The 114,394-nt window shown below is 71.3% G+C and carries 103 protein-coding genes (2 of these 103 cut by a window edge); 67 read left to right on the forward strand and 36 right to left on the reverse strand.

Annotated elements, in window-relative coordinates; genetic code table 11:
* The 3 genes in view from IE246_RS18930 to IE246_RS18940 are tightly spaced (at most 37 nt apart) and all read right to left on the reverse strand, a layout consistent with a single transcriptional unit that may run on beyond the window.
* Positions 1–402: the 5' portion of a type II 3-dehydroquinate dehydratase gene (locus IE246_RS18930; protein ID WP_189992556.1), read on the reverse strand. Its footprint begins 54 nt before the window's first position; 402 of the gene's 456 nt are visible here — the first part of the coding sequence; its start codon is at positions 400–402; the stop codon falls past the left edge of the window.
* A 37-nt stretch (positions 403–439) separates the two neighbouring features.
* Positions 440–2,122 (reverse strand): FAD-dependent oxidoreductase, encoded by a 1,683-nt coding sequence (locus IE246_RS18935; protein WP_189992557.1) that lies wholly within the window; start codon positions 2,120–2,122, stop codon positions 440–442.
* Complete coding sequence (locus IE246_RS18940) at positions 2,119–3,174, reverse strand: Gfo/Idh/MocA family protein (protein WP_189992558.1); 1,056 nt, start codon at positions 3,172–3,174, stop codon at positions 2,119–2,121. The genes IE246_RS18935 and IE246_RS18940 overlap by 4 nt, the downstream gene beginning before the upstream one ends.
* A gap of 289 nt (positions 3,175–3,463) precedes the next feature.
* On the opposite strand from IE246_RS18940, the gene IE246_RS18945 reads away from it, so the two are divergent.
* A complete protein-coding gene (locus IE246_RS18945; RefSeq protein ID WP_189992559.1) occupies positions 3,464–4,312 on the forward strand; it encodes a sugar phosphate isomerase/epimerase family protein in 849 nt (282 codons plus the stop codon).
* A 7-nt stretch (positions 4,313–4,319) separates the two neighbouring features.
* On the opposite strand, the gene IE246_RS18950 is transcribed toward IE246_RS18945, so the two are convergent.
* Positions 4,320–5,381 carry an AbrB family transcriptional regulator gene (locus IE246_RS18950; protein ID WP_189992561.1) on the reverse strand — a complete coding sequence of 354 codons (1,062 nt, stop codon included), beginning with the start codon at positions 5,379–5,381 and terminating at the stop codon, positions 4,320–4,322.
* 156 nt (positions 5,382–5,537) lie between these two features.
* On the opposite strand from IE246_RS18950, the gene IE246_RS18955 reads away from it, so the two are divergent.
* Both IE246_RS18955 and IE246_RS18960 read left to right on the forward strand, forming a co-directional pair.
* On the forward strand, positions 5,538–6,587 hold the full coding sequence (locus IE246_RS18955) for a TauD/TfdA family dioxygenase (protein ID WP_189992562.1): 1,050 nt from the start codon (positions 5,538–5,540) through the stop codon (positions 6,585–6,587).
* On the forward strand, positions 6,584–7,162 hold the full coding sequence (locus IE246_RS18960) for a nucleotidyltransferase family protein (RefSeq protein ID WP_189992564.1): 579 nt from the start codon (positions 6,584–6,586) through the stop codon (positions 7,160–7,162). The genes IE246_RS18955 and IE246_RS18960 overlap by 4 nt, the downstream gene beginning before the upstream one ends.
* Positions 7,163–7,273: 111 nt before the next feature.
* Here IE246_RS18960 and IE246_RS18965 read toward each other — a convergent pair whose 3' ends face one another.
* The 3 genes from IE246_RS18965 to IE246_RS18975 form a co-directional block, all read right to left on the reverse strand.
* A complete protein-coding gene (locus IE246_RS18965; RefSeq protein WP_189992566.1) occupies positions 7,274–8,080 on the reverse strand; it encodes an N-acyl homoserine lactonase family protein in 807 nt (268 codons plus the stop codon).
* A 266-nt stretch (positions 8,081–8,346) separates the two neighbouring features.
* Positions 8,347–8,946, reverse strand: coding sequence for a GNAT family N-acetyltransferase (locus IE246_RS18970; RefSeq protein ID WP_189992568.1), 600 nt, complete (start codon positions 8,944–8,946; stop codon positions 8,347–8,349).
* Positions 8,947–9,023: 77 nt separating this feature from the next.
* Entirely contained in the window at positions 9,024–9,848 is an 825-nt protein-coding gene (locus IE246_RS18975; RefSeq protein ID WP_189992570.1) for a sugar phosphate isomerase/epimerase family protein, read from the reverse strand.
* Positions 9,849–9,899: 51 nt separating this feature from the next.
* On the opposite strand from IE246_RS18975, the gene IE246_RS18980 reads away from it, so the two are divergent.
* From IE246_RS18980 to IE246_RS18995, 4 genes are all read left to right on the forward strand, one after another.
* Positions 9,900–10,793, forward strand: coding sequence for a dioxygenase family protein (locus tag IE246_RS18980; protein WP_189992572.1), 894 nt, complete (start codon positions 9,900–9,902; stop codon positions 10,791–10,793).
* Positions 10,794–10,828: 35 nt separating this feature from the next.
* Complete coding sequence (locus IE246_RS18985; protein WP_189992574.1) at positions 10,829–12,379, forward strand: FkbM family methyltransferase; 1,551 nt, start codon at positions 10,829–10,831, stop codon at positions 12,377–12,379.
* Between the two features lie 84 nt (positions 12,380–12,463).
* The gene (locus IE246_RS18990) at positions 12,464–13,705 is read left to right on the forward strand and encodes a cation:proton antiporter (RefSeq protein ID WP_229837381.1); all 1,242 of its coding nucleotides are present in this window, start codon (positions 12,464–12,466) and stop codon (positions 13,703–13,705) included.
* 134 nt (positions 13,706–13,839) lie between these two features.
* A complete protein-coding gene (locus tag IE246_RS18995; RefSeq protein ID WP_189992576.1) occupies positions 13,840–15,372 on the forward strand; it encodes an FkbM family methyltransferase in 1,533 nt (510 codons plus the stop codon).
* Between the two features lie 12 nt (positions 15,373–15,384).
* Here the strand turns inward: IE246_RS18995 and IE246_RS19000 are convergent, their stop codons facing one another.
* Positions 15,385–16,110, reverse strand: coding sequence for a VIT1/CCC1 transporter family protein (locus IE246_RS19000; RefSeq protein ID WP_189992578.1), 726 nt, complete (start codon positions 16,108–16,110; stop codon positions 15,385–15,387).
* A 182-nt stretch (positions 16,111–16,292) separates the two neighbouring features.
* On the opposite strand from IE246_RS19000, the gene IE246_RS19005 reads away from it, so the two are divergent.
* Positions 16,293–17,678, forward strand: a complete 1,386-nt coding sequence (locus IE246_RS19005) for an HD domain-containing phosphohydrolase (RefSeq protein ID WP_189992580.1) — start codon at positions 16,293–16,295, stop codon at positions 17,676–17,678.
* A gap of 8 nt (positions 17,679–17,686) precedes the next feature.
* On the opposite strand, the gene IE246_RS19010 is transcribed toward IE246_RS19005, so the two are convergent.
* A complete protein-coding gene (locus tag IE246_RS19010; RefSeq protein ID WP_189992582.1) occupies positions 17,687–18,067 on the reverse strand; it encodes a hypothetical protein in 381 nt (126 codons plus the stop codon).
* Positions 18,068–18,230: 163 nt separating this feature from the next.
* On the opposite strand from IE246_RS19010, the gene IE246_RS19015 reads away from it, so the two are divergent.
* The gene (locus IE246_RS19015) at positions 18,231–19,478 is read left to right on the forward strand and encodes an MFS transporter (protein ID WP_189992584.1); all 1,248 of its coding nucleotides are present in this window, start codon (positions 18,231–18,233) and stop codon (positions 19,476–19,478) included.
* A 19-nt stretch (positions 19,479–19,497) separates the two neighbouring features.
* Here IE246_RS19015 and IE246_RS19020 read toward each other — a convergent pair whose 3' ends face one another.
* Together IE246_RS19020 and IE246_RS19025 are read right to left on the reverse strand one after the other, a co-directional pair.
* Positions 19,498–20,862 carry a glutamate--cysteine ligase gene (locus tag IE246_RS19020; protein WP_189992585.1) on the reverse strand — a complete coding sequence of 455 codons (1,365 nt, stop codon included), beginning with the start codon at positions 20,860–20,862 and terminating at the stop codon, positions 19,498–19,500.
* A 13-nt stretch (positions 20,863–20,875) separates the two neighbouring features.
* Positions 20,876–21,640 carry a 16S rRNA (uracil(1498)-N(3))-methyltransferase gene (locus IE246_RS19025; protein WP_189992586.1) on the reverse strand — a complete coding sequence of 255 codons (765 nt, stop codon included), beginning with the start codon at positions 21,638–21,640 and terminating at the stop codon, positions 20,876–20,878.
* A gap of 121 nt (positions 21,641–21,761) precedes the next feature.
* On the opposite strand from IE246_RS19025, the gene IE246_RS19030 reads away from it, so the two are divergent.
* The 6 genes from IE246_RS19030 to IE246_RS19055 all read left to right on the forward strand — a co-directional run bounded on the left by IE246_RS19030 (position 21,762) and on the right by IE246_RS19055 (position 25,353).
* Positions 21,762–22,139: a hypothetical protein gene (locus IE246_RS19030; protein WP_189992588.1), complete on the forward strand. Its 378-nt coding sequence runs from the start codon at positions 21,762–21,764 to the stop codon at positions 22,137–22,139.
* Positions 22,129–22,578: a YaiI/YqxD family protein gene (locus tag IE246_RS19035; RefSeq protein WP_189992590.1), complete on the forward strand. Its 450-nt coding sequence runs from the start codon at positions 22,129–22,131 to the stop codon at positions 22,576–22,578. Before IE246_RS19030 ends, IE246_RS19035 begins: the two co-directional genes overlap by 11 nt.
* Positions 22,579–22,675: 97 nt before the next feature.
* The gene (locus tag IE246_RS19040) at positions 22,676–23,827 is read left to right on the forward strand and encodes a PQQ-dependent sugar dehydrogenase (protein WP_189992591.1); all 1,152 of its coding nucleotides are present in this window, start codon (positions 22,676–22,678) and stop codon (positions 23,825–23,827) included.
* 169 nt (positions 23,828–23,996) lie between these two features.
* A complete protein-coding gene (locus IE246_RS19045; protein ID WP_189992593.1) occupies positions 23,997–24,422 on the forward strand; it encodes a hotdog domain-containing protein in 426 nt (141 codons plus the stop codon).
* 44 nt (positions 24,423–24,466) lie between these two features.
* Positions 24,467–24,841, forward strand: a complete 375-nt coding sequence (locus IE246_RS19050) for a cupin domain-containing protein (RefSeq protein WP_189992595.1) — start codon at positions 24,467–24,469, stop codon at positions 24,839–24,841.
* Between the two features lie 29 nt (positions 24,842–24,870).
* Positions 24,871–25,353, forward strand: a complete 483-nt coding sequence (locus tag IE246_RS19055; protein WP_189992597.1) for a GNAT family N-acetyltransferase — start codon at positions 24,871–24,873, stop codon at positions 25,351–25,353.
* Positions 25,354–25,365: 12 nt separating this feature from the next.
* On the opposite strand, the gene IE246_RS19060 is transcribed toward IE246_RS19055, so the two are convergent.
* On the reverse strand, positions 25,366–26,088 hold the full coding sequence (locus IE246_RS19060; protein WP_189992599.1) for a sulfotransferase: 723 nt from the start codon (positions 26,086–26,088) through the stop codon (positions 25,366–25,368).
* A gap of 152 nt (positions 26,089–26,240) precedes the next feature.
* Between IE246_RS19060 and IE246_RS19065 the strand changes: the two genes are divergently transcribed.
* Complete coding sequence (locus IE246_RS19065; protein ID WP_189992601.1) at positions 26,241–27,455, forward strand: hypothetical protein; 1,215 nt, start codon at positions 26,241–26,243, stop codon at positions 27,453–27,455.
* Positions 27,456–27,474: 19 nt separating this feature from the next.
* On the opposite strand, the gene IE246_RS19070 is transcribed toward IE246_RS19065, so the two are convergent.
* The 3 genes from IE246_RS19070 to IE246_RS19080 all read right to left on the reverse strand — a co-directional run bounded on the left by IE246_RS19070 (position 27,475) and on the right by IE246_RS19080 (position 29,563).
* Positions 27,475–28,437: a class I SAM-dependent methyltransferase gene (locus IE246_RS19070; protein WP_189992603.1), complete on the reverse strand. Its 963-nt coding sequence runs from the start codon at positions 28,435–28,437 to the stop codon at positions 27,475–27,477.
* Positions 28,438–28,552: 115 nt separating this feature from the next.
* Positions 28,553–29,026: an ureidoglycolate lyase gene (locus IE246_RS19075; protein ID WP_189992605.1), complete on the reverse strand. Its 474-nt coding sequence runs from the start codon at positions 29,024–29,026 to the stop codon at positions 28,553–28,555.
* Between the two features lie 3 nt (positions 29,027–29,029).
* Positions 29,030–29,563 carry a gamma-glutamylcyclotransferase family protein gene (locus IE246_RS19080; RefSeq protein ID WP_189992607.1) on the reverse strand — a complete coding sequence of 178 codons (534 nt, stop codon included), beginning with the start codon at positions 29,561–29,563 and terminating at the stop codon, positions 29,030–29,032.
* Between the two features lie 151 nt (positions 29,564–29,714).
* Here IE246_RS19080 and IE246_RS19085 point away from each other — a divergent pair, with 151 nt between their 5' ends.
* The 4 genes from IE246_RS19085 to hemH all read left to right on the forward strand — a co-directional run bounded on the left by IE246_RS19085 (position 29,715) and on the right by hemH (position 34,224).
* Positions 29,715–30,887 (forward strand): quaternary amine ABC transporter ATP-binding protein, encoded by a 1,173-nt coding sequence (locus tag IE246_RS19085; protein ID WP_229837382.1) that lies wholly within the window; start codon positions 29,715–29,717, stop codon positions 30,885–30,887.
* A gap of 4 nt (positions 30,888–30,891) precedes the next feature.
* Complete coding sequence (locus IE246_RS19090) at positions 30,892–31,851, forward strand: ABC transporter permease (protein WP_189992609.1); 960 nt, start codon at positions 30,892–30,894, stop codon at positions 31,849–31,851.
* 92 nt (positions 31,852–31,943) lie between these two features.
* Complete coding sequence (gene proX, locus IE246_RS19095; protein WP_189992611.1) at positions 31,944–32,981, forward strand: glycine betaine/L-proline ABC transporter substrate-binding protein ProX; 1,038 nt, start codon at positions 31,944–31,946, stop codon at positions 32,979–32,981.
* Between the two features lie 178 nt (positions 32,982–33,159).
* Positions 33,160–34,224: a ferrochelatase gene (gene hemH, locus IE246_RS19100; protein ID WP_189992613.1), complete on the forward strand. Its 1,065-nt coding sequence runs from the start codon at positions 33,160–33,162 to the stop codon at positions 34,222–34,224.
* 5 nt (positions 34,225–34,229) lie between these two features.
* Here the strand turns inward: hemH and IE246_RS19105 are convergent, their stop codons facing one another.
* Positions 34,230–35,978, reverse strand: coding sequence for a mechanosensitive ion channel family protein (locus IE246_RS19105; RefSeq protein WP_189992615.1), 1,749 nt, complete (start codon positions 35,976–35,978; stop codon positions 34,230–34,232).
* Between IE246_RS19105 and IE246_RS19110 the strand changes: the two genes are divergently transcribed.
* Both IE246_RS19110 and IE246_RS19115 read left to right on the forward strand, forming a co-directional pair.
* A complete protein-coding gene (locus tag IE246_RS19110; RefSeq protein ID WP_189992617.1) occupies positions 35,965–36,459 on the forward strand; it encodes a type II toxin-antitoxin system CcdA family antitoxin in 495 nt (164 codons plus the stop codon). The two genes, IE246_RS19105 and IE246_RS19110, sit on opposite strands and share 14 nt — an antisense overlap.
* 2 nt (positions 36,460–36,461) lie before the next feature.
* The gene (locus tag IE246_RS19115; protein WP_189992619.1) at positions 36,462–36,761 is read left to right on the forward strand and encodes a CcdB family protein; all 300 of its coding nucleotides are present in this window, start codon (positions 36,462–36,464) and stop codon (positions 36,759–36,761) included.
* Between the two features lie 3 nt (positions 36,762–36,764).
* Here the strand turns inward: IE246_RS19115 and IE246_RS28185 are convergent, their stop codons facing one another.
* On the reverse strand, positions 36,765–37,505 hold the full coding sequence (locus IE246_RS28185; protein ID WP_189992620.1) for a calcium-binding protein: 741 nt from the start codon (positions 37,503–37,505) through the stop codon (positions 36,765–36,767).
* A gap of 165 nt (positions 37,506–37,670) precedes the next feature.
* On the opposite strand from IE246_RS28185, the gene IE246_RS19125 reads away from it, so the two are divergent.
* Positions 37,671–38,558: a DMT family transporter gene (locus IE246_RS19125; protein WP_189992622.1), complete on the forward strand. Its 888-nt coding sequence runs from the start codon at positions 37,671–37,673 to the stop codon at positions 38,556–38,558.
* Positions 38,559–38,719: 161 nt separating this feature from the next.
* Here the strand turns inward: IE246_RS19125 and IE246_RS19130 are convergent, their stop codons facing one another.
* Positions 38,720–40,426 carry a hydantoinase B/oxoprolinase family protein gene (locus tag IE246_RS19130; protein ID WP_189992624.1) on the reverse strand — a complete coding sequence of 569 codons (1,707 nt, stop codon included), beginning with the start codon at positions 40,424–40,426 and terminating at the stop codon, positions 38,720–38,722.
* A gap of 11 nt (positions 40,427–40,437) precedes the next feature.
* Positions 40,438–42,531 (reverse strand): hydantoinase/oxoprolinase family protein, encoded by a 2,094-nt coding sequence (locus IE246_RS19135; protein ID WP_189992626.1) that lies wholly within the window; start codon positions 42,529–42,531, stop codon positions 40,438–40,440.
* Positions 42,532–42,765: 234 nt separating this feature from the next.
* Here IE246_RS19135 and IE246_RS19140 point away from each other — a divergent pair, with 234 nt between their 5' ends.
* Both IE246_RS19140 and IE246_RS19145 read left to right on the forward strand, forming a co-directional pair.
* Positions 42,766–43,725: an OmpA family protein gene (locus tag IE246_RS19140; protein ID WP_189992628.1), complete on the forward strand. Its 960-nt coding sequence runs from the start codon at positions 42,766–42,768 to the stop codon at positions 43,723–43,725.
* Between the two features lie 191 nt (positions 43,726–43,916).
* A complete protein-coding gene (locus IE246_RS19145) occupies positions 43,917–44,477 on the forward strand; it encodes a hypothetical protein (protein ID WP_189992630.1) in 561 nt (186 codons plus the stop codon).
* 81 nt (positions 44,478–44,558) lie between these two features.
* On the opposite strand, the gene IE246_RS19150 is transcribed toward IE246_RS19145, so the two are convergent.
* The gene (locus IE246_RS19150) at positions 44,559–44,786 is read right to left on the reverse strand and encodes a YMGG-like glycine zipper-containing protein (RefSeq protein ID WP_189992632.1); all 228 of its coding nucleotides are present in this window, start codon (positions 44,784–44,786) and stop codon (positions 44,559–44,561) included.
* Between the two features lie 168 nt (positions 44,787–44,954).
* Between IE246_RS19150 and IE246_RS19155 the strand changes: the two genes are divergently transcribed.
* The 3 genes from IE246_RS19155 to IE246_RS19165 all read left to right on the forward strand — a co-directional run bounded on the left by IE246_RS19155 (position 44,955) and on the right by IE246_RS19165 (position 50,016).
* Positions 44,955–46,070, forward strand: a complete 1,116-nt coding sequence (locus IE246_RS19155; RefSeq protein ID WP_189992634.1) for an SGNH/GDSL hydrolase family protein — start codon at positions 44,955–44,957, stop codon at positions 46,068–46,070.
* Entirely contained in the window at positions 46,067–49,036 is a 2,970-nt protein-coding gene (locus tag IE246_RS19160; RefSeq protein WP_189992636.1) for a hypothetical protein, read from the forward strand. The genes IE246_RS19155 and IE246_RS19160 overlap by 4 nt, the downstream gene beginning before the upstream one ends.
* A gap of 95 nt (positions 49,037–49,131) precedes the next feature.
* On the forward strand, positions 49,132–50,016 hold the full coding sequence (locus tag IE246_RS19165) for a sulfotransferase family protein (protein WP_268245285.1): 885 nt from the start codon (positions 49,132–49,134) through the stop codon (positions 50,014–50,016).
* A 139-nt stretch (positions 50,017–50,155) separates the two neighbouring features.
* On the opposite strand, the gene IE246_RS19170 is transcribed toward IE246_RS19165, so the two are convergent.
* The 10 genes from IE246_RS19170 to IE246_RS19215 form a co-directional block, all read right to left on the reverse strand.
* Positions 50,156–51,307: a glycosyltransferase family 4 protein gene (locus tag IE246_RS19170; protein ID WP_189992640.1), complete on the reverse strand. Its 1,152-nt coding sequence runs from the start codon at positions 51,305–51,307 to the stop codon at positions 50,156–50,158.
* Positions 51,308–51,355: 48 nt separating this feature from the next.
* Positions 51,356–52,114: a hypothetical protein gene (locus IE246_RS19175; protein WP_189992642.1), complete on the reverse strand. Its 759-nt coding sequence runs from the start codon at positions 52,112–52,114 to the stop codon at positions 51,356–51,358.
* A 74-nt stretch (positions 52,115–52,188) separates the two neighbouring features.
* Positions 52,189–52,848 carry a TIGR02466 family protein gene (locus IE246_RS19180; RefSeq protein ID WP_189992644.1) on the reverse strand — a complete coding sequence of 220 codons (660 nt, stop codon included), beginning with the start codon at positions 52,846–52,848 and terminating at the stop codon, positions 52,189–52,191.
* Positions 52,845–53,573, reverse strand: a complete 729-nt coding sequence (locus tag IE246_RS19185) for an acylneuraminate cytidylyltransferase family protein (protein WP_189992646.1) — start codon at positions 53,571–53,573, stop codon at positions 52,845–52,847. The genes IE246_RS19180 and IE246_RS19185 overlap by 4 nt, the downstream gene beginning before the upstream one ends.
* On the reverse strand, positions 53,570–54,259 hold the full coding sequence (locus IE246_RS19190; protein ID WP_189992647.1) for an NTP transferase domain-containing protein: 690 nt from the start codon (positions 54,257–54,259) through the stop codon (positions 53,570–53,572). The genes IE246_RS19185 and IE246_RS19190 overlap by 4 nt, the downstream gene beginning before the upstream one ends.
* A complete protein-coding gene (locus IE246_RS19195) occupies positions 54,256–54,939 on the reverse strand; it encodes a glycosyltransferase family 2 protein (protein WP_189992649.1) in 684 nt (227 codons plus the stop codon). The genes IE246_RS19190 and IE246_RS19195 overlap by 4 nt, the downstream gene beginning before the upstream one ends.
* Positions 54,936–55,442 carry an SAF domain-containing protein gene (locus IE246_RS19200; protein ID WP_189992651.1) on the reverse strand — a complete coding sequence of 169 codons (507 nt, stop codon included), beginning with the start codon at positions 55,440–55,442 and terminating at the stop codon, positions 54,936–54,938. Before IE246_RS19200 ends, IE246_RS19195 begins: the two co-directional genes overlap by 4 nt.
* A 14-nt stretch (positions 55,443–55,456) precedes the next feature.
* Positions 55,457–56,341 (reverse strand): shikimate dehydrogenase family protein, encoded by an 885-nt coding sequence (locus tag IE246_RS19205; protein ID WP_189992653.1) that lies wholly within the window; start codon positions 56,339–56,341, stop codon positions 55,457–55,459.
* A 2-nt stretch (positions 56,342–56,343) separates the two neighbouring features.
* Positions 56,344–57,267: an N-acetylneuraminate synthase family protein gene (locus IE246_RS19210; protein ID WP_189992655.1), complete on the reverse strand. Its 924-nt coding sequence runs from the start codon at positions 57,265–57,267 to the stop codon at positions 56,344–56,346.
* Positions 57,268–57,313: 46 nt separating this feature from the next.
* Positions 57,314–58,234: an NAD-dependent epimerase/dehydratase family protein gene (locus tag IE246_RS19215; protein ID WP_189992657.1), complete on the reverse strand. Its 921-nt coding sequence runs from the start codon at positions 58,232–58,234 to the stop codon at positions 57,314–57,316.
* Between the two features lie 96 nt (positions 58,235–58,330).
* On the opposite strand from IE246_RS19215, the gene IE246_RS19220 reads away from it, so the two are divergent.
* From IE246_RS19220 to IE246_RS19265, 10 genes are all read left to right on the forward strand, one after another.
* Complete coding sequence (locus IE246_RS19220; RefSeq protein WP_229837383.1) at positions 58,331–59,503, forward strand: class I SAM-dependent methyltransferase; 1,173 nt, start codon at positions 58,331–58,333, stop codon at positions 59,501–59,503.
* A 29-nt stretch (positions 59,504–59,532) separates the two neighbouring features.
* The gene (locus IE246_RS19225; RefSeq protein WP_189992660.1) at positions 59,533–60,516 is read left to right on the forward strand and encodes an FkbM family methyltransferase; all 984 of its coding nucleotides are present in this window, start codon (positions 59,533–59,535) and stop codon (positions 60,514–60,516) included.
* Positions 60,517–60,535: 19 nt separating this feature from the next.
* Positions 60,536–61,561 carry a hypothetical protein gene (locus IE246_RS19230; protein WP_189992662.1) on the forward strand — a complete coding sequence of 342 codons (1,026 nt, stop codon included), beginning with the start codon at positions 60,536–60,538 and terminating at the stop codon, positions 61,559–61,561.
* Positions 61,558–63,261 (forward strand): glycosyltransferase family 4 protein, encoded by a 1,704-nt coding sequence (locus tag IE246_RS19235; protein ID WP_189992663.1) that lies wholly within the window; start codon positions 61,558–61,560, stop codon positions 63,259–63,261. Before IE246_RS19230 ends, IE246_RS19235 begins: the two co-directional genes overlap by 4 nt.
* The gene (locus IE246_RS19240; protein WP_189992666.1) at positions 63,258–65,036 is read left to right on the forward strand and encodes a tetratricopeptide repeat protein; all 1,779 of its coding nucleotides are present in this window, start codon (positions 63,258–63,260) and stop codon (positions 65,034–65,036) included. Before IE246_RS19235 ends, IE246_RS19240 begins: the two co-directional genes overlap by 4 nt.
* Complete coding sequence (locus IE246_RS19245; RefSeq protein ID WP_189992669.1) at positions 65,033–66,229, forward strand: nucleotide disphospho-sugar-binding domain-containing protein; 1,197 nt, start codon at positions 65,033–65,035, stop codon at positions 66,227–66,229. The genes IE246_RS19240 and IE246_RS19245 overlap by 4 nt, the downstream gene beginning before the upstream one ends.
* Positions 66,230–66,493: 264 nt before the next feature.
* A complete protein-coding gene (locus tag IE246_RS19250; RefSeq protein WP_189992671.1) occupies positions 66,494–68,080 on the forward strand; it encodes a calcium-binding protein in 1,587 nt (528 codons plus the stop codon).
* A gap of 109 nt (positions 68,081–68,189) precedes the next feature.
* The gene (locus IE246_RS19255; protein ID WP_189992673.1) at positions 68,190–70,610 is read left to right on the forward strand and encodes a tetratricopeptide repeat protein; all 2,421 of its coding nucleotides are present in this window, start codon (positions 68,190–68,192) and stop codon (positions 70,608–70,610) included.
* A gap of 52 nt (positions 70,611–70,662) precedes the next feature.
* Positions 70,663–71,763, forward strand: a complete 1,101-nt coding sequence (locus IE246_RS19260; protein WP_189992674.1) for a Gfo/Idh/MocA family protein — start codon at positions 70,663–70,665, stop codon at positions 71,761–71,763.
* Complete coding sequence (locus IE246_RS19265; protein WP_189992677.1) at positions 71,760–73,892, forward strand: tetratricopeptide repeat protein; 2,133 nt, start codon at positions 71,760–71,762, stop codon at positions 73,890–73,892. The genes IE246_RS19260 and IE246_RS19265 overlap by 4 nt, the downstream gene beginning before the upstream one ends.
* 36 nt (positions 73,893–73,928) lie before the next feature.
* On the opposite strand, the gene IE246_RS19270 is transcribed toward IE246_RS19265, so the two are convergent.
* Both IE246_RS19270 and IE246_RS19275 read right to left on the reverse strand, forming a co-directional pair.
* A complete protein-coding gene (locus IE246_RS19270) occupies positions 73,929–75,161 on the reverse strand; it encodes an FAD-dependent oxidoreductase (RefSeq protein ID WP_189992679.1) in 1,233 nt (410 codons plus the stop codon).
* A 102-nt stretch (positions 75,162–75,263) separates the two neighbouring features.
* Positions 75,264–75,851 carry a hypothetical protein gene (locus tag IE246_RS19275; RefSeq protein WP_229837384.1) on the reverse strand — a complete coding sequence of 196 codons (588 nt, stop codon included), beginning with the start codon at positions 75,849–75,851 and terminating at the stop codon, positions 75,264–75,266.
* Between the two features lie 315 nt (positions 75,852–76,166).
* Here IE246_RS19275 and IE246_RS19280 point away from each other — a divergent pair, with 315 nt between their 5' ends.
* From IE246_RS19280 to IE246_RS19390, 23 genes are all read left to right on the forward strand, one after another.
* On the forward strand, positions 76,167–77,930 hold the full coding sequence (locus IE246_RS19280) for a type I secretion system permease/ATPase (RefSeq protein WP_189992681.1): 1,764 nt from the start codon (positions 76,167–76,169) through the stop codon (positions 77,928–77,930).
* Positions 77,927–79,300, forward strand: coding sequence for an HlyD family type I secretion periplasmic adaptor subunit (locus tag IE246_RS19285; RefSeq protein ID WP_189992683.1), 1,374 nt, complete (start codon positions 77,927–77,929; stop codon positions 79,298–79,300). The genes IE246_RS19280 and IE246_RS19285 overlap by 4 nt, the downstream gene beginning before the upstream one ends.
* A gap of 67 nt (positions 79,301–79,367) precedes the next feature.
* Positions 79,368–80,672 (forward strand): glycosyltransferase family 9 protein, encoded by a 1,305-nt coding sequence (locus tag IE246_RS19290; RefSeq protein WP_189992685.1) that lies wholly within the window; start codon positions 79,368–79,370, stop codon positions 80,670–80,672.
* Positions 80,673–80,711: 39 nt separating this feature from the next.
* Positions 80,712–81,992 carry a glycosyltransferase family 4 protein gene (locus tag IE246_RS19295; protein ID WP_189992687.1) on the forward strand — a complete coding sequence of 427 codons (1,281 nt, stop codon included), beginning with the start codon at positions 80,712–80,714 and terminating at the stop codon, positions 81,990–81,992.
* Positions 81,989–83,446, forward strand: coding sequence for a tetratricopeptide repeat protein (locus tag IE246_RS19300; protein ID WP_189992689.1), 1,458 nt, complete (start codon positions 81,989–81,991; stop codon positions 83,444–83,446). The genes IE246_RS19295 and IE246_RS19300 overlap by 4 nt, the downstream gene beginning before the upstream one ends.
* A gap of 134 nt (positions 83,447–83,580) precedes the next feature.
* Entirely contained in the window at positions 83,581–84,399 is an 819-nt protein-coding gene (locus IE246_RS19305) for a sporadic carbohydrate cluster 2OG-Fe(II) oxygenase (protein ID WP_189992691.1), read from the forward strand.
* Entirely contained in the window at positions 84,399–84,917 is a 519-nt protein-coding gene (locus IE246_RS19310) for an LIC12192 family sporadic carbohydrate cluster protein (protein WP_189992693.1), read from the forward strand. Before IE246_RS19305 ends, IE246_RS19310 begins: the two co-directional genes overlap by 1 nt.
* Before the next feature lie 138 nt (positions 84,918–85,055).
* The gene (locus IE246_RS19315) at positions 85,056–86,072 is read left to right on the forward strand and encodes an NAD-dependent epimerase/dehydratase family protein (protein ID WP_189992695.1); all 1,017 of its coding nucleotides are present in this window, start codon (positions 85,056–85,058) and stop codon (positions 86,070–86,072) included.
* Positions 86,073–86,099: 27 nt separating this feature from the next.
* Positions 86,100–86,705: an SIS domain-containing protein gene (locus IE246_RS19320; RefSeq protein WP_189992697.1), complete on the forward strand. Its 606-nt coding sequence runs from the start codon at positions 86,100–86,102 to the stop codon at positions 86,703–86,705.
* Positions 86,702–87,250, forward strand: coding sequence for a D-glycero-alpha-D-manno-heptose-1,7-bisphosphate 7-phosphatase (locus tag IE246_RS19325; RefSeq protein ID WP_189992699.1), 549 nt, complete (start codon positions 86,702–86,704; stop codon positions 87,248–87,250). The genes IE246_RS19320 and IE246_RS19325 overlap by 4 nt, the downstream gene beginning before the upstream one ends.
* Before the next feature lie 45 nt (positions 87,251–87,295).
* On the forward strand, positions 87,296–88,024 hold the full coding sequence (locus IE246_RS19330; protein ID WP_189992701.1) for a transaldolase: 729 nt from the start codon (positions 87,296–87,298) through the stop codon (positions 88,022–88,024).
* Positions 88,025–88,044: 20 nt separating this feature from the next.
* Complete coding sequence (locus IE246_RS19335; protein WP_189992703.1) at positions 88,045–89,058, forward strand: NAD-dependent epimerase/dehydratase family protein; 1,014 nt, start codon at positions 88,045–88,047, stop codon at positions 89,056–89,058.
* Complete coding sequence (locus IE246_RS19340; RefSeq protein WP_189992705.1) at positions 89,055–90,596, forward strand: PfkB family carbohydrate kinase; 1,542 nt, start codon at positions 89,055–89,057, stop codon at positions 90,594–90,596. Before IE246_RS19335 ends, IE246_RS19340 begins: the two co-directional genes overlap by 4 nt.
* 24 nt (positions 90,597–90,620) lie before the next feature.
* Complete coding sequence (locus IE246_RS19345; protein ID WP_189992707.1) at positions 90,621–91,565, forward strand: Gfo/Idh/MocA family protein; 945 nt, start codon at positions 90,621–90,623, stop codon at positions 91,563–91,565.
* The gene (locus IE246_RS19350; RefSeq protein ID WP_189992709.1) at positions 91,562–92,845 is read left to right on the forward strand and encodes a UDP binding domain-containing protein; all 1,284 of its coding nucleotides are present in this window, start codon (positions 91,562–91,564) and stop codon (positions 92,843–92,845) included. The genes IE246_RS19345 and IE246_RS19350 overlap by 4 nt, the downstream gene beginning before the upstream one ends.
* Positions 92,846–92,862: 17 nt before the next feature.
* Entirely contained in the window at positions 92,863–93,744 is an 882-nt protein-coding gene (locus IE246_RS19355) for an NAD-dependent epimerase/dehydratase family protein (protein ID WP_189992710.1), read from the forward strand.
* A gap of 19 nt (positions 93,745–93,763) precedes the next feature.
* Positions 93,764–94,423, forward strand: coding sequence for a class I SAM-dependent methyltransferase (locus IE246_RS19360; protein ID WP_189992712.1), 660 nt, complete (start codon positions 93,764–93,766; stop codon positions 94,421–94,423).
* Between the two features lie 13 nt (positions 94,424–94,436).
* The gene (locus IE246_RS19365; RefSeq protein WP_189992714.1) at positions 94,437–95,288 is read left to right on the forward strand and encodes a transketolase; all 852 of its coding nucleotides are present in this window, start codon (positions 94,437–94,439) and stop codon (positions 95,286–95,288) included.
* Positions 95,285–96,205: a transketolase family protein gene (locus IE246_RS19370; protein ID WP_189992716.1), complete on the forward strand. Its 921-nt coding sequence runs from the start codon at positions 95,285–95,287 to the stop codon at positions 96,203–96,205. The genes IE246_RS19365 and IE246_RS19370 overlap by 4 nt, the downstream gene beginning before the upstream one ends.
* Before the next feature lie 8 nt (positions 96,206–96,213).
* Positions 96,214–97,095 (forward strand): NAD-dependent epimerase/dehydratase family protein, encoded by an 882-nt coding sequence (locus tag IE246_RS19375; protein ID WP_189992717.1) that lies wholly within the window; start codon positions 96,214–96,216, stop codon positions 97,093–97,095.
* A complete protein-coding gene (locus IE246_RS19380; RefSeq protein ID WP_189992719.1) occupies positions 97,095–98,384 on the forward strand; it encodes a nucleotide sugar dehydrogenase in 1,290 nt (429 codons plus the stop codon). Before IE246_RS19375 ends, IE246_RS19380 begins: the two co-directional genes overlap by 1 nt.
* A gap of 81 nt (positions 98,385–98,465) precedes the next feature.
* Entirely contained in the window at positions 98,466–99,224 is a 759-nt protein-coding gene (locus tag IE246_RS19385) for a calcium-binding protein (RefSeq protein WP_189992721.1), read from the forward strand.
* A gap of 40 nt (positions 99,225–99,264) precedes the next feature.
* Complete coding sequence (locus IE246_RS19390) at positions 99,265–99,993, forward strand: polyphosphate kinase 2 family protein (RefSeq protein ID WP_189992723.1); 729 nt, start codon at positions 99,265–99,267, stop codon at positions 99,991–99,993.
* 10 nt (positions 99,994–100,003) lie between these two features.
* On the opposite strand, the gene IE246_RS19395 is transcribed toward IE246_RS19390, so the two are convergent.
* Entirely contained in the window at positions 100,004–100,444 is a 441-nt protein-coding gene (locus tag IE246_RS19395; protein WP_189992724.1) for a PAS domain-containing protein, read from the reverse strand.
* Positions 100,445–100,753: 309 nt separating this feature from the next.
* Between IE246_RS19395 and IE246_RS19400 the strand changes: the two genes are divergently transcribed.
* Both IE246_RS19400 and IE246_RS19405 read left to right on the forward strand, forming a co-directional pair.
* Positions 100,754–104,338 carry a PAS-domain containing protein gene (locus IE246_RS19400; RefSeq protein ID WP_189992726.1) on the forward strand — a complete coding sequence of 1,195 codons (3,585 nt, stop codon included), beginning with the start codon at positions 100,754–100,756 and terminating at the stop codon, positions 104,336–104,338.
* Positions 104,335–104,829 (forward strand): response regulator, encoded by a 495-nt coding sequence (locus tag IE246_RS19405; protein ID WP_189992728.1) that lies wholly within the window; start codon positions 104,335–104,337, stop codon positions 104,827–104,829. The genes IE246_RS19400 and IE246_RS19405 overlap by 4 nt, the downstream gene beginning before the upstream one ends.
* Positions 104,830–104,853: 24 nt before the next feature.
* Here IE246_RS19405 and IE246_RS19410 read toward each other — a convergent pair whose 3' ends face one another.
* Positions 104,854–106,890, reverse strand: a complete 2,037-nt coding sequence (locus tag IE246_RS19410; RefSeq protein WP_189992730.1) for an aminopeptidase P family protein — start codon at positions 106,888–106,890, stop codon at positions 104,854–104,856.
* A 141-nt stretch (positions 106,891–107,031) separates the two neighbouring features.
* On the opposite strand from IE246_RS19410, the gene IE246_RS19415 reads away from it, so the two are divergent.
* Both IE246_RS19415 and IE246_RS19420 read left to right on the forward strand, forming a co-directional pair.
* A complete protein-coding gene (locus IE246_RS19415) occupies positions 107,032–108,612 on the forward strand; it encodes a trimethylamine methyltransferase family protein (protein WP_189992732.1) in 1,581 nt (526 codons plus the stop codon).
* A gap of 236 nt (positions 108,613–108,848) precedes the next feature.
* Complete coding sequence (locus IE246_RS19420) at positions 108,849–111,266, forward strand: GcvT family protein (protein WP_189992734.1); 2,418 nt, start codon at positions 108,849–108,851, stop codon at positions 111,264–111,266.
* Positions 111,267–111,395: 129 nt separating this feature from the next.
* Here IE246_RS19420 and IE246_RS19425 read toward each other — a convergent pair whose 3' ends face one another.
* Together IE246_RS19425 and IE246_RS19430 are read right to left on the reverse strand one after the other, a co-directional pair.
* Positions 111,396–111,749, reverse strand: coding sequence for a hypothetical protein (locus tag IE246_RS19425; protein ID WP_189992736.1), 354 nt, complete (start codon positions 111,747–111,749; stop codon positions 111,396–111,398).
* 169 nt (positions 111,750–111,918) lie between these two features.
* Positions 111,919–113,136: a pentapeptide repeat-containing protein gene (locus IE246_RS19430; protein ID WP_189992738.1), complete on the reverse strand. Its 1,218-nt coding sequence runs from the start codon at positions 113,134–113,136 to the stop codon at positions 111,919–111,921.
* Positions 113,137–113,346: 210 nt separating this feature from the next.
* On the opposite strand from IE246_RS19430, the gene IE246_RS19435 reads away from it, so the two are divergent.
* Positions 113,347–114,156, forward strand: coding sequence for a putative universal stress family protein (locus tag IE246_RS19435; protein WP_189992740.1), 810 nt, complete (start codon positions 113,347–113,349; stop codon positions 114,154–114,156).
* A gap of 14 nt (positions 114,157–114,170) precedes the next feature.
* Positions 114,171–114,394, forward strand: partial view of a toxin-activating lysine-acyltransferase gene (locus tag IE246_RS19440; protein WP_189992742.1) — the beginning only. The gene runs 427 nt beyond the window's last position; 224 of the gene's 651 nt are visible here — the first part of the coding sequence; its start codon is at positions 114,171–114,173; the stop codon falls past the right edge of the window.

The raw sequence follows: 114,394 nt of genomic DNA on the forward strand, positions 1-114,394 counted from the left end.
CGGGTAGCCGTGGGCGCCGAGGCCGGCGATCACCGCGGTCGCCGCGTAGGACACGTAGGAGGTGTGGTAGATCGCCTCGCGCTTGTGGATGTTCGAGATGTGCAGCTCGATGATCGGCCAGCGGAACACCTTGAGCGCGTCCAGGATCGGCACCGAGTTGAAGCTGTAGCCGGCCGGGTTGATGACGATGCCGGCGCCGCCCTTGATCGCCTCGTGGATCCAGTCGACCAGGGTGCCTTCGCTGTTGGTCTGGCGGAACTCGATCGGCATCCCCAGCGCCTCGGCCTTGGCCCGGCACATCGCCTCGATGTCGGCGAGCGTGGTGCTGCCGTAGATGTGCGGCTCGCGGATGCCGAGCAGGTTCAGGTTCGGGCCGTTCAGGACGTAGACGGGCTTGGTCATGGCGTTTCCTGTGGGGTGGGAGGCTTGTGGATAGGGCTCAGGCGCCGGCGTTGCTGCGCGCGGCGTGGCGGGCGGCGACCCAGCCGAAGGTCATGGCCGGGCCGATGGTGATGCCGGGGCCGGGGTAGATCCCGGCCATCATCGAATCCATGTCGTTGCCGCAGGCGTACAGGCCGGGCACCGGCCGGCCAGCCGCGTCCAGCACCCGGGCGTCGGCGTCGGTCACCAGTCCGACGCTGGCGCCGATGTCCCCGGGCCGGACCCGGATCGCGTAGTACGGCGGCGCGGCGATCGGGCCGAGGCACGGGTTGGGCCCGTGCGCCGGGTCGCCGAGGTTGCGCTGGTAGGCGTCGCCGCCCTTGCCGAACTCCGGGTCGACGCCGTCGGCGGCGTAGCGGTTGTTGCGGGCGACCGTGTCTTCCAGGGCCGCCGGGTCGATGCCGAGCGCGCGGGCCAGGTCGGCGACGCTGTCGGCCCGCGTCAGGTAGCCGTCGGCCACCGCGCCGGCCAGGTTCAGCCCGCGCGGCCGCACCATGCCGAGCCCGTATTTCAGAACGAACGGGTGGTCGCACACGAAGAAGCAGGGGATGCAGGGCCGCTCGCGGTTGGCGGCGTGCATCGCCTGGCCGAACAGGTGGTAGGTCGTGGCCTCGTTCAGGAACCGACGGCCGGTCCGGTCGACCGCGATCAGCCCCGGCTTGCCGCGGTCGAGCACGAAGTGCGGGAACACCGCGGTGCTGCCGTCGGGGCGCCGCCGGATCGACATCGGCGCCCAGAAGCTGGCCGAGGCATGGCCCTCGCCGAGCCGGCCGCCGGCGCCCAGGCCGAGGTCGACGCCGTCGCCGGTCACGCTCTCGACCAGCGGGGTGTGCTCGGCCACCGGCTCCGGCAGCAGCCGGCGGCGCAGCTCCGGGTGCCGCGAGAACCCGCCGGTCGCCAGCACCACGCCGCGCCGGGCCAGCAGGCGCCGGCCGCCCGGCAGGACGACGCCGTCGATCCGGCCGCCGGTCTCGATCAGCCCGGACACCGCCGTGCCGGTGCACAGCTCGACGCCGCTTTGCAGCACCGAGAACAGCAGTCGTCCGGCCAGCGCGTTGCCCATCACCAGCCGGGTGCCGCGCGGCCAGCGCAGCCGGTCGAGCCCGTAGCGCCCGAGCAGGCCGAGGGCGTGGCGAAACGACCTGAACGACCGGTTGGCGTTCAGCAGGTGGCCGATGTCGATGCGGTCGACCATCATGCCGCCGAACAGGGTGAACTCCGGCAGCGGCCGGCGCAGCAGGGCGAGGTCCCGTCCCAGCCGACGGCCGTCGAACGGTACCGCCTCCAGCACCCGGCCCCTGAGGGTCGCGCCCGCCGCGGTCGCCAGGTAGTCGGGGTGATGGGCGTAGGCCCGGAACCGGACCTCGGACTTGTCCTCCAGGTACGCCACCATCTCCGGGCCGCGCGCCAGGAACGCCTCGCACAGCTCGGGCCGCAGCCGGTCGCCGACGGTCGCCTGCAGGTAGGTGCGGGCCCGCTCGACGCTGTCGTCCGGCTGGCCGTGCCGGCTGTTCGGGACCCACACCGAGCCGGCCGAGATCGCGGTGGTGCCGCCGGCCACGGCCGCCTTCTCCAGCAGCACGACCTCCAGGCCGAGGGTCGCGGCGGTCAGCGCCGCGGTCATGCCGCCGGCGCCGGCCCCCAGGACGACCAGGTCGACTTCGCGATCCCCGGTACTCATGGAGCGGGCGGCGGCGCTACCGGTCTGGCCGGTCGGCCGGTGTGGATCGCGTCCTTGATCGCCAGGGTGGCGGCCAGGGTGGCGAGGCCGTCGCGGCCGTCGATGCGCGGCGCGGCGGTGCCGGCGATCACCTCCAGGAAGTGCGCGAGCTGGCGCGGCAGCGCCTCGTGCCCGGCCCAGTCGAGCCTGGTCGGGAACACCTTCTCGGCCCAGGACGCCGGCTCCGGACCGGCGCCGCGCCACACCGTCAGGTTCGGGAAGTCGAGGGCGGCGTCGGTGCCGAGGAAGCGGTAGCAGTTCTCGTCCGAGGCGGCGATGTTCGGGTTGTCGCCGGAGCCGGCCTCCCAGCCCCAGGGCGAGGGCGCGGCGTCGGTCAGGGTGACGGTGCCGAGCGCGCCGCCGGCGAACCGGATCGCCACCACGGCGGTGTCCTCGACCTCGAAGCCGCGCACCGCGGAGGAGCCGTAGGCCTGGACCTCGGCGATCTCGCCGCAGAAGTGCCTGAGGCAGTCGACGTCGTGGATCATGTTGATCAGGATCGGCCCGCCGCCGGCGGTCCGCCGCCAGGCGACGAAGTAGTCGTCGGGCTTGCGCACCGCCCACACGGCGTTGACCGCGACCAGGCGGCCGAGCTCGCCGCGCTGCAGCAGCGCGCGGGTGGCCTCGACCCGCGGGTTGTAGCGGCGGTGGTGGCCGACCAGCAGCGGCACGCCCTTGGCCTCGGACGCCAGCACCAGATCGGCGCCGGCCTCCAGGGTGTCGCACAGCGGCTTCTCGATCACCGCCGGGATGCCGCGCTCGATGCAGGCGAGGCCGATCTCCAGGTGGAGCTGGTTGGGGGCCGCGACGTAGACGCCGTCCAGCCGCTCGGCGTCGAGCATCTCGCGGTAGTCGGCGTAGTGGCGGGTGCCGAGACGCTCGGCCTCGCGCGGGCCGGCATCCGACGGGTCGGCGATGGCGGCGAGCTCGGCATCCTCCGACGCCGCCACCAGCTCGGCGTGGCGGATGCCGATCAGGCCGATACCGACGACGGCGAGGCGGGGCTTGGCCATGGGACGCGGGTCCGGTCGGTCGTTGTCATGGCAATTGTTTGCATGCGGAGCGGCCCCGTTCAATGATCGCCGGGGACCTGCCTGATCCGATGGAGCGGCGGATGGGTCCCGGCTCCGCCGCGCCAGGGGTGGCGCGTCGGTCCGGGATGACGGCAAGGAGGGGGCGACGGCCCATTTATTCCTTTGCCGTCATCCCGGACCGGGCCGCCAAAGGCGGAACGGATCCGGGACCCACCCGCCGCTCCATCGGATCAGGCAGGGCACACCTCGCCAACCTCGGAGCCCCGCCGTGCCCGCAGACCGTCCGATCTCGATCAACATCGTGACCACCCGCGAGCGCTGGTCGCTGGCGCAGGCGATCGACGGCTATGCCGGCCGCGGCGTCGCCGGCATCGGCACCTGGAGCGAGGCGGTGCGCGAGATCGGCACGACCCAGGCGGCGCGGCGGATCCGCGACGCCGGGCTGACCGTCACCGGCCACCTGGTCGGCGGGCTGCTGACCGACGCCGACCCGGCGGCCCGGCGCGCCCGGATCGACGACAACCTCCGGGTCATCGAGGAGGCGGCCGAGCTCGGCGCGCGCTGCGTGGTGACCATCGCCGGCGGGCTGCCGGCGGGCGAGCGCGACCTCGCCGGTGCCCGGGCCCGGGCGCTCGACGGCCTGGCCGAGATCCTGCCGGCGGCGCGGGCGGCCGGGGTCACCCTCGGCCTGGAGCCGCTGCACCCGATGATCTGCGCCGCCCGCTCGGTACTGCCGACCCTGGAGATGGCCAACGACTGGTACGAGGCGCTGTCGGCCGATGGCGACACGACTGGCCTGGGGGGCGGCCTGGGCGTCGTGGTCGACGTCTACGCGGTGTGGTGGGACCCGAACCTGGCGCGCGAGATCGACCGGGCCAAGGGCCGGATCTGCGCCTTCCACGTCTCCGACTGGCTGGCCGAGACCGTCGACCTCAGGCTCGACCGCGGCATGATGGGCGACGGGGTGATCGACATCCCCGGGATCCGCGCGATGGTCGAGGCGGCCGGCTTCGACGGCCTGCCGGAGGTCGAGATCTTCTCGGCCCGCGACTGGTGGCGGCGCGACCCGGACGAGGTCGTGCGGACCGCGATCGAGCGCTGTCGGACGGCGGTGTGACGTCCTGCTACTCGTTCGTCGCCGGCCGCCGGAACAGCTTGCGGAACACGATCTCCGAAAACCCGATCACCAGGAAGATCCGCACCACGTGGAACGCCGAGACCACCGGCACGCCGAGGTGCAGCACCTTGGCGGTGATGCTCATCTCGGCCATGCCGCCGGGCGAGACCGCGAGCGCCATGGTCGGTACCGGCAGGCCGACCAGGATGCCGATGGCGGCACCGGTCGCCACGTTCAGCCCGACCAGCACGATGGTCGACAGCACCGCCGGTGGCAGGAACCGGCGCAGCGCCAGCAGCCGGTCGCGACGGTAGCGCAGGCCGAGCGTGGCGCCGATCAGCACCTGCGACAGGCTGAGCAGCGGCCCCGGCATCGCCGACAGGTCGCTCTCGGTCGCGGTGACCAGCACCGCCACCGCCATCGGTCCGAGCAGCCAGGCGTTCGGCACCCGCCGCCAGGCCAGCAGGCCGCCACCGGCGACCGCGAGCGTGATCAGCGCCGGGAAGCCCATCGCGTCGAACGCCAGGGTGCTGGGCTCGAACGGGTCGATGCCGGTCAGGCCGAGGGCGGTGATGATCGGCGGGATGGTGGTGACCACGCACAGGATGCGCAGCGACTGGGCGAGCGACACCGGGGCGGTGTGGCCGCCGTGGCGCTCGGCCAGGATCGACATCTCGGCGACCCCGCCCGGCACGCTGGAGAAGAACGCGGTGGCGTCGTCGACCCGGGCGGTGCGGCGCAGCGACCAGGCGGCGACCACGCCGTACAGGATCGACAGCAGGGCCGCGACCACCATCACCGGCGCGTAGCCGGCGACGATCTCGGCGACCGTGGGGGTGAAGGTCAGGCCGATGGCGGTGCCGAGCAGGAGCTGGCCGACCTGCCGCCCGCCCGGCGGCACCGCCAGCCGGTAGCCGCCGATCAGCCCGGCCCCGGCGACCGCGGCCAGCGATCCCAGCAGCCAGGCCAGCGGCACGTGCAGCAGGTCGAGGGCGAAGCCGCCGGCTCCGCCGATCGCCAGGGTGACGCCCCACAGGACGATGTCGGGCAGGCCGATCCGGCTCGGCATCAGGAGGTCCGAGTCGCGGCGGCCGTCGGCTGCCGGCCCGTGCCGGGTCTTCGCCCTGTCCGTTGCCGCATCACGATGTCCTCCCTCTCCTCATCGTCGCGGCCATAATACCCTGTCAGAGCGATGCGGAACGAGACATCCAGAGGAAACGAACCGATGCCCGCCACGAACGCGGCCACCCGCCCCCAGCAACCGCCGGTTTCGGTCGACGATCCCTCGGCCTGGCTGGCCGCCGACCTCGCCGCCGACCGGAGCTGGATCCACAACCTCGACGCCGACGAGATCCGCGAGCTCGACCGCGCCGTCGAGGCGGTCGTCGGGCTGGGATTGAAGCCCGGCGGCTTCGGCCGCGACCAGTTCCCGCTGACCGACCTGGCCGACCGGATCGCCGGCTGGGCGCACGAGATCGACCAGGGGCGCGGCTGCGTGCTGGTGAAGGGGCTGGACCCGGCGCGCTACGACGACGACGCGCTGGCCGCGCTGTACTGGGGGATCGCGGTGCATCTCGGCGAGCCGGTGCCGCAGAACGCCGCCGGCGACCTGATCGGCCACGTCCGCGACACCGGCCGCGACTACCACGCCAAGAACGTCCGCGGCTACACCACACGGGCGGAGATGAAGGCGCATTGCGACGCCGCCGACGTGGTCGGCCTGCTGTGCCGGCACCCGGCCAAGCAGGGCGGCGAGAGCCTGATCGCCAGCGGCATCGCGATCTACAACCACCTGGCGGCCGAGCGGCCGGAGCTGATCCCGCCGCTGCTCGAGGGCTTCCATTTCGACCTGCGCGGCGAGGGCGTCACCGACGACCCGGACGAGACCACGTTCCACCGGGTGCCGGTTTTCTCCTGGTTCGAAGGCCGGCTGTCCTGCCGGTTCAACGCCAAGACCATCATCGACGGCATGGCCAAGCGCGGCATGCCGCTGGACGGACCGGCGCTGGAGGCGGTGCGCGAGGTCGGCCGGCTGGCGCTGGAGCCGCCGTTCCGCTTCGACATGACCTTCGAGAAGGGCGACATCCAGCTGCTGTCCAACCACTCGGTCCTGCACGCCCGCGCCGCCTTCGAGGACTGGCCCGAGCCGGAGCGCAAGCGCGACCTGTGGCGGCTGTGGCTGAACCTGCGCGACGGCCGGCCGCTGGCACCGGAGTTCGCCGACCGCCTGAACACCGGTCCGCGCGGCGGCGTGTTCGTGCGGGGGGCGGCGTGAAGGCTTCCGAGACCGCGACGCCCGACACCCTGATCGCCGACGCGCTCGCCAACCCGGTCAACGGCGCGATCCTGCAGCGGCTGCCGACCCTGGGTCTCGCCCAGCCCTGGCTGGTGGCGGGATGCGTCTACGGCCCGGCGTGGAACCGGCTGGCCGGCCGGCCGCCCGGCGAGAACGTCAAGGACTACGACGTCTTCTACTGGGACGAGGATACCAGCTGGGAGGCCGAGGACGCGGTGATCCGCCGGGCCGCCACGCTGTTCGGCGATCTCGGCGTCGAGGTCGAGCTGAAGAACCAGAAGCGGGTGCCGCTGTGGTACCGCGACAAGTTCGGCGTCGACTACGGCCCGGTCTCGTGCGCCGCCGACGCGATCGCCCGGTTCCAGATCGCCTGCACCTGCGTCGGGCTGGCCTCGCGCGGTGACCGGATCGAACTCTGCGCCCCGCACGGCCTGGACGAGCTGTACGCCGGCGTCCTGCGCCCGAACCCGCTGTGCCCGAGCCCGCCCGAGCGCGTCCGCGCCAAGGCCGAGAGCTACCGCGCGCGCTGGCCGTGGCTGCGGTACGTGGAGTGAGGGCGGCTGGGTCCCGGCTCGCGCTGCGCTTGGCCGGGATGAGGACTGAAGAGGGGCTCTACATTCCCTCATCCCGGACCTGATCCGGGACCCACAGACCGACGGGCGCCGCTACCCCTTCTTCGGCGCCACGTCCAACCGCACCACCGCACCTTCCAGCTCCGGGGACGGCGCCGGGTAGTACCGCATGACCAGCGGGTCGTGGCCGGGGACGATGTGGTCGCCGGAATCCGCCAGCATCTCGAGCGTGTTGAAGCCGTTCATCATCTCCCCGAGGTTGAAGCAGATGATGAACGGGTTGCGTTCGCTGATGTTGCGGTAGAAGTGCGCGCAGTCCGAGGCCAACACCACCCAGCCGCGCCGGGTCCACACCCGCACGCACATCAGCCCGGCCGAGTGCCCGCCGATCCTGTGGATGCTGAGGCCGGGGGCCAGCTCGGCATCGCCGTCGTGGAACGCGACGCGGCCGCCATAGACCTTGCGGACCATGTCGGTGACGTGCTCGACGTCGAACGGCCGGCGGATCGCCTCGAAGCACATGCAGCGGCCGGTGGCGTAGCTCATCTCGCCGTCCTGCAGGTGGAACGTCGCCTTCGGGAAGTGCTCCTGGCCGCCGGCGTGGTCGTAGTGCAGGTGGGTGATGATGACGTCCTCGACCTCGGCGGCGTCGATGCCCAGCAGCTTCAGCCCCTCGGCCGGGCTGCGGATCAGCGGGGTGCCGCGCTCGGCCGATTCGCGCGGCCCGAAGCCGGTGTCGACCACGAAGGTCCGCTTGGCGTTGCGCACCACCCAGACGAAGTAGTCGAGCGGCATCGGCGAGTCGTGCAGGTCGTTGAAGATCAGGTTCTGCGACGCCATGCGCGTCGCGTTGTGGGCGTACTTGACGGCGAAGACCTCGTATTCCTCGCGCTCGGCCATGGTGTCCTCCTCCCGGCGGTTTTGCCGGCAAGGCTAGACCGCCGGCCGGGGCCGGGACAACGCGACATGACGGGAAGGGAGCCGTGCCCGGAGGCGAAGCCTTCGGGCCTGCTTCTTGGGGCCTGCTTCTTGGGGCCTGCTTCGGAGTCCCGCTGGGTCCCGGGTTCCGCTGCGCGGCCCCGGGATGAGGCAGACGGGTAACACACGATGGTCCTCATCCCGGGCAAGCGCAGCGCGACCCGGGACCCAGCTGCACCGGCCGGCCGCTACACTGGCCGCATGTCCGGGTCGTACTCCTCGCGCAGCAGCGCGAACAGCCGGTGGTCCTGCCAGCGGCCGTTGATCTTGAGGTAGCGGCGCGCCAGCCCCTCCTCGCGGAACCCGGCCTTGCGCAGCACGCCCTGGCTGGCGACGTTGTGCGGCAGGGTGGCGGCCTCGACCCGGTGCAGGCGCAGGTGCTCGAACGCGAAGGCGCAGGCCCCGTGCACCGCCTCGGTCATGTAGCCGAGCCGGGCGAACGGCTTGCCGACCCAGTAGCCGAAGGTGCAGGACTGGGCGACCCCGCGCCGCACGTTGGCCAGCGTGATGCCGCCCAGCAGGGCGTCGTCGTCGCGCCGGACCAGGAAGAACGAGTAGCCCTGGTCGCGGCTCCAGTCCTCGGTGTAGCGGGCCAGCCGGCGGCGAAAGGCGGCGCGGGTCAGCGCGTCGTCCGGCCAGCTCGGCTCCCAGGGCACCAGGAAGTCGCGCGACAGGGCGCGCAGCTCCGCCCACTCCTGCCAGTCGCCGCGCTGCGGCGGCCGCAGGTAGATGCGCGGCAGGACGATGCGCGGGTCGGTGCGCGGCGGCGGAAACAGGGTGAGGACCACGGCCCATGCCTCACGGGAAACTCGTGCCGGCACATTGTCACGCGCAGGGGCGGCGGTGGCAAGCGGGGTCGGGCGACCTACCCCTTCGGATGCCGCTCCAGCAGCGCCACCGCCGCGGCGTGTATCCGGCGCAGGCGCTCCTCGGCCGGCAGGGCGGTGCCCATGGGCACCTCGAACGACAGGTTGGCGTCGGCCGGCAGCGCCGCGACCAGTTCGGCCAGCGGCAGCGCGCCCTCGCCGGGCGGCAGCCGGCCGCCGCGGGCCTCGGCGATGATCGCCTCGGTGCCGACCGGGGCCTCGGCCCGGGCGTCGCACAGCTGCACGCTGCGGATCAGGCCGGGCGGGACCCGGGCGACGTCGGCCGGGCTGCCGCCGTTGCGCGCGAGGTGCAGGGCGTCGACCAGCATCCCGGCGTTCGGCCGGCCGGCGCGGGTGACCACGTCGAGCGCGTCGCCCAGGGTGCGCACCGCCCGCCAGCCCATCCATTCCAGGTCCACGCCGATGGCGTAGTGGGCGGCGAGGTCGCACAGTGCGCCGAAGCGGTCGACCAGGCGCGCGCGGTCCGGGTCGTCGGCGCACACGCTGAGCCGGCTGGCGCCGATCTCGCTGCCGGCGTCGAGCACCGGCTCCAGGGCCCGCGGGTCGAAGTGCTCGTCGATGGTGACGATCTCCAGGTCGTGCACCCGGACACCGTTGTCGTGCAGGCGGTGGCGCAGCTCGGCGACCTCCGGGCTGCCGGCGCGAAGGACGTAGACCGGGGTGCCGGGGGCGGCCGCCACCAGCCGCAGGCCGATCGAGGCGAAGCCGGTGCGGGCGGCCAGCCCGACCAGTTCCAGCGGCGGCACCTCCAGCGCCGTGAAATGCGCGAGGCCGAGCGGCGGAATAGAGACGTGCGCAGTCATGCCGGGCAGGATAGACCACGTGTCCACAGCGTCCAGCCCGGGAGGAGCCCGATGATCATCCAGCGTCCGGACGACGTGACGGCGGCGGCACTCGCGGTGATGGAGCGCACCGCCGACCCGCGGCTGCGCGAGATCATGGTGGCGCTGGTCCGCCACCTGCACGGCTTCGTGCGCGAGGTCGGGCTGACCGAGGCCGAGTTCCGCGAGGCGACGGCGATCCTCAACGAGATCGGCCAGCGCTCGACCGACCGGCACAACGAGGCGGTGCTGATGGCCGGCTCGCTCGGCGTGTCGGCGCTGGTCTGCCTGCTGAACAACGGCGACGACGGGCGCAGCGAAACCTCGCAGAACCTGCTCGGCCCGTTCTGGCGGATGCACTCGCCGCGGGTCGAGAACGGCGGCTCGATCGTGCGCTCCGGCACGCCGGGGCCGGCGCTGTTCGTCTCCTGCCGGGTGGTCGACCGCGACGGTGCGCCGGTCGCCGGCGCCGAGGTCGACGTCTGGCACTCCTCGCCGGTCGGGCTCTACGAGAACCAGGATCCGGAGCAGGCCGACATGAACCTGCGCGGCAAGTTGACCACCGATGCCGACGGACGGTTCTGGTTCCGCACGGTCAGGCCGGCCGGCTATCCGATCCCGACCGACGGCGTGGTCGGCCGGCTGCTGCGCGCCCAGGACCGGCACCCGTACCGGCCGGCCCACCTGCACGCGCTGGTGTTCAAGGACGGCTACAAGACCCTGACCAGCCAGATCTACGACTCCGCCGACCCGCACCTGGAGACCGATGTGCAGTTCGGCGTGACCCAGGCGCTGGTCGGCGAGTTCCGACGGCACGACGAGCCGCATCCGACCGATCCCTCGGCCACCGCGCCGTGGTACACCCTCGACCACACCCTGACGGTGGAACCGGGCGAGGCCCGCCTGCCGAAACCGCCGATCGAGTGACCGTCCGGTCGCCACCGACCAAGCAGGAGAACCCGATGCCCGAGCAGGCTCCGGAGCCGTGGTCGAAGGACGATTTCTACCGCCGCGGCCGGGAACTGATCGCCGGCAAGGCGTACGCGCAACTGCTGGCCCTGATCTGGGACGGGCTCCCGCGCCTGCAGTACCCGACGCGTCTGTCGATCGAGCTTCTCGAGACCTATTGGCGGGCCGGCTGGACGGCCGAGATCGAGGCGGCGGCGCGGCGCCTGCTGCCGCACGTGCAGGAGCCGGGCCGGATCGCCTGGGAGGCCGCGGAGCGGATGGACGAGACAGAACCCGGTGCTCTCCGGCTCGCCCGGATCGCCATGGTGCTGTCGCCGCGCGAACCGGTCGCGACGGCGTGCCTGGCGAACTGCCTCGATGCCGCCGGGGCGTTCGAGGCGGCGCTCGCCAACGCCCGCCGCCACGAGGCCCTCACCGGTAAGCCGGGGCAGCTGGCCTCCCGGCAGGCCAGCCACGCCTGGAGCCGGAAGCGCTGGGAATCGGCGGCGCTCTGGTTCGACCGGCTGATCGAGACCACGCCGGACCACCTGCGCCATCGGTCGTTCCGTCAGTCGATCCTGGAGCAGCGGGCCCGGGAGCGGGCGTTTCCCGAGACCCTGCCGATCGCCGGACTCGTCGACCGTCTGCTTCCGGCGGGCGACCGCTCGTCGGTCCTGTTCGTCGGTGCCCGCGGCGAGGACATGGAGACGCGGTTTCGCGGCATGCCGCCAGGGCGCCTGGAGGTGGTCGGGATCGATCCGGAGCTCGGCCAGACCAGCGATCCGGCCGCGACCGGCATCGCGTTGCGCTACCTGCGGGACATCCTGTCCGACCGGGACGAGGAGCGGACGTTCTACGAGACCAGGAGCGGCGGCGGTTCCTCGCTGTTTCCCGCGTCGACCGACGCCGGGCGATACACCAGCGCGTCCGGGAAGGACTGGGGCGAGCAGCTCGAGGTGGTCGCGCGCTCGCAGGTCCGGACCACGTCGGTCGATGCGATCCGGGACCGCGGCGACCTCGGCCGGGTGGACGCCCTGTACGTGAACGTGCAGGGCGGCGAGCTCGCGGTCCTGCAGGGTGGTCGGCGATCCTTTGCGGACACCGTCGCGGTGCAGGTCGAGGTGTCGTTCATCGAGCACTATGCCGGCGCGCCGGGCTGGGACCGGGTCAACGCCGAACTGGCCGAGCAGGGCTTCGTGCTGGTCGACATCCGCAGCGTGCAGGGCGTGCGGCGGACCCGGGTCGGCCTGGAGGCGCGTCCGGACAACCGCATCGGCTTCAACCGCTGGCCGTCGTGGCAGCTGGCCGAGGCGCACCTGCTGTATCTCCGGGACCCGGTCGACCCGGCGCGGCGCGGCGACCGGCTGTTCCGGTCGACGCGGGACTGGCTGGTGTTCGCGCTGTGGGCCGAGTACTACGGCCAGATCGACATCGCGCTGGAAGCCCTGATGACCCTGGCCGAGCAGCCCGCCCTGGTCGACGACCCGGCGGCGGCGGTTCTGGCGACCGAGGTCGAGCCGGTGCTCGAGCGCTATCGCGCGTATTTCCGGCGGCACTACGCCTGACGGGGCGCGTGCCGCCGGTACTCAGACGCACCGGTTCCGCCTCGGGGCGCAGGCGAGGTCCGATCAGCCGAGGGTGACGACACCATGCTGACCCCGTTTCACGTCGCCGCCATCCTGGTGGTCCTGACCGCGGCCTTCGCGGCCCTGAACCATCACCTGCTGCGGCTGCCTGCCAGCATCGGCCTGCTGGTGGTGGCGCTGGCCGCGTCGCTCGCGACCATGGGCATCGACGCGCTGGTGCCGGGGCTCGGCATCGCCGGGATGATCCGCTCCCAGGTCGAGGCGATCGACTTCGACGCGACCCTGATGGACGGCATGCTCGGCTTCCTGCTGTTCGCCGGGGCCCTGCACGTCGACCTCGGCGACCTCAAGGCGCAGCGCTGGGTGGTGGCGGTCATGGCCAGCGTCGGCGTGGTGCTGTCGACCGCCCTGGTGGGCCTCGGCTACGCCTGGTTGGCCGGCGTGCCGATCGCCGTCGCGCTGGTGTTCGGGGCGCTGATCAGCCCGACCGACCCGGTGGCGGTGCTCGGCATCCTCAAGGTCGTGACGGTTCCGAAGAGCCTGGAGGTCAAGATCGCCGGCGAGTCGCTGTTCAACGACGGCGTCGCGGTGGTGGTGTTCCTGGTGCTGGTGGCGATCGCGTTCCCGGCCGGCGGCGGGCACGGCGAGGCGATGACCGCCGGCGGCGTGGCGCTGCTGTTCCTGCAGGAGGCGGTCGGCGGTGTGCTGTTCGGCGGCGTGCTGGGCTGGCTGACCTACCAGGTCCTGAAGCGGACCGACGAGTACGTGCTGGAGATCCTGCTGACGCTGGCCCTGGTGATGGGCGGCTACGGCCTCGCCCACGCCCTGCACGTCAGCGGTCCGCTGGCGATGGTGGTCGCCGGGCTGTTCATCGGCAACCACGGCGTCGCGTTCGGCATGAGCCCGAAGAGTGCCCGCCACGTCCTCGACTTCTGGCACCTGGTCGACGAGGTGATGAACGCCGTGCTGTTCCTGCTGATCGGCGTCGAGGTGTTCGCGATCCCGTTCGGCGAGCGGGCGCTGCTGCCGGCGCTGGCGGCGGTCCCGCTGGTGCTGGCGGTGCGGTTCCTGGCGGTCCTGCTGCCGGTCTCGGTCATGCGCCTGCGGCGGGAGTTCACCCGCGGCGCGGTGGCGGTGATGACCTGGGGCGGGCTGCGCGGCGGCATCTCGGTTGCGCTGGCCCTGTCGCTGCCGGACAGCGAGTGGAAGCCGACGATCCTGACGGCGACCTACGTGGTCGTGGTGTTCTCGATCGTGGTGCAGGGGCTGACCGTCGGGCCGCTGATCCGGCGGGTGGTGCGGTAGCCGGCGTGCCTGCGACGACAAAGGGATGGACGGCCGGCCCGGCTTGTGATCCCTGAGCGACGCCGGGCCGGATGGCGGAGCGCGGGGCTGCCGCGCCGGCGGTCCGGGCGGCCAATCGGACGGGGGGGCCAGCTTTGTCGATCGAGGCAGATATCCGCCGGCAGGTGCACGGGCTCGCCAAGCGGGGCGACCATGCGTCGATGATCCGGCTGCTGTCGGGCGCTCTCCTGAAGCTCGGCTGCCCCGCCGACCTCTCGATCGCCCTGCTCGATGCGCTTCGGGCGGCCGGCGACGTCGCCGCGATCGGGCGAACCGCCCGGCGACTGGCCCGGCACAGCCCGGAGCCGGACCGGATAGCCCGCGAGGCGGCGCGCCGGCTGCCGCTCGACAGCCCCGAGGCGCAGGGTCTGCTCCGGCTGGCCTCGCTGGTGGCGCCGGGCGACCCGACGGCGATCGCCGGGCTGGTGCTCTGCCTGGACGCCCGCGGCGACCAGGGCACGGCGCTGCGCTACAGCCGTCGGCACGAGGCGGCTTCCGGCGAGAGGGGAACGCTGCTCCGCCGCATGGCCTACGAGACCTGGCAGGGGCAACGGTGGCGCGCGGCCGTCCCCTGGTTCGAGCGTCTGGCCGACACGGTGCCGCGCAACCTGATCATCCGGTCCTACCTGCAGAACGCGGTCGAGAAGTCGAGCCGGGACATGGTGTTTCCCGGGGCCTATCCGATCGCCGGCCTGGCCGACCGGCTGCTGCCGGCCGGCGACCGCACCTCGGTCCTGTTCGTCGGCGCCCGAGGTGAGAACCTCGACATCCGGTTCCGGGGGATCCCGGCGAACCGGCTGGAGGTGATCGGGGTCGACCCCGAGCTGGCGAAGGCGAGCGACCCGGCCAGTACTGGGATCGCCGTCCGGTACCTGCGCGACGCGCTGTCGGACCGCGAGGAGGAGCGGACGTTCTACGAGACCTCGAGCGGCGGCGGCTCGTCGCTGTTCAGGCCGTCGCCCTCGGCCGCCCGCTACATGAGCCCGGTCGGCCGGAGCTGGGGCGAAATGCTGGAGGTCGCCGCCGAGCATCGCATGCGCACCACGTCGGTCGACGCGATCCGCGCGCGCGGCGACCTCGGCCGCGTGGACGCCCTGTACGTCAACATCCAGGGCGGCGAGCTCGCGGTTCTGGAGGGCGGGCGGGAGGCGTTCGCCGATACCGTCGCGGTGCAGGTCGAGACCTCGTTCATCTCGCACTACGAGGGGGCGCCGGACTGGCGGGCCGTCGACCGGGAACTGCTCGCGCAGGGCTTCGTCCTGGTCGACGTCCGCAACCTGATGACGGCGGGCCGGACCAAGGTCGGGTTCCGGGCCCATCCGGACAACCGCCTCGGCTACGACCGCTGGCCGTCATGGCAGTTGGCCGAGGCGCATCTGCTGTATCTTCGGGACCCGGTCGAGCCGGCGAACCGTGGCGTCCGGCTGTTCCGGCGGACGCGGGACTGGCTGGTGTTCGCGCTGTGGGCGGAATACTACGGCCAGGTCGAGATCGCCCTGGAGGCCCTGATGACCCTGGTCGATGAGCCGGGCATCGTGGACGATCCGGAGCAGGTCGCCGGCATCGCCGGGGCGATCGGGCCGATAACCGAGCGCTACCGCTCCTACCTGCGCGTCCTCTACCCCTGACCGCGGCCGCGGCTACAGCCGCGCCAGCAGGTTGCCGACGACATAGGCGACGGCGGCGGCCGCGAGGCCGATGGCGGTCGTGTTGATCCCGGCCCGCCACCAGGGAAGCGGCGACCAGCGGCTGCGCAGCGAGCCGATGCCGAAGAACGTGACCGCGGTCATGACGGTCGAGGTCGCGGTCGAGGCCGGCAGCCCGAGGACGAACGGCAGCAGCGGGATCGAGCCGCAGGCGACGAAGGCGGCGAAGGTCGCGCCGGCCGACCGCAGCGGCGACCGGGCCACCGGCTGCAGGCCGTGCTCGTCGGCCATCATGGTGTCGATCCAGCGCTCGCGGTCGGCAGTGATCACGCCGACCGCGTGGTCGAGGCCGTCGCCGTCGAAGCCCTTGGCGCTGAGGATCTGCCGCACCTCCTCGCGCTCGCCCTCCGGCGTCACCTCGATGTGCCGCTCCTCCATGGCGCGCACGTGGTCGTATTCCTCCATCTCGGTGCGGGTGCTCGAGTAGTTCGCCGCCGCCATCGAGAAACCGTCGGCCAGCAGGTTCGCGACGCCGAGAATCAGGACGATCCGCGCCGACAGGTCGGCCCCGACCGCCCCGGCGGCGATCGCGAAGGTGGTCACCGCGCCGTCGATGCCGCCGAACACCAGGTCGCGCAGGTAGCTGGTGCGCGGGCCGCCGGCAAGCCGGGCCCGAATCTGTTCCCGGCTGTGCCCGTGTTCGAGTTTCGGCTGGATCATCGTCGGGGCGGTTCCGTGTCGAGGCCTGCCATCTGCTAGCACAGCGCGGGCCCGGCGGCTCCCTCCGCTTGCGGAACCGGTCCGGTCAATTGAAACGCTAACCTTCGATTAACCGTTATGGTGTAAGTCTCGCTTCACGCCGGTCCGGTCGGCGCGGCGGTCGCCGCCGGGAGGCTGTTCACATGATCCAGGGACCCATCGTGACTTCGCCAGAACTCGGTCAGGCGTTGAATCCCGGGCCGCACGACACGGTCCTCGAGATGCTGCCGATGCCGGCCTTCATCAAGAACGCGGATCTGGTGTTCACGCACGCCAACCCGGCGTACTGCGATCTGGTGGGGCTGGACCGCGAGCGGATCGTCGGGGCCCGGACCGCCGACATCAGCCCGCTCGATGCCGTCTGGCACGAGGAGACCGACCGGCGCCTGCTGTCCGCGGGCGGCGTGACGACCTACGAGATGAACATCCGGCACCCCGGCCACCCGCCGATGCGCGGCGAGATCTTCAAGATCCGGCTGGACGACAGCGACGGCGGGATCGTCGGCATTCTCGGCGTGATCGTCGACCGCAGCGGGCAGTTCGCGGCCGAACAGCGACTCCTGGAGACCGAGACCATCCACCGGCTGGTGGTGGACAGCATCACCGACGCGGTCTTCCTGCTCGACGAGGGCGGCTGGATCCTGTTCGCCGGCCCGGCGGTGACCGAGATCTTCGGGGTCGGTCCTCTGGAGGCGCTGGCCGGCGGCACGCTGGACGCGATGATGGGAGGCGGCGCCGGCAATCTCCTCGACCTGCCGCGCGACCGGGCGACCCGGGGCATCGAGCGTCGCGTCGAACGGCCGGACGGCCGGACGCGCGAGATCCTGGTCGACGTCAAGCCTATCGAGATCGGCGCCGGGCGGTGGCTGGTCACCTGCCACGACGTGACCGAGCGCAACGACGGCTTGAGACGCCTCAAGGAGTCGATGGTGCAGACCGTGCAGGCACTGTGCACCACGGTCGAGCAGCGCGACCCCTACGTGACCGGGCACCAGGACCGGGTCGCCGACCTGGCGGTCGCGATCGGCCGGCACATGGGGCTCGACGAGGACCGGATCGAGGGGCTTCGGCTCGGCGCGATCGTGCACGACATCGGCAAGATCAACGTCCCGATCCAGATCCTCAGCAAGCCGGGCAAGCTGAGTGCGGCGGAGTTCGACATCATCCGCACGCATTCCGAGACCGGCTACCAGATCCTGAAGGACGTGGACTTCCCCTGGCCGATCGCCCGCATGGTGCGCGAGCATCACGAGGGGGTCGACGGCTCGGGCTATCCGCTCGGCCTGACCGGCGACCAGCTGCTGCTGGAGTCCCGGATCATATCGGTCGCCGACGTGCTGGAGGCCGTCACCTCGCATCGCCCCTACCGGCCCGGGCTCGGCCTGGAGCACGGCTTGCAGGTCCTGCGCGAGATGCGCGGCGGCAAGCTCGACCCGGACGTGGTCGACGTCTGCATCGAGCTGATCGAGTCGAAGGAGGCGCGGGTGCCGGGCTGGACCTGCGAGGCCGGGGCGGTCGAGAGCCGGTAGCGGCGTCTTCAGGGCGCCGCCGGCCGACGGTACCCGACCTGCTGGACGCCGTCCCGCTCGCGCTGCTCGACGCCCCTCAGCCCCGACGCGATCAGCGACCGCTGGCCCGCGGCGTCGGTGGCGTCGTGCCAGACCGTCGGGCCGGCCAGGGCTGTCGGCTGCGGCGGCCGGTGCAGCAGGAACCGGGTCAGCCGACCGTAGGTCGGGTCGTCGAGCGCGACGATCGCCCGCACGTGGAAGCCGTTCGACATCGCGTTGCGCCAGCTGAAGCGGTTGCCCAGCGCCGCCGTCGCCAGGTGATGCGTGCGTCCGAGCCGTCGCGTGGCGTCGTGGCGGGCGCGGGTGAGCCGGTGCTGGAAGCCGTGCCCCCGGTGCGCCGGTTCGACCATGGTGGCCGCGACGTAGGCGAGCCGGCCGGGTCTGGCTGGCCGGCCCGACGCCGGCCGCGGTCACGGCCGGCACGCGCCGGGTCGTGGAGCACGCCGCATCGCAAGGCGGGTTGTCGTTGTACGAGTGAGCGTCGGACGCCGGCGGGAGCGGGGGACGGACAGAATGACGAGCGATTCCGGGAGCCGCGGGCTCGGCCGCGTCGTGGCCACCATGCGCCATCCGACCTTCGCGGCCATGTGGCTCGCGATGTTCTTCAGCACCGTCGGGTCCTCGACGCTGCTGCTCGCCATCGCGATCCGGATCTACCTGGACACCGGGTCGGCCCTGAACGCCTCGCTGGTCTACGCGGCCCAGTGGCTGGCGCCGATCTTCCTGGCGCCGCTGATCGTCCGGCTGTTCGGCGCGGTGTCGCCGCGCGCGGCGCTGGTCGGGTGCGAGACGGTCGGGATCGGGTTGGCGGTCGCCATCGGCTGGTGCGCCTCCTTCGGCATCGTCCTCCTGCTGCCGCTGCTGGTCGTCCGCGGCGTCATCGACGTCGCCGTCAAGTCGGGCCGCCTGGTGGCGCTGAAGGCCAGCTTCGAGGGCGATCAGCTGAAGAGCGCGACCTCGCTGAACGGCACGCCCTACGTGATCGGACTCGCCAGTGCCGGGCTGCTGGCCTCGGTGCTGGTTCCGCACCTGTCGATCGCGTCGATCGCGACGCTGTCGTCCGGCTGTTTCGCGATCGCGGCCGTCGCCTACCGGTTCCTCGGGGGCAGGGCGGCCGCCGCGCCCGACCGCTCGGCGTCCGGTCCGCGGCCCTCCCTGCGCGACCTGCGGCCGGCGCTGGCCGGCGATCCGCGGCTCGGCCGCCGTCTCGTGCTCTACCTGCTGGTGGTCGCCACCATGCAGGGCTACCACACGATCGCGCGGACGGTGTTCCCGATCGCCGGACTCGGCCTGGACGCGAGCGGTCCGGCGTGGCTGCAGGCGGTGGCGATCGGCGGGGTGCTGGCCGGGTCGATCCTGGCGGCGGTGTGCGTCGGCAGGCGCGCCTACGACGACGCCCGGGTCGAGCTGGTCGCCGTGCTGGCCTACGGCCTGATGCTGGCCACCTGGCTGCCGCAGCCGGCGGTGCTGGCCTACGCCGTCTACTTCCTGTTCATGCTGACCTACGAGATCGCGTTCCTGCGGCTCGCCGGCGACATCATGGCGGCGTGTCGGGTCGAGCACGCCCCCAGCATCTCGGTCGCGATGACGATCTACTCGCTCGGCGGCATGACCCTGGTCACGCTCGCCGGCGGCTGGCTGGCGACCGCGGCGGGCCTGTGGTGGACCTGCGCCGCCGTGGCGGCCGGCGGTCTCGCGGTGCTGCTGGTCCTGGGCTGGCAGCGCGACACCCGGCCGGGGGCGGAGCCGGCGGCCGAGTGACCGGTGCGCCGGGCTCCTCTCAGTACCGCAGTTCCTCGAAGGCCGGATCGACCGAGCGGCCCCAGCGCGACTCGTAGGCTTCCAGCAGTTCCTCGGCCGGCGTCCGGCCCGAGGCCGCAATGGTGTCGAGGACCGACAGGAAGCCGGTCTCGTCGTTGCCCGAGCTGTCCAGGCGCCTGCGCCGGCGCAGGCCCTCGCGGGCCAGGGCCAGCACGTCCTTCGACCAGTCCGCCAGGGAGCGGCCGCGGAACTCCACCTTCAGGCCGTCGCGCGGCACGGCGTCGCGCAGCATCTGGTGCTCTTCCACGGTCCAGTCGCGGCACAGCTGCCAGGCCTGGTCCTGCACCCCTTTGTCGTACAGCAGCCCGACCCACAGGGCCGGCAGGGCACACAGCCGGTTCCACGGGCCGCCGTCGGCGCCGCGCATCTCCATGTACTTCTTCAGGCGGACTTCCTGGAACACCGTGGTGGTGTGGTCCGACCAGTCGCCCATGAAGGCGGTATGGCCGGCCGCCTCCGGCAGGGTGCCGGCCATGAAGTCGCGGAAGCTCTTGCCGGCGACGTCGATGTAGGAGTCGTCGCGGTAGATGAAGTACATCGGCACGTCGAGCAGGTAGTCGACGTAGCGCTCGAACCCGAAGCCGTCCTCGAACACGAACGGCAGCATGCCGCAGCGGTCCGGGTCGGTATCGGTCCAGACATGGCTGCGGAAGGACAGGAACCCGGAAGGCTTGCCCTCGTAGAACGGCGAGTTGGCGAACAGCGCGGTCGCCAGCGGCTGCAGCGCCAGGCTGATCCGGTACTTCTCGACCATGTCGGCTTCCGACTCGAAGTCGAGATTGACCTGCACCGTGCAGGTCCGCTTCATCATGTCGATGCCGAGATTGCCCTTGGTCGGCATGTACCGCTTCATGATCCCGTAGCGGCCCTTCGGCATCCAGCCGATGTCCTCGCGGGTCCATTTCGGGTCGAAGCCGAGCCCGAGCATGCCGGTGCCGAGCTCGCCGCACACCTCGCGGACCTGGGCGAGGTGGGTGTGCACCTCGCTGCAGGTCTGGTGCAGGTTGTCGAGCGGTGCCCCGGACAGCTCGAACTGGCCGCCCGGCTCGAGCGTGATCGCACAGCCGCCGTGGGTGAGTGCGATGGTGTTGTCGCCCTCCTTGATCGGCTCCCAGCCGAACCGGGTCAGGGCGTCCAGGATGGCGCCGATGCCGTCGGAGCCCTCGTAGGGCAGCCGCTTCAGGTCGGAGAGCCGGAACGCGAACTTCTCGTGCTCGGTGCCGATCCGCCAGCGATCGCGCGGCTTGACGGCGGACGAGAACCACTCGATCAGCTGCGCCTTGTCGGTGATCGGCGCGCCTTGGTCTTCGGGGGGACGGGACATGCGTGCTCCGCACTCAATCGGTTGAGGTCCGCCAATCGCCGGCTACCGCCTGCCAGACGGCAAGCGCCGCCAACGCGGCGGTATCGGCACGCAGGAGCCGAGGCCCCAGACCGACGGCGGTAACAAAGGGCAGCGACCGGAGGCGGTCAAGTTCCTCCTCGGCAAAGCCTCCTTCCGGTCCGATCACGAATCCGGCACGCTGGCGCATTGCCGGCCCGGCGGCGGCCAGGGCCTCGGCGATTCCGGGCACGCCGCCGGCCGCACCGGTCTCGTCGCACAGCAGCATCGGCCGGTCGGCCGGCCACTGCTCGATCATCCGGTCCAGGGTCGTCGGCTCCCGCACTTCGGGAACGGTCAGGCGCTCCGACTGCTCGGCCGCCTCGACCGCGTTGGCGGCCAGCCGGTCGGTATTCACCCGGTCGACCATGGTGCGGCGGGTCATGATCGGCCACAGCACCGAGACGCCGAGCTCGGCGGCCTTCTGGGCGGTGAAGTCGATGCGGGCGCGCTTGATCGGCGCGAAGGCGAGCCAGAGGTCCGGTTCCGGCCGCTGATCGCGGGTCCGGCGCTCGGCGGTCAGGGTCGCGCGGGACTTGGCGAGGCCGTCGATCCGGGCCAGCCACTCGCCGTCGCGGCCGTTGAACAGCGCCACCGCCTCGCCGGGGCCCAGCCGCAGCACGCTGCGCAGGTAGTGGGCCTGCCCGCCGTCGAGCTCGACCGCGACGCCCTCGGCCAGGGGCGCCGTGACGTACAGCCGGGTTTCGATGCCGTCCTTCATAGCGGGGGTGTAGCGCCCGGCCCGGCCGGGGACAAGCGCGGCCCGATCCTGTCGGATCCGGCCGCCCGCAACTGGCCCGCTTCCTGCTGCAACTGGCCCGCTTCCTGCTAGTGTTTGCGATATGCGGATTCCGTTCCTGTCACGCCCCAGCACCCCGGTCGTCGAGCGTCGCCGGCAGCCCCGCCTGCGGCCGCACGGCGACAGCTACGCCCGGATCGACGGCCGCGACTTCGCGCTCCGGAACTGGTCCGAGGACGGCCTGCTGATCGCCCCCTATGTCGGGGCGCTGGTGCCCGGCCAGCGGGCGACGCTGGCGGTGGTGATCCGGGACTGGCACGATCCCGACGGAACCCTGTGCCTGGAGAACCTCGCCGTGACCATCCTGCGTATCGACGGCCTCGGCATGGCCGTCCGGTTCCGCGGACTCGAGCGCTACAAGGCGGCCGCCCTGCGGGAACACTACCGACGCAAGAGCCGGAGCCCGAAGCGTGGCCGATAGCCGCCCGGAGATCTACGTCGACGCCGATGCCTGCCCGGTGCGCGAGGAGGTGCTGCGGGTGGCCGAGCGCCACGGCCTCGTGGTGCATCTCGTCAGCAACCGCGGGTTCCGGACCACCGACCGGCCGAACGTCCGCAACGTCCTGGTGTCCGACCGGCTCGACGCCGCCGACGACTGGATCGCCGAGCGCATCGGCCCCGGCGACGTGGCGGTGACCGGCGACATCCCGCTGGCCGCGCGCTGCCTGGAGCGCGGCGCCCGGGTCCTCGACCACAAGGGCAAGCCGTTCACCGAGCAGGGCATCGGCATGGCGCTGGCGATGCGCGACCTGATGAGCGACCTGCGGGCGATGGGCGAGGTCTCCGGCGGCGGGCCGGGCTTCACCAAGCAGGACCGGTCGCGCTTTCTGGAAGCCCTGGAACGGGCGGTGCGGCCATAGCGTCGCAGGGCTTGGAACGGCCTGCGCCGACGCCACCTAATCCCAGGGGGCCGTGCTCCGGCTCCCCCGGGTCGATGGGCGATGACGGAGGCGGGCGATGCGGTTGACGGTGGCACTGATGGCCCTGGCGGCCGGGGGCGCCTTGTTGACGGCGTCGCCCGGCGTCGGAGCGGCGACCCGGGCGCAGGCGAAGGCCTGCGAGCTGGTGGCCGAGGCTCGCGCGACCGGGCTGGAGCATCCCTGGGGGCTGGCATTCCTGCCGTACGGCCGGGCCCTGGTGACCGAACGCCCGGGCCGCCTGCGCCTGGTCGACCCGTCGACCGGCTGGAGCACGGTGGTCGAGGGGACGCCCGACGTCGTCGCGCGCGGCCAGGGCGGGCTGCTGGACGTCGCCCTGCATCCGGGGTTCGCGGAGAACCGTCTGGTCTACCTGTCCTACTCGGCCGGCTATGGCGGTGGCGCCGGCACCGGGGTGGCGCGCGGCCGGCTCGTGCTGGACGCGACGCCGCCGCGGCTGGAGCGTCTGGAGACGATCTTCCGCATCAACCGGCCGAGCGGCACCACGCGGCACTTCGGGTCGCGGCTGGTGTTCGACCCCGACGGCTACCTGTTCGTGACCGTCGGCGACCGCGGCGAGGCCGAGCGCGCCCAGGACCCGGCCGACCACGCCGGCTCGGTGCTGCGGCTGCGCGACGACGGCTCGGCCCCCGCCGACAACCCGTTCGCGGGCGGTGGCGGTGCGCCCGAGGCCTGGAGCACGGGACACCGCAACCCGCAGGGCATGGCCTGGGACCGGGAGCGCGACCGGCTGTGGGCGGTCGAGCACGGGGCCCGCGGCGGCGACGAGATCAACCTGCCGCAGCGCGGCCGCAACTACGGCTGGCCAACGATCTCCTACGGCGTGCACTACTCGGGGCTGCCGATCGGCGAGGGCACGGCGGCACCGGGCCTGGAGCAGCCGGTGTACTACTGGGATCCGTCGATCGCGCCGTCCGGCCTGGCGGTGGTGACGGGCGACCTGTTCCCGGCGTGGCGCGGCGACCTGCTGGTCGGGGCGCTCAAGGACCAGATGCTGGTGCATCTGACGGTCGAGGGCGACCGGGTGGTCGGCGAGGAGCGGCTGTTCCGCCGGTCGTTCGGCCGCGTGCGGGACGTGCGCATGGGACCCGACGGCGCGATCTGGCTGCTGACCGACGAGCCGGACGGCAAGCTGATTCGCATCGCGCCGGCCGCCGGGACCTGCGGCTGACGCCGGCCGCCCGGCCCGCCGATCCCGGCAATGCAACGTTCCCGGCGGCTGCGGTCGCCGGTTATTGATTTGTTAATGTTGCGATGCAACATATCGGGCCAACAAGAGCATCCCGGGACGGAAGCGCATACCCGAGAGACGGGCTCGGTTGTACCCTGAGGAGGCTCCGATGAGCCCGCTGACCCGAAGCGCCGCGGCGATCGCCGAACCGGCGGACGACATGACCCCGGCGGGAGAGCCGTCGGGCGGACGCTTCACGGTTCCGCGCAACGCCGGCACCGGCTGGCTCCGGTCGATGATGCAGGAGGCCGCCGCGGGCGTCGCGGCCCGTCTGGCCCACGGCCCGGCGCAGCCGGTCGCGATTTCGAAGATCGAGTTCCTGCAGGACATTGTCGGCGGGGACATGCTGCGCTGCGACCTCGAGGACGTGCGGTACGGCGCGACGTCGGTCACCCTGACGGTCGTCGTGTGGCTGGAGATCGGCCTCGAGCTCAGCAAGGTGACGGCGGCGACCTACACCTTCATCGCCGTTGACGGCGACGGCCGGCCGCGGCCGGTTCACGAACCGGTCAGCGGGGTTGGTTCCGGCGATTAGGCTTGCCATGATCCGGCCGCCCGCAGCCCAGCCGGAGATGCATCATGGACGCCGCCGACCTGATCCAGCACGCCGACTCGATCGCGACCTATTCACCGCCGCTGCACGACGGCACCGTCAACCGGCGGCTGGTCGAGGCCGCGGTCGGGGCCGGCGTCGAGGTGATCGAGGGGCGGCTGGAGCCGGGCGGCACCGCCAGCCGGCACAAGCACCGCGATTCATGGCAGATCATCCTGTTCCGGAAGGGCCGCGCCCGGGTCGAACTCGGTGACGAGGTGGTGCAGGAGGTCGGCCCCGGCACGGTCGTCCGGATCCCGCCGATGATGCCGCACTACGTCGAGATCCTCGGCGACGAGACCGCCGAGCTGATCGTGATCTACAGCCCGCCGCTCGGCCCGGACGGCTTCATCCCGGCCTGACGGGGCCGGCCTGACGGGAGATCGTCGCCATGCCGAGTCCCGCAAGCGGGATCGCCTTCGTGCGCCTGCCGGATGTTCCGCTCGACGACCTCGTCGCGCACATGACCGATCCCCGGGTCGCGGCGCACATGCCGCTCCTCAAGCCCGGCTGGGACCGGCAGCACGCCGCCCGGTTCGTCGAGGCCAAGGAGGCGTGCTGGCGCCGCGACGGCCTCGGCCACTGGGCGATCCTGTGCGACGGCGCCTATGTCGGCTGGGGCGGCTTCCAGAAGGAGGGCGACGACTGGGATTTCGGGCTCGTGCTGAAGCCCGACCGGTTCGGGCTCGGCATGCGGATCGCCCGGCAGGCGCTGGCGTTCGCCCGGGGCGACGGGCGGATTCCCTACGTCACCTTCCTGCTGCCGCCTTCGCGCAAGCGCCTGGGGGCCCTCGCGCGGCTCGGAGCGCGGTTCCTCGGCGAGGTCGAGTACGACGGCGTGGGATTCCTGAAGTACCGGCTCGAGACGGCGTGATGGCCGTCCAGGCTACCCGTAGCCCCACTTGGCGACGTCAATGCCCCATTCGCGCCCGAACCGGACGATGTCCGGCGCGAGGCGTTCGCGCAGGAAGCTCCTCTGCCCGGGCGTGAAGATCATGTCCGTGCTCAGCCGGCTCTGCGATCGATTGCTGTGCGGGAGAATGCGGACGTGATCCGAGGCAGGCAGGTCCAGCCAGGCGAGGATGCGGGAAAGCGTCGCGCTCGCCGGGTCGGTCACCTCGTCGTAGTCGAGGACTGCGAGATCGCAGCCCGGCCAGCCGGACCGAAACCGATCGAGCTGATCGGCATAGCGGGAGAAGCATTCGATCATCGTCAGATACCGGAAGCGGTTGTCCGGGGTTACGAGGCCGTCGTCGATGTGCTGACGGATATGCGAGGCCATCCGGTCGATCGGATTCCGGGCAATGAAGATGAACCGGAACCGGCGGCCGCTGCGGCGCATGCGCGCGGCGACGGCTTCCGGATCCGTCAGCGGCGCCTTGGTGTAGGCCGTGCTCGCCTCGAGCGCGTAGGCATGCCGCGCGGGATCGAAGTCGAACAGCGCGTCGTATTCCGCGAAGGCTTCGCAGGAAGGATCGGCTTCCCGGCAGAAGAACGCCGGCTCCTTGAGGCGGGCCGGCGCGATCATCGGATGAAGCGCAAGCGCGTCGAACACGCTGCTCGTCGCGGATTTCATGGCCCCGAGGATGATGCAATGGGCAGCGGTCATGATGCAGGTTCTACTGTGTGCAGCCGCACGGCGACAACGCTGGGACCACGGCAGGAGGCGGTCGTGCGGAGCAGCCGATGCCGGGACGAGGCTTCGGACCGTTGAAGCGAAGGGATCGGTGTTCATTGGTACGTGACGGAGCCAACCGAGGGGTGGCGCTGGTTCTCCCCTGGCTGGAGCAGGGGCTGGACAGGGACCTCTACCAGCTGGACTACCGGTGCATGCAGGCGGCCCTGGTGGACCGCGGCTATGCCGTCCGGCTGGTCGATCCGCTCGATTCCCGGAGCCTCCGGGAGGTCCTTGCGGCACCGGAGTTTCCCCTGATCCTGACGGTCCGCAGCCAGGCCAAGGATTGGCCGGTACCCGTGAGCGGCACAGCCGAGTTCCAGGCGATTCGGGACAAGACGCTGGTCACCCTGATCGGCAACCCGCCCTACTACGACGGGTCGACCGGCTTCCACGACAGCGTGTTTCGTCGAAAGCTCGCGATGCTCATGGACCACGACACGCTGGATTATGCGCACGGCGTGAACCGGTCCGGGGCCCGGCTGCTGCCGTACCGCCCCGCCTTCAACGACATCGGCCTCGAGGACGAGGCACAGTGGCTCCCGACGTCCCGGCGGCCGGTACCCATCCTGTTCGTCGGAACCTGCGACGACCCCGAACGCTTCCGGGAGGCTTGGCGGGCTCTGTTCGACCGGTTCCCGCAAGTGGTGCGCTCGATCGAGGGGGCAGCCGAACTGCTTGGCGCGACCTGCGCACTGCCGGTCGTGCGGGCCCTCGAGCGAACGACCGCCGACCTGGGTCTCGATCTCGACCTGCGAAGCAGGGCCGGGCGTCTGGCGCTCACGCTTCTCACCCGGTTCACGACCAGCCAGGCGCGCCGGCGGTTGCTTGCCCGGTTGGCGGGCTATCCGTCCCTGATCGTCACGGCCGGTGCGGTCGATCTGCAGAAGCGGCACGCGGACTGCGTCGTCGCGGGACCGATGGCCTTCGCCGGGATCCTGGACCTCATGAAGCGAACGCGCTGCCTGATCGCGTTGAACCCCAACAGCATGACCGGCGCCATCAGCGAACGCGTCACGAACGCCATGCGACGAGGTGCGGTCGTGGTCAACGCGCCGAATTCCGCGATGCAGAGATACGACGGAACCAGCGTCGGGCTGTTGGGACCGTCGATGGAGGGCCTGACCGACTGGCTCGATGCGGCGACCGCCGGCGATCCGGTTCTCGACGATCTCGGCGAGGCGGCCGTGCGGGTCGCCGGAGCGGAGTTCCGAATGGATGACGCTATCGACGCGATACTCCGCCACGCCTCGGATCCGGCCACGTGGGACCAGCCGCAGGCAGCGAGGGTGGTGTCCTAGGCGGCCGGAACGCCGTGCCTCACCGGCGCTTCAGCAGGACGTCGTAGCGGTAGTGGGCGGCATAGTACCGGGCGTTCATCGGGAGGATCGTCGCCGTCCATCCGGTCTTGGCCGAAAGCGAATGGATCTCGTCCTCGGTTCTCCAGATTCCAAGCGGACTGGCCGAATCGTTCTCGATGCCCGCGACACGGTCGCGGTCTCCGAAGAAGGCGTCGATCCGGCGCTTGTCGGGCAGATTCCCGAGGAACACGCGCTTCACCTCGACGAAGCGCTGGCGAAGCAGTTCCAGCAGCTCCTGGGCGTCAGCCGGCGGGAGGTACTGGAAGCCACCGTGGCAGACGGCCTTGGTGAAGCCCGCCGTGTCGTCCGCGTTCCGGGCGTAGTCGACGACGTCCTGCAGCCGGAACGCCTCCTGCGGGCGCCGTACGAAGTGCCTGTTCGCCACCGTGATCAGCGTCTCGCAGAAATCGACCCCGAGGCCTCCGCCGCAGGCCGCAAAGAACTCCGTCGTCAGGGCCCCGTTGCCGCAGCAGAGATCCAGGACGCGATCCGCCGCCTCCAAGGACAACCCGCTCCGCACCGACTGGACGATCATCGCGATCTGTTCCGGCGATACCGGCGTGCCGGCGACCGTGTGCTTCACCTGTGCGTAGAAGTTGTCCGGCGCGCAGGCACGCGCATGCATCTCGTAGCTGTCCCGAACGCAAGCCCTTGCCGCTCGCCGGCTTTCCTTCGGTATCACTGCGCAGCTTCCCCCACCGCCGATCCCGGGATGCCTCGACAGCGACGCGCCGAAGCCGCTCGCCAACGGCCGGACGTGACAGCGGATCTCGAAGACATCGTCCGCGAACTGCCTGGCGTGAAACGGCGCTACCGTGCCGGGGAGCGCGGCACAGGACGGAAGTCCGTCATGCCTGAGCCCGGCGACGCCGTCCTCGGAGTTGTGTCGGACGGACGCCCCCCACCCGATCGGCTTGTCCACCCCTGACGGACGACAGGCTACCCGGACACCACACCGTTCGAAAGCCCGAATGCCGTGACGACCTCCCCGTCGCCCCTTTCGCTCGTCGGTGCCGGTGTCCGGCCTCGGGCCGGGCCTACAGGCTCAGTTCGACCTCGACCGGCAGGTCGGCCCAGTCCTCGTCGCGGTCGCCGCCGTCGTTGAACATGACGGTGGCGAACACGGCGTCGCGGTCGAGCACCGTCATCGGGTGGTGCCAGACGCCGGCGCGGTAGTTGATGCCGGTGCGGCCGTCGACCAGGAACAGCCGGGCCCCGGACAGGTCCGGTCCGCCATCGGCCGCGTCCGGCGCCACCATCACCACGTAGCGTGCGACGTCGACCGGCAGGAACGCCTGGCTGGAGAACGCGTGGCGCTCCATCACCCGGGTCTTCAGCGGCAGCGAACTCGGCGCCGTCAGGCTGGTCCGGAAGCACACCGACGCCTTGCCCGGCCGCAGGTTCTCGGCGAACGCCGAGTAGTCGACGCGGCCCGCTTCCGTCGGCAGCGCCAGGAGCTGGCCGAACGGCGCGAACGCCGCCTCGGTGATCGGTTCGGCGACCAGGCGCATGCTTCAGCCCTCCGCGGCCGGTGCGAGTTCGGGAGTGACGACCAGGATGCCCTCGGCCTGCAGGCGCTCGCGCTCCCGCGTCCAGAGCGCATCCGCCTCGATCGCCGTCAGGCGGCCGTAGAAGTTCATGTAGATCCGCGAGAGTTCCAGGAAGCCGGGCTTGTGACGGATGGCCCAGCGCTCCAGCTCCCAGAGTTCGTCGGAGCCCAGCACGCCGTCCTCGGCGCCGCAGAACGTCGCCTCTACGACCTGCCCGTCGAGCAGGGTCGGCCGGCACGGTGCGAGGTCGTAGTCGTAGTCCTCGAAGTACAGGATCCGGGCATCCTCTTCGGCGGAGGCGGTCGTGAACACGTAGCCCTCGACGGCGCGGGACGGGTCCTCGACCAGGATCGGGAAGCTGTCGCGCAGGATCCGCACCCGCCGGTACCCGGGCAGCCGGGCCGGCGCCAGCGCGGCGGGCGCGACCGGGCGGTCGAGCACCAGCTCCAGCACATCCCGGTCCATCAGGGTTCCGAAGAAGAAGTACCGCGTGCTCATCGAGGCAGTCTCCCTGGGGTGCGCCCCTCCCGGGAACGGCGGCGGACCATACAGTCAGCGGGGCGGTGGCTCAACGGACTCCAATGGGGGCGGCAACCCGTCGCGATCCCGTTGCCGAGAAAACGGTTGACGCACACGAAATGCTACCTAGGTGGCAACGCAACGGCCCGAAAGTCCGGATTCGGTAATCGGGACTTCGTTTCAACGACGATTGAGGTTCGGTTTGGTCTGTCGGGATGGCGTTGATCAAAGAAGGCCAAGAATTAAGGTCGATAATCTCGTTAAGATATTTGGTGGTTCGCCCGAAGAAGCGCTCGAATTGCGCAAATCGGGCTTGCGGCGCGACGATGTTCAGGCCAGGACGGGTCAAGTTCTGGCCGTTGACGGGGTGTCGTTCGACGTTCCCGAGGGCAGTTTCTTCGTCGTGATGGGCTTGTCCGGGTCGGGCAAGTCCACGCTGATCCGCTGCCTGAACCGGTTGATCGAGCCGACCGCCGGCCAGGTCCTGATCGACGGCGAGGACGTCACCTCGCTCGACGACGAGGCGTTGCGAGCGCTGCGGCGGAACAAGATCGGCATGGTGTTCCAGCACTTCGCCCTGCTGCCGCACAAGACGGTCCGCGAGAACGTCGAATTCGGCCTCAAGATCCGAGGGGTCGGCTCCGAGGAACGACGCGCCGCCGCCGACGAGGCGCTCGACGTGGTCGGGCTGGCGCGCTGGGGCGACTACAAGCCCGGTGCGTTGTCCGGCGGCATGAAGCAGCGGGTCGGCCTGGCCCGGGCGCTCGCCTCGCAGACCGACATCCTGCTGATGGACGAACCGTTCTCGGCGCTCGATCCGCTGATCCGGCGCGACATGCAGGACGAGATGCTCGAGCTGCAGCGCCGGTTCCGGAAGACTGTCGTGTTCATCACCCACGACCTGCACGAGGCCCTGCATCTCGGCGATCGGATCGCCATCATGAAGGAAGGCCGGTTCGTGCAGACGTCGACGCCCGAGGACATCGTCCGGGCGCCGGAGGATCCGTATGTCGCGGCGTTCACCCAGGACGTCGACCGCGGCCGGGTGGTGACTGCGGCGACGCTCATGCGCGAACCCATCGAAGTTGGCCGCACGGCGGACGCGACGGTCGCGGCCGACGCGCCGATCGCCACCGCCTACGCCGCCTGCGAGGAGGGCCTGCCGGTGCCGGTGCTCGACGACGCCGGCCGCTGCGTCGGCGCCCTGCATCCGACCGACGTGTTCTCCGAGCTGGCCCGAAACCCCGAGGCAGAATCCGAAACGGGAGCGCCGTCGGCCGTCCGGCCGTCCGCGTCCGCGTGACATCATGACCGATCCGCTTCCCCGCCCGTCGGACCTGCTGACCCTGCCGCTCGACGACTGGATCGAGTGGCTGGTGAAGGACCAGATGGTGCCGGCGCTGCGCCCGGTGTTCCAGGCGATGCAGTGGCCGGTGAACCAGATGCTCGGCGGCCTCGAGGTCGGGCTGCTGGCGATTCCGTTCCTGGTGTTCCTCGCCGTCGGCTGCGCGCTGGCCTGGCGGGTTGCCGGCCGCAACGTCGCGCTCTTCACCGCCGCGTCGATGGTGTTCCTGGACACGGTCGGGATCTGGGAAGAGAGCATGACGACGCTCTCCATGGTGCTGACCGCCGTGTTCTTCTGCGCCCTGGTCGGTGTGCCGCTCGGCATCTGGGCCGGCCGCAGCGACCGGTTCGCCGCCGGCATCCGCCCGGTGCTCGACATCATGCAGACCACACCGGCCTTCGTTTACCTTGTGCCGGTGGTCATGTTGTTCGGCGTCGGCATGGTGCCGGGCGTGATCGCCACGATCATCTTCTCGATGCCGCCGATCATCCGCCTGACCAACCTCGGCATCCGCCAGGTTTCCGGTGACCTGGTCGAGGCCGGGCATGCGTTCGGCGCGACGCCGCGGCAGATGCTGTTCGAGATCCAGATTCCGCTGGCGCTGCGCGCCATTCTGGCCGGCCTGAACCAGACCCTGATGCTGTCGCTGTCGATGGTGGTGATCGCCGCCCTGATCGGCGCCGAGGGGCTCGGCCTGATCGTGTTCCAGGGCATCGGACGCCTCGACGTCGGCCTCGCCGCGCTCGGCGGCATCGGCATCGTCCTGATCGCCATCGTGCTGGACCGGCTGACCCAGGCGGTCGGCGACGAGCAGGGCGAGCAGCGCAGCTTCCGCGCGCTGTTCGCCAGGCTTCTCGGCCGGACCGCCGGCGACGCAGAGGCGTCCGGCCCGGCCACCGAACCGAATTCGCGCGGCGCCTGAGCGGGGCGCCGCCGCGATCGTTCCCGGCGCGTGCCACAGCGCCGGAGCCCGCTCACAACGCAACGAAACGCAAGACGACCAAGGAGGTTCACATGCGTTACGCTCCAGCGGTGAAGGGCATCGCCGCCACTGCGATGGCCGCAGCCCTTCTGATTGCGCCCCAGGGCGCTTCGGCCGCCGGTCCCGGCGACGGCGTGACCGTCACCCCGGCCCGCGCCACCTGGGACACCGGCTGGTTCCAGACCGCGATCTACGGCAAGGCGCTCGAGGCCCTCGGCTATACGGTCGAGAAGCCGAAGTCGCTCGACAACCCGGTATTCTACCAGGCGGTCGCCAGCGGTGACGTCGACTTCTGGGTGAACGGCTGGTTCCCGCTGCACAACAGCTACGAGGACGACTTCGCCAGCGGCGCCCGGACGCACGGATACGTCGCCAAGGGCGGCGCGCTGCAGGGCTACCTGGTCGACAAGGCCTCGGCCGACAAGTACGGCATCAGGAGCCTCGGGGACTTCAAGCGTCCGGAGGTCCGTCAGGCCTTCGACAGCAACGGCGACGGCAAGGCCGACATGGTCGCCTGTCCGCCGGGCTGGGGCTGCGAGCTGGTCATCGAGCATCAGCTCGATGCCTATGACCTGCGCGACTACATCAACCCGATCAAGGCCGGCTACTCGGCCTCGATGGCCGACGCCATCGGGCGCTACGAGGAAGGCAAGCCGATCCTGTTCTACACCTGGACGCCGAACTGGACCGTCGGCCTGCTGAAGCCGGGCAAGGACGTGGTGTGGATCGGGACGCCGTTCCCGTCGCTGCCGGACGACCAGAAACAGTACGAGGACCTGACCACGGTGGCCGGCGTGGCCGGTTGCGTCGAGGATCCGTGCAGGATGGGCTGGCCGGCCAACGATATCCGGCCGGTCGTCAACGCGGACTTCCTGGAGGCGAATCCTGCGGCGGCCACGCTGTTCAAGGTGATGCGGATCCCGCTTCAGGACATCTTCGCGCAGAACGCCAAGATGTTCGCGGGCCAGGACAAGCCGGAGGACATCCAGCGCCACGCCGACGAGTGGATCGCGGCGAACCGGGACACCTTCGACTCGTGGATCGAGAAGGCCGAGGCCGCGTCGTCGTGACGCCCCGGCTCGCTTGACCATAAGATCGTTCGTCAGGGGCGGCGGTGCCGAAAGGGGCCGCCGCCCCGTCGATTCCGGACCGTGTTCCGCCCGGCCTATCGCTGCAATCGGCAACCCGCAATTGACGTCGGCGTCGCTTGCGCACATGTCGTGTCGGCCTGAAAGGAGATCGCCGACCATGTCCGTGCGCACCGTCGCCGCCGTTCCCGGCGTGCCCGACCACCCGACCGTCCGGCTCGGCCGGATCGGCGTCCTTCTGGTCAACCTCGGCACACCGGACTCGACCAGCATCCCGGACATCCGCCGCTATCTGGCGGAGTTCCTGTCCGACCGCCGGGTGATCGACGTCAACCCGGTGCTGTGGAAGCTGATCCTGCACGGCGTGATCCTGCGCACCCGGCCGCCGAAGACCGCCGAGGCCTATCGGGCGATCTGGCTGGCCGAGACCGACGAGTCGCCGCTGCGCTTCCACACCCGGGCGACCGCCGAGGCGCTGCAGGCCCGGCTCGACCCGGAGGCCGAGACCGTACGGGTCGACTGGGCGATGCGCTACGGCAACCCGGCGATCCGCGCCCGCATGCAGGCGCTGCAGGACGAGGGCTGCGACCGCATCCTGGTGCTGCCGCTGTACCCGCAATACGCCGCCTCGACGACCGCCACCGTGGTCGACGAGGTCGCCCGCCACCTGCTCGACGCGCGCTGGCAGCCGGCGGTCCGCACGGTGCCGGCGTTCCACGACGACCCGGCCTATATCGAGGCGGTCGCCGCGGGGATCGAGACGCATCTCGGGACCCTGGACTGGCAGCCGGAGGTCATCCTGGCGTCGTTCCACGGCCTGCCGAAGCGCTACCTGACCCTCGGCGACCCGTACCACTGCCACTGCGCCAAGACCGCCCGGCTGCTGCGCACCCGGCTCGGCCTCGACGAGAGCCGGCTGCGGCTGACCTTCCAGTCGCGGTTCGGGCGCGAGGAGTGGCTGCAGCCCTACACCGACGAGACCATCGAAACCCTGGCGCAGTCCGGGGTGAAGCGGCTGGCGGTGGTCATGCCGGGCTTCGTCGCCGACTGCGTCGAGACCCTGGAGGAGATCGCCATCCAGGCCCGCGAGACCTTCGAGGAGGCCGGCGGCACCCATTTCACGGCGATCCCCTGCCTGAACTCCGGCGCCGACGCCGTCACCCTGTACGAGACCCTGGTCCGGCGCGAGCTGGCCGGCTGGTGGAAGGCCGAGGAGGTCGGGTAGCGGCGTCAGCCGCGGGCATCGGCGGCTGGGGACGGGGCAGAGAGCGCGACCGCGATCGGTGCGCTGCCCGGCTCGAGCACGGTGGTTCTGGTCGGGAAGGCGAAGCCGATCCCCTCCTGGGCGAACCGCTGCAGGATCCGCAGGTTGATCCGGTCGTGCGCCGCCTTGAAGGCCCAGAAATCCGGCGGGTGGAACCACGTGTAGGCGACCAGCGACAGGTTGTCCGCCGCCATGTCCTCGAAGTGCACCCGTGGCGGCATGTCGCCCCAGTGCGCGGCCTGTTCGTCGAGCACCTCGCGGATCACGGTCATCGCGCGCTCGACCCTGTCCGGCGGCGTGTCGTAGTTCAGTCCGAGGCGGATGACGCGGCGGATGTTCGGACGCAGGGACACGTTGTCGATCTCCACCGACGCCATCTTCTCGTTCGGGATCGTCGTCAGCGTGCCGTTGAGCTGGCGGATCCGGGTCGACCGCAGCCCGATGGACTCGACCAATCCCTCGTGGCCCATGACGGCGATCAGATCGCCGGTTCGATAGGGCTGGTCGAAGAAGATCATCAGGCTGCCGAGGACGTTCCGAAGCGTGTCCTGCGCGGCCAAGGCGATCGCCAGGCCGCCGACGCCGACGCCGGCGAGCAGGCCGACCAGCGGCAGTCCGATCTTCTCGCCGCCGATCAGGATCAGGGTTACGGCGAAGACCATCCCCAGGATGCGCGAGCACAGCCGCAGCACCTGCGCGTCCAGCGTCCCCTCCGCGACACGCGGGGATTCGATCACGATCTCGGCGACCGACACGCAGACCACCCAGGCGATCCAGGCCCCTATCAGGTGCAGAACAGCCTCGGCGCCGATCCTGATCGGCGTACCCAGCGCCTCGTTGACGGCAATGACGCCGTTCGCCACGACGGCGGCGAGCGGCACCAGGACGATGATTGCGAGTGGCACCAGCAGGCGGGTCAGTGCAGCACGCACCGCCGATCGCGTGCCGCACTGCCGTCGCAGGCGGCCCGATGCGTGGTGCGCCAGGACGATCAGCGCCACGACAAACAGCGCCAGCGCCGCCAGCGCCAGCAGTTTCCAGACGACCTGACCGAGGATGCCCGCCTTGAGCCAGTCGGGAAGGCCCTCGATTGCCTTGGGGGGTATCAGGACGCCACCGATCAGGCGACGTATCTCTACGAAATCGCTGGTCGGCACGGCGCGCCGGTAGGGCAGGCCCCGGACCAGGGCATAGGCGTCCGCCGCGAGGCTGACCGTATCGCCGCTGAACAGGTAGTCGCCGCGGCGCTCGCCCTCGGGGACCCGGATCAAGGTGATGTTGGTGCCGGGCAGCACCCAGCGCTCCGGCGGATCGGCGCCGGCGACCGCGTCCGGTCCCGGGAGACTGTCGGGCGCCGGCAGTTCAATGCGCGATAGGATCTCGTAGAGATAGATGCTGGCCTCGACCGCTACCTGGTCGCGGGCGGCCGGCGCGACGTTGCGGAGATCCAGGACCCGGTGCGCCGTTCGCAGGCGGGCGCGCACGGCCGCCTGCAGGTTGGCCCGCGTCGGATGAGGATAGTAGACGTCCCGGTAGAACCGGCCGATCGCGTCGGTGTTGTCGAGGAACCCGGTCAGGGTGGCGCGCGGACTCGACGTGTCGATCGGTTGCAGGGGATGCCGGACCTCGCCAGGAGCTGCCGGCTGCTGGGCGGCGGCCGGTACCGCTGCCGCCAGCACCAGGTACAGGACGGCGAGGACGATGCGCTGGATCATGGGCACCCTCATTGCGGCCACGGAACCCCCGGTGCCGCCGGTGACGGCGCCGGTCCTTCCCGGCATGCCGACGGCGGGCGCCGCTGGCAGCTTTGCCACCCGGCGTTTCCCGGTCAATGGTCGCAAGCGGGAGCCGGCGCCGACCCGGCCGCCCTGTCAGGGACGCTGGTCGCCGCGAGGTGACGGCCGGTGGGCTGGCGGCGCCGGTGGCGAGGGCGTAGACCTGATCTGCGATCAAGGGAGAACCCTGATGCCGAAGGCCCGGGTAACCGTATCGGTCGACAGCGATCTGCTCGAGCAGGCTAGGCAACGCTCGGTCGACCTGGACCGGGCCGCCGAGGTAGGCCTCCGTCGCGCTCTCGATCGCCAGGTCGACGACCGGCTCCAAGACTGGGTCGATCGGCACCGCGAAAACCTGGCTCGCAAGGCTGAGCGCGACCGTACCCAGGGCTTGGCGAACGAGCGGCTCCGGGCCTTCTGATTGTGCACTGCCTGTACCGGAACGCGGTTGCGAGCGATCCACCCTATCTTCTCGTCATCCAGCATCCGGGGCTTGATCACCTGCTTGAATCCCGGATCGTCGCACCGGTCTTACCGGCCAGCCAAACACCGTCGATTCCTGGCCTCGATCCGCCGGTCCGGGTGGCCGGAGAAGGCTATGTCGCGGTGCTATCGGCGCTCGTCGCGGTCCCGAAGCGCTACCTCGGAGTGGAGATCCCGTATCAGGGGCTCGACGAGGACGACGTCAAACGCTGCCTGGACCCGCTGCTGTACGGAATCTGAGGCCTACAGCGTTGCCACCGCGACCTGGTCCGGGTCGTCGACGCCGATCAGGGTGATCCGGGTGCCGGTGTCGAGCCGGATGAAGACGTCGTCGCCGAGGTCGGTGCGGGTCGACACCGAGACGCCGCCGGCGATCAGGATCTGGTCCTCGGTGACGTCGAAGCCGTGGATGGTGTCGCGGCCCTCGTCGGCGGCGGCATAGGCGAAGCCGTCGGCGCCGAGCCCGCCATACAGGATGTCGCGGCCCTCGCCGCCGCTCAGCCGGTCGTTGCCCTGGCCGCCGTACAGGGTGTCGTCGTCGGCGCCGCCGAACAGCAGGTCGTTGCCCTGGTTGCCGTAGATCAGGTCGTCGCCGGCGCCGCCGGACAGGGTGTCGCGGCCCGCCAGCAGGGACAGCTCGCCGTTGCGCAGCACGTAGACGGTGTCGGAGTTCAGGCCGCCGAACAGGCTGTCGTCGCCGTCGCCGCCCTTCAGCAGGTCGTCGTCCTGGCCGCCGTACAGCAGGTCGTTGCCGGCACCGCCGTCGAGGGTGTCGAGGCCGGTGTTGCCGTAGATCACGTCGTCGTCGGCGAGCCCGGACAGGACGTCCCAGCCGTTGCCGCCGAACATCCGGTCCGCGCGGGCGCTGCCCGTCAGGGTGTCGTCGTCGACCGTGTCGACGATCACCGGGTCGACGGTGACGGTGATCGTCGACTCCGCGAACGGCAGCGCTTCGAAGGCGTCGAGAGAGTCGAGCGTGGGCATGGCAGTCTCCGAAGGCCGGGTTCCGGTCGCCATTCAGGGAAGCAAGAAACGGTCCATCGCGACGGGAACGGGTCCCGGTCGTTCAACGCGCGATCCCGGCCGATCCGTCGCAGTTTACAGTGTCCGAGCGGTGCGGCGGGAGTGTGGCGATGACGGCGGGGGACGATGACCGCGGGGGCGTGCATGGTCGGTGACGCGGTCGCCTTGGCCCTGGTCGCGGCGGTGTTCTTCGGATCGGCGCTGGTGCTGACGCCGTTCGGGCTGCGCCACCTGCCGCCGGTGCGCGGGGCAGCGGTCAGCGTCTCGACCACCGCGGCGGCGTTCCTGCTGGCCTCGCCGCTGCTGGTCGACTGGTCGGCCGCCGCCCTGCCGGCGGTGCTGGTGTTCGCGGCGGTCGGGCTGCTGTTCCCGGCGACCGTCACCATGCTGACCTTCGCCGCCAACCGCCGGCTCGGCCCGCACGTCGCCGGCGCGCTCGGCAATCTGGCCCCCCTGTTCGCCGTGCTGTTCGCCGCCGCCCTGCTCGGCGAGGTGCCGGGGCCGGGCCAGGCCGCCGGCATCCTGTTGGTGGTCGCCGGTGCCACCCTGCTGGTGCTGGCCTCGGCGCGCGGCGGCGGGATCGGCGTGCGGGCGGCCTTCCTGCTGCCGCTGGCAGCGGCCGCGGTCCGCGGCCTGGTGCAGCCGGCGGTGAAGATCGGCTTCGAGACCTGGCCGAGCCCGTACGCCGCCGCCACCGTCGGCTACCTGGTGTCGGCGGTCGTGGTCGTGGGCTTCGCGGCGGCGCGTGGCGGCCTGCCGTCGCTGCGCGGCGACCGCACCGGCGTGCTGTGGTTCGCGGCCGTCGGGCTGTGCAACGGTGCCGCCGTGGTGACCATGTACGCCGCCCTGGCGCGTGGCCCGGTGGCGCTGGTGGCGCCGTTGGTGGCGACCTACCCGCTCGCCACGCTGGCGCTCGGCGCAGTGCTCCTGCGCGGCGTGCGGATCGGCCCGCGGATCGCCGTCGGCGTGGCGGTCACCGTCGCCGGCGTCGCCCTGCTGCTGGCCAGCCGATAGGGAGGTTCGGCGCTCCTATTCCTTGCCGTCATCCCGGGCTGGACCGCCCTCGGCGGGACGGACCCGGGACCCACCCGTCGCTTCGTGGGTCCCGGATCGACTGCGCCGTCGCGCAGCCGTCCGGGATGACGTCAGAACAGGGGGATGATTGGTCGAGACGCTCAGTCGTCGCCGGCGCCGGCCGCCGCGTCCCAGCCGTACACCGCCTTGGCCTGCTCGGGGCTGACGAAGCCGTCGCGGACGTCGACCGCCAGCTGCGCCCGGTCGCGCGCCGCCGGGTCGCCGAGGCCGCCGCCGCCCGGCATCGAGATGATGATCCTGTCGCCGGCTGGGATGGTCTGCCGGCCCTTGCCCTTGAACAGCGGCCCGGAGGCGAGCTGCAGCTTGCCGGCGGTGCCGTCATGGCCGCCGTTGCGGCCGCGCGGCGGGTGGATGACCCGGTCGAACATGCAGTTCATGGCGAACGGCGCGCCGTCGGCGTGGCTGATCTCCATGACCTGGCCGAGTCCGCCGCGATGCGCGCCGGGGCCGCCGGAATCGGTCCGGTACTCCTTCTTCCAGAAGATCAGCGGCGCAATCGTCTCGTTGACCTCGACCGGGGTGTTGCGCACGCCCGACGGAAAGGCGGTGGCGTTCAGCCCGTCCTTGCCCGGCCTGGCGCCGGTGCCGCCGGCGTGGAAGGTGTTCATGGCGAACGGCCGGCTCTTGCCGTAGTCGCCGTCGGCGATGCCGGGGCCGCCCAGCAGCACCGGGTTCCACAGGCAGCTGGTGCCCTCGGCCGGCACCCGGTCGGGGATGACCTGGTTCAGGCAGCCCAGCACCACGTCCGGCAGCATCTGGCCGATCACGTGCCGGCCGGCGACCGCCGCCGGGTGCAGGGCGTTGAGGATCGTGCCCTCCGGCGCGGTCACCCGAACCGCGCCGAGCGAGCCGGCGTTGTTCGGCACCGCCCCGCCGATCACGCAGCGCACCCCGAAGCTGGCATAGGCCTGGGTGTAGGTCAGCGGCACGTTGATGCCGAAGCTCGACGGGCCGGAGGTGCCGGCGAAGTCGACGTCGATGCCGTCGTCGGTCACGGTCAGGGTGCCGACCAGGTCGAGCTCCTTCTCGAAGCCGTCGATCCGCATGGCGTTCTTCCAGGTGCCCTTCGGCAGCTTGCGGATCTCCTCCAGCATGCCGGCCCGGCTGCTCTCGATGATGTGACGGCCGAGCTCGTCCAGGTCGGCCAGACCGAATTCCCGCATCATGTCGACCAGCCGGCGGCCGCCGACCTCGTTGCAGGCCATCAGCGAGTAGATGTCGCCCTCGACCTCGACCGGGTTGCGGACGTTGACCCGGATCACGCCCATCAGGCCCTCGTCGACCGTGCCGCGGCTGGCCAGCCGCATGATCGGCACGTTGATGCCTTCCTCGTAGACCTGCCTCCCGTCCGGGCCGAAGCCGCGGCCGCCGACGTCGACCACGTGGCTGGTGCAGGCGAACAGGCCGACCGGCCGGCCGTCCAGGAAGGTCGGGGTGACCACCGTGAAATCGTTCAGGTGGCCGGTGCCCTTCCAGGGGTCGTTGGTGATGAACACGTCGCCCTCGGCCATGGTGGCGATCGGGAAGGTCTCCAGGAAGAACCCGACCGAGGCGGCCATGGCGTTGACGTGGCCGGGCGTGCCGGTGACGGCCTGGGCCAGCATCCGGCCCTGGGTGTCGAACACCCCGGCCGAGATGTCGCCAGCCTCGCGCGCCGAGGTCGAGAAGGCGGTGCGCACCAGGGTCTGGGCCTGCTCCTCGACGACCGAGAGCAGCCGGTTCCACTGGATCTGCATGTGGATCTGGTCGAGCGCCGTTCTGTTGCCGGTTGGGCGGTTTGCGGTCATGGCGGGTCTCCTCAGGCGGCGCGCTTGGAGGTGAGCATCAGGTAGCCGAGCGGGTTCACCGCGACGTCGAAGGTCGAGGTGACGACGGTGGTGGTCTGGTCCTCGACGATCAGCGCCGGGCCGGCGATGGCGGCCCCGGGGACCAGGTCGTCGCGGGCGTAGATCGCGTAGTCGACGTCCTCCCGGCGGGCCGGGTCGAACACGCTGCGCGAGCCGATCGGCTTCGGTGCCGGCGCGCCGGTACCGGCCGCGGCCGGCGGTTCCGCGTGCACGGTCGGGGCCGAGACCGTCAGGGTCCAGCTCAGGATCTCGGGCTCCTGGCCCGGGATCGTGCGACCGTACAGGGCGGTGTACTCGGCTTCGAAGGCGGCGCGGATGCGGTCGGCGTCGGCCGCGGTCAGGCTGCCGGCCGGCAGCGGCACGCTGATCTCGTGGCCCTGGCCGACGTAGCGCATGAACGCCACCCGGCTCTCGGTCAGGCCCTCCGACCCGGCGCCGGCGACGACGATCCCGGTCGCCTCCCGGCCCATCTCGGCCAGCAGCGCGTTGACCGCGTCGGCGTCGAACTCCGACAGCCGGAGATAGCGGCTGCGCACCACCTCGTAGGAGATCGGCGCCCGCAGGAAGCCGATCGCCGAGCCGACGCCGGCGCCGGTAGGCACCACCACGGTCGCGATGTCGAGCTTCTCGGCGAGCCGGGCGGCGTGCAGCGGGGCGGCACCGCCGAACGCGATCATCGACCGGGCGGTGATGTCCTTGCCCCACTCGATGGCGTGCACGCGGGCGGCGTTGGCCATGTTCTCGTCGACGATCTCGGCGATCGCGAAGGCGCCGAGCCGGCCCTCGAGCTGCATCGGCGCGCCGACCTCGGCGGCGACCGCGCCGGCCGCCGCGTCGACGTCCAGCGCCACCTCGCCGCCGGCGAACCGGGCCGGGTCGATCTTGCCGAGCACCACGTCGCCGTCGGTCACCGTCGGCCGGGTGCCGCCGCGGCCGTAGCAGGCCGGGCCGGGCTCGGACGACGCGCTCTCCGGGCCGACCAGCAGCCGGCCCATGGCGTCGACATGGGCGATCGAGCCGCCGCCGGCGCCGATCTCGACCATCTCGATCGCCGGGATGCGGACCGGCAGGCCGCTGCCCTTGAGGTTGCGGTAGACCCGCGCGACCTCGAAGGTGCGGGTCGACAGCGGCGCGAAGTCGTCGATCAGGCAGATCTTCGCCGTGGTGCCGCCCATGTCGTAGGACAACACGTCCTTCAGGCCGCATTCCTTGGCGATCTCGGTCGCCAGGATGGCGCCGCCGGCCGGGCCCGACTCGACCAGCCGGATCGGGAACCGGATCGCGGTCTCCAGCGTGGTCAGGCCGCCGCCCGAGGTCATCAGCAGGAACGGGCAGCGGTAACCGCGGTCGCGCATGCGGGCGCCGAGCTCGGTCAGGTAGCGCGCCATCTTCGGCTGGACGTAGGCGTTGGCGCAGGCGGTCGACTGCCGCTCGTACTCGCGGATCTCCGGGCACACCTCGCTCGACAGGGTGATCGCCAGGTTCGGATAGGCCTCGGCCAGGATCGCCGCGACCCGGCGCTCGTGGTCGCCGTTGGCGTAGGCGTGCAGCAGGCCGATGGCGACCGCCTCGATCTTCTGCTCGGCGATCGCCGGGATCAGGGCGCGCACCGAATCCTCGTCCAGCGGCACCAGGACCTCGCCGCGGTAGTTCAGGCGCTCGGTCACCGACCAGCGCAGGTAGCGCGGCACCAGCGGCGCCGGCCGGTCGATCGCGATGTCGTACTGCTCGAACCTGTTCTCCTGCGCCATCTCCACGCTGTCGCGGTGGCCGGAACTGGTGATCAGCGCGGTCTTCGCACCCTTGCGCTCGATCAGCGCGTTGGTCGCGAGCGTGGTGCCGTGGATGATCAGCCCGACGCTCTCCGGCGCGATCCCGGCCTCGGCCACGGCCTTGTCGACGCCGGCCAGCACGCCCTCCTCGGGCGCCTGCGGCGTGGTCAGGACCTTGGCGGTGACGCGCCGCGGTCCGATCTCGAGGGCGACATCGGTGAAGGTACCGCCCACGTCGACGGCGAGACGGGGCGCGGAGCTGGAGACAGTCATCGGGGAGCCGTTGTTGCGGTGCGAAAGAAGCCGCCAAGGTTCGCGATCCGACCCCGGTTCGTCAATGGGCCGATTCCGGTCCGGACCGGAACCGCCGGCCGGCCCGGCGGTTGACCGGGTGACTTCGCACGGGGAGTGCCCCGCCCGCCGCCGATCGGCCGGCGACGCAGGTCGCGGCTTCCGGCCGGGCCGGGTCACCCCCCGAGACCACCCGAACCCGGAAGAGGACCGACCATGCGCAAGACCCTGCTCTACGCCCTCCCCGTGACCCTGGCCGCCGGGATCGCCGCAACAGCGCCGGTGGCCGCCGGCGCCGCGACGCTGTTCCCGCTGTTCCCGAACGTCGAGAAGGCCCGGTCGCTGCAGTCCGGCGACGCCACCTTCGGCGACCGGCTGGCCCGCGAGTACAAGGAGCTGTCGCTGTTCGAGGCCGACGAGATGGGCGACTGGGCGGACGCCGACCGCTTCGCGGCGAAGGGCCTGCGGTCGGCCGCCGGCGAGGTGCCGATGCCGGCCGAGCCGGAGAAGTGGGACATCGGCGACGCCGGGGCCCGCAGCGAGCTGCAGTCGGCCCGGGCCGAGCTGGTGACCCTGCTGCAGGGCGGCGGCCGCCAGAAGGCGCCGGCCGAGGCGGCGGTCGCCCAGTCGCGCTACGACTGCTGGGTCGAGCAGGCCGAGGAAGGCCACCAGTTCGACCACATCGCCGCCTGCCGCGCCTCGTTCCTGGCGGCCATGGACGCCCTCAAGGGCGCCCTGGAGCCGACCGCCGTGACCTACGAGACGGTCGAGGAGGAGGTGGCGCGCGACACCGTGTACTTCGACTGGGACAAGGACGCCATCCGCCCGGACCAGCAGCGCGAGCTCGACGCGTTCCTCGGCGAGATGCGGAAGATCGAGCCGGTGACCCTCTACATCGAGGGACACGCCGACACCTCCGGCCCGCAGGACTACAACGCCGACCTGTCGCGCCGGCGTGCCGAGAACGTGCGGGCCGAGTTGCTGCGCCAGGGCATGACGGTCGGCGAGATCAAGGATCTCGACATCGAGGCCAAGGGCGAGAACGAGCCGGCGGTGGCGACCGGCGACGGCGTCAAGGAGCAGCGCAACCGCCGCGTCGTGGTGATCGCCACCGGCCAGGTGAAGCAGGAGAAGACCACCACCGTCGGCCAGAGTGCGGCGACCACCAGGCAGTAGTCGCACCCGTCCGTCGCAGGACAGGCGAGGGCCCGCCGGCCGCCGGCGGGCCCTCGGTCCGTCCGGCGTCGGCTTCGCCGCGATCCTGTCCCGGTAGCCCCGCGGCCCGACCGGCTGTACCCTGGGCGGACGCCAAGGCGGTTCGCACGGTTTCAGCTTGGGGGGCGGTCATGTCTCGTCGGGAACACCGGGTGGCTCAGTCGGCCTGGACGATGTGGGGGCGTGTCCTGCCCCTCCTGGCCGCCCTGTTGCTGGCGGCGCCGGCGGCACACGCTGCGGCCTCGCGGCCGGCCGCATCCACCCAGACGATCGGCGGATACGTCTACTCGTGGTTCGAGTGGGCGATCGCGTTGCCGAAGAGCATGATCCTGGGCGTCGACGCCGACGTGGTCGCAGCCAGGGCGGCGCTGGTCGGCGACATCGAGCGGCTGAAGGCGATGGTGGCGCTGGCCGGCTTCAGGGTCGAGACGGTCAGCGTGGCGATGGGGCTGATTCCGGCGGTCTCCCTGTCGCTGGCCTACGACCGGGCGATCAGCGAGCAGGAGCTGGCGGCGTTGCGCGCGGAGCTGCGCGGCGGAAAGTTCGGCTTCCTCGAGAAGGCGCTGCTCGAGGCCCTGCTGGATGCGTCGTCCGCGACGATCGGCAAGGAAGGGGACAGCCTGAGCCTGGCCAGTGTCGACGTCGACGTCGACGTGATCCCGACGATCACCCTGAACTTCGAAGAGGCCGGCCCCGCCGGCGCGAAGGACTGAGCCGGCCCCGGACCGGGTAAAGAAATGGCCCGCCGTAGGGCGGGCCGGGCAGTGGGGGAGGAACACGCGGGCGGGGAACCGCTACTTCTTCTTGGTCTGGTCGTAGATGTAGCCGCCGGCGGCCCCGACGGCGCCGCCGATGATGGCACCGCAGCTGATGCAGCCGCCGGTCAGCAGCCCGGCCGCGGCACCGGTGCCGGCGCCGAGCGCGCCGCCCGACAGGGTGCGCTGCTGGGTGTCGTTCATGCCCGTGCAGCCGCCGAGCGCGAGCGCGCCGGCCAGGACGGCCGGGAGCAGGATGCGTTGCATGGCTCTCCTCCTGTTGGTTGGGACCGGGCCCGGCCGGGGGCCGGCACAGCCTCGCCGTGACAACGCACGGGCCGGCCGGACGGTTCCGCGCATCGCCGCCGGGTCGGCGCTTTCTTGCCGTTCCGGCATCGAGTCGACTACTGTCCAGCAAAGGGCAGGAGACGCCGGATGGCGCTTCGAGACGGTGCACGGCCGAAACCGCGGTCGACGGCAAGCGCCGCGACGGTGGTCGTCGTGCTGGTCGCCCTGCTGGTCGGCTTCGAGATCATCGCGCGACTGCTCGACGGCGTCGGCTTCATGCCCCGGAACTTCGTCGCCGAGAAGCTGTCCCTGGTGGCGAGCGGGTATCCCGGCGCCTACGATCCGGCGCTCGGCTACGTCCCGGCCCCGGACTACGACGGCACGCCCGGCTCCTGGAACGTTCGGGTGACGGTCGGCCCCCGGTCCCTGCGCGACAACGCGCCGGGCCGGCCGACGCCGGTGCCGGCGGCCGTGGTGGCGGCCGGCGGGTCCTACACCTTCGGGGACGCGGTGTCCGACGCCCATACCTGGCCGGCCCAGCTCGAGGGGCTGCTCGACCAGCCGGTGGCGAACGGCGGGGTGTTCGGCTATGGCCTCGACCAGGCGGTGCTGCGGGCCGAGATGCTGGCGGTCGAGCATCGGCCGTTGGCGCTGGTCGTCGGCTTCGTCTACGACGACGTGCGCCGCACCCAGCTGGTGCAGAACGCCGGCGCGGAGAAGCCGTACTTCGAGGTGGTCGACGGCCGGCTGGAGCTGCGCAACGTGCCGCCTTCGCCGGACCGGCCGCGGGTCGGGCAGCTCGGCGTGGTGCGGACCCTGCTCGGATACAGCTACCTCGCCGACTGGATCGCGCGCCGGGCGGACGCGACCGGCTGGTGGTACGGGCCGGGCTTCGCGGAGGTCCAGGTCCACACCGACGGGCAGGAGGTCGCCTGCCTGTTGATGCACCGGCTGCGGTCGGTGCAGGAGTCGACCGGCGCCCGGGTGATGGTGGTCGCGCAGTATGCCGCCCGCGACCTGGCGACGCCCGACGATCCCCGCTCGGTCGAGGACCTCACCGGCACGGGGCGGGTGCTGGAATGCGCCGCGACGGCCGGGCTGATCGCGGTCGACACCCTGCCGGCGCTGCGCGCCCGCTACCGCGCCGGCCCCACCACCTTCGTCGGGCAGTACTACGTCCGCGCGGTGCCGTCGGCGGCCGGATACCGGGTGGTGGCCGAGCAGGTCGCCGACGCCCTGGCACGCGCCTACGGCGGCGGATGACCGGGGCCGCGGCGCCGCCCTGGACGGCGACCCGGCGCGGCGTCGCGATCCTGGCCGTGGCGGCGCCGGCGGCGGGAGCCGCGGTCGCCGCGCTGCTGCTGCGGCTGCCGCCGCTGTCGACCGCGGCGTCCGACGTGGTCGACTATGCGACCTACCACGGCATGGATCCCGGACACGGCCGGCTGCTGGTCGCGGCCGCCGCCGTGGCTTGGCCTGTCCTGACCCTGCTGACGGTTCTCGGGATACGGCGCCTGTGGCGGCCGGGCGAGGGCGGCTGGACCCGCCGGGCGTTGACTCTGGAGCCACCGGGCCGCGGCCGATACGACCTCGCCGCCGGGCTCACCGACGCCGCCGTGCTGGGGCTCGCGACGGGGCTCGGCTGCTTCCTCGCCTTCGACCTCGGCACTGCCGCGGCGGCGGGCGTGGCGCTGGCGACCGCCGCCGCCCTGGTGGCGGCGACCGGGCGCGATGCCGAGGCCCTGGCCCGCGCAGTCGCCGGCCTGGCGCCGCTCGGCCCGGCGCTGCTGGCGATCGCGTCGGCGCGTACGGTGGTCCATGTGGTCGAGGACGCGGCGATCCAGCCGTATCCGTGGTTCCCGGCCTGGCTCGCCGCGGCCCTCGCGGTTCCCGGCTGGGCGCTGGCGTTCCGGCTCGGGGCCGAGCGGGCGGCGCGCCCGGTCGCCATGCTGTGGGTCGGCCTGCCGCTGGTCTGGCTGCTGGCCGCTCGGCTGCCGGGCGCGGTCGGGCCGCTCGACCTGCTCGGCGAGGGCGAGACCCTGGCCGGGGCGTTCGCCGCGCTCGACGGCCGGTGGCCGTGGGCCGGGTTGTCCGTGATCGCGGGGCCGTGGGCCGACGCCGGCCGGGCGCTGGTCGGCATGACTGTCCTCGAGCCGTCGCGCTGGGGCGCGGTCGCCGGCCAGGCGCTGATCGTGCAGCCGTTCTGGCTCGCCGCCGGCGCCGCGCTGTTCGGCTGGCTGTCCGGCTGGCGCTGGCCGCACGCGGCGCTGGCGACCGTGCTGGCCGCGCTGATGCTGGATGCCGGCCCGGGCCGGGCTCCGGATCTCGGCCTGGTCCTGTGGCCGCCGGTACTGGGCGCTCTCGGGCTGCTGCTGGTCCGCGCCACGGTCGCCCGGGCGCTGGTGCTGGCCGGGCTGGCGGTCCTGCAGGCGCTCCTGGTGCCGGCCTCGGCGCCGGCCGTCGTCGCGGTGCTGGCCGTGCTCCTGCTGCGCGACGCGCTGGCCGGCGAGGGGCGGTGCTGGCGGCGCTTCCGGCCGGCGCTGCTGTACGCGGCCGCGCTCGTCGTGCTGGTGGCGCTCGCCGGTGCCGGGGCGCTCGCCGGTGCCGGAGCGCTCGCGGGCGGTGATGTCGGGCTGCTGGTGCCGGTGCGGCTCGGCTTCGACGCGGCCGGTGCGTTCGACCGCGGCGCGCCGTTCGAAACGACGCTGGTCGCGACGGTGCCGGCCGCCGTCGCGGTCGCCGGGGCGGGACTGGCGGCGATCGCCGCGGCGGCCGGCTGGGCGGCCGTCGGGCGGTGGCGCCTGGATCCGCGCGATTGGGTGGCCGTGGCCGCGGGGGTGGTCGCGCTGACGGCGCTGCCGGGGGCGGCGGGCGGCGACGCCGTCGGGGTGCTGCAGGCCGCGGCCATCCCGGTCGCGGTGTCGGCGGTCCGGCTGCTGACGATGGTCGAGCCGGCGATCCCGGCGGTCCCGGGCGTGCCGCATCCGGTCGTGCTCGGTGGGCTGGTCGCGGCGACGGCCGCTGCCGCGGTCGGCCCCGAGCCCGCCGTCGCGGTCGACCCGGCCGCCGTCGCCGCCCGCCTGCGCCCGACCGTGATCGCCGACGGCGCGCGCCCGCTGATCGGGTACGCCCGGTCGGATGCAGTCGATCCGGCGGTGCTCGACGGCTGGAGGCTGTTGCTCGAGGGCTGGGCCGCGCCGGGTGGCGCGGTCCTGGACATGACCGGTCGGCCGGCGCTATTCCACACGCTGCTCGGCTATCGCCCGGTCGGACGGTTCCTGCACGGCGGTCTCGCCGGGAGCCGCGCGCAGCAGGACGAACTGGCGGCCGAGCTGCGGCGCTCGTCCCCCGAGGCGGTGATCCTGCCGACCGACCCGGGCCTCGACGGGATTCCCGATACGGTGCGCCGTCACCGGCTGACCCGGGCGGTCCTGGAGGACTATGTCCCGGTCGAGGCGTTCGCCGACGGGGTGCTGTACGTGCCGCGCGGGACCGACCTGGCCGACCCCGCGCTGCACGCCCGCGCGGTGATCTGCGACTGGGGCGCCGCCCCGGGACGTCTGCTTCTGGATCCGCCGCGCTCCGGCCCGTCGGAGTGGCCGGCGCGGTCGCTGTCGGGACCGGACACCGTGACCCTCGACGGCCACCTGTCGGCGGCCGCGGACGGCGCGGCGGCGGACCTGGTCGTCGTGCTGCTGGACGGCCGCCCGATCGCCGACGAGGTGCCACGGGGCGAACGGTTCGGGATCACCGTCCAGGCACCGCGCGGAAGCGGGCGGCGGCTGCGGCTCGCCGCGTCGATGCCGGACGGCGGGCTGCGCCCGATCGTCGCCGGTCCGGGCATCGAGTTCGACGGGGATGCGGCCCCCGCCGGTCCGCCGGTGGCCGGGGAGCCGGCGGGTCGGCTGGACCGGCGCGAGATCGCGGTCCACGACGGCGTCCGGCAACTGGCGCCGCTGGCGCTCGGGCCGGCGGAGCGCGCCGGCCTGCGGCTGGTCGTCGCGGGCGGCGACCCGAACCGCCGCTACCGTCTCGCCGACCGCCCTCCCTGGGCGCGCGGGGGGAGCGACGCGGCGATCCGCTTCGGGACGTCGGACGGCGGACGGGCGGCCGTTCCGCTGGGGGCGTGCCCGCAATGGTGGGGCTATCGCGAAGGCCCGCTGTACCTGTGGAGCGAGGACGGCCGGCCGATCGACCGGCTGTCGGTGTTCTGGGCGAAGGGGCCCTGATCGACGACCGCGCATTGCGCTTGCCGGAGCGGGCCGCTGCCCCGTAGACAGAGGCCAGCGGCTGCCGGCCGTCGCCGGGCCGTCGGAGGAGTCGTATGCCCCGAGACCTGCAAGCAGAGCAACAGGTGCTGAGCCGCCTGCCGACGTTCTTCGTCGGGGGACTTCCGCGGTCCGGGACGACCTGGGTGCAGCAGCTCCTGAACGCGCATCCACAGGTCGTCTGCCTGGGCGAGTCGCACTTCTTCAACGATCTCGCGCCGTCCCTCGCCCGGGCCGCCCAGGGCTATGCCAAGCGCCGGTCCGAGGGGCACAACACCTGGGCGCCGACGGTCCGCGGGCCCGGCACCCAGGTGCTCACTCCGGTCTACCGTGCCGCGTTCGTCGCGCTGGTCCAGGAAAACCTCGACGGCCGCGACCCGAAGCAGCTCGTCACGATCGGCGAGAAGACCCCGGACAACATCATGCTGCTGCACCGCGTGTGGGCCGTGTTTCCGTCCGCCCGCTTCATCAACGTGATCCGGGACGGCCGCGACGGTGCGGTTTCCGCCTACATCCGGTTCCGCTCGAAGCTGCCGGAGACCATGACCCAGCTCGACTACGCGCGGGCCTACGGCGAAGGCTGGGCGAAGCGGATCAGGGAGGCGCGGGAGCTCGCCAAGGGGCGGCGCTACCTGGAGGTCCGATACGAGGACCTGCATGCGGACGGGGAAGCCGAGGCGGCGCGCCTGTTCGCCTTCCTGGGGGCCGACAGCGGGCCGGACAGCGTCCGCAGGGCGATCGAGACCGCCAGCTTCGAGAAGCTGTCCGGCGGTCGCAGCCGCGGGCAGGAGGATCCGGCGTCGCATTACCGGCGCGGCGAGGTCGGCGGCTGGGCGGAAGTCCTCACCCCGGCCGAGGTCGAGGCATTCGAGGCGGCCGCCGGCCCGATGATGGACACGCTCGGCTACGCGCGGGCGGCGGACCGGGCGAAGGGGTCATGACGGACGGGCCCGGGGTCGACAACTCGCCCGCTGCGCGGCTGTCCGAAGGGGGGACGCCCGCCGGCTGTCCGGTCGGCGCGAGACACACCGGCAACGTCATCCTCACCAGTACTTGCGCCGGGTTTGCCGTGGCGCGCGATCACCGGACGTCGCGGCGGAACAGGTCCCTGATCCGCGCTTCGGCGATGTCCGCCGCCCGCTCCCAGGAAAACGCCCGGCGGACGTGCGCCGAGCCGGCGAGGCCGCGCTCCTTCGCCGCCGCGCGGTTCTCGTAGACCTCCCGCATCAGGTGCCGCAGGTGCCGCCAGTCCGGCTCCGCCCACAGGCCGAGGTCGCCGTCGGCACGCTCGAAGAACGGCACGTCGACCGGCACCAGCCGGTGGTCGATGCGCCAGGCGTGCTCGCCGATGAACTCGGTCGGCCCGCTGTAGCCGGTCACGATGGTCGGCAGGCCGCAGGCCATCGCCTCGATCACCGGCAGGCCCCAGCCTTCCGCCCGGCTCGGGGCGACGAAGGCGTCGCAGGCGGTATAGATCCCCGCGAACACCCGGTGGGCATCGACCGGCGGCACCACCTTCAGGCGCTGCGGGTGCTTCAGGTCGAGGGCGCGCAGCTCGGCGCCGAGATCGAGGTCGAGCCGGCCGGCGTACAGCCCGGCCAGGACCAGCACCACGTCGTCGCGGTCGCCGAACTCGCGGTCGAAGGCCTGGACCAGCTCGGCCATGCCCTTGCGGCGTTCCCAGCGGCCGATCGCCAGGAACTTGAACGGCCTGGCCGGGAACGCGTCGACCGGCGGAACGCCCGGATGGAACAGCGCCGGGTCGACGCCCTCCGGCACCACGTCGATCCGCGCCGGGTCGAAGCCGTTGGCGGCGAACACGCGCTTGCCCCAGGCCGTGGCGGTCCAGATCCGGTCGGCCCGGCCGAGCGGCGCGAACCAGTCGTCCGGCAGGCGGGTCGACTCCCAGACCGTGTAGGCGATCCGCCGGCCGGCGGCATCGTCCAGCACGTCGGTCAGGCTGCCGTACAGCAGGGCGACGGTGGCGATCTCGCGCCGGCCGAACATGGCCGGGACGGCGGCCTTGTCCTCGGCGAGCGGGCCCGAGCGGACGTAGAGCGGGGTCGCCACCACCGGCAGCCGCCGCGACAGCGCGTCGAACAGCCCGCGGGTGTGGACGTTGTAGCCGAAGCGCCCGTCGAACCAGCCGATGGCGTGGACCAGCAGGTCGTTGGGCGGTGTCGCTGCGGCCTGCGTCGCGGCGGGCGGCGATTGCGGGAGCATCCGGATCATGGCCGCGCTGTCTAGCACCGGCACCGGCCGCTGGACAGCGTCACCGCGTCAGAAGTGTCCGTTGCGCAGGAGCGACCACTGCACGGCCCGCCGGTCGCTTCCGCGGGCGAGGGCGGGCAGGCCGTGGAACGAGGTGTCGGTGCGGGCGAACAGGCACAGGCTGTTGGCCGCGTAGGGCGCGCGCCCGGCCTCCTCGAACTGCGAGAAGTCGTGGCAGCGGCGGCCGTCGCAGCTGAGCGCCGGATCGAGCGGCCGGTAGAACCGGGTCCCCAGGTCGGCGCCGCCGCCGGATACCGGGAAGTAGACCAGGGCGGCGACCAGCCGGCCGTGGCTGTCGGTGTGCGGCGGCAGGACCATCGCCTCGGTGTCGCGCATCAGCTCGACCCGCGGAAAGATCCGCTGCGGCGTGATCGCCGGCCAGCCGCCAGGGTGGCGGCCGTCGTCCATCAGCGGCGCGAGGACGTGGGCGAAGGTGTCCAGCACGGTCTGCGCGACCAGATGGTCGGTCAGCACGGCGCGCAGCCGCCGGGTCGCCGGCGTCAGGTGACGGACCGGCACCTGGTAGGCGGTCAGCACCGCGGAACTGCGCTGGAACCCGGTCGGCATGTCGGCCAGGGCGGCGCCGACGCCGGCGAACAGGTCGGCCGGCAGGAAATCGGGAACGATCAGGTGGTCGAACGGGCCGCCGGCCAGGCTGCAAGACCGGATCCGCCCGACGACGTGCTCGACGTCGGACTCGAGCAGATCGTTCGACCAGGTCGTCGAATCGGCCAGCTCGAACGCGTCGAGCGCTGCGGTCGATTCCACTGCCCACCCCCTCTTCCGGTCATCCCGTCGAAAGGTTGTATAGCGGGGGCGCGGCGTTTGGCCAGTCCGGCGCTTCAGCCCGATTGGCCGCGATCGGCCATCAGCCGCAGGTTGAAGGCCACCGACACCCGCGGGCTGGTCCCGCGATACGGGTGCACGTAGTGCAGCAGCCAGCCGGGGAACATCAGCAGCATGCCCGGCTCGGGATCGACGATCAGCGGCGCGTTGAACACGTGGGTCGGCAGCGGCCCGCCGTGCGGTCCGGGCCGCGGGTCGACGAACTCGATCAGGCCGTCCCGGCTGCCCTCCGGCGCCGGGTCGCCGACGCTGACGTAGTAGACGCCCGAGAACACCGCCGGGGTGTGGTTGTGGATCGCGTTGTAAGCCCCGGCGCGGGCCACGTTGGCCCAGGCGCTGATCCGCATGGTCTGGTCGCCGGTCGGCTTCTTGTGCCGGGTCAGGACCAGCATCTTCTGGATGCAGGCGGAGATCCGCTTGCGCAGTTCCAGGATCGCCGGGTCGCCGGAGTCCAGCAGGTCGGTCGGCGAATGCCAGCCGCCGACATTGCTGAGCCCCATGCTCGGCTCGTTCGCCTCGCGCGCTGCGATGTGCTCCAGCAGCCGCTCGTTCAGCTCGGCAGAGTCGCCGAACCGCTTGACCAGCAGCGGGGTCGGAAAGGCGGAATGCAGGCCGTCCTCGAGGACGGTGCCGCGGCGCTCGTCCGAGGGGGTCATTTGCCGCCGTGCTTCTCGAACCACTCCAGCGCCTTCTCCGCCAGGTAGAAGTCGAAGGCGTCGTGGATGTCGATGCCGGACGCGGTGTCGTCGATCCCGATCACCTCGGCGCTGTCGCCGGTGCGGCGGCCCTGGCGGATCAGGTCGGCGCGCAGCGCCGAGGCGATGCCGGTGTCCTCGCGGAACAGCGGGGTGCGGGTCTGGCGCGGGCCGTACACCGCCATCCAGTCGAACACCCGCTTCCAGGTGCCGTCCTCGGTCTTGTACCAGAAGTTCTTGTGGGTCTTGTTGGCGACGAAGGCGCAGTCGATCTCCGGCCGGGTCTTCAGGATGCCGACCGCCTGGGCGATCCACTCCGGCTTGCGGAAGATGTCGGTCGGCTGCAGGAACACGACGATCCCGAACGGGCCGTCGATCGCCTCGGCGCGCTCCAGCGCGTCCTTCAGCACCGGTTCGGTCGGGGTCAGGTCCTCGGCCAGGCCGGGCTCGCGCATGAACGGGGTCCAGGCGCCGGCGGCCTCGGCGGCGGCCCGGATCTCCTCGTCGTCGGTGGTGACCAGCACCCGGTCGCAGACGCCCGACGCGATCGCGTGCTGCACCGAGTGGGCGATCAGCGGCTTGCCGCCGATCGGCCGCACGTTCTTGCCGGGCAGCCCCTTGGATCCGCCGCGGGCCGGAATGATGGCGATCACCCGGTCCGAGCCCGTCCCGCCTTGCGTGGTCATGCGCCTGCTTCCTCCAGTTGCGGCAGGCGGTCGGCCAGCGCCTCGGCGACCGCGAAGCCGGTGTCGTCGCGCACGTCGACCAGCGCCCAGGTCTGGTCGACGACCTCGAAACCGACGGCGTCGCCGAGCCGGCGGCCGTCCTCGAACAGGTGCGGGCGGGCCGCCAGGGCGAGCCCGACCATTTCCTGGAAGTACACCGCGTCGCGGCCGTCGCCGCCTTCCGACAGCGCCAGGATCTCGCCGTCGGCGGTCCGCCGCCACAGGTTGGCGGTGAAGCGGCGCACGCAGACCACGCTGTCCAGGTGGTCGCGGGCCGCCAGGTTCTCGGCGGTGCGCCGGATCAGTCCCTTGGGGCGGAACGGGTGGGTCGGCTCCAGCACCACCACGATCTCGGCGTCGCGGCCGCGGGCGACGTCGGCCAAGGCGTCGACGTAGCTCTCGGCGGTGCGGGCGTGCGGGACGACCCGGCCGCCGAAGCCGTCGGCCATGGCCCGGATGGCGGCGTCGTCGGTGGTCACCACGACCTCGGAGTCCGGCAGGTCGGCGACGGCCGCGTCCAGGGTCCGCTCCAGGCTGGAGCGGCCGCGGATCGGCGCCATCAGGCGCGGCGTGCTGCGTGCCGCCGACAGCACCGGGATGACGACCAGCGGCGGCTTCCTCAGGGGCGCGGTCATGGCGGCGGTCACTGCGGGCCTCCCGTGCGGATCACCTCGATGACCTCGGCCACCCGCTTGGCGCGGCCTTCGTCGCGGCCCTGGTGGATGCCGTGCTGGTGGTAGGCACGCATGCCGGGCTCGTAGACGATGTCGTAGCCGGCGGCGATCATCCGCTTGCCCCACTCGCGGTCCTCGACCCCGCGGATCTTCTCGTCGAACGGCTGGTCGCGCCAGATCGACTTGCGGATGGCGGAGTTGGCGTTGTGGAAGAAGTAGTCGAGGCGCTGGCGGACCCGCTCGTCGCGGAACGTGGTCCACAGGTCGCGGCGGTCGATCGCGCTGGTGTCGGGCAGCGGCTCCTGCCGGCCGTAGACCCCGCAGACCCGCGGGTCGCCCTCGGGGCCGAGATGGGCGTAGGCGTAGTCGGCCCACAGTTCGTCGACCGGCACGCAGTGCGACGACAGCAGCACCACCACGTCGTGCCTGGCCGCCTCGATGCCGATGTTGAGGGCGCGGCCGTAGGAGAACTGCTCGCGGGTGATGTTGGTCAGGGTGCAGCCATAGGCCTCGGCGACCTCGATCGTGCCGTCGGTCGAGTCGTTGTCGACCAGCACCACGTCGATGTCGGGTAGCCGCTGGCGCCGGATGGCGGTCAGGCAGCGGCCGATCCAGTAGCGCTCGTTCTTGGCGCGCAGCACGACGCTGATCACGAGTCACCTCCATCGGCACCGGCGACCGGCGGGACCCCCACAGGATCCTCCGAGATCATCCCGAAGTCGACCGCGACCCCCTCGGCCATGGCGTACATCGCGCGTCGGCCGACCAGGTCGGGACCGTGCTCGGCGCCGATGCCGGTCCCGCCGATCACCTCGGCCAGGTCGGCTTCGGTCAGCACGGTGCCGACCGGGATCGCGCGCGCCGCCACCAGGGTCCGGCGGCTGCGGCGCAGCAGGTCCAGGCGGGCCACGGGCGACGGCTTGAACAGCAGGTCGCCGGGCAGGGCGAGCCGGCGCAGCCGGTCGAAGGCGTCGAGGTCGGTGCACAGGAACGCCGCCCGCACGCCGTCGGCGAGCAGCGGCGGCTCGGCCATGTGGTCGGCCGGGATCACCACGTGGTAGCGCGCCGCCACCTCGGCGAGCGATGCCGGCGTGGCCTCGTCGACGGTCTCGACCGTCAGCTCCGGCGCGTCGGCGGTCAGCAGGATGCGGCGCATGGGGCGCGTCCCGGTCAAGCCGCCCGCATCGCCGCGCGGACGGCGTCCATCTCGAGCGCACCCGGAACGGCCTTGCCGAACGCGATCACCGCCTGGTCGAGATTCATGCCGAGGCCGTTGCGGGTCGCGAGGCCGCGGGCCGACGCCATCGCCAGCAGCGGGGTGACGTCGGGCTGGTAGATCACGTCGTAGACCGCCGCCGAGGCCGGCAGGGCCGCCAGGTCGGCCTCGGCGACCGGCGAGCCCTCGGGACCGGCGGCGTGGCCGATGGTGGTGGCGTTCACCAGCAGGTCGATCTTGCTCAGCACGTCGGCGCCGACCGGCCAGTCGGCCACCATCGCCCCGAGCCTCCCCGCGACCGTCTCGGCGGTGGCGCGGGTCCGGTTGGCGACGGTCAGCTCGGTGACCCGGCCGGCCAGGAACGCCGCGACCGCCAGCCCGGCGCCGCCGAGGCCCAGCACCAGGGCGCGGCGGGTCCGCAGGGCGTGGCCGCCGCCGACCAGCTCCTCGATCTGCGACAGCGCGCCGGCCCCGTCGGTATTGGCGCCGACCAGCGCGCCGCCGTCGCGGTAGATCGCGTTGACCGCGCCGATCCGGGCCGCCTCCGGCTCGACCCGGTCGAGCAGCGGCACCAGCGCCTGCTTGTGCGGCACCGCCACCGCCCCGCCGACGAACCGCGGGTCGGCCTTCAGGACCGCGACCAGGGCCGGCAGGTCTCCGGCGGTCACGTCCATCGGGTGCATGACGGCGTCGATGCCGGCGGCCTTGAACGCGGCGTTCCACAGCACCGGCGAGCGCGCGCCCTTCGACGGCGAGGCGCCGAGGATCGCGGCATAGCGCTCGGTCGCGATCTCGACGGCGTTGCCGATCGGCCCGGGGAATGCGGTTGCGCCCGGCATGGTCAGGCGTCGACCGTGCGCCCGATCGCCTCGGCCACCGGGCGGCAGGCCTTCATGATGTCGTCGAACTGCTCGAGGCTGGAGCACTGCAGCGGGTCGACCGCGGCGTTCTTCGGGTCCGGGTGGACCTCCAGCATCAGGCCGTCGGCGCCGGCGGCGATCGAGGCCAGCATCATCGACTTGACCCAGGGCTGCCAGAAGGTGGCGTGGCTCGGGTCCGACATGATCGGCAGGTGGGTGATCTCCTGCGCCGCCGGGATCACCTGCAGGTCGAGCAGGAACCGCGAGGTGGCGCGGTGGGTATGCGGGGCGACGACGCCGCGCTCGCACAGCACGATCTTGGTCGGCTGGTTCAGCCGGTCGTGCTCCAGCGCGATGTACTCGGCCGCCATCAGCCAGTCCCGCAGGCTGTTGCCGAAGCCGCGCTTCAGCATGACCGGCATGCCGGTCTTCCCGACCTCGGTCAGCAGCGGGTAGTTCTGCATGTTGCGGGTGCCGATCTGCAGCATGTCGCAGTTCTTCGCGACCAGGTCGATCTTCGAGATCTCCATGACCTCGGTCACGACCGGCAGGCCGGTCTCCTTCTTGGCGACCTGCAGCCACTCCAGGCCCTTCTCGCGGGTCTCGAAGAACTTGGCCGAGCGGTACGGGAAGGTCAGCGGCTTGAAGGCGCCGCCGCGCAGGAAGTGCGCGCCCGCCTTCTTGATGCCGATCGCGGTCTTCACGATCAGCTCCTCGTTCTCGACGGTGTTCGGACCGGCCATCACCGGCACCAGCTTGCCGCCGAACTCGACGCCGCCGCACTCGAAGGTGGTGCGGTGGTCGGGGCTCCGCTTGGCGACCAGCGGGATCTTGTTCTGGATGTCGTCCTCGGTCAGGTCCTTGCCCGGGAACTTGTTGTCGACGCCCATGTTGGAGCCGGTCATCGCCGTGGCCTCTTGTCGCTTTTGCACTTCCGGAAGGTTCGCAGTCTTATCGCGGCGGCCGCGGGGTCGCAATGCGTAACGCCGTCTCGGCGCCGAATCGAGTCAGTGCCTCGCCGGTGTCGTCGGCGACGAAACCGAGCGCTTCGGCGCCGGCCGGGTCGATGGTCGGCGACGGGTGTCCGGCCGGCCGCAGGTCGAGCCGGCATTCCACGCCGAGGCCGGCCGCCACCGCCTCGACCGCGGCGCGCACCGGGATCGGCGGGCGCGACGCCAGGGAAACCGCGCGGAAACCGGACGGCGGCGCGGCCAGCAGGTGCCCGACGAAGGCGGCGACCGAGTCGGCGTGCACCACCGCGTTGTACGGGCCGTCCGGGTTGAACACCGGCACCGTCTCGCCGGCGGCCAGGCGGGCGGCGATGGTGGCCGGGAAGTTGTCGTGGCACCCGGGGCCGATCACCGCCGGCAGCCGCAGCGCGACCGCGCCGGCCAGGCGGCCGTCGGCGACCGCCGCGGCGATCGCCTGCTCGGCGGCCAGCTTGGAACGGCCGTACGGCGTGTCGGGGTCGGGCCGGGTGGCGTCGTCGATGACCTCGACGGCCGGCCGGCCGATCGCGGACTGCGACGACATGTAGATCAGCGGTGCCCGGGTGCGCGCCGCCAGCGCAACCGCGCCGCCGGCCAGCGCGGCGTTGGTCGCGACCAGGACCTCGGGATCGCCGATTCGCGCCGGGATCGCGGCCGCGCAGTCGACCACGGCGTCGACCGAGAGCCGGTCCGGTGCCGGCCGGGTCCCGTCCCATCCCAGGGCCTCGACGTCGGGGCCGAAACCGGCCGGGACCGTTCGTCCGAGCGCGGTTACGCGGAACCCGGCGGCCGCCAGGACCCGCGCGATCCAGGCGCCGAGAAAGCCGCCGGCGCCGGTCACGGCCACCCGTCGGACGATTGTGTTGGATCGGGGCTGGGCCATCGCGGTACCTTCGGCGAATCCGGTTCGGCTCCCTATTAGCACGGGCTCGGCCGGGTCGCCCGGCCGAGGAAGCGAGCCGCCCACGAACGACCTTGCATGACCGAGCCCAGATCCGACGTCTGCCCCCTTTGCGAAGCTGATCGCGCCCCGGTCGTCTACGACACGATGGCCCAGATGTTCTGGGTCGTGGCGGACCCCGCTCTCACCGACCGTTTCGCCCCGGTACGGCTCCGGCAGTGCCGGACCTGCGGACACGTGTTCAATCTCGCGCTGTCGCCGGAGACGATCGCCGAGATCTACCGCCGGCAGACCGCGACCAACCGGCCGGTCTCGGCCGACATGCACAAGCGCTACCAGACCCTGCTCGACTTCCTCGGCCGAGAGCGCCTCGTCGGCAAGCGGATCCTCGAGGTCGGGGGCGGCACCGGCAGCCTGGCGCGGCTGCTCGCCGACCTGGGCGCCGCGGTCACGGTGGTTGAGCCGAACGACGAGCTGCCGGCCCTGCTCGGCGACCAGGCCGAGCGGATCCGGGTGGTGAACGACTTCTTCGGCCCCGACACCGTCGACGAGACCTTCGACGGCGTGATCTGCCGGCAGGTGGTCGAGCACATCGCCGACGTGCGGCCGTTCGTGCGGGCCCTGGGCGATGCGGTGGCGCCGGGCGGCTTCGCCTATGTCGAGGTGCCGACCCTGGAGTTCATCGCCGACGCCGGGGCGTACATGGAGGTGCATGTCCAGCACCTGCACTATTTCGACGCCGCGGCGCGCCGGCGGCTGCTGGCCGATGCCGGCCTCGAGGTGACCGGGTCGCTCGACATCATGCAGGGCCACGACGTCGGCATCCTGGCGCGGCCCGGGCGCCCGGCCGTGGAGGACCGCAACCCGGCGCCGAGCGCGATCGACCGGGTCGGCGACCGGCGGCGGGCGCACGAGGCGTTCCTCGCCGCCTTCGACGGCGCCCCCGACCGCACCGCGGTGTACGGCGCGACCTCGCAGGGCGTGACCTTCTACAACCTGTTCGCCGAGGGCGCGGCGCCGACGCGGTTCGTCGACGACAACCCGGACTACGGCGGCCGGTTCGCCTACGGCCGCGGCGGGACCGCCACCATCCATCCGCGCAGCGACGCGCTGCTGGCGGGGCTCGACCACGTCTTCGTCGGGGCCTACCACCACCAGGCGGCGATCTCGGCGAAGCTGAAGGACGACGGGTATCGCGGGACGGTCTGGTCGACGGATCCGCGACTGCCGACGATCGAGCGCGTCCGCTGATCCGGGCTCGCGGAGCCGAGGGGGCCGTCATGACAGAACCGGTTGCGCCTGATCTCTGGACGACCGCCGTGATGGACGCCGGCGGCCGGTACGGCATCCACCCGTCCTGGCGGGGCTACGAGGCGCCGATCGACTACCGCATGTTCGAACCCGAGCCGGTCGAGGCGGCGCGTCTGACCAGGAAGTACGAGGGGCATCCGGACATCGCCGTCATGCCGTTCGCGCTGGGGGCGGTGCCGGACACCACCATCGACCTGTTCATCACCGCGCATCACGGCTACATAGGCGCCACGCCGCCCAACCCGGCCAGTCTCTGGTTCGGCGAGGTGCGGCCGGAGGAAGGAACGGTTCAGGGGTCGATCACGGTGCCCGCGACGACGCTCGACGCCTATATCGACGCCAACGGGGGCCGCGCCGACTTCCTCAAGATCGACGTGGAGAGCCACGAGCTGCGGGTACTGGAGGGGGCCGGGCGCGCCCTCGACCGGGCGCTCGGCGTGCGGGTCGAACTGCAGTTCGACGACTCGTTCGTGGGCCAGACCGCCTCCTCGATCTTCCACCACATGATCGACGAGCGCGACTTCCGGCTCATGCGATTCGACTACGACGGCAAGGGACAGGCGCTGAGCTACCTGACCGTCGACGGCAACTACGGCACGTTGTGCGGCTGCGACGCCCTGTTCGTGCGCAAGTTCCCGTCGATCGAGGCCTGGGGCGGCGAGGAGACCGCGGCCGGGCTGGTCAAGCTGGCGGTGTTCGCGCTGCGCAATGGGATGCCGGATTTCTCGGTGGTGTGCCTGAACCGGCTGCACGCCACCGGCTGGCGTGTCGGGGACGAGGAGCCGGAGGTCCACCGCTACCTGCGCAAGCTCTTCATCCTGGCGGCGGCCCGGTTGCGGCTGCAATCCTGGGATCTGTACGATCTGGCCGTCGACGACTACCGGCGCTTCTTCGGCATGCAGATGCCGACGCGCCACGAGATCTACGAGAGCGAGTGGCTCAACCCGAACTGACAGCACCGAGTTCCGAGAAATGACGAATCCCGACGAACCGGCCCGGCCGACCCTGTACGCCGTCTACGACCTGGGTCGTGCGCCGGTCACGTTCGACGTCCTGCACTTCTATGCCTTGGCCCATGTCTGGACCGAGCGGTCGGGATTCGCCGGCTATCACATGGTCTTCGTGCTCGGCGACGGCGACGGGTTCCGGCACCTGACGCCCAAGGACAACGCCCTGGACCGCGAGCAGAAGATGTGGCGGTTGCGGCACATCCACCTGCAGCATGCCTCGATCTCGCGCCGCTGCCTCGGGGTGTCGTTCTTCGAGCGCCGCGCCGACCTCGCCAATCTGCTGCGGGCGGTCCACCCGAAGCAGATGTTCCCGCCCAACTACACGGTCGAGAAGCCGAACCACGCCTTCATGCTGCACCAGCTGTTCGGGATGAATCCGACCGGCGCCGAGAACCACGTGTTCGAGCCGACTCCGGCGGCGTTGCGGAACGTCGACGAGTGGCTGGCGAACCGGACCGATGGCAAGCCGCCGGTGGTGATGACCCTGCGGACCTCGAAGGCGGAACCGAAGCGTAACTCGCAGATCGAGGAGTGGATCGCGGCAGCCAGGCACATGCAGGACCGCGGGTTCGCGCCGGTCGTGATGTGCGACACCGACGTCACCCTGGCCGGCCTGGACACCAAGCTGTTCGAGGATCTGCCGGTGTTCGGGATCGGCGGGCTCGACGTCGAGCTGCGGCTGGCGATGTACCGTCGGGCCTACCTGAACTTCGCCGACAACGGCGGACCGCCGCTGCTGAACTTCTTCATGCCGGACTCCAAGCTGCTGCTGTTCCTGCCGGTGGAGAAGCTGCCGGAGGTGGCCAGACAGGGCGGGCTGCCGCGGATGGCGCAGCTGCTCGGGGTCGAGCCGTACGGCGACTTCCCGATGGCGACCCCGGTTTGCCGCTTCGTGTGGCGGCCCGACAACCGGGACATCATCATCGAGGAGTTCGAGAAGACGGTCGCGCTGATCGGAGAGCCGCCGGCCGCCGGGGCCGCGCAGTGACCCGTCCGAACGCGGCCATCCTGTTCGAGCCGTCCGCCTACGACGCCGGGCAGAAGCTGGTGAAGGGTCGCCACGTGGCGGGCGCCAGCTTTCTCGAGGGATTCGTGCGCCACGCCGACGTCGACCGCTACGTCGGAATCGGGTTCCACGATTCCCACGCGCCGGCGTTCCGGCGCCAGGTCGCGGCGATCGCCGGCGACGACCCGGTGCTGTCGGCCCGCCCGATCGGCGTCTACAACACGCGCCGGCTGGATGCCATCGCGGCGGTCGGCACGTACTTCATCCCGGACCCTCAGCTGCCGAGGTTCGCGACCGCGCGGCGGATCTTTGGACAGCGGGGCTTCAGCCTGTGCGGGATCACCCACACGATCTCCAGCCTCGGCGTGATGGAGATGCTGTCCGACCTGCTGACCGCGCCGGTGCAGTCGTGGGACGCGTTGATCTGCACGTCGCGGGCGGTGCGCGCGGCGGTGCTCCGCCAGCAGGAGCACTACGCCGACTACATCGAGCAGCGGGTCGGTAAGCGGCCGTACAGCCCGGTCCGGACGCCGGTCATCCCGCTCGGCGTCGATGCCGGCCGGTTCGCGCGGCTCGGGGGCGACCCGGCGGCGAGGGCGGCGCTCCGCCAGCGGATCGGGGCCGGCGAGGACGACGTCGTCGCACTGTTCTTCGGCCGGCTGGCGTTTCACGCCAAGGCCCATCCGGTGCCGATGTACCTGGCGGCGCAACGGGCCGCCCGCCGGCTCGGGACGGCGGGGCCGCGGCTCCATCTGGTGCAGACCGGGCAGTTCCCGAACAAGGCGGCCGAGGATGGCTACCGGGGCGGGGCCGAGCGGTTCTGCCCGGATGTCGCGGTGCATTTCCTGGACGGCGCCGACCGCGGCCTGTCGGACGCGAGCTGGGCCGCGGCCGACCTGTTCGTCTCGCTGTCGGACAACATCCAGGAAAGCTTCGGCATCACGCCGGTCGAGGCGATGGCCGCCGGCCTGCCCTGCCTGGTGAGCGACTGGGACGGCTATCGCGATACCGTCGTCGACGGCGAGACCGGCATCCGGGTGCCGACCTGGCTGCCGACCGCCGGGAACGGCACCGCGGTCGCCGATGCGTACGGCAGCGAGAATCTCAACTATGACCTGTATGTCGGCTATACCAGCCAGATGACGCCGGTCGACGTGCCGGCGATCGCCGACGCCCTCGAGGTGCTGGTCCGCGACCCTCAGAGGCGGCGGCAGATGGGCGAGGCCGGGCAACGCCGGGCGCGGCAACGCTACGACTGGTCGGTCGTCGTGTCGGCCTACCAGGAGTTGTGGGCGGAGCTGGCGGAGGCGCGGCGCACCGACACCGAGATCGCGCCGCCGTCGCTGCCGGCCAGGCACCCCAAGCTGGCCGACCCGTTCGACGTGTTCGGCGGGCATGCGAGCGCGTCGATGCGCGGTGACTGCATCGTCCGGGTCGACCCCGACGGGGTCGGTCTCGACGCGCTGACCGCCTTGTCGGCCAACGTCTTTGCCGCTAACGCAATGCTCGGCGCCGACGAGACCGCCGCCCTGGTCGACCTGATCGCCGGCGGCGAGCAGTCGGTCGGGGAGTGTCTGGGCAAGATCGCGCCCGAACGGCGGGTGCGTGCCGTGCGGACGCTGGCCTGGCTCGTCAAGTACGGTGTGGCGACATTGCAGGACCCGAAGGGGAAACAGGGATGACCGCAGCAATTCCGGCGGTGCGCTTCGATCCGCGGAATCCGCCGACCCTGGAGCAGATCCAGAAGGAACTGGCGAAAGCGCCGGGCGATGTCGACCTGCTCCGGCGGCGGGCGACGGCGTGGCTGGACCGCGGCGACCTGCGATCGGCGACCGCCGATCTGCGGGAGGCCATGCGCAAGGCCGGCAGGAACGCCGATGCCGCACTGCTGACGGTCGCCGCCCGGGCATCGCTGCTCAGCGGGCATTTCAAGGAGGCCGAGCGGCTGTGCCAGCGCGGCCTGTCCCTGGCGCCCGGCAGCGACGAACTGTACGCCTTGCTGGGCGGGGCGTTGCAGCGGCAGAAGGTGCTCGACCGCGCGCTTGCCGCCTACGACGCCGCGGTCAACCTGAACCCGTTCCGGCAGAGCTACCGGGTGGCGCTCGCCCAGGCGCTGGAAGCCAAAGGCGACCGCGACCGCGCCGAGCGGGTGTATCGGCAGGCGCTGCTCAGCGACGGCAACTGGGGAGATGTCGCCCTGAATCTCGCCAACCTGCTGCATTCGACCGAGCGGTACGAGGAGGCCGAGCAGCTCTATCGCCGGTCGATCCGGATCCTCGGCGTCAAGAGTCACCTGCTGTCGAACCTCGGCGCCCTGCTGCGCAAGATGGGCCGCTATCGGGAAGCGACGGACGTCTACCGGCGCGGGGTCTGCCTCGGGCCCGGGGATGGCGGGATCCACTACAACTTCGCCAACCTGCTGCGCGCCGAGGACCGGCTCGACGACGCCGTCGTGACCTACCGCCGGGCCGTCGCCTGCCGGCCGGACAACGCCGAGATCCACTGGAACCTGTCGCTGGCACTGCTGGCCGCGGGGCGTCTCAAGGAAGGGTTCGACGAGTACGAGTGGCGCTGGAAATACGACAACTTCCCGTCGAAGCGCCGCGATTTCCGGCAACCGCTGTGGACCGGCGAGCCGTTCGAGGGCCGCACCCTGCTGCTGCACACCGAGCAGGGCGTCGGCGACGTGCTGCAATTCCTGCGGTTCCTCCCGATGATCGTCGAGCGCAAGGGCAGGACCGGCCGCATCGTCCTGGAGTGCCACGAGACCCTGATGTCGCTGCTCCAGGGGTTCCCGGGCATCGACCAGATGATCGTTCGGTTCGCCGAGCCGCCGCCGGCCGACCTGCAGTTGCCGCTGCTGTCGGCGCCGCGCGCGCTGGGCATCGACACCATGGAGCAGCTGCCGGTGTCGGTCCCGTACCTGCCGATTCCCGAGGGCCCCGACGTTCCGGTCCCGGAAGCCGGCCCGGAGCGGCTGAACGTGGGGTTCGTGTTCGGCGGAAACCCGCAGTTTCCGAACGATCGCAGCCGGTCGACGCGGCTCGAGTCGTGGATGCCGCTGTTCGGGATCGACGGCGTGCGGTTCTTCAGCCTGCAGAAGGGCGACCGCGAGCCGGAAGTGGCGAACGCCCCCGACTCGGTGGTCCGGCTGAACGAGCGGCTGACGAGCTTCCGTGACACCGCGGTGGCGCTCGGCAAGCTCGACCTGGTGATCACGACCTGCACCTCGGTCGCCCACCTGGCCGGCGCGCTGGGGCGGCCGTTCTGGGTGGTGCTGTCGCGCAATGCCGACTGGCGCTGGCTGGTCGGGTGCGAGGACAGCCCCTGGTACCCGAGCGCCCGGCTGTTCCGGCAGACCGTGCTGGACGACTGGGACGGCGTGTTCGAGCGGGTCGGCGCGGCGCTCCGCGAGGAGGTGGCCGCGCGCCGGGTCGGCCACCGGGGCGGCGCATGACCGCCAGCGTCCTGTTCGCCTGGGAGCTGGGCGACGGCCTCGGGCACGTGTCGCGGCTGCTGCGAATCGCCGATCGCCTGCGGAGCGCCGGGCTGGCCTGCCGATTCGTCGTCCGGAACCTGGAACTGGCCGGCCGCGCCGTCCAGTCGGCCGGCTTCGAGGTGCTGCAGTCGCCGATCGCCCGGGTCGAGGCGATCCGCGGCCCGGACGGCACCCAGCCCGTGACCGTCGGCGACATTCTCGGGGCGATCGGCTTCGGCTCGGTCGACCGGCTCTCGCCGGTCGTCGCCGGCTGGCACGGCCTGGTCGAACTGACCCGGCCGGACCTGGTGGTCACCGACTACGCACCCACCATGAACCTCGCGCTGTTCGGCGGTCCCGTGCCGTGGGTGCCGATCGGCGACGGCTTCACCCTGCCGCCCAGCGAGACCGAGCGGTTCCTGCCGTTCCGGCGGGCCAGGCCGGCCTACGACGAGGAGCGCCTGCTGTCGGTGGTCGCCCAGGTCCAGGCCGAGCGCGGGCGGCCGACTCCCGACCGGCTGCCCCGGCTGTTCGAAGGCAGCGCCCGCTTCGTGATCACCCTGCCGGAGCTCGACCCCTGGCGGCGTGTCCGGGCGACTCCGGCGATCGGGCCCATCGATCCGCCGCCGCAGCCGGTCGAATCGGTACCGACCGAGGCCTTTTTCGCCTATCTTTCGGCCGGATTCCCGTACACCGAGCGGGTCCTGGAAGGGCTCCTGGCGTCCGGCCGGACGGGATCGGTCTTCCTGCGCGATTCCACCGCGGCGCAGCGCGAGGGCTGGCGGCAGCGCGGCCTGCCGGTCTGGGATGCGCCCCAGGACCTGCGGGCCATGGCGGCGCGCGCCGAGGTCATCGTCCACCATGGCGGAGTCGGGACCGCGGAGCAGACGCTCGGGCTGGGCCGCCCGCAGCTGCTGGTCCCCCGGCACTTCGAACAATTCGCGAACGCCGACAGTCTCGGAGCCCTCGGAGTGGCAGTCGGACTGCGGGGTGGCGGGCGCTTCACGGTGGAAGATGTCGGCCTGGCACTCGCGGCGGTCATCGACGGCGACCGGTACCGCGAACGGGCGGCGCTCCGGGCCCGCGAACTGGCCGAGCGGCCCCCTGCCGCCCTCGACGCGGTCGTGGCCGAATGCATCGATCTGGCCACCCGGGCCCAGGGTGCGACCTGACGGTTCCGGTCGCCGAGACGCTTGTGGCAAATTTGTCACATGGAGTTCGCTGGTCACCGCTAACGTCTAATGCCTAGGCGATTTTCCCTTCAGGCCGCTTGCATCCTTCGGATTACCTGCTGTAAAACCCTTTCGTCCTCCCTGGTAGCTGCTGGCGCTGTTGCGTGAGAACGCGGTCTGACAGGGGAGGGAGGTGGTCGTCTTCGGTCGATCAACATCGTTCTGACGCACACACGCTCTGTAGGGAGTCTAGGAGTTACAACGATGGCGAACATTACTGGCACGACAGCTAGCGACGCGCTCACGGGTACCGCCAGCAACGACGTGATCTCCGCGCTTGCCGGCTCGGACACCGTCAGCGCGCTTGACGGGACTGATCTGATCTACGGCAACCAGGGCAGTGACCTGCTCTCGTCGGGTGCCGGCTCTGACACCGTGTATGGCGGTCAGGACGGTGACACGATTTCCGCGGACAGCGGTCTCGATCTCGTTTACGGCAACCTTGGCGACGATTCGCTGCTCGGCGGCAACGACGCCGACACGATGTTCGGCGGTCAGGGCAACGACGTCCTGACGGACAACAACGGCTCGAACGTTCTGTGGGGCAACCTCGGCAACGACCGTTTCGTCAGCTCGTCGGGCGCCAACACCATCTACGGCGGTTCGGGCAACGACACCGTCCAGTACACCGGCACTGCTTCGCAGCTGGTTTACGGCAACCAGGGCAACGACATCATCACCGCCGCCGGTGGTGCTGACACCGTCTACGGTGGTCAGGACAACGACGTGGTGACCGCCGGCAACGGCGCCGACCTGGTCTACGGCAACCTGGGCAACGACACCCTGCTGGGTGGCTCGGGCGCCGACGTCCTGTATGGCGGTCAGGGCAACGACGTCCTTTCGGGCGGCGACGGCAACGACGGCCTGTTCGGCAACCTCGGCAACGACGTGCTGCGCGGCGGTGCCGGCGCTGACACGCTGGCCGGTGGTGACGGCAACGACACCCTGAGCAGCGGCGCCGGCTCCGACGTCCTGTCGGGTGGTACCGGTGCGGACCTGCTGATCGCGACCGAGGGTTCGGACACGATCTACGGTGGCGACGGTTCCGACACCGTGAACGGTGTCTCGCTCGGTAGCGGCGCGTTCCTGATCTACGGTGGCGCGGGCAACGACCTCGTCAGCTTCACCGGCATCTCGATCGCCGGTGCCCAGACCGGGTCGACCGTGGTCTACGGTGGCGACGGTGACGACAGCATCTTCGGTGCCAGCGGCTTCAGCGTCGGGTTCCAGCTCTTCGGTGGTGCCGGCAACGACATCATCATCGGCGGCAACACCGGTGACACCCTGTCGGGTGGTGACGGCAACGACACCATCTCGGGTGCCGACGGTGCCGACACTCTGATCGGTGGCGGCGGGGCCGACTCCCTGCTCGGTGGCAGCGGCAGTGCGCTGATCTCGGGCGGTGACGGCAACGACACCCTGGTCGCCGGCATGACCCTGGGCAGCGACACGCTGGTCGGTGGCGACGGTGCTGACCGCTTCCACTTCGGCAGCGGCGTCGTCGGCACGGCTTCGGCGGCCTTCACGGTCACCGGCTCGGTCGGCCACGTCATCTCCGGGTTCGCCCGCGGGACCGACAAGATCACCCTGCTGACCGGTATCTTCACCACCGGTGTCAGCCCGGCGATCGTCCCGTCGTCGGCCAGCTTCGGCGGCACGAACTCCATCAACTTCACCTCGGTGGGTTCGGACCTGGTCGTCTTCATCCACGGCTCGTCGGCCAACAACTACCTGGCCATCAAGCTCTCGGGTGTCTCGACGGTGGACATCAACGACTTCGAGTTCCTCTGATACTCGAACGTCGGTTCAGAACTGGAGGAGGGGCGCTCTCGAGCGCCCCTCTTTCTTTTTGCCGTGATCCCCGCTACCAAGACCCGCCCGAAACACAATGGACCCGGCCATGCAGGGATATGGTCTCGACACGGTGGACCGCGCCAAGCAACTGGTGCAATCCGGCGAGCTGGCGAAGGCCCGCAGCCTGGTCCGGCGCACCCTGGCCGCCGACCCCGCCTTCGCTTCCGCCCTCACGCTGGCGGGCCAGATCGCGATCCGGGAATCGTCGGTCGACGACGCGCTTCGGCACTTCGGTCGGGCCGCCCGGGTCGACGACCACCCGGATCCCCGGGCCCTGATGAACCTGGCCCGGGCCGAAGCCATGGCCGGCCACGGGGCCGCCGCGATCGCGACCGCCCGTTCGGCCGCCGTCCGTTTTCCCGATGACCCGCGCCCGCGCGGCCTGTTGGCCGTGCTCCTGCTGGACGCTTCCCGCGTCGAGGAGGCCGTCGCCGCGCTGAAGCCGGGCGACACCGAGCGACTGGACCCGGACAGCGCCTACCGTATCGCCAAGTCCCTTGCGACCGCAGATCACCACAAGCGGCTCGCCGACCGCCTGCTCGCCCGTGCCGCCTCGCAGCCCGGCCGCTTCCGGCTGGCCGCCCACCGCGATCTCGCCCTGGCCGCGACCCCCGAGGGCGACGGCAAGGAGGCGTACGAGGCGCTGCAGCGCTATCTGGTGCAGGTTCCCGACGCGGTCGACGGCATGCGCGCGCTCGAGCGCTTCTTCAAGGCGCGCAACTATCCCGTCAAGGAAGCCGCCTGGGCCTGGCAGGCCTACTGCGCCCGGCCGGGCGACCCGGCCCAGCTGGCCCGGGCGGCCGAACTGGCCTATGCCGTGAAGTGGCCGGCCCACGGCATTGCCGCGAACCGGCTGATGCTGGAGGCCCGACCGAACGACCTCGATCTGATCACCCGGATCTGCGAGCTCTTCGACCGCTATCGCCAGCTCGACGAGGACAAGGACGGCATCCAGGCCCGGGCGCTGGCCTGGGCCCGTTCGATCCTCGACACGAACCCGCGTCATCCGGGGATCTGGAACATGATCGCCGGGATGTACAAGGCGGTCGAGGCGTTCGAGCAGGTCAGCGAGATGTGGCCGGGCATCATCGCCCGGTTCCCCGGCTACCGGGTCCTGCACTACAACTACGGCCTGTTCCTCGACGAGCAGCAGCGTACGGACGAGGCGATCAAGGCGTTGCGCCGGGCCCTGGTCCTGGCGCCGGGATATGCGATCGCCAGCAATCTGCTCAGCATGGGCGTCGTCCGGGGCGAGGATCTCAAGGGTGCCCTGCGGTACGTCCGCTGGGCCGTCGTGTCGAGCCCGCGGAAGGCGACGTGCTGGACGAACTACGGCTCGCATCTGCGGGCGGTCGGGGAATACACCAAGGCGATCGAGGCGTTCGGAAACGCCGAGCGGTTCGCGACCGACGACCCGGAGCAGGCGGCCGCCGGCCGCTACAACCGCGGCATGACCTACATTTCGATCGGCGAGCTCGAGGAGGGCTTCAAGCTCATCGAGGCGCGCTGGCAGACCCACGCGTTTCCGTCGCCCAAGCGGAAGTTCCGGCAGCGGATCTGGGAAGGGCCGCAGAAGCACCCGAACTCCCACCTGCTCGTGTACATGGAACAGGGGCTCGGCGACGAGGTCATGATGTCGTGGTACCTGCCGATGCTGCGCCGCGACACGCGCCGCCTGCTGGTCGACTGCGACGAGCGCCTGATCCCGCTGTTCGAGCGAACCTACGAAGGCATCGAGTTCGTGCCGCGCTCGCGCGAGGGCCACGACAAGACCCGTGACCGCGACCTGCAGTACAAGATCCCGATCGTCCACGTGCCGCAGCACTACGTGCCGGAGCTGAAGTTCCTCATCCGCGGCAACTGGGACTGGGCCGAACGCCGCGGGACCCGGTTCCCGGCGCGTCTTACGCTGGAACCCGAACGGCTGGCGCGGTGGGACCGCTGGCTGGAGGAGCGCTATCCCGGCCGGCCGCGACTCGGGCTCTCCTGGCGCAGCCGGATCCGCAACCGCCAGCGCGACCGCCAGTACCTGACCATCGAGGAGCTGGCCGCCGCCCTGCCGGAAGGGGCGGTCGGCGTCAATCTGCAGTACTCCTGGACCGAGGAGGAGGCCGAGCAGCTCACCGAGCTCGGCCGCAAGCGCGGGTTCGACTTCGTGACGCCCGAGGGCGTCGATCTGACGGACGACCTCGAGGACATCCTGGCCCTGCTCCAGGTATGCGACGCGGCGGTCTCGCCGATGATCTCGCTGGCCTGGATGGCCGGGGCGGTCGGGTGCCCGGGCTTCATCTTCCGAACCGCCCGTGAACGGGCGATCTGGCAGCAGTTCGGCTCGGCGTTCGTGCCATGGGCCCCGAGCATGCGGCTGTTCTTCCGGGATCCGTCGGAGCCCTGGGACCCCACCATCGACGACCTCAATGCCCACCTCACCCGCTTCCTGGCGTCGGATACCGGACGACGCGGTTGACGATCGGCTCGGTGGGCGTATCAAGAAACGAATTCGTGTGGAGGAGCGTTCCATGACGGTGCCGCGCAAGAAGTGGCGGATCGGGGTTCTCGGCTGCGGGCGGGTTTCCGCGCGTTATCGCGAGGTCCTCGGCCAGGAGCTCGCGGATCGGGTCGAGGTGGTTGCCGCGGCGGACCTCGACCCGGCCAAGGCCGCGGCGTTCGCCGAGGCCGTCGGCGGCAAGCCGGTCGGCAGCATCCCGGAGCTGATCGCCGAGCGGCCGGAACTGGTGTGCGTTCTCACCGAGTCGGGCCACCACGCGGAGCACGCGCTGCAGCTGATCGAGGCCGGCATCCACGTGCAGATCGAGAAGCCGGTCGCGCTCCGCCCCGAGGATGCCGAGAGGCTGCGCGACGCGGCCGCCGCCCGGGGCGTGGTCTGCGCGGTGGTCAAGCAGAACCGCTACAACCCCGCCATGCGGTTCGTCCGGCAGATGGTCGACGAAGGCCGCATCGGCCGGCTCGTGACCGCCGGCGTCCGGGTCCACTGGTGCCGCCACCAGGACTACTACGACGACCCGTGGCACGGCCGCTGGGCCATGGACGGCGGCGTGCTGGCGCAGCAGGCGATCCATCACCTCGACGCGCTGCAGTGGCTCGGCGGCCCGATCGAGGCGGTCTGCGCGGCCGGCAAGGCGGTGCTGAACGAGCTGGAGGCCGAGGACACCGCCGTCGGCGTGGTGCGTTTCAAGTCCGGCGCGCTCGGCACGATCGAGGCGACCACTTCGGCCCGCGACGAGGATTTCGAGGCGTCGCTCCATCTCGTGGGCGAGCAGGCGATGGCCAAGATCGGCGGCCGCGCCCTCAACCGCGTCGAGCTCTGGCGGCCGGTCGAGCCGCGCCAGGGCGACGAGAGCGCGGCCGAGACCTACAGCCAGGACGTTCCCACCAGCTACGGCCTGGGACACGGCCCGTTGCTCGGCGAGCTGCTCGACGCCATCGAAAAGGGCGTCCGGCCGCCGATCGACGTCGACGAGGCGATGACGTCGCTGCGTCTCGTGCACGCGCTGTACGCCAGCATGGAGACCGGCGGTTGGGTCCGTCTGGACGACAAGCCGACATCCACGCGGCTGGGCATCGGCCCCGGCCCGGCGGAGGACACGACCGGCGAATGAGCGTACCGGAATTCCGCGAACGGGATCCGGACATCGTCGCCCAGCTGTCGGAGGCGCGAGGCGCCTGGAGTGCGGGCCGCCGGGACGAGGCGCGGCGGCGCTGGCGGATGGTGGTGGCGCGCGAGCCGGCCCTGGCCGCGCCCTACGTCAACCTGGCGGGGGCCGAGGCCGGCGGCGACCGGGCCGCCGGAGCCTGGCTGGAAAGCGCGGCCCGCATGCTGATGGTCGGCGATCCCGCGGTCGCCCGGAACCTGGGGGTCCTCGCCCAGCGCCGGGGCGACACGGACACGGCACTGGGCTGCCTGCGGCGGGCGGCGGTGCTGGCGCCGGACGATCCGGCGACGGCCGGCGTGATGATGAAGCTGCCGGCGGGATCGGAACCCGGCCGCGACGCGATCCGCTGGAGCGCGCGCGCGGTCCTGAGCGATCCGGGCCAGGAGGCGAGCTGGATCGATCTGGTCGTCCGGCTGTTGCAGGACGGGCGCGCGCCGGAGGCCGCCGCCTGGGCGACCCGCATCCCGATTCCCGCCGACGCCTGGTCGTTCAAGCTGCTGCGACTGGTCGCCCACGCCTACTCCAAGACCGGCTACGACGCCGAGGCCATCCCGCTTCTGGCGCGGCTGATCGCGCGCGAGCCGTACGACGGGTCGCTTCACATCCTGCAGGCCCTGGTCCACCGCCGGACCGGCGACCTCGAGGCGGCGGTGCGCCACGCCCGGCGCGGCGTCCTGGTCGCGCCAGGCTCGCTCGACACCCTGGCACCGCTCGGCGCCGAGCTGGCACGGGCCGACCGGCACGCGGAGGCGGCCCGACTGCTCCGCCGGGCCCTGCGGATCGACCCGGACCGGCGCGCCGAGACCGTCGAGAACCTGGGCGCCGCCCTCCTCAAGCTCGACGACGGAGAGGAGACCGGGCGGGTCCTCCGGGAGGCGCTCGTCCGCCGCCCGCACGCGCCCGGCGGGTACCTCAACGCCAGTACGCTGGCCCTGCAGGCGACCGACCTGGACGCGGCCAGCCGGTACGGCCGGATGGCGGTGATCGCCGGGCCCTGGGTGGCCGACGCGCACTACAATCTGGGCTCGATCCGCCGTCACCAGGGCCGGGTCGCGGAGGCCCGGTCGGCACTCGACGCCGCGGTCGCGCTCGACGACAAGCCGATGTACCGCTACGTGCGCGCCATGCTCGAGCTCGGGGACGGCGACCCGGTGGACGGGTTGCAGCGCTACGCGGTCCGGTGGGACATCGCCGCGTTCTCGGCATCGCGGCGACTCGGCGCGGACCCCAGCCTGCCCCTGCCGGTGTGGCAGGGCGAGCCGCGGCCGGACGCGACCCTGGCGGTGTGGGCCGAGCAGGGGATCGGGGACGAGCTCTGGTTCGCCGGCTATCTGGCCTGGGCGGCCGGGCGGGTCGGCCGGGTCGTCGTCGAGGTCGCCGCCAGCCTCGCGGGGCTTCTGCGCCGCTCGTTCCCGGACATCGACGTCAGGGCGCGGTACGAGGACGGAACCGAGGCGGCGATCGCCGCCGCCGACCTGCAGATCCCCATGGGCGACCTCATGCGGCTGTGCGGGGCCGCGACCATGCCGGTGCCGACCGGCTACCTGTGTCCCGACCCGTCGGCGGTCGAGCGCCTGGCCGCGGTGTACCGCGCCGATCGGCCGGATGCCAGGGTCGTCGGGTTGTCCTGGCGCAGCGTGAAGCCGCTGCGCGGGCGGTCCTTCGAGGCGCCGCTGGGCGACTGGGGACCGCTGTTCGCCCTGGACGACACGGTGTTCGTCTCGCTGCAGTACGGCGACGTGGCGGCCGACGTCCGTCTGGTCGCCGAGCGCTTCGGGCGCGAACTCGTCTGCAGCCCCGAGATCGACGCCTACCGGGACCTGGACGCCTTCGCGGCGCAGGTCGCGGCCGTCGACCACGTGGTGTCGATCGCCAACTCGACGGTCGCGATGGCCCATGGCCTCGGCAAGTGTGTCGACGTGGTCGCGCGAACGATCCAGGACGACTGGCGCTATGCCCGCAGGGCGCCGGTCACCCGCTGGCTGCCGACCGCCCGGATCGCCTGGCAGACCGACGGGCAGGACTGGGCCACGCCGATCCGGCAGCTCGCCGAGCGGATCGGGCGCGAGCCCTGAGACCCCGGGGATCTCTGGGGGCCCGCGCCGTCCGGATCACTCCGGCGCCGTCTCCGAGCCGCCCGGCACGATGTTGGCTTCGACCATCTTCTGGGTCAGCAGGTTCGGCGCCGACTGGTCGGCCCCGTAGACCGGGACCGGGTGCGAGAACCCGCCGCCCTTCAGCTCCTCGGCCATCTTCATCGCCTGCCAGATGATGTCGTCGATGTCGATGTACTTGTAGCTGCCGGCCCGGCCCATCGACACCACGCCGTCGGGCAGGTCGTCGAAGTACTGGTAGGCCCGGGCGATCTCCTTCTTGATCGGCATCGGGTAGAGCTTGTTCTTGTGGCTCGGGATCTCGATGCCGATCAGGGTCGACGGCGACTGGTGCTGGGTGAACTTCTTGTACTCGACGATCCGGGTGTAGGGCTCGTCACCGGCGTAGTAGGTGAAGTAGACCTTGTCCGGGAAGGCGTACTCGGTCGGCAGGATGATGGTCATGAACTCGCGCCCGACATACGGCAGCTCGCCGTAGGCGTAGTTCAGCAGCATGTCCGGCGAGACGGTGTTCACGATCAGGTCGTAGGAATGCCACTCGCCGGCGATCTGCACCCGCTTGTTCTGGATGTCGAACGCCTCGATCTCGGTCTTCAGCTTGACCGTGGTGCCGGCGGTCGCGACGTCGAAGTAGTGGTCGTAGCCGTCGGGTGCCAGCGGGTAGGCCGAGATCGCGGTATCCCAGCCCTCGCGCGGGCCTTCCTTGATCGCCACGCCCTTCGGCGACCAGCCGAAGTCGTCCAGCATGGCGTTGCTCTCGACCTGCCACATCTTGCGCGAGTAGCCGTCGACCATCTTGCCGTACAGGGTCTTGCCGATCGACGAGATCCAGTACTCCTCGAAGTTCTTCGCCGCCGTCCAGCCCTTGAGCTGCTGGGCCTCGGCGATCTCCTGCTCGATCTGCCCGCGGTCCGGCATCCGCGGGATGTCGTCCTTGTGGATCGGGAAGGTGTAGTAGTTGCGGTCCTGCTCGACGTAGGTGATGAACTCGTGATCGAGCTTGCGCATCGGCACGATGGCGTTCAGGTAGTCGAACAGCTCCTCCATCGGCGTCAGGAAGTGGCGCGGGCCGAAGGTGAACGGGTGGCCGCCGCGCCAGTGGGTCTTGACGCCGCCGCCCAGGAACGGGGCGCGCTCGACCAGGGTGACGTCCCACCCGCCGATCAGCTCGATCTGGTGGGCGGCGGCGCAGCCGGCGAAGCCGCCGCCGATGATCAGTGCCTTCTTCATCCGGTTTCTCTCTCTCCTTGCCGGTCCGCGGCCGGGCCGCCGACGGTCGCCTGATTGTTCGGTCGCCCGATTATTCGATCGCCCGATTATTCGATCGCCCGATTACTCGATCGCTGCGGCCGGCGCGGCCAGGGCCGCCCGTTCCGCCAGCCAGAGGTCGGCATAGTCGACGTGCTGCCAGTTCTCGAACCAGGGACCGCCGCGGGTGAAGTGAACCACGGCCGGCGTCCCGCCGTCGGGCTTCGGCATGCTCCCCTCGAGCCAGTTCCAGGTTGCCGGCAGCTCGCCGACGGCCTCGTCGGCGGCCCACTGCATCCGGTGCAGGTAGGCGCCGCTGGCCGTGTTGACGACTTCCGGCGTGAGGCTGCGGGTCATCGGATGGCCGCAGTTGAACAGCATCAGGCTCGACCAGTTCTTGCGGGGATAGGTGGTCTGGACGGCGCCGTCCATCTTGGTCGTTTCGGTCGGCCGGTGGTCGTGGTGGACGCACATGACGGCCTTCGCAGGGTCGGCAAGTGCCAGCAGTCCCGCCACGTCGGCCAGCCACAGGAAGTCGCAGTCGCAGAACAGGGCCCACCCTTGATAGCCCGCCAGGTAGGGTGTAAGAAACCGCGTGTAGGTGAATTCGGTTGACGCGAGCGGGTCCTTCGAGCGCCAGTACAGGCCTTGAGTCCTCAGCTTGGTTTGCATGATCGGTCGGACGTCAAGCGCGATCGAGGATCGATGACGCAGTGACGATTCGCAGACACGAAATGCAACGTCCTCCCGGCTGTCGTAGCCGACGAACACGCGAAACGGCGACCCCATCGGTTCAACGCTCATCATGATGCCTATTCGTTCCGCGGCGTCCCGACCAACGCCGGTCAAGGGCGCGCCCGCTTTAGCGGATCGCCGTCTGGCGGTCAAATATCGCACGAGAGTGTCGTGCGTCCGGTCACCGGACGCGGTATTGTGCAGTTCGGAGGCAGCGGTTCGCCGCGCCGGAGTATGCAGGCAGGTGTGCCGATGAATGACGCGGATCGCCCCATCGGCGCGAAGGCCGCCCTCAAGCACGCGTTCATGCAGTGTCGCACCGCGTTCGTGGCGGTCGCGGTGTTCAGCTTCGTGGTCAACCTCTTCATCCTGACCCTGCCGCTGTACATGTTCTCGGTGTTCGACAAGGTGCTGAGCAGCTACAGCATGGCGACGCTCGGCATGCTGTTCGCGATGGCGCTGTTCGCGCTCGGCATCCAGGGCGCGGTCGACGTCGCCCGGTCGGCGGTGCTGATCGAGGTCGGCAACTTCCTCGACCGGAACCTGACCTCGCGGCTGCTGCACGCCTCGCTCGCGCATTCGATCAAGCGCGGAGCCCGGCGTGGCACCGCCGCCCTGCAGCGTTTCACGCAGATCAAGACGTTCCTGACGAGCAACTCGATCTACTCGATCATGGACGTGCCGTGGATCCCGCTGTTCATGGGGGTCCTGTTCCTGATGAACCCGATCGTCGGGCTGGTCGCGATCTTCGGGGCGCTGCTCCTCGCCGGGCTGGCGGTGCTGAACGACCGGCTTTCGCGCAATGCCCTGGACCAGGCCCAGCGGGCGATGATGCCGGCGTACAAGCGGGCGGGTGCGGCGGCGCGCAACGCCGACATCGTCGAGGCCATGGGCATGACCCCGACGATCGTGCGCTCCTGGCACCAGTACTCCGAAGAGGCCATGCACTACCAGTCGGTCGCGTCCCGGCGGGCGGCGCTGGTCGGGGCCGCGTCGAAGTGGGCGCGGATGGTGATTCAGATCTCGATCATGTCGGCCGCCGCGGTCCAGATGATCCAGCCGGGCAGCACCATGAGCCCGGGCGTGATGATGGCGTCGGTGATCCTGGTCGGGCGGGCGCTGATGCCGCTCGAGACCATGATTGGCAGCTATCGCACCACCCTGGAGGCGTTCGCCGCCTACCGGGAGATGGACGAGATCCTGAATTCGGTGGTCGAGCGGCCGCGGCTGAGCGTGGTGCCGCCGCAGCCCACCGGCCACATCTCGGTCGAGAACGTGACCTACACGGTCCCGGGGATCGACCGGCCGATCCTGGCCAACGTCAGCTTCGAGATCCCGGCCGGCGAGATCGTCGGCGTGATCGGGCCGTCGGGCGCCGGCAAGACGACCCTGGCGACCCTGATGGTCGGCATCGAGGCGCCGACCAGCGGGAACATCCGGCTCGATGGCACCGACGTCTATGCCTGGCCGTCGGAGGACCTGGGCCGGTACCTCGGCTATCTGCCGCAGAACGTCGAACTGTTCGACGGCACGGTGCGCGACAACATCTGCCGGCTGGAGGCGGACGCCCGCCCGGAGGCGATCATCAAGGCGGCCGAACTGGCCGGACTGCACGAGATCATCCAGCGCCTGCCGAAGGAGTACGACACGCCCGTCGGCGATGCCGGCACGCTCATGTCGGGCGGGCAGCGCCAGCGGATCGGGCTGGCCCGGGCCTTGTACGGCGACCCGCTGCTGGTGGTGCTGGACGAGCCGAACTCGAACCTGGACAGCCAGGGCGAGGAGGCGCTGAAGAACGCGCTTCACGCGCTGAAGGCGCGCGGCTGCACGGTCATGCTGATCGCCCACCGCATCAACGTTCTGCAGTACGTGGACAAGGTGCTGATCCTGCGCGACGGCGTGGTCCACAAATACGCCCCGCGTGACGAGGTGGTCGGACCGGTACCGGCACAGCCGAAACCGCAGGTCGCGGCCAGCCAGGAAAACGCTGCGATTCAGAACCGAGCGACGTCATGACCCTGGTCGAACGGGACAACGCCCAGTTGCCCGGGCTGCCGACTGTCTTCGATCCCTACGAGGAGATCTCCCGCAAGGCGAAGCCGCGCTGGAGCAAGGCGGTGATGGTCGGCTATCTGATCATCCTGGTCTTCTTCGGCGGGTTCGGCGGATTTTCCGCCTTCGCCCCGCTGCACAGCGCGGTGATGGCGCCTGGCGAGTTGCGCGTCGACAACGAGCGCAAGCTCGTGCAGCACCCCGAGGGCGGCATCGTCACCGAGATCCTGGTCCGCGAGGGCCAGCGGGTCGAGGAGGGCGAGGTGCTCCTGCGGCTGGACCCGACGCGCGACAAGGCGCAGGCCAACATCCTGAACCAGCGCTACATCTCGGCCCTGGCCCAGCGGGCCCGGCTGATCGCGGAGCGGGACTCCCTGCCGGAGATCGAGTTCCCGCCCGAAGTCCTCTCCGAGTTGTCGGATCCGCAGATCGCCGAGATCGTCGAGGGCGAGCGCAACGTCTTCAGGACCTCGCGGGAGTCGCGGGACGGTCAGGTCAACCTGATCCTCGGCCAGATCGATCAGGCCAAGGCGCAGATGGATTCGATCCGGCTCGAGCGCAGCTCGGTGGAGGAGCAGCTGAGCCTGATCGAGCAGGAGCTGAGGGCGGTTCGCGAGCTGTACGAGAAGGGGCTCGAGCGCCTGCCGCGTCTGCTGGCCCTGCAGCGCAACGAGGCGGCGCTCAAGGGGCAGATCGGCCGGCTCAACGGCAGCATCGCGCAGCTCGAGAAGCAGATCGGCGATTCCGAGCTTCGGATCGTGCAGGTCGAGCGCGATTTCCAGAGCACGGTCGCGCAGCGGCTGGACGTCGTGGTCGAGCAGATCCAGCAGCTCAACCAGCAGCGGCCGGTGGTGTCGCAGTCGGTAAAGCGGCTGGAGATCAAGGCGCCGCGGTCGGGCCGGGTCATCGACCTGACGGTCCACACCATCGGCCAGGTGATCGGCGGACGCGAGGCGGTCATGCAGATCGTCCCGGAGGACGAGGACCTGATCGTCATCGCCAAGGTCAAGCCGCGCGACATCGACGAGCTCAACGGCGAGATCTCGCAGGTCCAGGTGCGCCTGACCGCCTTCAGCCAGCGCTTCATGCACCCGGTGAAGGCGACCGTCGAGTCGGTGTCGACCGACGTCATCGAACCGCCGAACGGCGGATCGTCCTACTACCGGGTCATCCTGCGGCTGGACCCCGACTCGCAGGAGCACATCCTCAAGGGGCAGAAGCTGACCTCGGGCATGCCCGCCCTGGCGATGATCGGGGTCGGCGAGAAGACCCTGCTCAGCTACCTGATCGAGCCGTTGTGGCGCAGCGTCTCGGAATCGCTCCGAGAGCCATGATCCGCGTGCACCGGGCGGTCGCCGGCCGCCCCTTCAGGCGAATCGCGCCCGGGCGCGGGGGCCGGTCGTGAGCGCGGCCCGCAAGGAGATCGACTACGAGGACGGCCTGCGCCTGGTCCCGCAGCTGGTCGCGGCGGGGCGGTTCGCCGCGGCCATGCGCTGGGCCGACCAGCTGTGCCGGCATCGTCCCGAAGACCCCAGGGCGCACAACCAGGCCGGCCTGGTCCGGCAGCGGCAGGGCGGTCCGCAGGAGGCCGTTCCGCATCTCCGCCGGGCCGCGCTGCTGCGGCCGGAGGCCGGCGAGATCTGGGCCAATCTCGGCCGGTCGCTCCGTCTCTGCGCCGCCTTCGGGCCGGCGTTCCAGTGCCGGCAGCGGGCCGTCCTGTGCCAGCCCGACACCCCGGAGATGCGGCTGGCGCTGGGGCTCGACCTGCTGGCCGTCGGCCGCTACCGCGCCGGCTTCGCCGAGTACGAGCACCGGCCCGACCGCGGCGCGGCTCTGGCGCGCTATGCGGCCGCCGGCCTGCCGGCCTGGGACGGGCGGGTCCGTCCGGGCGCCCGCCTGATGGTGGTCACCGAGCAGGGCGCCGGCGACGTCGTGCAGTTCCTGCGCTTCGTGGCGCCGCTGGCGGCACAGGGGATGCACGTCACCGTGGCCTGTCCGTCGACGCTCGAGCCGGTGGTTCGCTCGGCGCCGGGCGTCGAGGCGACCGCGCCGCTGTGGCCGTCCGGACCGCTGCACGGCTATGACGGCGTCGAGATGCTTCTCAGCCTGCCGGCCCGCCTCGGCATCGATCGCGACACCCTGCCGGCGCCGCTGCGCTACATCGACCCGCCCGAGGGCGGCTGCCGGGTCGAGGCGGACGGTCGGCTGCGCGTCGGGTTGTGCTGGACCGGCAGCACCTTCACCCCGCTGAACCCGATGCGGCGGATCCCGTTCGCGGAACTCGCTCGGGTCCTGGACGTGCCGGGCGTCGCGTTCTACGGGCTGCAGGTGCTGATCGGACGGCGCGAGATCGAGGGCGAGGACCGCCTGGTCGACCTGGCGCAGGACATCGAGGATTTCGGCGACACCGCCGCCATGGTCGACCAGATGGACCTGGTGATCACGGTCGACACCTCGATCGCCCACATCGCCGGGGCGCTCGGCAAGCCGGTGTGGACTCTGCTGGCGCAGGTCGCCGACTGGCGCTGGGGCCGCGACGGCGACGCCACCCCCTGGTATCCGAGCATGCGGCTGTTCCGGCAGCACCGCCAGGGCGAATGGGCCGACGTCGTGGCCCGCGTCGTGTCGGCGCTTCGGGACGCCGTCGGCAATCCGGGCCGGCTGACGGAGCGACCGCCGTTTGCATCGCCCGATCCGAGCGGATAAACAGATCGCCGCCGCTAAACGCCGATCGGATTCGAGCCCGTGCGCATCCTGTTCGTTCACCAGAACATGCCCGCCCAGTATGCGCATCTGGCCGCGCACTATGCCGCCGATCCGCGCAACGAGGTGGTGTTCCTGACCCGCCGCAAGGGTATCGAGATGCCGGGCGTCCGGACCGTGCGCTACGATCTGGCGCGCGAGCCGCGGACCGACGCCCACCACTACGTGAAGTTCCTGGACGAGCACCTGCTGTACGGCCAGGCGGTGGTGCGTGCGGCCGTGAGCCTCAAGAACGGCGGTTTCCGGCCGGACGTCATCTGCGCCCACTCGGGGTGGGGCGAGGCGATGTTCCTGAAGGACGTCTATCCCGACACGCCGCTGCTGGTCTATGCCGAGTACTACTACCGCGGCCGCGGCGCCGACGTCGGCTTCGAGTCCGACCGCGAGCCGGATCTCGACATCGTCTGCCGCTCGCGCGCCCGCAACGCCCACATGCTGCTGAGCCTGGAGGCGGCGGACTGGGCGGTCACCCCGACGCTGTGGCAGTGGCGCCAGCAGCCGGCCGCGTTCCGGCCGCGGATCTCGGTCATCCACGACGGCATCCGCACCCAGGTGTGCACGCCCGATCCGGCGGTGCACCTGCCGCTCCCGAACGGCACGGTCCTGACCCGCGACGACGAGGTGGTCACCTATCTGTCCCGCAACCTCGAGCCGTACCGCGGCTTCGACCGTTTCATGCGGGCGTTGCCGGAACTGCTGAAGCGCCGTCCCAAGGCCCATGTGGTGCTGGTCGGTGGCGACGAGTCCAGCTACGGCGGGCTGCCGGCGGACTTCAGGAGCTGGCGCGAGAAGCTGCTGGCCGAGGTCAGGATCGACCCGCACCGGGTGCATTTCCTCGGCCGCGTGCCGTACGACTACTACCTGCGGGTCCTGCGGGTTTCGCGTGTGCACACCTACCTGACCTATCCGTTCGTGCTGTCCTGGTCGATGCTGGAGTCGATGTCGACCGGGTGCTGCCTGGTCGCGTCCGCGACCCCGCCGGTCCAGGAGGTCCTGCGCGACGGCGAGACCGGGGCGATGGTCGACTACTTCGACGGCGGCGCCATGGTCGACCGGATCTGCACCCTGCTCGACGATCCGGAGACGCGGGAACGCTACGCTGCCGCCGCCCGCGGCTACGTGGTCGAGAACTACGACCTGGAGACCGTGTGCCTGCCGCAGCAGGTCGCGCTGATCGAGCGGGTGGCGTCCGGCAACCTGCCCCGCTTCAGCTCGACGGCGATCGCCGAGGGCTTTCCCGGGGCCCCGCCGGAGCTGGCGTGACCGAGGAGCTGGCCCGGCTCGACCGGGACGCCCGGCGGGCCGTCGGCGACGGCGACTGGCCGGCGGCCGCCGAGGCGTTCGCCGCGATCGCCGCCCTGGTCCCCGACAATCCCCGGCCCTGGTACAGCCTGGCCCTGGCGCGGCTGCGCGGCGGGGCCGTGCTGTCCGCCGGTCCGGCCCTGCGCCGGTGCCTGGTCCTGGCCCCGGCGCATGCCGGGGCCTGGGGGCTGGCGTCGCCGGTCACCGGCAAGGCCGCACATCACCTGCGTGCCGCGGTGCTGCCGGACGCCGGCACCGGCATCCTGCGGGCCGCCGCGGTCCAGCGCCAGGAGTCCGGCGACGCCGCGACCGCGGTCGAGCTGCTGGACCGGGTTCTGGCGCGCGAGCCGGGCGACGGGGAATGCCTGGTCAACCGCGCGATGGCGCTGATCGAACTCGGGCGCAAGCCGGCGGCCCTGGACGACCTGGAGCGGGCGCTGCGGATCGACCCCGCGGACGTGCGGGCGCGCTGGGCGCGCGGCTGGCTGCGCCTCGGCCGGCGCGACTGGGGCGGCACCGCCGACTATGCCGCGCGCTGGCTGGAGCCCGAGCCGGACTCGCGGCAGCGGCTGTTCGGGGCGCCGCTGTGGGACGGCAGCGCGCTGGCCGGGCGGCCGCTGCTGCTGTGGGGGCAGTTCGGGGTCGGCGACGAGATCCTGTTCGCGACCCTGGTCGAGGCGGCGGCCCGACAGGCCGGCGGACCGGTGGTCCTGGAGGCCGACAAGCGCCTGGCCGGCCTGCTCGGGCGCTCGCTCGCCGGGGTCACGGTGGTGCCGCGCGCCGACCCGCCGGATCCGCGGATCGCGGCGGCCGGGCCGGCGGCCCAGTCCTCGACAGCCCGGCTGCCGGCGGTGCTGCCGCGCGACACGGTGCTGTCACCGCGCAGGGCCCCGGCCTTGGCGGCCGATCCCGAGCGCGTCGCCCGTTGGCGCGAGCGCTTTGCGGCGCTGGGGCCGGGGCCGCATATCGGCGTCGCTTGGCGCAGCGGCAACCGGCGGACCGCCGGCCGCAAGTCGATACCGCTCGGCGAGCTGGCGCCGCTGCTGCGGGCCTCGCCCGGCACCTGGATCAGCCTGCAGTACGACCCGGACCCGGAGGAGACGGCGGAGGTGGCGGCGGCGCGCCGGCCGGTGCCGCTCGACAACCCGGCGCCCGACATCCGCGACGACCTGGACGAGCTGGCGGCGCAGATCGCCGCGCTCGACGCGGTCGTGACGATCTCGGGGGTCACCGCCCATATGGCGGGCGCGCTGGGCGTGCCGGGGCTGGTGCTGATGCAGCGCGATCCGCTGTGGTTCTGGTTCGAGGACGGCGAGACCGTGCCCTGGTACCCGAGCCTGGCGGTGCTGCGGCAGCGCGGCACCACCTGGACGGCGGTGATCGCCGAGGCCGCCCGGCGGGTCGCCGGCGGCTGAGTCGGGTGCGCTCCGCCGGGGCGGTCGTTGCATCGCCGCAAGGCCGGCATGCGCCGACGGCCCTTGGCCGGCGCCCCGGTCCGCGCTAGAGACGGTCTGCGAACCGACGAAACCGCTGACGGACCCGTCGACCCATGGCTCTCATCGAACGCTTCACCACCGCCCAGGAAGACGAACTCGCCCGCGAGTTCCTGGCGAACGGCTACGTCGTGCGCGACGTCGACGACCGCGCCGCCCTGGATGCGCTGCGGCACGAGATCGTGCGGCTGGCCTGCGAGCACCTGAAGTGCGACCTGCCGGCCGACGACGGCGCCTTCCTGAACGGCATCCACCAGCGCGTCACGGTGGCCGAGATCAACGCCCTGCGGCTGCACGTGTTCAACGGCCTGAACGCCCATTCCTGGTGCCGGCCGACCTACCTGTCGCTGGCGCGCTCGATCGTCGAGGGCGTGGTCGGCAACGAACTGGCCATGCAGAACAAGGTCAACCTGTCGGTCCAGATGCCGAACGACGAGACCTCGACCCTGGCGGTGCACGCCGACGTCTGGTCGGCCGAGACCCCGTACGAGGTGGTCGAGTGGACACCGCTGGTCGACGTCTACGATACCAAGGCGATGTACATCCTGCGGCCGGAGGTGAACCGGACGGTGCGCGAGCGGATGAGCACCCTGAAGGACGGCGGTCGCGAGTTCGACCTGTTCGAGGCCTACAAGGACGAGTTCCACTGGGTGCCGGTGAAGTACGGCCAGACCCTGGTGTTCTCGCCGATCCTGCTGCACGGCAACGTGCGCAACGACACCGCTGAGAGCCGCTGGTCGCTGAACTGCCGGCTGACCGGGCTGTTCACGCCGTACGCCAGCGACGAGAAGTGCCTGGGCCGGTTCTACACCCCGGTCACCCCGAAGGTCGCGAGCCGGATCGGGATGAACTTCCGGGCACCGGAGGGCTTCTGATGGGCACCGGCGCCAAACCGGACGCCCCGGCCACCACCACCCCGACCGCCACTACGCCGGCTCTGGCCAACCGGCAACGGTCCGGCCTGCAGGGCTATGTCACCCACCAGTCGTTCAAGGGCATGCGGATGCCGGCGACCGTGCAGAACCTGGTGATGCGCGACTACATCACCCGGCTCGGCGCCCAGCTCCGGCTGTCGGTCGGCGAGTATTATTTCGACAACTGCTACGTCCAGCTCTACTCGATGCTCCGCAAGCTCGACGAGCTGGAGGGCATCGTGATGTGCAGCCTGTTCATGCTGCCGTCCGACCCGGCCAAGCGGCGCTGGATCTACGACCGCTTCCTGGAGAGCGGGGCGGCCCTGCACTGCGTGTTCGAGGGCCTCGTGATCCGGGACGAGGAGAGCGTGCAGCGCGCCGAGGAACTGCTGCAGATGAACGCCGCGCTCGACGTCGCGCCGACCGCCATCGACCCGGCGCTGATGCCGCCGATCGACGGCATCGACACCTTCACCTGACCGACGGCCCGAGCGACCGGCGCGGCACCGGCCGCGACGGTTGCGCGCCTTGCCGCGCCGGGTCAAAACCGTTATACGACCGCCACCGAAACGGTCCCGCGGGGACCGTTTGCGCTCGCTGATTTCCGGGATCCCGTCATGACCGATCAGACCATCAACCGCGTCCTCGTCACCGGCGGTGCCGGCTATGTCGGGTCCGTGCTGACGCCGAAGCTGCTCGACGCCGGTTACGAGGTCGTGGTGTTCGACATCCAGTACTTCGGCGACGACTTCCTGCCGAAGAGCAACCCCAAGCTCACCTCGATCAAGGGCGACCTGCGCGACACCGCCGCGTTCGCCGAGGCGGTGAAGGGCTGCGACGCGGTCATCCACCTGGCCTGCATCTCCAACGACCCGAGCTTCATCCTCGACCCGAACCTGTCGAAGTCGATCAACTACGACTGCTTCGAGCCGATGGTGCTCGCCTCCAAGGCGGCCGGCGTGAAGCGGTTCGTGTACGCCTCGACCAGCTCGGTCTACGGCGTGTCGGATTCGCCGGACGTCACCGAGGACCACCCGCTGGTCCCGCTGACCGACTACAACAAGTACAAGGGCATGTGCGAGCCGCTGCTGTGGAAGCACATCTCCGACGACTTCGTGGGCGTGACCATCCGCCCGGCGACGGTGTGCGGCTACGGCCCGCGCATGCGCCTCGACCTGTCGGTCAACATCCTGACCAACCACGCGGTCAACAACGGCAAGATCACGGTGTTCGGCGGCAGCCAGCTGCGTCCGAACATCCATGTCGAGGACGTCACCGACCTGTACGTCGACCTGCTGACGCAGCCGGCCGAGAAGATCCAGGGCGAGACCTTCAACGCCGGCTACCAGAACATGTCGATCTCCGACATCGCCGAGGTGGTGAAGAAGGTCGTCGAGGAGGAGTTCCCGGGCCGGCCGCCGATCGACATCGTCACCACGCCGACCGACGACATCCGCTCGTACCACGTCAACTCCGACAAGATCCGCAACAAGATCGGCTTCCAGCCGAAGCGGACGGTCGAGGACGCGGTGCGCGGGCTGTGCCGGGCGTTCCGCGAAGGCAAGCTGCCGAACTCGCTGACCGACGACAAGTACTTCAACGTCAAGACCATGCAGAAGCTGACCGCCGCCTGATCGGGGCGGGCGGGAGCCGGAGGCGAAATGGCGTCGCACGCTGAAACCTACCTGGCCCAGGCGGCCGAGATCTGCCGGACCATCGACCCGGCCGAGGTCGAGGCGATGGTCGCGGCCCTGGTCGCCCTGCGGGCCCGGGGCGGGCGCCTGTTCATCCTCGGGGTCGGCGGCTCGGCCGCCAACTGCGGGCACGCGGTCAACGACTTCCGCAAGCTGTGCGGCATCGAGGCCTATGCCCCGACCGACAACGTCGCCGAGCTGACCGCCCGGACCAACGACGAGGGCTGGGAGAGCGTGTTCGCCGGCTGGCTCGAGGTCAGCCGGGCGAACGACAAGGACGCGATCCTGGTGTTCTCGGTCGGCGGCGGCTCGCGCGAGCGCAACGTCAGCCCGAACCTGGTGCTGGCGCTGGAGTACGCCAAGCAGCAAGGCCTGACGATCCTGGGCGTGGTCGGCCGCGACGGCGGCTACACCAAGCAGGTCGGGGACCACGTGCTGGTGATCCCGACCGTCGACCCGAACCACATCACGCCGCACTCCGAGGCGTTCCAGGCGGTGGTCTGGCACGGCCTGGTGTGCCATCCGGACCTGATGGCGCGCGCCAACCGGTGGGAGGGCCTGACCCGGTCGTGAGCGCCCGGCGGCGAGCGGTCTTCCTCGACCGCGACGGGGTTCTGGTCGCGACCGAGGTGCGTGACGGCAAGCCGATCGCGGCCCTGACCCTGGACGGGTTCGCGATCCTGCCCGAGGCGCCCGCCGCGGTGGCCGCCCTGAAGGCGGCCGGCTTCGTGACGGTGGTGGCCACCAACCAGCCGGAGATGGCCCGCGGCAACGTCGATTCGGCCACCATGGAGGCCATGCACGCCCGGCTGAAGGCGGCCATGCCGATCGATGCGGTGTATGTCTGTCCGCACGACTCGGGAGAAGGCTGCGGTTGCCGGAAGCCGGCGCCCGGCATGTTGGTGCAGGCGGCCGACGACCTCGACCTGGACCTTCCGGCCAGCTACATGGTGGGCGATCGCTGGCGCGACGTGGGGGCCGGCCGGGCCGCCGGCTGCACGACCGTGCTGATCGAGCGCGGCTACACCGAGCCGGAGCGGCTGGAGCCGGACTTGACGGCGGGCGACGTCGCGGAGGCGGCCGCCCTGATTCTCGACCGCGAGAATGCGGTCGGCTGACCTGTCGGGCCGCGAACGCGCGGGCCGGCGACCTGGAGGACGAGCATGACGGTCAAATCGGTCGACGACCTCAAGATCAAGATCTTCGCCGACGGTGCCGATCTCGAGGGAATGAAGGCGATGGCCGCCAAGCCCTGGATCAAGGGGCTGACGACCAATCCGACGCTGATGCGCAAGGCCGGCGTGACCGACTACGCCGCCTTCGCCCGCCAGGTCCTCGACGCCATCACCGACAAGCCGATCTCGTTCGAGGTGTTCGCCGACGATCCCGACGAGATGATCGCGCACGGCCGGGTGATCGGCGGCTGGGGGCCGAACGTCAACGTGAAGATCCCGGTGACCAACACCGCCGGCCAGTTCATGGGCGCGCCGATCTCGGCGCTGTCGAAGGCAGGCGTGGTGGTCAACGTGACCGCGATCATGACCCCGGGCCAGGTCGAGGCGGTGGCCGAGGCGCTGGATCCCGAGACCCCGGCGATCGTGTCGGTGTTCGCCGGCCGGGTCGCCGACACCGGCCGCGACCCGGTGCCGCTGATGTCGGCCTGCCTGGAGGTCCTGAAGACCCGGCCGAAGGCGGAGCTGCTGTGGGCCAGCCCGCGCGAGCTGCTGAACATCATCCAGGCCGACGCCATGGGCTGCCACATCATCACCGTCACCAACGACCTGCTGGCCAAGCTCGGCGGCCTCGGCAAGGACCTCGACCAGTTCAGCCTGGAGACCGTCCGGATGTTCGAGGGCGACGCCAAGGCGGCCGGCTACACCATCCCCAGCTGACCCGGATCGGAAAGCCACCCATGGCGGACAAGCCTTACGCGGTCGTCACCGGCGGCGCGGGATTCATCGGCAGCCACATGGTAGACCTGCTGCTGTCGCGCGGCTATCGCGTGCGGGCGATCGACAACCTGACCGGTGGGCGCGAGCTCAACCTGGCCCATCACGGCGACAGCCCGGACCTGGTCCGCGATTTCCGCGACATCCGGGCCCTGGCGGCCGACGACGACGCCTTCGCGGGCGCGCGCTACGTGTTCCACTTCGCCGGCATCGGCGACATCGTGCCGTCGATCGAGCGGCCGCTGGAATACATGGAGGTCAACGTCCAGGGCACCGCCCGGGTGCTCGAGGCGTCGCGCAACGCCGGCGTGAAGAAGCTGGTCTATGCGGCCTCGTCGTCCTGCTACGGCCTGGCCGACACCCCGACCCGCGAGGATCATCCGATCCGCCCGCAGTATCCCTACGCGCTCTCGAAGTACCAGGGCGAGCAGGCGGCGTTCCACTGGCAGCAGGTGTACGGCCTGCCGGTCAACTCGGTGCGGATCTTCAACGCCTACGGCACGCGGTCGCGGACCTCGGGCGCCTACGGCGCGGTGTTCGGCGTGTTCCTGCGCCAGAAGATCGCCGGCACCCCGTTCACCGTGGTCGGCGACGGCACCCAGACCCGCGACTTCCTGTTCGTCACCGACGTGGCCCGCGCCTTCCTGGCGGCGGCCGAGACCGACCGGACCGGCGAGACCTGGAACCTGGGCGCCGGCAACCCGCAGTCGGTCAACCGGCTGGTCGAGCTGCTGGGCGGCGAGAAGGTGCACATTCCGAAGCGGCCGGGCGAGCCCGACTGCACCTGGGCGGACATCTCCAAGATCACGCGCGACCTCGGCTGGAAGCAGGAAGTCTCGTTCGAGGAGGGCGTCGGCCGGATGCTGGCCCAGCTCGACTACTGGCGCGAGGCGCCGTTGTGGACACCGGACAGCATCGCCCGGGCCACCAAGACCTGGTTCGACTATCTCGGCAAGGAAGGGGGCGACAAGCGGTGATCGACGACGCCTTTAAGCACAAGATCAAATCGGCCGCCGAGATCGCCGAGATCATCGGCGCGCCGCCGCGCAAGACCAAGATCGTGATGTGCCACGGCACCTTCGACCTGGTCCATCCCGGACACATCCGGCACCTGGTGTACGCCCGCTCGAAGGGCGCCAAGCTGGTGGTCGGCGTGACCGCCGACGCGCACGTCAAGAAGGCGGACCACCGGCCGTTCGTGCCCGAGGGCCTGCGCGCCATGAACCTGGCGGCGCTGGAGACCGTCGACTACGTGACGATCGACCCGAACGCGACGCCGATCGAGAACATCCTGACGATCAAGCCCGACTACTTCGTGAAGGGCTACGAGTACCAGAAGGGCGGCCTGCACCCGCGTACTGCGGAGGAGAAGCAGGCGGTCGAGAGCTACGGCGGCGAGGTCATCTTCACGCCGGGCGACATCGTGTACTCGTCGTCGGCGATCATCGAGTCCGGCCCGCCTGACCTGGCGGTCGAGAAGCTGATCAACCTGCTGGACGGCGAGAACCGCAGCTTCGACGACCTGAAGCGAGCAGTCGAGGGGCTGGCCGGCGCGCGGGCGCACGTCGTCGGCGACACCATCGTCGACTCGCTGACCGTCACCTCGATGATCGGCGCCAGCGGCAAGACCCCGACCATCAGCGTTCGCTACGAGGGCAAGCGCGACTATGTCGGCGGCGCCGGCATCGTGGCCAAGCACGTGAAGGCCGCCGGGGCCGAGGTCACCTTCTCGACGGTGCTCGGCGAGGATGCGCTTGCCGACTTCGTGCGCCAGGACCTGGCCGAGGCCGGCGTCACGCTGAACGCGATCGTCGATCCGACCCGGCCGACCATCAACAAGAACGCCATCGTCGCCGACGGCTACAGGATGCTGAAGATCGACACGCTCGACAACCGGGCGGTGTCGGAGCAGATCTGCAAGCAGCTCTGCAAGGCGATCCGCGAGGTGCCGTCGGACGCCGTGATGTTCAGCGACTTCCGGCACGGCATATTCAGCCGGGAATCGATCCCGCAGATGACCGACGCGATCCCGGCTGGCCGCTTCAAGGTCGCCGACAGCCAGGTCGCGAGCCGCTGGGGCAACATTCTGGAGTTCCGGGGCTTCGACCTGATCACCCCGAACGAGAAGGAAGCCCGGTTCTCGCTGGGCGACCAGGACACGGTCATCCGGCCGCTCGGCAACAAGCTGTACGACGAGGCGCAGTGCCGGGTGCTGATCCTCAAGCTCGGCGCCCGCGGCCTGATGACCTTCCGCGAGGCCGGCGGCGAGCCGCGCAGCTTCTTCGGGGTCGACAGCTTCGCCGACCACGTGGTCGACGCGGTCGGCTCCGGCGACGCGCTGCTGGCCTATGCCACGCTCGCGCTCAAGACCACCGGCGACCCGGTGATCGCGTCGATTCTGGGGGCGATGGCGGCGGCCGCCGAGTGCGAGTTGGACGGCAACATCCCGGTCGAGCCGGAGATGGTGCTGAAGAAGATCGAGACCTACGAGCGCCGCGCCAATTTCGGCGGCTGACCGGAACCGAGGGGCGAGGCGGAGATGCGGGTCGTCATCGTCGGGTACGGCGTGCAGGGACGCAAGCGCAGGGCCGTCGCCGGCGACGAGGTCGTGGCGGTGATCGACCCGGTGGCGCCGGAGGCCACCGCCAGGCGCCTGCAGGACGTGGCGTTCCACGAGTTCGACGCGGCGGTCGTCTGCACCCCGGACGAGCCCAAGCCGGAACTGCTGAAGGCGCTCCTCGGCGCCGGCAAGCACGTGCTGGTCGAGAAGCCGCTGGTCGCCGAGCACGACTGGATACTGGAGGAGCTGTCGGAGATCGCCGCTTCCACCGGCGCGGTCTGCGTCACCGCCTACAATCACCGCTTCGAACCGCACTACATGCGGATGCGCGACCTGATCCACTCCGGCCGGCTCGGGCGGATCTACAGCGTGCGGATGTTCTACGGCAACGGTACCGCCCGGCTGGTGCGCGAGAGCGCCTGGCGGGACCAGGGGGCGGGCGTGCTGCCCGACCTCGGCTCGCACCTGCTGGACACCCTGAAGGTCTGGTTCCCGGAGGCCGACCGCTGGGAGTACGGAATCCGGGTCGCGCGCCGGCACGAGAACCGTTCGTTCGACCAGGTGGTGGTCGCCGCCGATCCCGAGGAGGGGCCGACCGTCCAGCTCGAGATGACCATGCTGTCGTGGCGCAACCACTTCACCTGCGACGTGTTCGCAGAGAATGGCAGCGCCCACATCGAGTCGCTGTGCAAGTGGGGGCCCAGCACCTTCACCCACCGCACCCGCGTGCTGCCCAGCGGCCGCCCGCCCGAGGAGGCGGTGACACTGGTGCAGGCCGACCCGACGTGGGAGGCCGAGTACGCCCATTTCAAGCAGCTCTGCGAGCGGGGCCACGGCACCGAGATCGGCAACGACCTGTGGCTCAACCGCACGCTCCGCGGCCTCGCGCAGGAGGCCTTCGACCGCTTCGGTGAAACCGCATGACCGGCACATCCCCCACTGGTCCCGTCATCGCCTATTGCGGCATGACCCATCTCGGCCTGGTGTCCGGCACCGCGGCCGCCGCCAAAGGCTTCGAGACCGTCCTGTTCGACCCCGACCCGGCGCTGATCGCCCGGCTCGAGCGGGCCGAGCTGCCGGTGTCCGAGCCGGACCTGGACGCCACCTTCGCCGCCAGCCGCCAGCGCCTGACCGTGACCGCGGACCCGGTCGACCTGGCGCGTGCCGACGTCGTCTACCTGGCGCCCGACGTGCCGACCGACGACACCGGGGCCAGCGACCTGTCGGCGGTCGAGCGGCTGCTCGACGTCGTGCGCCCGGCGCTGCGCGAGGACGCCACCCTGGTGATCCTCAGCCAGGTGCCGCCGGGCTTCACCCGCGGCATCCGGGGCGTGCGCGGGCCGCTGCACTACCAGGTCGAGACCCTGGTGTTCGGCATCGCCCTGCAGCGCGCGCTGGAGCCGGAGCGCTACATCGTCGGCTGCGCCGACCCGTCGGCGCCGCTGCCGGCGCCGTTCCGTGCCTATCTCGAGGCGTTCGGCTGCCCGATCCTGCCGATGCGCTACGAAAGCGCCGAGCTCGCCAAGATCTCGATCAACATGTGCCTGGTCGCCTCGGTCGGGGTCGCCAACACCATGGCCGAGATCTGCGAGCACGTCGGGGCCGACTGGGCCGAGATCGCCCCGTCGCTGAAGCTCGACCGGCGGATCGGCGCCTACAGCTACCTCACACCGGGCCTCGGCCTCGCCGGCGGCAACCTGGAGCGCGACCTGGCGACGGTGATGCGCCTCGGTGCGGCGCACCAGACCGACACCGGCATCGTCAAGGCCTGGGTCGCCAACTCGCAATGGCGCAAGGGCTGGGCGGCCCGGACCCTGAAGGCCCGGGTGCTGGACGCCGACCCGAAGGCCAGGGTCGCGGTGCTCGGCCTCGCCTACAAGCAGGACACCCACTCGACCAAGAACTCGCCGTCGCTGGCGCTGCTGGCCGAACTCGACGGCGTCGACGTGGCGGTGCACGACCCGGTGGTGCCGGCTTCGGCGGCACCGGTGCCGGTGACCGCCGGCGCCGACCCGATCGCCACCCTGCGCGGCGCCGACGTGCTGTGCATCATGACGCCGTGGGCCGACTACAAGGCGCTCGACCCGGCCGCGATCGCCGCCGCCATGCGCGGCCGGATCGTGATCGATCCGTACCGGGTACTCGATCCCGACCGGGCGCGGGCCGCCGGCCTGGAGTGGATCACCCTCGGCGTCGCCGACTGACTGCTGGAGACTTGCCCATGCTGACCCATCGTCTCGCCAGCCCGCAGGCCCCGGCCCGGGTGGTCGTGCTCGGCGCCGGATTCATCGGCGGGGCCGCCGCCGACGCGCTCGCCGCGGAGGGCGTTCCGGTCGAGCGCCTGGGCCGCAAGGACGTCGACCTGCTGGCCGACGGTGCCGGCGAGGCCCTGGCCGGGCTGCTGCGCGCCGACGACGTGCTGATGGTCGTGTCGGCCGAGGCGCCGTGCAAGAACGGCGCGATGCTCGAGCGCAACGTCCGCATGATGAACGCGGTGGTCGCGGCCCTGAGGGCGCGGCCGGTCGAGCACGTGATCTACGTGTCGTCCGACGCGGTCTACAGGGACTTCGACGGGCCGCTGACCGAGGCGAGCTGCGCCGAGCCCGGCGCCCTGCACGGCGTCATGCACCTGGCGCGCGAGCGCATGCTGCTGGACGAGGGCGGGGTGCCGGTCGGCATCCTGCGCCCGACCCTGGTGTACGGCGCCGGCGACCCGCACAACGGCTACGGCCCCAACCGGTTCCGGCGGCTGGCGGCCGAGGGCAAGGAGATCGTGCTGTTCGGCGAGGGCGAGGAGCGGCGCGACCACGTGCTGGTCGACGACCTGGCCGAGCTGCTGAAGCGCATGGTCCTGCAGCGCTCGACCGGCGTGCTGAACGGCGCGACCGGCGAGGTCCACAGCTTCCGCGCGATCGCCGAGATGGTCGCGGCGCAGGTCGCCAGCCCGCCGGCCATCAAGGGCAGCCCGCGTTCGGGGCCGATGCCGCACAACGGCTACCGGCCGTTCGACCCGGCGGCGACCTTTCGCGCCTTCCCCGATTTCCGCTATACCGGCCTCGCGGACGGTCTGGCCCTGACCCACAAGCGCGCCACCGCCGCCTGAGCGACCCGAGGAGTACCCCATGGCCGAGGTCAACCTGCTGGCCCGCCTGCCCAAGAGCAAGCGCAACGTGAAGGCGCGCGAGCACGCCAAGACCGACGAGCACATCAAGATCAGCCGGCAGTACGGCGAGATGTATTTCGACGGCCCGCGGGAATACGGCTACGGCGGCTACCGCTACGACGGCCGCTGGGTCCCGATCGCCGAGGACATGGTCGCGCATTTCGGCCTGAAGCCCGGCATGCGGGTGCTCGACGTCGGCGCCGCCAAGGGCTTCCTGGTCAAGGACTTCATGATCGCCTGCCCGGGGCTGGAGGCGTTCGGCCTGGACGTCTCGGAATACGCGCTGAAGCACTGCGAGCCGGAGGTGGTCGGCCGCCTGCACCTGGGCAACGCGGTGTCGCTGCCGTTCCCGGACCACAGCTTCGACGCGGTGATCTCGCTGAACACCCTGCACAACCTGAAGAAGCCGGAGCTGATCGTCGCGCTGCGCGAGATCATGCGGGTGACCAAGGGCAGCAACGCGTTCGTGCAGGTCGACAGCTACCGCACCGAGGAGGAACGGGCGATCTTCCTCGACTGGGTGCTGACCGCGCACACCCACGACTACCCGGACGGCTGGCTGAAGCTGTTCGAGGAGGCCGGTTACACCGGCGACTACTACTGGACCTTGATTTCCTGACGGGAGAGCGTCGATGACCGCACAACCGGGACACAACAGCTTCGACGCCGCGGAGTCGCGCCGCCGCTGCTACCGGTATCGGCGCCGGGTGCTGGACATCTCGCAGAAGGTCGGCGCCCTGCACATCGCCCCGGCGTTCTCCTGCCTGGAGATCAGCGACGCCTGCTACAACGGCCTGATGCGGCCGGCGCCGGCGGGGGCCGCCAAGTCGCCGGACACCTTCCTGATGTCGAAGGGCCATGGCTGCATGGCGCAGTACGTGATCCTCGAGGACATCGGCGTGCTGGCGACCGCCGACCTCGACGCCTACTGCACGCCTGACGGCATCCTCGGCGCCCACCCGGACTACGGCAACCCGGGCATCGAGGCCTCGACCGGCTCGCTCGGCCACGGCCTGTCGATGGCGGTCGGCATCGCGGTCGCCGAGCGCAACATCGCAGGCCCGGGCGGCAATCCGGGCGTGGTGTACTGCGTGCTGTCGGACGGCGAGATGCAGGAAGGCTCGACCTGGGAGGCGATCCTGATGGGCTCGACCCTCGGCCTCTCCAACCTGGTCGCGATCGTCGACAACAACGACTTCCAGTCGCTCGGCCGCACCTCGGAGACCCATCCGAGCTTCTACCCGGTGGTCGAGAAGCTGGAGGCGTTCGGCTGGGAATCCGCCGAGGTCAACGGCCACGACGCCGGCGCGGTGTACGACGCGGTCGCCAACCGCAAGGGCGACCGGCCCTTCTTCCTGGTCGCCAAGACCGTGAAGGGCCGCGGCGTCAGCTACATGGAGAGTGTGCCGATCTGGCACTACCGGGCGCCGAACCCGGCCGAGTACCAGCAGGCCATCGACGAGCTGAAGGAGATCGCGTCGTGAGGAACACCTTCGGAGAGGTCCTGTACGGGCTCGCCAAGGACGACCCGCGCGTCCACATCGTGGTCTCGGACATCTCGCCGGTCGGCTCGATGGCCAAGTTCCGCGAGGAGTTCCCCGAGCGCTTCATCAACGTCGGCGTCGCCGAGCAGTCGATGATCGGCATCTGCGCCGGCTTGGCGCTGCGCGGCATGCGGCCGTTCGCCTACACCATCGCGACGTTCTCGCTGTACCGGCCGTACGAGATGGTGCGCGACGACCTCGGCTACCAGAACCTGCCGGTGACGGTGGTCGGCATCGGCGGCGGCGTCATCTACTCGACCCTGGGCGGCACCCATTACGCCCAGGAGGACATCGCCATCGCCGGGTCGATCCCGAACATGTCGATCATCGCGCCGTGCGACCCGGTCGAGGCGACCGCCGCCACCGAGTGGTTGGTCAAGCGCGAGTCCGGCGGCCCGGTGTACTTCCGCTTCGGCAAGGCCGGCGAGCCGACCCTGACCGGCCCGGACAGCGATCCGTGGGAGTTCGGCAAGCTGCGCTACCTGCGCAAGGGCACCGACGTGGCGGTGCTGTCCTACGGCGTCATCACCAAGATGGCCGGCCAGGTGGCCGACGCGCTGACCGCCGACGGCAAGTCGGTGTCGCTGGCGGTCTGCCACACCCTGAAGCCGCTCGACCGCGACGGCATCGCCGACCTGCTGCGCCGGCACAGCCAGGTCATCGTCATCGAGGAGCACGTCCCGCAGGGCGGGCTGGCGCCGCAGACCAAGCAGATCGCCTGGGACATCCGGGCCGAGTGCCGGCTCGACACCTTCACCCTGAAGGACGAGTTCGTGCACTGCTACGGCAGCCACGAGGACATCCTGGCCGCCCACGGACTGTCGCCGGAGCGTATCCTGGCCGCCGTCCGCGGCTGAGGCGGCGGATGGCGCGGGTCCTCGTCACCGGTGCCGCGGGATTCTCCGGGCGGACCATCGCCCGGCGACTGGTCGCCGCCGGCTGCGAGGTGGTCGCGCACCGGCGCAGGAGCCCGCTGCCGGACGACCTCGCGGCTGCGGCCGCGGTGACCGACTGGCCCGGCGACCTCGCCGAGCTCGACGCGCTGCCGGACGGCGTGGAGGCGGTGGTGCATGCCGCCGCCACCTCGACCCCGACCGGACGCGCCGACGCGGTGCCCGCCGCCGTCCTGATCCGCGACAACGCGCTGGCCAGCGCCCGCCTGGTGGAGGCCGCCAAGGCGGCCGGGGTGCGCCGGTTCGTGTACCTCTCCAGCCTGTCGGTCCACGGCACGGTGAACGAGCGCAGCCTCGACGCCTCGACGCCGATCCGCGAGCCCGATCCCTACGGCGTCTCCAAGCTGATGGGCGAGAGCGTGCTGGCGGCGTCCGGCATCCCGGCGGTGGCGGTCCGCCTGCCGGCGGTGATCGGGCCGGGCGCCGACCGCAACTGGCCGGTGCAGGTGGTCCGCCGGATCCGGCGGCACGAGACCGTGCGCATCTACAACGCCGACGGCCCGTTCAACAACGTGGTGCATGTCGACGACCTCGCCGACTGGATCGCGAGGCTGCTGATCGCCGGCGAGCCGATGCGCGGCTTCAACGCCGTGCCGGTCGCCAGCCGCGAGCCGATCCCGGTGCGCGCCGCGGTGGCCACGATCGCCGCCGGGCTCGGCCTGGACACCCATCTCGAGGAGGTGGTGGCGCCGCGCGCCTCGTTCACCATCGACACGATCGCGGCGCAGAGCCTCGGCTTCCGGCCGTCGGCGACGGTCGACGCCCTCGACCGCTACGCCCGGGACCCGGACTGATGGCCCCGGCGAGCGACCGGGCCGTCGCGGTGATCGGGCTCGGCTATGTCGGGCTGCCGCTGGCGCTGGCGTTCGCGGGGGCCGGGCGGACGGTGGTCGGTTTCGACGTCGACGCCGCTCGGGTTGCCGACCTTGCGCGCGGCATCGATCGCAACGATCCCGACGATCCGGCGATCCGGCTGCCGGCCGGCCTGCGGGTGACCGCCGAGCCGGGCGATCTCGCCGGCTGCGAGGCGTTCGTCGTGGCGGTGCCGACGCCGATCGACGGCGACCGCCGGCCGGACCTGGCGCCGCTGCTGGCCGCCGCCGACCTGCTCGGGCCGGTGCTGCGGCCGGGCGCCCTGGTGGTGGTCGAGTCGACGGTCCATCCGGGCGCGACCGAGGAAGTCTTCGGCCCCCGGCTGGCGGTCGCATCCGGCCTGGCGCGCGGCGACTTCGCGCTCGGCTATTCGCCGGAGCGGATCAACCCCGGCGACCCGGTGCACGGCCTCGCGACCGTCGTGAAGGTGGTGTCCGGCGAGGACGCCGCGACCCTCGACCGGGTGGCGGCACTCTATGCCGACGTGGTGCCGGCCGGCCTGCACCGGGCGCCGTCGATCCGGGTCGCCGAGGCCTCGAAGATCACCGAGAACGTCCAGCGCGACGTCAACATCGCGCTGATGAACGAGCTGGCGCTGGTCTACGACCGGCTCGGCCTGCGCACCGAGGACGTGCTGGCCGCCGCCCGCACCAAGTGGAACTTCGCCCCGTACCGGCCCGGCCTGGTCGGCGGCCACTGCATCGGCGTCGACCCGTACTACCTGATCGCCAAGGCCGAGGCGCACGGCTACTACCCGGAGCTGATCCGCGCCGCCCGGCGGCTGAACGACGGCATGGCCGAGCGGGTCGCGCAGAAGATCGTGGTGCGGCTTTCCGCCGCGGGGATCGCCGTGGCCGGCGCCCGGGTCGGCCTGCTGGGGCTGGCGTTCAAGGAGAACGTCTCGGACGCCCGCAACAGCCAGGCGCCGGTGATCGCCCGGGCGCTGCGCGATCTCGGGGCCGTGCTGCTGGCCGCCGACCCGCTGGTGGATCCCGGAATCGCCCGGCGGGATCTGGGAATCGAGGTGGTCGAGACCGCGGATCTCGTCGACCTGGATGCCCTGGTGCTGGCCAGCCCGCACCGCGGGTTTCTGGCCGAAGGCGCCGCCGGCCTCGGCCGCCGGGTCCGCCCGGGCGGGCTGTTGGTGGACGTGACCTCGGCGCTCGACCCCAGCGACCTCCCCGACGACCGTCACTACTGGAGCTTGTAGGCCGGCACCCTGCCTGTTGGCGTGCGCCCGAACGATTCGCTATGGTTTTCCGAGCGCTATCGGCCAACCTGGGAGGAAGCCATGGCATCTATCGGAGGATCCGACCAAGGCGACGCGCTTATCGGTACCGGGTTCAGCGACCTGATCGTGGCCGGCGGCGGCGACGATACGGTCACGGGCTTTTTCGGCGACGACACGTTGTACGGCAACGACGGCAACGACCGGCTGTCCGGCGGCTTCGGAAACGACCTGATCTACGGCAACAAGGGCGACGACCTTCTGCTGGGCGCCAGCCACTTCGATGTCCTGTACGGGGGCCAGGACAACGACACTCTGTCGGCGGGCAGCGGCGACGACCATCTGTACGGCAACAACGGCAACGACGCGCTGTCCTCCGGGGCCGGCAACGATCTGATCTACGGCAACCAGGGTCTCGACACCCTGCTGGGCAACACCGGCAACGACACGATGTACGGCGGCCAGGGCGACGACGTCATCAGCGCCGGCGACGGCAAGGACCTGCTGTACGGGAACATCGGCGCCGACACCCTGATCGGCGACGCCGGCAGCGACACCATGGACGGTGGCAGCGGCAACGACGTCTTCATTTTCCGCACCGGCAGCGGCGCCGATACGATCAACGGGTTCGAGACTGGCGGCGACATCCTGCAGATCCAGGCCGGCATCAACGGCACCTCGATCACCACCGCCCAGGCGGTCCTGTCGGCGACCAGCGACGTCGCGGGCAACGCCTATATCGACCTCGGAAGTTCCAACGGCATCACCCTGGTCGGGGTCAGCACGGCCAGCCTCAGTACCTCGAACTTCGAGATCATCTGATCGCGCCGGCCCGTGGCGTGCGGGTGCGCGGAGACCGGCCGTGAAGCGCGAGGCGTATGAGGAGGCGCTGACCGAGCGCCAGCACCGGCTGGTGCTGCTGCAGCGCGCCTATGCCCGGCAGAAGCGCTCGGCGGCGCTGGTCCTCGAGGGTTGGGACGCGTCCGGCAAGGGCGGCATCATCCGTCGTGTCGCCTGGGCGATGGACCCCCGGGCCCTGCGCGTCTGGTCGATCGGCCCGCCGAGCGCCGCGGAGCAGCGCGAGCTCTGGATGCAGCGGTTCTGGCGCCGGGTCCCGCGCCGCGGCGAGTTCGTGATCTTCGACCGCTCGTGGTACGGCCGGGTACTGGTCGAGCGGGTCGAGAAGCTGACCGACGAGGCGGCGTGGCGCCGGGGATACGAGGAGATCAACCGGTTCGAGCGCATGCTGGTCGACGAGGGCGTCCGGCTCGTGAAGCTGTTCCTCGACATCACCAAGGAGACCCAGTTCGAGCGTTTCCGGGACCGCTACCGGGAGCCTGCCAAGCGCTGGAAGCTGACCGAGCAGGACCTGCGCAACCGGGCCCGCTGGGACGAGTACGTGACGGCCTACCGGGACATGCGGAAGCATTGCTCGCCGCCGGAGGCGCCCTGGGTGGCGATCGACGCCAACGACAAGCGGACGGCCCGCATCGCGGCGTTCGACGCGATCCTGGAAGGCTTCGGACGCGGGATCGACGTCGAGCCGCCGGAGGCGCCGCCCCTGGTCCAGGCGTTCTTCGACGGTCGCTGAGCCGGCGCGCCTAGTGCTGGTAGCGGAACAGGGCGATCAGGAACCCGACGTCGTCGCCGGTCTCGCCGCGCAGCGGGCACAGAATCCGCTCGTAGACGATGAAGTCCTTGTCCAGCGGCGCCCGCCCGACCAGGAACTGGGCGCAACCGTGCTCCATGACGGTGGCGTAGGACCGCTGGGTCCGGGCATAGCGGACCGGCGAGAAGGTCTCGTCGACATACCGGCCGGTCAGGTCGCGGCGCTGCAGGTCGGCGATGGCGCTGCCGTACAGCCGGTAGCGGAAGCGCAGCCGCCCCGGATCCGACCGCTCCACCTGCAGGATCATGATCCGGCCGAGGTACGGCTTGAGGTCGAGCGGATCGAAGTCGGACCGCCGCGGCAGACCGTCGGGACGGTGCTTCCGGCGCCAGAATTCATAGAATGTCTGGAGTTCCTCCGGCAGGCCGGCCACGTCGGCCGGATCGAAGAGGAAGCGGGAACTGGACCCTTCGCTGTCTGAGGACCCGGCAGGAGAGCCCCCCGACGCATAGTCCGCCATCATCCTGTCAGGCCCCTCTGCCGTGGCGCTGCGGGTGGTTCCCGTGCACTATGGCGCAGCCTCCTTCGGTTGACGAGGGTTTGATTGTCAACGGGTTGCGGGTGGCCGGGCTCGTCCCGGCACGGTCCGGGGGCGGGCTGGTCCGAGGCCACCGGGGAACCGGGTTCCACGCTCGCAGGTGTCGGCGGTACAATCCGCTCCGTGCAGGGTGGAGGAGCCGCAATGGCAGTGTCGACCGGGTGCGACGCCATCGCGCCAGCCGGCATCGAGGAACGGTCGCTGGTCGACTGCCTCGACGAGGCGGTGGTCGCTGTCGATTCCGCCGGCAGGATCGTGGTGTGGAATCCGGCCGCCGCGCGCCTGTTCGGCATACCCGGGCCGACGGCGATGGGGGCGTCCCGGACGCTCATCGAGCCGGCGGAAGAGCCGGAGGGCTGGTCGGCGGAGGTCCTGCAGGGGCGCCCGCGGCGATTTCGGGCGACCCGGGTCGACGGGCACCGGCGCCCGCTGCTGGTCGACGTGACCGCCAGTCCGCTGGTCGGCCCGGACGGCGGGATCGCGGGGCTGGTGCAGATCCTGCGGCCGGTCCCGCAACTCGGCCGGCGGATGCTGATCCAGCTCGCCGAGGACATGGCGCGGATCGGGCACTGGCGGATCGAGCCGGACACCGGCCGGCAGATCTGGTCCGACGAGGTCTACCGGATCCATGGCCTCGCCCCTCGCAGTTCGGCGCCGACGCCGCAGAGCGCGCTCGAGCTCTACCACCCCGACGACCGGGAGCGGGTGACGGCGGCCATTTCGGAGGCGGTGCGCCGCGGCGTCGACCTGGCGTTCGAGGCCCGGGTGGTGCGGCCCGACGGCGAGCTCCGGCGCGTCGTCTGCCGCGGCACCACCGAGCGCGGCGCCGACGGTCGTGTCACGGCCGTCGTCGGGGTGCTGCAGGACGTCACCGACCAGGTCAGCCGCGAACAGGCCCTGGCCGAGCGCGAGCGATCGTCGCGGATCCTGCGCGAGGCGATCGATGCCGTGCAGGATTCGATCTCGGTGTACGACGAGCAGGACCGCTTCGTCGTGGCCAACCGGAAGTTCTTCGAGCTGTACCCGTACCTCGAGAACGAGGCCAATCTGCGCGGCAAGACCTTCGAGGACGTGCTGCGGATCAGCCTGCGGAACCGGGTCCACATGGACCACTGGTCGCTGGCCGATCCGGAAGGATACGTGCAGGAGAGGCTCCGCGACCGCCAGGAAGGCCGGCAGATGCCGGAGCGCCGGCTGTGGAACGGCCGCTGGTACATCATTCGGGAGAACCGGACCCCCAGCGGCTACACGATCAGCACCCGGATCGACATCACCGACCGCAAGAGCGCCGAGATCGAGCTGGCCGCGACCTCGGCGTTCCTGCAGACCACGCTCGACACCATGCCGAACGCGCTGATCGCCTTCGACAGCGAGAACCGGCTGGTGGCGTGGAACCGCGCGTATGCCGAGATGGTGCGGCTGGACCCGGAGCTGCTGGCACGCGGGCGCCCGTTGCGGGGGGTCGCCAAGGACGTGCTGCGGAGCATGCCTTCGACGGAGTCGGGCATCCGTCCGATGTTCCGGCACATCGCGAGGCACGAGGCCGCGGATTTCGAGTGGCTGCGGGAGGACGGGTCGGTGTTCGCCGTTCTCGGCCGGACCATGTCCGACGGCGGCTACATGACCCTGTTCCGGGATGTAACGGCGGAGCGGCAGGCCCAGGCGCGGGCCGCCGAGTTCGAGCAGCGCCTCAGCGACGCCCTGGAGGCGATGTCGGAAGGCTTCGCCCTGTTCGATGCCGACGACGTCCTGGTGCTGTGCAACGAGACCTACCGGTCGATCTACGGCGAAAGCTCGACGTTCATCCGGGTCGGACGGCGGTTCGAGGACATGGTTCGCGACAGCGTCGCCGCCGGACAGTTCCCGGCGGCGATCGGGCGCGAGGAGGAGTGGATCGCCGAGCGGCTGCGCGCCCATCGCAATCCGCCCGAGCAGCCGGCCCTGCAGACCCTGTCGGACGGCCGGGTGCTGATGGTCGCCGAGTATCGGACCAAGGAAGGCGGATGCGTCGGGATCCGGGCCGACATCACCGAGCGGGTTCGCACCGAGCACGACCTGCGTGCCGCCCGGGACGCCCTCGAGGAGCAGGCGCGGTCGCTCCGGGACCTCGCCGGGCAGATCGATGCCGCCCGCCGCCGGGCCGAGGAGGCCGGGGCCGCCAAGTCGCGGTTCCTGGCCATGATGAGCCACGAGTTGCGAACCCCGATGACCGGGCTGCTCGGCATGATCGAGCTGATCTCCCGGACGCCGCTGGACGCCGAGCAACGGGCGTTCGTGAGCACAATGCGGGAATCGGCGGAGACCCTGCTGGCGCTGCTCAACGACATCCTCGACTACTCGAAGCTGGAGGCCGGCAAGGTGCAGATCGAAGAGATCGCCTTCGATCCGGCGCAGGTCATGAGGGACGTCGTCGGGCTGTTTCAGGCCCAGGCCTCCGCCAAGGGGCTGGTCCTGGCGGGCGAGGTACGGCCGACCGTGCCGTCCTGGGTTCGGGGCGACCCGCTGCGGGTCAAGCAGATCCTGTCGAACCTGGTGTCTAACGCCATCAAGTTCACCGCCGCCGGCAATATCGTGATGGAGCTTTCGGCTGCCGAGGGACCGAACGGCACGATCCGGCTGCAGGGCCGGGTGTCGGACACCGGACAAGGCATCGATCCCGACATCCAGCAGAACCTGTTCCAGGCGTTCGAGCAGGGCGACACCAGCACCACCCGCCGGTTCGGCGGCACCGGTCTCGGCCTCGCCATCTCGCGCCGGCTGGTCGAAGGCATGGGCGGCGAGATCACCGTCGAGAGCGAGCCGGGCAAGGGCGCCACCTTCCGGTTCTCGGTGCTGGTGAGCATCGCCGCGGTGCCGCCGGCAGGGGGACCCGAGGCCGACGATGCCGACGACGGGCCGCTGCCGCCGCTGCGGGTCCTGCTGGCCGAGGACAACGACGTGAACCGCATGCTGGTGTCCAAGGTCCTGGCGCAGTCGGGCCATCGCGTGGACGAGGTGAGCGACGGACGCGAGGCGTTGCGGGCCGCGGTCCGCGTCGACTACGACGTGATCCTGATGGACATGCAGATGCCGGTCATGGACGGCATGGAGGCGACCCGGGCGATCCGGACCCTGCCGGACGAGGCGGCCGACGTCCCGATCGTGGCGCTGACCGCCGACGCCATGCCGGAGCACCGGCAGATGTACCTCGATGCCGGCGTCGACGCGTTGCTGACCAAGCCGGTCGACTGGCGGATGCTGAACCGGACGCTCGCGCGGGTGGTGCGGGGCGAGCGGACCGCGGTCGCCGAGGTGTCCCGGCCGTCGCCGGTTCCGGCGCCGCCCGAAGCGACGCTCGAAGTTCTGCCGGTGTTCGATCGCGCCAGGGTCGAGGACGGGCTCGGCGTGCTGCCGCCGCAGCGCGTGGCGAGCATGCTCGCCATGCTGCCGTCGGAGATCGAGCGGCGGCTCGGCGAGTACCGCTCGGCGCTGGAGGCGGAGGATCTGCCGACCGCCCGCCGTGCCGCCCATACCCTGAAGGGGCTGGCGGCCAATTTCGGCGCGGCCCGGCTGGAGGCGGTGTCGCGCGCCGCCGAAGCGGCGTGCGGCTCGCTGGGGTCGGCCCGTGCCGCGGTCCCGCTGATCGAAGAGGCCGTGCGGGCGACGGCCGTTGTGGCCGGGGAACTGAGTGTGGCATTCGGGGACAGGGCGGCCCCGGGCGACCCCAGTGGAGGGCAGGGAACGATATGAAGACCATCGACTTCAGTCAGCTAAGGGTGCTCTTGGTTGACGATGATCGTCCGACTCGTGAGATGGTCGTCGAGATCCTCGAAGCGGCCGGAATCGGCCGCGTCGACCGGGCAGCCAACGGGCAGGAGGCGTTCAACCGGCTGCGCGAGAGCCTGCCGGACCTCATCGTCTCCGATGTGATGATGGAGCCGATGGACGGCATCACCTTCACGCGTCGCATCCGCACGCACCGGGAGTCGCCGAGCCAGAACATCCCGGTCATCCTGCTGACCGCACACACCGACCTGACCACCGTGCTGGAGGCGCGGGACGCCGGCGTGAACGCCTTCGTGGCGAAGCCGGTCTCGATCGACGAACTGAAGCGCAAGATCACGCTGGTCCTCAACGATCCGCGCGCGTTCATCCGCTCCGAGGACTATGTCGGGCCGGACCGCCGGGTGCGCGCCAAGCCGCTCGGCGGCCGCCCGGACCGACGCAAGAAGCCGGAGTGACGGCGGCCGCCGGCCGACCGCCGTTCAGGCGTCGAGCAGGGCCGTCGCCGTCTCCAGCCATTCGCGTTCGGCCGCGTCGAGCGCCGGCGCCACCCGCCGCCGAACCGTCGCGTGGTAGGCGTCGATCCAGGCGCGCTCCTCGAAGCTCAGGAGGGCCGGCTCGATCAGCCGCCGGTCGATCGGCGCGAAGGTCAGGGTCTCGAACGCCAGCATCGGCCGGCCGGTGTCCTGCGCCGGTTCCGACTCGACCGTCAGCAGCAGGTTCTCGATGCGGATGCCGTAGCCGTCCGGCTTGTAGTAGCCGGGCTCGTTCGACAGGATCATGCCGGCCTCGATGACCGCCTTGCCGGCCGACGAGATGCGCTGCGGCCCTTCGTGCACGCCGAGGAAGCTGCCGACCCCGTGCCCGGTGCCGTGGTCGAAATCGAGCCCCTCCTTCCACAGGAACTGGCGGGCCAGCGCGTCGAGCTGGCTGCCGGTGGTGCCGGCCGGGAACCGCGCGGTGGCGATCGCGATGTGTCCCTTCAGCACCAGGGTGAAGCGCTCGCGCATCTCCTGGGTCGGGGTGCCGATGGCCACCGTCCGGGTGATGTCGGTGGTGCCGTCCAGGTACTGGGCGCCGGAGTCGATCAGGTAGAGGCTGCCGCTTTCCAGCGGGCGGTCGGTTTCCGCCGTCACCCGGTAGTGGACGATGGCGCCGTTCGGGCCGGCGCCGGAGATCGTCGCGAAGCTCGGGCCCCGCCAGCGCTCGCCGACCGACCGGAAGCGTTCCAGGGCCTCGGCCGCCGCCAGCTCGGTCACCCGTCCGGCCGCCGTACTGTCGTCGATCCACTTCAGGAAGCGGGCGACTGCGGCGGCGTCGCGCACATGGGCGGCGCGCGTACCGGCGATCTCGACCGGGTTCTTGCGGGCCCGCGGCCGGATGCACGGGTCCTCGCCGGTGACCACGGTGGCACCGGCCTCCGCCAGCCGCTGGTGCAGCCATTCGCTGGCGGTGTCCGGGTCCAGCGAGACCGTGGCGCCGGCCTCGCCGAGATCGTCGAGCGCCTGGCCGATCGCCTCGAACGGCCGCAGGCTGACCTGGTTGCCGAGGGCCGCGCGGGTCGCGGCGTCGCACTTGGCGGGGTCCAGGAACAATTCGACGCTGCCGTCGCGGGCCACCGTGGCGTAGCACAGCGGCAGCGGGGTGTAGGGCACGTCGCGGCCACGGATGTTGAGCAGCCAGGCGATCGACTCCGGCTGGTTCAGCACCGCGACGCCGGCGTCGCGTTCGGCGAGGATGCCGGCGACCAGCGCCCGCTTGGCGGCGGCCGTCACGCCGGAGATCTCCGCCGGCAGCGCCTCGACCCGGCCGAGCGGTGCCGGCGGGCGGTCGCTCCAGACCCGGTCGACCGGGTTGTCCTCGAGCGCCATCAGGGTGCCGCCGGCCTGCCGGACCGCGTCGTGCAGCCGCTTCGCGGCGTTGACCGAGTGCAGCCGGGGGTCGTAGCCGAGACGGCGGCCCGCCAGATGCTCGCCGATGTACGCGGCGGCCGGCGTGCGGATCAGGTGGCGGATCTCCCAGCGCCCGGTGTCGACCTGCCGGCCGGCCTGCAGGGTGTAGCGCCCGTCGACGAACAGGGCGGCGCGCTCCGGCAGCACCACCACGGTCCCGGCCGATCCGGTGAAGCCGGTCAGCCAGGCCAGCCGCTCGGCCGACGGCGGGATGTACTCGCCCTGGTGCTCGTCGGCGCGCGGCAGGATCAGGCCGTCGACCCCGGCCTCGTGCAGCGCCGCGCGCAGCCGCTCCAGCCGCGACGGGTCGGCCGCCGGCTCCGCCGGTCGCAGGGCGTCGCGCAGGGCGGTCAGGGCGTCGGCGGTCTCCGGGGCCGCGTCCGGCGCCACCAGGCCGAGCCAGGCGTCCGCCGGGTACGGGTCGGGCGAGGCGGCGATCCGGGACAGCGTCGCGCGCAGGTCGGCCGGGCTGCCGGCGATGCCGGCACCGGCCATCAGTCGGGCGAGCTCGTCGTCAGCCTGCGGGGCAGCGGCCGGCTGGGCGGCGGTCGAATCAGGGGCGGTCATCGAGGGTCTCCGTGTCCGATCGGGCAATTCGACCCGGCGGGGATGTCGAGTCAAGCCCACGGAGGGTCGGTTCCCGGCTCGACTCCCGACAAACCGCCTGCGCAGAGTCGTCGGGACCTGCCACGAATACGGGAGCGCAGCATGTCGACCGAGGTCACGCCCGAATCCGACAGCGAGCGCCACGGGGGCGAGGCTGCAACCGGCCGGCGCGGCGCCCGGCGCGGCCGGCGCGACGGCCCGGCCGGCATCGAGCAGCCGCCGTTCCGCCGGATCTTCAACCCTTACCCGCCGATGCGGGCGGTCAGCGACGACGAGTTGGAGGCGATCCACCAGGCCTCGCTGACGGTGCTCGAGGAGATCGGCATCGACTTCCTGCTGCCGGAGGCGCGCGACCGCCTGAAGGCCGCGGGCCAGCGGGTCGACGGCGAGCGGGTGCGGTTCGACCGCGGCTTCATCGAGGAGCGGATCCGGACGATCCCGCCGTCGTTCACCCTGCACGCCCGGAACCCGGCGCGGAACGTCGGGGTCGGCGGCAACGAGATCGTGGTCTGCCAGATCGCCAGCGCGCCGAACGTCTCCGACCTCGCCGGCGGCCGCCGGCCCGGCAACCGCAGGGACTTCCAGAACCTGGTGAAGCTCGGCCAGGTGCTGAACGCGATCCACGTGTTCGGCGGCTACCCGGTGGAGCCGGTCGACATCCATCCCTCGGTCCGCCACCTGGAGGCGCTGCGCGACATCCTGACGATGTCCGACAAGGCGGTGCACGCCTACTCGCTGGGCCGCGAGCGCATCGAGGACGGCATCGAGCTGGTGCGGATCGCCCGCGGGGTCGGCCGCGAGCAGATGGAGCGCGAGCCGAGCCTGTTCTCGATCATCAACTCGTCGTCGCCGCTGCGCCTCGACTACCCGATGCTGCAGGGCGTCATCACCATGGCCGAGGCCGGCCAGCCGACCGTGATCACGCCGTTCACCCTGGCCGGCGCCATGGCGCCGGTGACGGTGGCCGGCGCGCTGGTCGAGCAGAACGCCGAGGCCCTCGCCGGCCTGGCGTTCAGCCAGGTGGTGAAGCCCGGCGCCCCGGTCGCCTATGGCGGCTTCACCTCGAACGTCGACATGAAGTCGGGGGCGCCGGCCTTCGGGACGCCCGAGTACATGAAGGCGGCGCTGGTCGGCGGCCAGCTGGCGCGCCGCTACAACGTGCCGTACCGGTCGTCGAACGCCAACGCCGCCAACGTGCCCGATGCCCAGGCGGCGTGGGAGAGCGTGTTCTCGCTGTGGGGCGCGGTGATGGGCGGGGTCAACATCCTCAAGCACGCCTGCGGCTGGATGGAGGGCGGGCTGTGCGCGTCCTTCGAGAAGATGGTCATGGACGCCGACATGGTGCAGATGCTGGCGGCGTTCCTCGACCCGCTGGTGGTCGACGACGACACCCTGGCGCTCGAGGCGATGCGCGACGTCGGCCCGGGCGGCCACTTCTTCGGCACCGCCCACACCCAAGCCCGCTTCAAGACCGCGTTCTTCGCGCCGATGGTGTCGGACTGGCGCAACTACGAGAGCTGGCAGGAGGCCGGCTCGCCGGACGCCCTGACCCGCTCGGCCGCGCTGTCCGACCGGCTGATCGCCGAATGGCAGGCGCCGCCGATGGACCCGGCGATCCGCGAGGAGCTCGACGCGTTCGTCGCCAAGCGGACCGAGCAGGGCGGGGCGCCGACGGATTTCTGAGGGAGCGCCGTGTCGTGGGTCCCGGATCAAGTCCGGGATGAGGCTGCAGGAAGGAACACTCCAACCGCCTCATCCCGGCCGGAGCGCAGCGCAGAGCCGGGACCCGGGGACCAGGAACCAAGGGTGGGCCGGCGGCTGAGAATCCCGTCGCAATCCGGCCAGCAAGCGACGCACCCTGAGCAAGCCGTGCCGTAACCCGGTGCGAGGCTCGGCCCGATGTCGAGGGAGGACAGGCGATGAAGTCTCATGCGCGCGTGGTGGTGATCGGCGGCGGCGTGGTCGGGTGCTCGGTGCTGTACCACCTCACCAAGCTGGGGTGGACCGACGTCATGCTGATCGAGCGCTCGGAGCTGACCTCCGGCTCGACCTGGCACGCCGCCGGCGGCATGCACACCCTGAACGCCGACCCGAACGTCGCCAAGCTGCAGGACTACACGATCCGGCTGTACAAGGAGATCGAGGCGATCTCCGGCCAGTCCTGCGGCGTCCACATGACCGGCGGCTTCATGCTGGCGGCCGACAAGGACCGGCTCGACTACCTGCGCACCGCCCGCGCCAAGGCCCGGGTGCTCGGCATGGACACCGAGCTGGTCGGCATGGACGAGGTGGCGAAGGGCCACCCGCTGATCGACACCAGCCATTTCGTCGGCGCGCTGTGGGACCCGAACGAGGGCCATGTCGACCCGTCCGGCGTCACCCACGCCTATGCCAAGGCGGCCCGCATCCAGGGCGCCGAGATCGTGCTGCGCAACCCGGTCAAGGAACTGATCGCCACCCCCGACGGTGACTGGAAGGTGGTCACCGAGCAGGGCACGGTCGACGCCGATGTGGTGATCAACGCCGGCGGCCTGTGGGCCCGCGAGGTCGGCCGCATGGTCGGCATCGAGCTGCCGGTACTGGCGATGGAGCACCACTACCTGATCACCGAGGAGATCCCGGAGATCGTCGCCTACAACCAGGAACACGGCCGCGAGATGCCGCACGCCATCGACTTCGCGGCCGAGCTGTATTCGCGCCAGGAAGGCCGCGGCATGGTGATCGGCACCTACGAGAAGGCGTGCGTGCCGTGGTCGCCGAAGGACACGCCCTGGGACTTCGGCCACGAGCTGCTGCAGCCGGACTTCGACCGCATCGGCCCGTCGCTCGACCTTGCCTTCCAGCACTTCCCGCCGCTCGCCACGGCCGGCATCCGCCAAGCGATCAACGGCCCGTTCACCTTCGCGCCCGACGGCAATCCCCTTGTGGGGCCGGTGCCGGGGCTGCGGAACTTCTGGTGCGCCTGCGGCGTCATGGCCGGGTTCAGCCAGGGCGGCGGCGTCGGGCTGATGCTGTCGCAGTGGCTGGTCGAGGGCGAGCCGGAGGTCGACATCTTCGCCATGGACGTCGGCCGGTTCGGCGACTTCGCCAGCCGCGGCTACACCCGCGCCAAGGTGCAGGAGAACTACAGCCGCCGGTTCAGCATCACCTACCCGAACGAGGAGCTGCCGGCGGCCCGGCCGCTGCGCACCACGCCGGCCTACGACCTGCTGAAGGCCAACGGGGCGGTGTTCGGGGCATCGGCCGGGCTGGAGCACCCGCTGTGGTTCGCGGCGCCCGGCACGGACACGGTCGAGCAGCCGAGCTTCCGGCGCTCCAACGCCTTCGGGCCGACCGGCGAGGAGGCCCGGGCGGTGCGCGAGGCGGTCGGCATCCTGGAGATCGCCTCCTACGCCAAGCACGAGGTGTCAGGGCCCGGCGCCGAGGCGCTGCTCGACAGGCTGCTGGCCGGCCGGCTGCCGAAGCCGGGGCGCATGACCCTGTCGCCGATGCTGAGCCCGAAGGGCCGGCTGCTCGGCGACCTGACGGTGGCGCGGCTGGCCGACGACCGGTTCCTGATCGTCGGCTCGGCGGCGGCCCAGGAAGTGCACCAGCGCTGGTTCGCCGACCACGCCCCGGAGTCCGGCGTCACCCTGCGAAACCGCACCCGCGGGCTGGCCGGCTTCGCGATCGCCGGGCCGAATTCGCGCGAGCTGCTGGCCCGGCTGACCGACGACGACGTGAGCGCCGGTGCCTTCCCGTTCCGCTCGGTCCGGCGGCTCGACGTCGGCCTGACCAGCGCCTGGGTCGCGCGGATCTCCTATACCGGAGAGCTCGGCTACGAGATCTACAGCCCGGTCGACCACCAGCGTTCCATGCTGCAGGCGCTGCTGGCGGCCGGCGAGGGGCTCGGCGTGAGGCTGTTCGGCGGCCGGGCGCTGAATTCGCTGCGCCTGGAGAAGGGCTTCGGCGCCTGGCTGCGCGAGTTCGCGCCGAGCTACGGCCCAGTGGAATCCGGGCTCGACCGGTTCATCGCCGACAAGCCGGGCTTCATCGGCCGCGACGCCTACCTGGCGAGCCGGGAGAAGCCGCCGGCGCGCCGTCTGGTGCTGCTGGACATCGAGGCCGACGGCGCCGACGCGGCGCGGGACGAGCCGGTCGACGCCGGCGACCGCACCGTCGGCTTCGTCACCTCCGGCGGCTACGGCCACAGCATCGGCCGCAGCCTGGCGCTGGCCTATGTCGATACCGGATTCCTCGACGCCGAGCTGACGGTCGAGATCCTCGGTGACCGCTGCCCGGCCCGGGTGCTGGCCGAGCCGCCGGTCGACCCGAGCGGGGCGCGGATGCGGGGGTAGCCCGGTTGCGTTCCCTCATCCCGGACGAGCGCACGCATGTGCGGTCGATCCGGGACCTCGACTGGCCTGTGGGTCCCGGCTCCGGCGCGCCTTCGGCGCCCCGGTCCGGGATGAGGCAGCGTATGGGCGTCAGCTGATCATGCCGGCGGCGCGCAACGCCTTCAGGTGCAGGGCGATCAGCCGCTTCTCGTCGTCGTCCATGTCGGTGAACTTGCCGATCACCTCGGTGTCCGAGGCGGCGATCGCGAAGGCGGAGGCCTTGAAGGAGACGGCGCTGTCGCCCTCGCCGAGCTTGAGGACGAAGAAGAACTTCTGGCCGTTGATGATGTTGCCGCCGCCCGGGTTCGGGATGCGGATGCCCTTCAGGTGCAGCTCGCGGATGTCCAGCGCCTCTTCGCCGAAGACGGCCTGGCCCCACTTGACGTCCTTCTTCGCGGCGGCCCCTGCCGCCGGTTTGGTCTTGGCCTTGAGTTTTCCGAACATGCCGTCCTACCGCACCGGAGCCGGGGCTTGTGCCCGTCGCACGAGACGCTCCCTAGATGCCCCCGACATCCTTAACTTTCTCTAAAGCCCGCGGCACGCGGCGGCAAGCGTCACGCGGCGGTTGCGGCCGGCCGTCGGAGCCGCACCGGACCCGACGCTGTGCCCCGGGTCAGGGCTTGGGGGGCGGGTTCTTCGCGCCGGTCAGATCGCAGTCGTCCAGGTTGGTCTTGAACAGGACCGCGTCGGTGAGGTCGGCCGAGGTCAGCCGGGCCCCGTTCAGGTCGGCGCCGCGCAGGTCGGTGCGCCGCAGCAGGGCGTCCCGCAGGTTGGTCGAGTAGGCGCGGTCGCCGGACAGCAGCGGGCCGAGCCTGGCGTCCCGGAGGTCGGCGCCGTTCAGGCGCGCCGCCTCCAGATTGGCGCCGCGCAGGTCGGCACCCTTCAGGATGCAGGTCCGCAGGTCGGCGCCTTTCAGCCGGGCGCCGACCAGGCTGGCCCGGGTCATGTCGAGGCCGATGAAGACCGCGCCCTCGGCCGACAGCCCGGGCAGGCTGACCTCCCGCAGGCTCGGCGCACCGCGCAGGTCGACATTGTCGAGGACCAGCGGCTCGCCCTCGGCGCCGTCGCTCTCGACCCAGCGGACGTGGGCGCCGATGCCTTCCGCCAGCGACGGCGACAGCTCCAGGTAGCTGCGGCCGCGCGGCTCGTCGGTCAGGACGGTCGCGAGGTCGCAGCCCGCGAGCGACGCGGTCGCGACCGAGGCGTTGCCGAACACCGCGTAGGCGAGGTTGGCGCCGCCGAAATCGGCGTGGTCGAGGCAGGCACCGTCCAGCCTGGCCCCGGCCAGGGTGGCGCCGCGAAGGTTGGCGTGGGCGAGGATGGCGCCCTGCAGGTCGGCATCCGTGAAGTCGGTATGGGTGGCGATCACCGCGGTCATGTTGGCTTCCCGCAGATCCGCTCCCGACAGATCGGCCTTCTCCATGTGGGTGGGGCCGAGCCGCATGGTGACAGCAGTCAGGTTGCCGGTCCTGGCGCGGCCGCCGAGCGAGCCGTCGCGAAGATCGGCCTTGTGCAGGTTGGTGTTGCGCAGGCGGGCGCTGCGCAGGGACGACCCCCTGAGGTCGACGCCGACCATCCGGGCGCCGTTGAGGTTCGCTTCCGCCAGATTGGCGCCCGCCATCATGGCGCCGTCCAGGACGCAGTCGGAAAGGTCGGCGTCCGCGAGGTTGGCGCCGGTGAGGTCGGCGTCCTTGAGGTTGCTGCCGGTCAGCAGCATGCCCGAGAGGTCGTGGTTCACCAGCTCGGCGCGCAGCCCGCCGGGCCGACCCAGGAGGAAGTCCTGGTGAGTCTTGACGACCTCCGCCAGCTCGACGCTCGAAAGCCGGCGCATCTTGTTCGGTCTCTTGCCGGACACGGCTATCCCACCCCGTCCATGCCCCTCCAGAACATAAGTGTACCGCCGAACCCTGGATTCGACCACCGGTGTCGTGGTCGGGTGTCCGACCGGCCGTGCCGGAGGCGGGCGTCGCGTTAATCTGTCGACATCGTTGATTTCGTTTATGATGCTGTCGAGGACGCCTGCGAGGAGAGGAGAGCGGCGATGAAACACGTCTTTCTGCCCTTTGGTCTCGACGGCGTGGAAGGGGCGCCGCTCGAGGTCGCGGCACACTTGGCCGAACGCTACGACGGGCGGGCGGTCGCCATGTTCTACCCGAGGCCGGTCGAGAGCCCGCTGGTCGATCCGATGGGCGTGGGAATCATCGACTATGCCGACCAGGGGCCGGATCTCGCCCGCGAAGCCGACTCCGCCATGGCGGCGATGCGGGCCCGGATCCAGGCTCTCGGCGCCGCCGCCGGCCGGGTGACGCTGAGCGACCAGCCCCTCAAGGCCCGATTCGGGATCGGCGAGCAGGCCCGGCTGTTCGACCTGACGGTCGTCGGCAAGGCCGACGAGACCGACTGGCGGGCGGTGTTCGAGACCGCGCTGTTCGAAGGCGGTCGGCCGGTGATGCTGGTGCCGGTCGGCTGGAGCCGGCCGTGCGGCGACACCGTCGGGGTCGCCTGGAACCGCAGCACCGAGACCGCCCGGCTCATCGGCCAGTCGCTGCCGGTGCTGCGGGCGGCGAAGCGCGCCCTGGTGATCGAGGTCGAGGGCTGGTCGATTCCGGGGCCGGACGGTGCCGCCCTCGTCGACTATCTCAAGCTGCACGGCGTCGCCGCGGAAGCGGTGACGGGGCCGCGGTCGATGCGCGGGCCCGGGCTCGACGTCCTCGACCAGGCCGAGGCCAACGGTGTGGACCTGCTGCTGAAGGGCGCCTACACCCAGAGCCGGCTGCGGCAGATGATCTTCGGCGGCGCCACCAGCGACATCATCGCGGACGCGACGATGCCGGTGGTCTTCGCGCACTGACCACGGAGAGGGGGATGAGCGACATCGTGTTCGGTACCGACGGGTCGGAGAACCCGGAGGAAGGATCCAAGAAGCCGGCCGGGCGGTCGCGTCCGGCCGCCGCCGCGGCGAAGGGCGCTGCGGCTGCCGCTTCGAAGGCGGCGTCGAGGGCGGTGTCGGGGCCGGCGTCGGGAGCGGCCGCCGCCAAGCCGGCACCGGCGTCCGGCGCCGACGCGCAGCCGGCCAACGAGCCGGTACG

Source organism: Thalassobaculum fulvum (assembly GCF_014652915.1).
GTDB classification, from domain to species: Bacteria; Pseudomonadota; Alphaproteobacteria; order Thalassobaculales; family Thalassobaculaceae; genus Thalassobaculum_A; species Thalassobaculum_A fulvum.

Coding starts and splice junctions, on each gene's coding strand:
- IE246_RS19385 (WP_189992721.1), top strand. CDS start 98,466: ATGGCATCTATCGGAGGATCCGACCAAGGCGACGCGCTTATCGGTACC.
- IE246_RS19180 (WP_189992644.1), bottom strand. CDS start 52,848: ATGACCCCCTCGGACGAGCGCCGCGGCACCGTCCTCGAGGACGGCCTG.
- IE246_RS19240 (WP_189992666.1), top strand. CDS start 63,258: ATGACCGCAGCAATTCCGGCGGTGCGCTTCGATCCGCGGAATCCGCCG.
- IE246_RS19140 (WP_189992628.1), top strand. CDS start 42,766: ATGCGCAAGACCCTGCTCTACGCCCTCCCCGTGACCCTGGCCGCCGGG.
- IE246_RS19355 (WP_189992710.1), top strand. CDS start 92,863: ATGCTGACCCATCGTCTCGCCAGCCCGCAGGCCCCGGCCCGGGTGGTC.
- IE246_RS19160 (WP_189992636.1), top strand. CDS start 46,067: ATGACCGGGGCCGCGGCGCCGCCCTGGACGGCGACCCGGCGCGGCGTC.
- IE246_RS19045 (WP_189992593.1), top strand. CDS start 23,997: ATGAGCCCGCTGACCCGAAGCGCCGCGGCGATCGCCGAACCGGCGGAC.
- IE246_RS19170 (WP_189992640.1), bottom strand. CDS start 51,307: ATGATCCGGATGCTCCCGCAATCGCCGCCCGCCGCGACGCAGGCCGCA.
- IE246_RS19245 (WP_189992669.1), top strand. CDS start 65,033: ATGACCGCCAGCGTCCTGTTCGCCTGGGAGCTGGGCGACGGCCTCGGG.
- IE246_RS19220 (WP_229837383.1), top strand. CDS start 58,331: ATGACCGAGCCCAGATCCGACGTCTGCCCCCTTTGCGAAGCTGATCGC.
- IE246_RS19060 (WP_189992599.1), bottom strand. CDS start 26,088: ATGACCGCTGCCCATTGCATCATCCTCGGGGCCATGAAATCCGCGACG.
- IE246_RS19155 (WP_189992634.1), top strand. CDS start 44,955: ATGGCGCTTCGAGACGGTGCACGGCCGAAACCGCGGTCGACGGCAAGC.
- IE246_RS19320 (WP_189992697.1), top strand. CDS start 86,100: ATGGCGTCGCACGCTGAAACCTACCTGGCCCAGGCGGCCGAGATCTGC.
- IE246_RS19260 (WP_189992674.1), top strand. CDS start 70,663: ATGACGGTGCCGCGCAAGAAGTGGCGGATCGGGGTTCTCGGCTGCGGG.
- IE246_RS19420 (WP_189992734.1), top strand. CDS start 108,849: ATGAAGTCTCATGCGCGCGTGGTGGTGATCGGCGGCGGCGTGGTCGGG.
- IE246_RS19185 (WP_189992646.1), bottom strand. CDS start 53,573: ATGACCACGCAAGGCGGGACGGGCTCGGACCGGGTGATCGCCATCATT.
- IE246_RS19010 (WP_189992582.1), bottom strand. CDS start 18,067: ATGGTCGAACCGGCGCACCGGGGGCACGGCTTCCAGCACCGGCTCACC.
- IE246_RS19430 (WP_189992738.1), bottom strand. CDS start 113,136: ATGCGCCGGCTTTCGAGCGTCGAGCTGGCGGAGGTCGTCAAGACTCAC.
- IE246_RS19330 (WP_189992701.1), top strand. CDS start 87,296: ATGACGGTCAAATCGGTCGACGACCTCAAGATCAAGATCTTCGCCGAC.
- IE246_RS19030 (WP_189992588.1), top strand. CDS start 21,762: ATGCGGATTCCGTTCCTGTCACGCCCCAGCACCCCGGTCGTCGAGCGT.
- IE246_RS19365 (WP_189992714.1), top strand. CDS start 94,437: ATGACCGCACAACCGGGACACAACAGCTTCGACGCCGCGGAGTCGCGC.
- IE246_RS19015 (WP_189992584.1), top strand. CDS start 18,231: ATGACGAGCGATTCCGGGAGCCGCGGGCTCGGCCGCGTCGTGGCCACC.
- IE246_RS18965 (WP_189992566.1), bottom strand. CDS start 8,080: ATGGCCGAGCGCGAGGAATACGAGGTCTTCGCCGTCAAGTACGCCCAC.
- IE246_RS19005 (WP_189992580.1), top strand. CDS start 16,293: ATGATCCAGGGACCCATCGTGACTTCGCCAGAACTCGGTCAGGCGTTG.
- IE246_RS19205 (WP_189992653.1), bottom strand. CDS start 56,341: ATGCCGGGCGCAACCGCATTCCCCGGGCCGATCGGCAACGCCGTCGAG.
- IE246_RS19435 (WP_189992740.1), top strand. CDS start 113,347: ATGAAACACGTCTTTCTGCCCTTTGGTCTCGACGGCGTGGAAGGGGCG.
- IE246_RS19230 (WP_189992662.1), top strand. CDS start 60,536: ATGACGAATCCCGACGAACCGGCCCGGCCGACCCTGTACGCCGTCTAC.
- IE246_RS19020 (WP_189992585.1), bottom strand. CDS start 20,862: ATGTCCCGTCCCCCCGAAGACCAAGGCGCGCCGATCACCGACAAGGCG.
- IE246_RS19315 (WP_189992695.1), top strand. CDS start 85,056: ATGACCGATCAGACCATCAACCGCGTCCTCGTCACCGGCGGTGCCGGC.
- IE246_RS19080 (WP_189992607.1), bottom strand. CDS start 29,563: ATGAGCACGCGGTACTTCTTCTTCGGAACCCTGATGGACCGGGATGTG.
- IE246_RS19360 (WP_189992712.1), top strand. CDS start 93,764: ATGGCCGAGGTCAACCTGCTGGCCCGCCTGCCCAAGAGCAAGCGCAAC.
- IE246_RS18955 (WP_189992562.1), top strand. CDS start 5,538: ATGCCCGCCACGAACGCGGCCACCCGCCCCCAGCAACCGCCGGTTTCG.
- IE246_RS19255 (WP_189992673.1), top strand. CDS start 68,190: ATGCAGGGATATGGTCTCGACACGGTGGACCGCGCCAAGCAACTGGTG.
- IE246_RS19350 (WP_189992709.1), top strand. CDS start 91,562: ATGACCGGCACATCCCCCACTGGTCCCGTCATCGCCTATTGCGGCATG.
- IE246_RS19110 (WP_189992617.1), top strand. CDS start 35,965: ATGCGCTGGATCATGGGCACCCTCATTGCGGCCACGGAACCCCCGGTG.
- IE246_RS19265 (WP_189992677.1), top strand. CDS start 71,760: ATGAGCGTACCGGAATTCCGCGAACGGGATCCGGACATCGTCGCCCAG.
- proX (WP_189992611.1), top strand. CDS start 31,944: ATGCGTTACGCTCCAGCGGTGAAGGGCATCGCCGCCACTGCGATGGCC.
- IE246_RS19050 (WP_189992595.1), top strand. CDS start 24,467: ATGGACGCCGCCGACCTGATCCAGCACGCCGACTCGATCGCGACCTAT.
- IE246_RS19105 (WP_189992615.1), bottom strand. CDS start 35,978: ATGATCCAGCGCATCGTCCTCGCCGTCCTGTACCTGGTGCTGGCGGCA.
- IE246_RS19215 (WP_189992657.1), bottom strand. CDS start 58,234: ATGGCCCAGCCCCGATCCAACACAATCGTCCGACGGGTGGCCGTGACC.
- IE246_RS19425 (WP_189992736.1), bottom strand. CDS start 111,749: ATGTTCGGAAAACTCAAGGCCAAGACCAAACCGGCGGCAGGGGCCGCC.
- IE246_RS19040 (WP_189992591.1), top strand. CDS start 22,676: ATGCGGTTGACGGTGGCACTGATGGCCCTGGCGGCCGGGGGCGCCTTG.
- IE246_RS19285 (WP_189992683.1), top strand. CDS start 77,927: ATGACCCTGGTCGAACGGGACAACGCCCAGTTGCCCGGGCTGCCGACT.
- hemH (WP_189992613.1), top strand. CDS start 33,160: ATGTCCGTGCGCACCGTCGCCGCCGTTCCCGGCGTGCCCGACCACCCG.
- IE246_RS19280 (WP_189992681.1), top strand. CDS start 76,167: ATGAATGACGCGGATCGCCCCATCGGCGCGAAGGCCGCCCTCAAGCAC.
- IE246_RS19000 (WP_189992578.1), bottom strand. CDS start 16,110: ATGATCCAGCCGAAACTCGAACACGGGCACAGCCGGGAACAGATTCGG.
- IE246_RS19165 (WP_268245285.1), top strand. CDS start 49,132: ATGCCCCGAGACCTGCAAGCAGAGCAACAGGTGCTGAGCCGCCTGCCG.
- IE246_RS19400 (WP_189992726.1), top strand. CDS start 100,754: ATGGCAGTGTCGACCGGGTGCGACGCCATCGCGCCAGCCGGCATCGAG.
- IE246_RS19210 (WP_189992655.1), bottom strand. CDS start 57,267: ATGACCGGCTCCAACATGGGCGTCGACAACAAGTTCCCGGGCAAGGAC.
- IE246_RS19275 (WP_229837384.1), bottom strand. CDS start 75,851: ATGCAAACCAAGCTGAGGACTCAAGGCCTGTACTGGCGCTCGAAGGAC.
- IE246_RS19345 (WP_189992707.1), top strand. CDS start 90,621: ATGCGGGTCGTCATCGTCGGGTACGGCGTGCAGGGACGCAAGCGCAGG.
- IE246_RS19335 (WP_189992703.1), top strand. CDS start 88,045: ATGGCGGACAAGCCTTACGCGGTCGTCACCGGCGGCGCGGGATTCATC.
- IE246_RS18940 (WP_189992558.1), bottom strand. CDS start 3,174: ATGGCCAAGCCCCGCCTCGCCGTCGTCGGTATCGGCCTGATCGGCATC.
- IE246_RS18990 (WP_229837381.1), top strand. CDS start 12,464: ATGCTGACCCCGTTTCACGTCGCCGCCATCCTGGTGGTCCTGACCGCG.
- IE246_RS19405 (WP_189992728.1), top strand. CDS start 104,335: ATGAAGACCATCGACTTCAGTCAGCTAAGGGTGCTCTTGGTTGACGAT.
- IE246_RS19310 (WP_189992693.1), top strand. CDS start 84,399: ATGGGCACCGGCGCCAAACCGGACGCCCCGGCCACCACCACCCCGACC.
- IE246_RS19150 (WP_189992632.1), bottom strand. CDS start 44,786: ATGCAACGCATCCTGCTCCCGGCCGTCCTGGCCGGCGCGCTCGCGCTC.
- IE246_RS19025 (WP_189992586.1), bottom strand. CDS start 21,640: ATGAAGGACGGCATCGAAACCCGGCTGTACGTCACGGCGCCCCTGGCC.
- IE246_RS19090 (WP_189992609.1), top strand. CDS start 30,892: ATGACCGATCCGCTTCCCCGCCCGTCGGACCTGCTGACCCTGCCGCTC.
- IE246_RS19125 (WP_189992622.1), top strand. CDS start 37,671: ATGACCGCGGGGGCGTGCATGGTCGGTGACGCGGTCGCCTTGGCCCTG.
- IE246_RS19075 (WP_189992605.1), bottom strand. CDS start 29,026: ATGCGCCTGGTCGCCGAACCGATCACCGAGGCGGCGTTCGCGCCGTTC.
- IE246_RS18980 (WP_189992572.1), top strand. CDS start 9,900: ATGATCATCCAGCGTCCGGACGACGTGACGGCGGCGGCACTCGCGGTG.
- IE246_RS18975 (WP_189992570.1), bottom strand. CDS start 9,848: ATGACTGCGCACGTCTCTATTCCGCCGCTCGGCCTCGCGCATTTCACG.
- IE246_RS19225 (WP_189992660.1), top strand. CDS start 59,533: ATGACAGAACCGGTTGCGCCTGATCTCTGGACGACCGCCGTGATGGAC.
- IE246_RS18985 (WP_189992574.1), top strand. CDS start 10,829: ATGCCCGAGCAGGCTCCGGAGCCGTGGTCGAAGGACGATTTCTACCGC.
- IE246_RS19380 (WP_189992719.1), top strand. CDS start 97,095: ATGGCCCCGGCGAGCGACCGGGCCGTCGCGGTGATCGGGCTCGGCTAT.
- IE246_RS19200 (WP_189992651.1), bottom strand. CDS start 55,442: ATGCGCCGCATCCTGCTGACCGCCGACGCGCCGGAGCTGACGGTCGAG.
- IE246_RS19130 (WP_189992624.1), bottom strand. CDS start 40,426: ATGACCGCAAACCGCCCAACCGGCAACAGAACGGCGCTCGACCAGATC.
- IE246_RS18935 (WP_189992557.1), bottom strand. CDS start 2,122: ATGAGTACCGGGGATCGCGAAGTCGACCTGGTCGTCCTGGGGGCCGGC.
- IE246_RS19250 (WP_189992671.1), top strand. CDS start 66,494: ATGGCGAACATTACTGGCACGACAGCTAGCGACGCGCTCACGGGTACC.
- IE246_RS18950 (WP_189992561.1), bottom strand. CDS start 5,381: ATGCCGAGCCGGATCGGCCTGCCCGACATCGTCCTGTGGGGCGTCACC.
- IE246_RS19305 (WP_189992691.1), top strand. CDS start 83,581: ATGGCTCTCATCGAACGCTTCACCACCGCCCAGGAAGACGAACTCGCC.
- IE246_RS19410 (WP_189992730.1), bottom strand. CDS start 106,890: ATGACCGCCCCTGATTCGACCGCCGCCCAGCCGGCCGCTGCCCCGCAG.
- IE246_RS19055 (WP_189992597.1), top strand. CDS start 24,871: ATGCCGAGTCCCGCAAGCGGGATCGCCTTCGTGCGCCTGCCGGATGTT.
- IE246_RS28185 (WP_189992620.1), bottom strand. CDS start 37,505: ATGCCCACGCTCGACTCTCTCGACGCCTTCGAAGCGCTGCCGTTCGCG.
- IE246_RS19415 (WP_189992732.1), top strand. CDS start 107,032: ATGTCGACCGAGGTCACGCCCGAATCCGACAGCGAGCGCCACGGGGGC.
- IE246_RS19270 (WP_189992679.1), bottom strand. CDS start 75,161: ATGAAGAAGGCACTGATCATCGGCGGCGGCTTCGCCGGCTGCGCCGCC.
- IE246_RS19375 (WP_189992717.1), top strand. CDS start 96,214: ATGGCGCGGGTCCTCGTCACCGGTGCCGCGGGATTCTCCGGGCGGACC.
- IE246_RS19135 (WP_189992626.1), bottom strand. CDS start 42,531: ATGACTGTCTCCAGCTCCGCGCCCCGTCTCGCCGTCGACGTGGGCGGT.